The 97,718-nt window shown below is 44.1% G+C and carries 74 protein-coding genes and 4 pseudogenes; 51 read left to right on the top strand and 27 right to left on the bottom strand.

Features of this window, described 5'->3' with window-relative positions; genetic code table 11:
• Window positions 1-462 precede the first annotated feature (462 nt).
• Together F6K64_RS24545 and F6K64_RS24550 are read right to left on the bottom strand one after the other, a co-directional pair.
• Window positions 463-1,188 (bottom strand): glycoside hydrolase family 24 protein, encoded by a 726-nt coding sequence (locus tag F6K64_RS24545; protein ID WP_081431898.1) that lies wholly within the window; start codon window positions 1,186-1,188, stop codon window positions 463-465.
• A 100-nt stretch (window positions 1,189-1,288) separates the two neighbouring features.
• Window positions 1,289-1,948 (bottom strand): NAD(P)H-binding protein, encoded by a 660-nt coding sequence (locus F6K64_RS24550; RefSeq protein ID WP_008180003.1) that lies wholly within the window; start codon window positions 1,946-1,948, stop codon window positions 1,289-1,291.
• Between the two features lie 512 nt (window positions 1,949-2,460).
• On the opposite strand from F6K64_RS24550, the gene F6K64_RS24555 reads away from it, so the two are divergent.
• On the top strand, window positions 2,461-3,183 hold the full coding sequence (locus F6K64_RS24555; RefSeq protein ID WP_008180000.1) for a DUF1997 domain-containing protein: 723 nt from the start codon (window positions 2,461-2,463) through the stop codon (window positions 3,181-3,183).
• Window positions 3,184-3,355: 172 nt separating this feature from the next.
• On the opposite strand, the gene F6K64_RS24560 is transcribed toward F6K64_RS24555, so the two are convergent.
• Entirely contained in the window at window positions 3,356-3,820 is a 465-nt protein-coding gene (locus tag F6K64_RS24560; RefSeq protein WP_008179999.1) for a DUF4079 domain-containing protein, read from the bottom strand.
• A gap of 216 nt (window positions 3,821-4,036) precedes the next feature.
• Window positions 4,037-4,537, bottom strand: coding sequence for a peptidoglycan-binding domain-containing protein (locus F6K64_RS24565; RefSeq protein WP_287263133.1), 501 nt, complete (start codon window positions 4,535-4,537; stop codon window positions 4,037-4,039).
• Between the two features lie 527 nt (window positions 4,538-5,064).
• On the opposite strand from F6K64_RS24565, the gene F6K64_RS24570 reads away from it, so the two are divergent.
• Window positions 5,065-6,117, top strand: coding sequence for a mevalonate kinase family protein (locus F6K64_RS24570; protein WP_008182695.1), 1,053 nt, complete (start codon window positions 5,065-5,067; stop codon window positions 6,115-6,117).
• Window positions 6,104-6,994, top strand: a complete 891-nt coding sequence (locus F6K64_RS24575) for a UTP--glucose-1-phosphate uridylyltransferase (protein WP_008182692.1) — start codon at window positions 6,104-6,106, stop codon at window positions 6,992-6,994. Before F6K64_RS24570 ends, F6K64_RS24575 begins: the two co-directional genes overlap by 14 nt.
• 28 nt (window positions 6,995-7,022) lie before the next feature.
• Here F6K64_RS24575 and msrB read toward each other — a convergent pair whose 3' ends face one another.
• Complete coding sequence (gene msrB, locus F6K64_RS24580) at window positions 7,023-7,421, bottom strand: peptide-methionine (R)-S-oxide reductase MsrB (protein ID WP_008182689.1); 399 nt, start codon at window positions 7,419-7,421, stop codon at window positions 7,023-7,025.
• A 700-nt stretch (window positions 7,422-8,121) separates the two neighbouring features.
• Window positions 8,122-8,853, bottom strand: a complete 732-nt coding sequence (radC, locus tag F6K64_RS24585; RefSeq protein ID WP_008182685.1) for a RadC family protein — start codon at window positions 8,851-8,853, stop codon at window positions 8,122-8,124.
• Window positions 8,854-9,484: 631 nt separating this feature from the next.
• Here radC and F6K64_RS24590 point away from each other — a divergent pair.
• Window positions 9,485-12,646 (top strand): hypothetical protein, encoded by a 3,162-nt coding sequence (locus F6K64_RS24590; RefSeq protein ID WP_287263131.1) that lies wholly within the window; start codon window positions 9,485-9,487, stop codon window positions 12,644-12,646.
• A 1-nt stretch (window position 12,647) separates the two neighbouring features.
• On the opposite strand, the gene F6K64_RS24595 is transcribed toward F6K64_RS24590, so the two are convergent.
• From F6K64_RS24595 to F6K64_RS24610, 4 genes are all read right to left on the bottom strand, one after another.
• Window positions 12,648-13,052, bottom strand: a complete 405-nt coding sequence (locus tag F6K64_RS24595) for a hypothetical protein (RefSeq protein ID WP_008184015.1) — start codon at window positions 13,050-13,052, stop codon at window positions 12,648-12,650.
• A 26-nt stretch (window positions 13,053-13,078) separates the two neighbouring features.
• Entirely contained in the window at window positions 13,079-14,080 is a 1,002-nt protein-coding gene (gene secF / locus F6K64_RS24600; protein ID WP_008184013.1) for a protein translocase subunit SecF, read from the bottom strand.
• A gap of 369 nt (window positions 14,081-14,449) precedes the next feature.
• Window positions 14,450-15,844 carry a protein translocase subunit SecD gene (gene secD / locus F6K64_RS24605; protein ID WP_008184012.1) on the bottom strand — a complete coding sequence of 465 codons (1,395 nt, stop codon included), beginning with the start codon at window positions 15,842-15,844 and terminating at the stop codon, window positions 14,450-14,452.
• Between the two features lie 231 nt (window positions 15,845-16,075).
• Window positions 16,076-17,059 carry an alpha-ketoacid dehydrogenase subunit beta gene (locus F6K64_RS24610; protein WP_008184010.1) on the bottom strand — a complete coding sequence of 328 codons (984 nt, stop codon included), beginning with the start codon at window positions 17,057-17,059 and terminating at the stop codon, window positions 16,076-16,078.
• 468 nt (window positions 17,060-17,527) lie between these two features.
• Between F6K64_RS24610 and dnaK the strand changes: the two genes are divergently transcribed.
• The gene (gene dnaK / locus F6K64_RS24615) at window positions 17,528-19,543 is read left to right on the top strand and encodes a molecular chaperone DnaK (protein WP_044493122.1); all 2,016 of its coding nucleotides are present in this window, start codon (window positions 17,528-17,530) and stop codon (window positions 19,541-19,543) included.
• 210 nt (window positions 19,544-19,753) lie between these two features.
• The gene (locus F6K64_RS24620; RefSeq protein ID WP_008184006.1) at window positions 19,754-20,800 is read left to right on the top strand and encodes a DnaJ C-terminal domain-containing protein; all 1,047 of its coding nucleotides are present in this window, start codon (window positions 19,754-19,756) and stop codon (window positions 20,798-20,800) included.
• A 766-nt stretch (window positions 20,801-21,566) separates the two neighbouring features.
• On the opposite strand, the gene F6K64_RS24625 is transcribed toward F6K64_RS24620, so the two are convergent.
• Window positions 21,567-21,767, bottom strand: a complete 201-nt coding sequence (locus tag F6K64_RS24625) for a hypothetical protein (RefSeq protein ID WP_044493118.1) — start codon at window positions 21,765-21,767, stop codon at window positions 21,567-21,569.
• 1,181 nt (window positions 21,768-22,948) lie between these two features.
• Window positions 22,949-23,161, bottom strand: a complete 213-nt coding sequence (locus tag F6K64_RS24630; protein ID WP_131827078.1) for a hypothetical protein — start codon at window positions 23,159-23,161, stop codon at window positions 22,949-22,951.
• Window positions 23,162-23,445: 284 nt separating this feature from the next.
• Between F6K64_RS24630 and F6K64_RS24635 the strand changes: the two genes are divergently transcribed.
• The 8 genes from F6K64_RS24635 to F6K64_RS24670 all read left to right on the top strand — a co-directional run bounded on the left by F6K64_RS24635 (window position 23,446) and on the right by F6K64_RS24670 (window position 31,666).
• A complete protein-coding gene (locus tag F6K64_RS24635) occupies window positions 23,446-23,646 on the top strand; it encodes a hypothetical protein (RefSeq protein ID WP_131827077.1) in 201 nt (66 codons plus the stop codon).
• A gap of 17 nt (window positions 23,647-23,663) precedes the next feature.
• Window positions 23,664-23,834 (top strand): hypothetical protein, encoded by a 171-nt coding sequence (locus F6K64_RS24640; protein ID WP_008188880.1) that lies wholly within the window; start codon window positions 23,664-23,666, stop codon window positions 23,832-23,834.
• A gap of 122 nt (window positions 23,835-23,956) precedes the next feature.
• A complete protein-coding gene (locus F6K64_RS24645) occupies window positions 23,957-25,003 on the top strand; it encodes a glycosyltransferase family 2 protein (RefSeq protein WP_008188878.1) in 1,047 nt (348 codons plus the stop codon).
• 126 nt (window positions 25,004-25,129) lie between these two features.
• Window positions 25,130-26,722: a hypothetical protein gene (locus F6K64_RS24650; RefSeq protein ID WP_008188872.1), complete on the top strand. Its 1,593-nt coding sequence runs from the start codon at window positions 25,130-25,132 to the stop codon at window positions 26,720-26,722.
• Between the two features lie 192 nt (window positions 26,723-26,914).
• Window positions 26,915-27,343, top strand: coding sequence for a helix-turn-helix domain-containing protein (locus F6K64_RS24655; RefSeq protein WP_229414728.1), 429 nt, complete (start codon window positions 26,915-26,917; stop codon window positions 27,341-27,343).
• A 104-nt stretch (window positions 27,344-27,447) separates the two neighbouring features.
• On the top strand, window positions 27,448-28,707 hold the full coding sequence (locus tag F6K64_RS24660; RefSeq protein ID WP_008188869.1) for an RNA-guided endonuclease InsQ/TnpB family protein: 1,260 nt from the start codon (window positions 27,448-27,450) through the stop codon (window positions 28,705-28,707).
• A gap of 215 nt (window positions 28,708-28,922) precedes the next feature.
• Entirely contained in the window at window positions 28,923-29,876 is a 954-nt protein-coding gene (locus F6K64_RS24665) for a lysylphosphatidylglycerol synthase transmembrane domain-containing protein (protein WP_008188867.1), read from the top strand.
• Between the two features lie 203 nt (window positions 29,877-30,079).
• Window positions 30,080-31,666, top strand: coding sequence for a sensor histidine kinase (locus tag F6K64_RS24670; protein ID WP_008188865.1), 1,587 nt, complete (start codon window positions 30,080-30,082; stop codon window positions 31,664-31,666).
• 51 nt (window positions 31,667-31,717) lie between these two features.
• On the opposite strand, the gene ilvN is transcribed toward F6K64_RS24670, so the two are convergent.
• Window positions 31,718-32,236: an acetolactate synthase small subunit gene (ilvN, locus tag F6K64_RS24675; protein WP_008188861.1), complete on the bottom strand. Its 519-nt coding sequence runs from the start codon at window positions 32,234-32,236 to the stop codon at window positions 31,718-31,720.
• Between the two features lie 571 nt (window positions 32,237-32,807).
• Here ilvN and F6K64_RS24680 point away from each other — a divergent pair.
• Window positions 32,808-33,149, top strand: coding sequence for a BON domain-containing protein (locus F6K64_RS24680; RefSeq protein ID WP_008188859.1), 342 nt, complete (start codon window positions 32,808-32,810; stop codon window positions 33,147-33,149).
• A gap of 18 nt (window positions 33,150-33,167) precedes the next feature.
• Here F6K64_RS24680 and F6K64_RS24685 read toward each other — a convergent pair whose 3' ends face one another.
• A complete protein-coding gene (locus F6K64_RS24685) occupies window positions 33,168-34,079 on the bottom strand; it encodes an alpha/beta fold hydrolase (RefSeq protein WP_008188855.1) in 912 nt (303 codons plus the stop codon).
• A gap of 216 nt (window positions 34,080-34,295) precedes the next feature.
• Between F6K64_RS24685 and infC the strand changes: the two genes are divergently transcribed.
• The 7 genes and pseudogenes from infC (at window position 34,296) to F6K64_RS24710 (ending at window position 44,094) form a co-directional block, all read left to right on the top strand.
• On the top strand, window positions 34,296-34,826 hold the full coding sequence (gene infC, locus F6K64_RS24690; protein WP_008188853.1) for a translation initiation factor IF-3: 531 nt from the start codon (window positions 34,296-34,298) through the stop codon (window positions 34,824-34,826).
• 193 nt (window positions 34,827-35,019) lie between these two features.
• Window positions 35,020-38,013, top strand: coding sequence for a hypothetical protein (locus F6K64_RS24695; RefSeq protein ID WP_008188851.1), 2,994 nt, complete (start codon window positions 35,020-35,022; stop codon window positions 38,011-38,013).
• 438 nt (window positions 38,014-38,451) lie between these two features.
• A complete protein-coding gene (locus tag F6K64_RS24700; protein ID WP_008188849.1) occupies window positions 38,452-38,943 on the top strand; it encodes a Crp/Fnr family transcriptional regulator in 492 nt (163 codons plus the stop codon).
• Between the two features lie 108 nt (window positions 38,944-39,051).
• A pseudogene (gene dnaE, locus F6K64_RS39070) lies at window positions 39,052-41,163 on the top strand (DNA polymerase III subunit alpha); the annotation flags it as partial.
• Window positions 41,164-41,874: 711 nt separating this feature from the next.
• Window positions 41,875-41,955, top strand: a pseudogene (locus F6K64_RS39075) (hypothetical protein); the annotation flags it as partial.
• Window positions 41,953-43,005 carry a hypothetical protein gene (locus F6K64_RS39080; RefSeq protein ID WP_502708067.1) on the top strand — a complete coding sequence of 351 codons (1,053 nt, stop codon included), beginning with the start codon at window positions 41,953-41,955 and terminating at the stop codon, window positions 43,003-43,005. The pseudogene F6K64_RS39075 and the gene F6K64_RS39080, both read left to right, overlap by 3 nt.
• A 435-nt stretch (window positions 43,006-43,440) precedes the next feature.
• On the top strand, window positions 43,441-44,094 hold the full coding sequence (locus F6K64_RS24710) for a hypothetical protein (RefSeq protein ID WP_008188846.1): 654 nt from the start codon (window positions 43,441-43,443) through the stop codon (window positions 44,092-44,094).
• 153 nt (window positions 44,095-44,247) lie between these two features.
• Here F6K64_RS24710 and F6K64_RS24715 read toward each other — a convergent pair whose 3' ends face one another.
• Complete coding sequence (locus F6K64_RS24715) at window positions 44,248-44,415, bottom strand: hypothetical protein (RefSeq protein ID WP_008188845.1); 168 nt, start codon at window positions 44,413-44,415, stop codon at window positions 44,248-44,250.
• A gap of 29 nt (window positions 44,416-44,444) precedes the next feature.
• Between F6K64_RS24715 and F6K64_RS24720 the strand changes: the two genes are divergently transcribed.
• Entirely contained in the window at window positions 44,445-44,612 is a 168-nt protein-coding gene (locus F6K64_RS24720) for a hypothetical protein (RefSeq protein WP_154659932.1), read from the top strand.
• Here the strand turns inward: F6K64_RS24720 and F6K64_RS24725 are convergent, their stop codons facing one another.
• Window positions 44,613-44,783 (bottom strand): hemolysin-type calcium-binding repeat protein, encoded by a 171-nt coding sequence (locus tag F6K64_RS24725; RefSeq protein WP_008188843.1) that lies wholly within the window; start codon window positions 44,781-44,783, stop codon window positions 44,613-44,615.
• Between the two features lie 36 nt (window positions 44,784-44,819).
• Window positions 44,820-44,885, bottom strand: a pseudogene (locus F6K64_RS24730) (hypothetical protein); the annotation flags it as partial.
• A gap of 170 nt (window positions 44,886-45,055) precedes the next feature.
• Here F6K64_RS24730 and F6K64_RS24735 point away from each other — a divergent pair.
• From F6K64_RS24735 to F6K64_RS24755, 5 genes are all read left to right on the top strand, one after another.
• Window positions 45,056-45,637: a DUF1997 domain-containing protein gene (locus tag F6K64_RS24735; RefSeq protein ID WP_287266599.1), complete on the top strand. Its 582-nt coding sequence runs from the start codon at window positions 45,056-45,058 to the stop codon at window positions 45,635-45,637.
• 36 nt (window positions 45,638-45,673) lie between these two features.
• Entirely contained in the window at window positions 45,674-45,829 is a 156-nt protein-coding gene (locus F6K64_RS24740; RefSeq protein WP_287266600.1) for a hypothetical protein, read from the top strand.
• 49 nt (window positions 45,830-45,878) lie between these two features.
• Window positions 45,879-46,868 (top strand): Gfo/Idh/MocA family protein, encoded by a 990-nt coding sequence (locus tag F6K64_RS24745; protein ID WP_287266602.1) that lies wholly within the window; start codon window positions 45,879-45,881, stop codon window positions 46,866-46,868.
• 31 nt (window positions 46,869-46,899) lie between these two features.
• Entirely contained in the window at window positions 46,900-47,127 is a 228-nt protein-coding gene (locus F6K64_RS24750) for a hypothetical protein (RefSeq protein ID WP_131827076.1), read from the top strand.
• A 291-nt stretch (window positions 47,128-47,418) separates the two neighbouring features.
• A complete protein-coding gene (locus tag F6K64_RS24755) occupies window positions 47,419-47,622 on the top strand; it encodes a hypothetical protein (protein ID WP_044495006.1) in 204 nt (67 codons plus the stop codon).
• Here F6K64_RS24755 and F6K64_RS24760 read toward each other — a convergent pair.
• Window positions 47,617-48,882, bottom strand: a complete 1,266-nt coding sequence (locus tag F6K64_RS24760) for a GDSL-type esterase/lipase family protein (protein ID WP_287266603.1) — start codon at window positions 48,880-48,882, stop codon at window positions 47,617-47,619. The two genes, F6K64_RS24755 and F6K64_RS24760, sit on opposite strands and share 6 nt — an antisense overlap.
• Before the next feature lie 85 nt (window positions 48,883-48,967).
• Here F6K64_RS24760 and F6K64_RS24765 point away from each other — a divergent pair, with 85 nt between their 5' ends.
• A complete protein-coding gene (locus F6K64_RS24765) occupies window positions 48,968-49,126 on the top strand; it encodes a hypothetical protein (protein ID WP_287266605.1) in 159 nt (52 codons plus the stop codon).
• A gap of 116 nt (window positions 49,127-49,242) precedes the next feature.
• On the opposite strand, the gene F6K64_RS24770 is transcribed toward F6K64_RS24765, so the two are convergent.
• Together F6K64_RS24770 and F6K64_RS24775 are read right to left on the bottom strand one after the other, a co-directional pair.
• Complete coding sequence (locus F6K64_RS24770) at window positions 49,243-51,159, bottom strand: phosphatase PAP2 family protein (RefSeq protein WP_287266607.1); 1,917 nt, start codon at window positions 51,157-51,159, stop codon at window positions 49,243-49,245.
• Window positions 51,160-51,459: 300 nt separating this feature from the next.
• On the bottom strand, window positions 51,460-52,962 hold the full coding sequence (locus F6K64_RS24775) for a glycosyltransferase (RefSeq protein ID WP_287255330.1): 1,503 nt from the start codon (window positions 52,960-52,962) through the stop codon (window positions 51,460-51,462).
• 387 nt (window positions 52,963-53,349) lie between these two features.
• Between F6K64_RS24775 and F6K64_RS24780 the strand changes: the two genes are divergently transcribed.
• The 3 genes from F6K64_RS24780 (at window position 53,350) to F6K64_RS24790 (ending at window position 58,059) form a co-directional block, all read left to right on the top strand.
• A complete protein-coding gene (locus F6K64_RS24780; RefSeq protein ID WP_502708068.1) occupies window positions 53,350-54,693 on the top strand; it encodes an NAD(P)/FAD-dependent oxidoreductase in 1,344 nt (447 codons plus the stop codon).
• A 284-nt stretch (window positions 54,694-54,977) separates the two neighbouring features.
• Window positions 54,978-55,949, top strand: coding sequence for a homogentisate phytyltransferase (locus F6K64_RS24785; RefSeq protein ID WP_008188806.1), 972 nt, complete (start codon window positions 54,978-54,980; stop codon window positions 55,947-55,949).
• 1,534 nt (window positions 55,950-57,483) lie between these two features.
• Window positions 57,484-58,059, top strand: a complete 576-nt coding sequence (locus F6K64_RS24790; RefSeq protein ID WP_287266610.1) for a Uma2 family endonuclease — start codon at window positions 57,484-57,486, stop codon at window positions 58,057-58,059.
• A 254-nt stretch (window positions 58,060-58,313) separates the two neighbouring features.
• Here the strand turns inward: F6K64_RS24790 and F6K64_RS24795 are convergent, their stop codons facing one another.
• A complete protein-coding gene (locus F6K64_RS24795; protein ID WP_008188803.1) occupies window positions 58,314-59,024 on the bottom strand; it encodes a calcium-binding protein in 711 nt (236 codons plus the stop codon).
• A gap of 67 nt (window positions 59,025-59,091) precedes the next feature.
• Here F6K64_RS24795 and F6K64_RS24800 point away from each other — a divergent pair, with 67 nt between their 5' ends.
• Window positions 59,092-59,241: a hypothetical protein gene (locus tag F6K64_RS24800; RefSeq protein WP_008188802.1), complete on the top strand. Its 150-nt coding sequence runs from the start codon at window positions 59,092-59,094 to the stop codon at window positions 59,239-59,241.
• Between the two features lie 153 nt (window positions 59,242-59,394).
• On the opposite strand, the pseudogene F6K64_RS24805 reads toward F6K64_RS24800, so the two are convergent.
• Window positions 59,395-59,532, bottom strand: a pseudogene (locus F6K64_RS24805) (IS1 family transposase); the annotation flags it as partial.
• Window positions 59,533-61,014: 1,482 nt separating this feature from the next.
• Here F6K64_RS24805 and F6K64_RS24810 point away from each other — a divergent pair.
• Window positions 61,015-63,411: a peroxidase family protein gene (locus tag F6K64_RS24810; RefSeq protein WP_287266612.1), complete on the top strand. Its 2,397-nt coding sequence runs from the start codon at window positions 61,015-61,017 to the stop codon at window positions 63,409-63,411.
• Between the two features lie 231 nt (window positions 63,412-63,642).
• On the opposite strand, the gene F6K64_RS24815 is transcribed toward F6K64_RS24810, so the two are convergent.
• Window positions 63,643-64,551 (bottom strand): helix-turn-helix domain-containing protein, encoded by a 909-nt coding sequence (locus F6K64_RS24815; protein ID WP_008188798.1) that lies wholly within the window; start codon window positions 64,549-64,551, stop codon window positions 63,643-63,645.
• 719 nt (window positions 64,552-65,270) lie between these two features.
• Entirely contained in the window at window positions 65,271-65,411 is a 141-nt protein-coding gene (locus tag F6K64_RS24820) for a hypothetical protein (RefSeq protein WP_287250603.1), read from the bottom strand.
• Window positions 65,412-65,778: 367 nt separating this feature from the next.
• Here F6K64_RS24820 and F6K64_RS24825 point away from each other — a divergent pair, with 367 nt between their 5' ends.
• The 9 genes from F6K64_RS24825 to F6K64_RS24865 all read left to right on the top strand — a co-directional run bounded on the left by F6K64_RS24825 (window position 65,779) and on the right by F6K64_RS24865 (window position 90,950).
• A complete protein-coding gene (locus F6K64_RS24825; RefSeq protein WP_287250605.1) occupies window positions 65,779-65,964 on the top strand; it encodes a hypothetical protein in 186 nt (61 codons plus the stop codon).
• A 435-nt stretch (window positions 65,965-66,399) separates the two neighbouring features.
• Window positions 66,400-70,008: a LamG-like jellyroll fold domain-containing protein gene (locus F6K64_RS24830; protein ID WP_287266615.1), complete on the top strand. Its 3,609-nt coding sequence runs from the start codon at window positions 66,400-66,402 to the stop codon at window positions 70,006-70,008.
• A gap of 11 nt (window positions 70,009-70,019) precedes the next feature.
• Complete coding sequence (locus tag F6K64_RS24835) at window positions 70,020-73,838, top strand: hypothetical protein (protein ID WP_287266616.1); 3,819 nt, start codon at window positions 70,020-70,022, stop codon at window positions 73,836-73,838.
• 47 nt (window positions 73,839-73,885) lie between these two features.
• Window positions 73,886-74,428, top strand: a complete 543-nt coding sequence (locus F6K64_RS24840) for a hypothetical protein (RefSeq protein WP_287266617.1) — start codon at window positions 73,886-73,888, stop codon at window positions 74,426-74,428.
• Window positions 74,429-74,667: 239 nt separating this feature from the next.
• Window positions 74,668-75,183: a hypothetical protein gene (locus F6K64_RS24845; protein WP_287250939.1), complete on the top strand. Its 516-nt coding sequence runs from the start codon at window positions 74,668-74,670 to the stop codon at window positions 75,181-75,183.
• Between the two features lie 243 nt (window positions 75,184-75,426).
• Complete coding sequence (locus F6K64_RS24850) at window positions 75,427-86,451, top strand: Calx-beta domain-containing protein (protein ID WP_287266619.1); 11,025 nt, start codon at window positions 75,427-75,429, stop codon at window positions 86,449-86,451.
• Between the two features lie 294 nt (window positions 86,452-86,745).
• Window positions 86,746-87,837 carry an ISAs1 family transposase gene (locus tag F6K64_RS24855; RefSeq protein ID WP_287266621.1) on the top strand — a complete coding sequence of 364 codons (1,092 nt, stop codon included), beginning with the start codon at window positions 86,746-86,748 and terminating at the stop codon, window positions 87,835-87,837.
• 681 nt (window positions 87,838-88,518) lie between these two features.
• Window positions 88,519-88,698 carry a hypothetical protein gene (locus F6K64_RS24860; protein ID WP_287266623.1) on the top strand — a complete coding sequence of 60 codons (180 nt, stop codon included), beginning with the start codon at window positions 88,519-88,521 and terminating at the stop codon, window positions 88,696-88,698.
• Between the two features lie 155 nt (window positions 88,699-88,853).
• Window positions 88,854-90,950 carry a pentapeptide repeat-containing protein gene (locus tag F6K64_RS24865; protein ID WP_287266625.1) on the top strand — a complete coding sequence of 699 codons (2,097 nt, stop codon included), beginning with the start codon at window positions 88,854-88,856 and terminating at the stop codon, window positions 90,948-90,950.
• A 58-nt stretch (window positions 90,951-91,008) separates the two neighbouring features.
• Here the strand turns inward: F6K64_RS24865 and F6K64_RS24870 are convergent, their stop codons facing one another.
• Window positions 91,009-91,170, bottom strand: a complete 162-nt coding sequence (locus F6K64_RS24870) for a hypothetical protein (RefSeq protein WP_287266628.1) — start codon at window positions 91,168-91,170, stop codon at window positions 91,009-91,011.
• A gap of 327 nt (window positions 91,171-91,497) precedes the next feature.
• Between F6K64_RS24870 and F6K64_RS24875 the strand changes: the two genes are divergently transcribed.
• Together F6K64_RS24875 and F6K64_RS24880 are read left to right on the top strand one after the other, a co-directional pair.
• Window positions 91,498-91,929, top strand: coding sequence for a hypothetical protein (locus F6K64_RS24875; RefSeq protein ID WP_287266629.1), 432 nt, complete (start codon window positions 91,498-91,500; stop codon window positions 91,927-91,929).
• Between the two features lie 10 nt (window positions 91,930-91,939).
• The gene (locus tag F6K64_RS24880; protein WP_287266630.1) at window positions 91,940-92,374 is read left to right on the top strand and encodes a hypothetical protein; all 435 of its coding nucleotides are present in this window, start codon (window positions 91,940-91,942) and stop codon (window positions 92,372-92,374) included.
• A gap of 232 nt (window positions 92,375-92,606) precedes the next feature.
• On the opposite strand, the gene F6K64_RS24885 is transcribed toward F6K64_RS24880, so the two are convergent.
• On the bottom strand, window positions 92,607-92,831 hold the full coding sequence (locus F6K64_RS24885) for a hypothetical protein (protein WP_287266633.1): 225 nt from the start codon (window positions 92,829-92,831) through the stop codon (window positions 92,607-92,609).
• Between the two features lie 643 nt (window positions 92,832-93,474).
• On the opposite strand from F6K64_RS24885, the gene F6K64_RS24890 reads away from it, so the two are divergent.
• The 4 genes from F6K64_RS24890 to F6K64_RS24905 all read left to right on the top strand — a co-directional run bounded on the left by F6K64_RS24890 (window position 93,475) and on the right by F6K64_RS24905 (window position 95,191).
• The gene (locus F6K64_RS24890; RefSeq protein ID WP_287266635.1) at window positions 93,475-93,666 is read left to right on the top strand and encodes a hypothetical protein; all 192 of its coding nucleotides are present in this window, start codon (window positions 93,475-93,477) and stop codon (window positions 93,664-93,666) included.
• A 23-nt stretch (window positions 93,667-93,689) separates the two neighbouring features.
• Complete coding sequence (locus F6K64_RS24895) at window positions 93,690-93,869, top strand: hypothetical protein (protein ID WP_287266637.1); 180 nt, start codon at window positions 93,690-93,692, stop codon at window positions 93,867-93,869.
• 212 nt (window positions 93,870-94,081) lie between these two features.
• Window positions 94,082-95,038 (top strand): alpha/beta fold hydrolase, encoded by a 957-nt coding sequence (locus F6K64_RS24900; RefSeq protein ID WP_287266639.1) that lies wholly within the window; start codon window positions 94,082-94,084, stop codon window positions 95,036-95,038.
• Window positions 95,039-95,062: 24 nt separating this feature from the next.
• A complete protein-coding gene (locus F6K64_RS24905; RefSeq protein ID WP_287266640.1) occupies window positions 95,063-95,191 on the top strand; it encodes a hypothetical protein in 129 nt (42 codons plus the stop codon).
• Here the strand turns inward: F6K64_RS24905 and F6K64_RS24910 are convergent.
• Window positions 95,175-95,318 carry a hypothetical protein gene (locus F6K64_RS24910; protein WP_287266643.1) on the bottom strand — a complete coding sequence of 48 codons (144 nt, stop codon included), beginning with the start codon at window positions 95,316-95,318 and terminating at the stop codon, window positions 95,175-95,177. The two genes, F6K64_RS24905 and F6K64_RS24910, sit on opposite strands and share 17 nt — an antisense overlap.
• Window positions 95,319-95,484: 166 nt before the next feature.
• Here F6K64_RS24910 and F6K64_RS24915 point away from each other — a divergent pair, with 166 nt between their 5' ends.
• The gene (locus F6K64_RS24915; RefSeq protein ID WP_008188770.1) at window positions 95,485-95,931 is read left to right on the top strand and encodes a hypothetical protein; all 447 of its coding nucleotides are present in this window, start codon (window positions 95,485-95,487) and stop codon (window positions 95,929-95,931) included.
• 719 nt (window positions 95,932-96,650) lie between these two features.
• The coding region (locus F6K64_RS24920; RefSeq protein WP_287266644.1) for an FG-GAP repeat domain-containing protein at window positions 96,651-97,718 on the top strand (1,068 nt) is incomplete at its 3' end.

The following is a 97,718-nucleotide window of genomic DNA, read 5'->3' on the forward strand; positions in this document are numbered from 1 at the left end:
ATGGGGGAAACCCCCAAGACCGTAATGGTGCGCTTTCCGTTGGCGAATTAAATTCGCCACGGGTCGCACCTCTGCATCGCTTACAAAGGGTGTGAGACTAATGTCGATGTCCTAACTGCCCTGGCGACTGCTATACTTGAGGTGATGCGCGAATAAGCGATGCAGCAAGGGAACAGGGGATTTCCCCCACTCGCGCTTGGGATCTTGACAACAGGTAACCATTTGTTTAATCTGAGTTACGGAAAGCACCTCAAGCAGCTTGAGCCTTGGCCGTTGGCCACGCTACTTGAGGTGCTCACGGCTGACGGCTGATAGCTGAATGCTTACGAATAGGGAATAGCGATGCATCGCTACCTCCTACTCCCTAAAATCCAGGACGAAAGTACCTCACCAAATTAATAAATGCTATAAAATGCTATAAAATTGCATTTGTCCTGCAAGCCTGCAAGTATGCATCAATGATTAGCGGTTTAGTTCTTCCTCAATCATCCGTTCATAAACCTTTGGCAAGTGCTTACTCATGCTATTCGTTTCTATGCCATAACCTAGACTTGTCCAAGTACCGGACAACCGCCGCAAAACTTTATCTAAATTTCCTTGCCGCAATTCTTTGGGAATATCCATCCCCCAGGCTCTACTATCCTTGAGCCAATCGTGAACCACAGCATCCTGGAAGTGTGCCTCAAAGCTATACTGCTTCCAAAACAAAAAGCCTGAGGGTCTGGGGTGATAGCTTTGTGCCTTTGCTTTCCAGGTGATATCAAGGAACTGATACCGTCCCGCCGCTGTGCTACATTTTCCAACATTAGGACCAGCGACTATGGGAACACATATTTCAGGATGACGCCTTAAATCAGAAACGTGTTGACCCCCATAGATAATCGTGTAGGGTTGGGGGTCATTAGCTTCACTAGCGGTGATAGTACGCATTAGGGCGCGAATGTAAGGATCTCCCCCCCTCATCACTAAGGGAGGGGTGCCGTGAATACTGGTAGGATAATCAGATAGCGTACGCTCAACCGGGTAGTAAGCCCATCTATTAAAAACATGTCTGAGATAAATCCCCAATAATAAGCTCACTATCGCTAAGGCTGAAATATTGTAAAATAAGCCTTTGAGTGTAAATTTATAGGAAGTATTTGGAAATCCTCTTAACTTTCCGTACTTCTGCCGGGGTGATGAAGACACTCAGTTGACTAATCCTTACTAGTGTTAATAGTGTGAACTTAATAGTGTTCACAAAATGCGATTGACGGAACGTCACGCTACGCGAACGCTCAACACTCCCTCAACCTACGTCAGCAAATAGCTGTTCCCAGCTGTGATCGGGAGCTTCTGCTGAGCTAACCACTTCTACTATTTTATTCCGAGCTTCCGGTTCCGACAGCGCCTCAACACAAACTTCTGCTACTTTGGTGCGAGGTATGCTACCTTCAAATAGAGTATCTGCGCCAGACATGACCATCGGCTCTGAGTTGTCTTCGTTTCTGAGACCACCTGGTCGCACAATAGTGTAAGTCAAGCCACTTTTTTGGATATATTCCTCTGCTTGCTTCTTCCAGACCAGAATCAGCCAGAATAGGTTGAGGGGATGGAAAAACTGGGGCACACAGAGGGAGGAAACCAATACAAAGTGTTCTACCCCTTTTTCCTTAGCACCATCTACTAAATTTTTAGTCCCTTCGTAATCCACCTTGTAGGGTGCGGTTGGGTCAAAGCTAGGGCGAGCCTCACTGGCGCACAGCACTACAGTACTATCTGCGATCGCGGCACGGATACTCTCGGGTTTGAGCACATCCCCCACCACTAATTCTGCTGCTGGTGGTAATGTTTCTTGAGCGTACTCTAGATTTCGCACTAAAGCCCGTACAGGAATATCACGCAAAACGAGTTCCTGTACAATCCGCTTTCCTGTTTCTCCTGTTGCTCCAGCTACACATGCTTTCATAGCAATTTCCGTACAATTCACCTAGTAGCTTAGCTAGTTTACCAGTTATTCTGAGTGAAAATTAAACTAGGCCATTCAATCGAGAATTATTGGATTTTGTCTTGATGCAATAGCGAGTGGGGGAAACCACGGCAGTCGCTCATGGGGGAGACCCCCAAGACCGCGCTGCCTCCCCAAGACCGCGCTGCATCGCTTCCGTAAACCCCAACCTCTCGGTTGTATAAGTTTCATGGTCATGTGTTCTTCGCTTTCTCGGTCGATCTAATTAAAACCTGCTATAGTCAGTGATCTAATAACTGATCTAATAACTGATCTCGCATCACCAGAAACCCAGCTAGATCAGTCCCCCAAACTTTACACTTGTTTACATAGCTCAACTTGTTTGTGTCCGACTCCTGATTAACTCAGCCAGAGGAGTAGGATAAGCAAGAGCGACCCATGGACATTTCTCAACTAGGCTCTCAACTAGTTTCTGAACTAGTCACAAGGCAATCAAATGAAGAGGATGATGTATGCGATCGCATTTTATTAACCATCAGTCAATTGAGGCAAAACAGGTGGATTTGAATACTCCTGCTATAAAGGCCGACACTGACCCTATTGTTCCATCAGCGTCTTACTCAGGTAGTGAGCCGACTCGGTTTCAGTGTCATTTTCAAGACTGTATGGAGATGTATGCTTCAGCTGAGCAAGTAAGTGCCTATCTAAATACTCACCAGGATTGGTTTTGTCGCTGCGCTCATCCGATGAAAGTAGAACTGCTCACAGACAATGGCTATATTTTGACCATTGGTAGCTTTGGCGCATTTGGCTATAAGGTTGAACCAAAAATCGGTTTGGAATTGCTACCTCAAGACGAAAATTCCTATCAGATTCGGACAATCCCCATCCCGAATCACGTCAGTCCAGGCTATGAGCTTGATTTCCAGGCATCTCAGACCTTAGTAGAAGTACCAGCAAGGGAATATTTTCAAGAGCATCAGCTGGAATCGCAGTCCATACCATCAGCGATAACCCGCGTGGAGTGGCATCTTGACCTCAGTGTTGACATGTGGTTTCCCAAGGCAATTCGGAAACTACCTCAGTCCTTGATTCAACGCACAGGCAACGGAATTTTGCAGCAAGTTGTCCGTCAAGTTTCCCGGCGTTTAACCCACAAGGTGCAGGAAGACTTTCATAACAGTAATGGTCTACCTATACCGAAGCAATCACAGCAGCGGCAAAATCTACGGTAATATTTACTCTAAGGGTTGATAGATCAGCTATCAGCTATCAGCCCAATGCTTAGAGCTTAGCTTGGACACCTAAACTAAAAGCAACGAAAAGCTAAGTTTAAGTTTGCATATTTAAACTCTACAACCATCCTAGGGCGGGTACAATACCACGCCCCTAGGTAAATCAAATCATCTACGGATTGCTAAGAATCTTCTGAACAATTTGCATACCGGTGATGGCTTGCCAGCTGAATAGTCCCAAGAGTGCAACATTCAGGACGATGTGACTATAGCGAGCCCAAGCTTGACCTTTCTGCATTAATGGTGTTAGAGAGGCAGAGGTAGCAATAATTCCGGTCATGCCTAAACCAGCCAGCAAATGGGGTCCAAAAAACAACTTGCCATTGTTAATGTAGGTTACTGCCATACCTCCGATTGTACCCAGTACCATCATTGCTAGCAACGCTGAACCCACAAGATGGTGCTTAACATTATATTGACCCTTAACTAGCGCTTTCTTTTCGTCACCTTCCGCCGTTCTAGTCTTTTGGATTTTCAAACCCAGATAAAGAGCATAGAAGGCTGCCGCTAGCAGCACCCACATCAGTAAGGGGTGGAAGAATTGAGACCAAAATTTAACAGACTCTGGCAGGTTCATAATGTTATGTCAATTTTCAGGAGCTTCATGAAAATTAACATAACATAGTTGCCGTTATTAATTCTAATGTGCTATGTACTAAGTTGAACAAGATGGTAGTATAGCTGCTCACTCCCTCACCAGTTCAAAGGATAATATCTTTGATTGATTGCAACTTGGTATCAATCCTTGAGGACAGGACTAACGCACTAAGAGAAATCGCCTAATAGACATCGCCTAATAGACATAGCGAGGCATATCGCTCAAGGCGTTCCAGGTGTGTTCACTAACTACACCATTGCCTAGCAAACCCCTGTCGAGTTGGAAGCGTTGCACTGCTTCGAGTGTCAGGGAAGCGAAGATGCCATCAATCTTACCGGTATAGTAGTCACTAATCCAAAGTACTTCTTGGACTGTTTTGACAGCCTCACCAAAACTACCAGGACGTATAATCGGCATATTGACCGGAGCACCACCCAGAAGAGCTTGCCAGGTCTTTTGGTCTACAATACCAGTTGCTCTGAGAAATACCTTTTGCTGGTAGCCTTGCACAGCATATTCAATCTCTGTGTCAAAGATACCATCTAATGGACCAAAGTAATATCCCCGGTGAGCCAAGATACTTTGTAATTCTACCACATAAAGACCAATGAACCCTAGATAAAGGGTGTGCTTTCTGAGCCAAGCAGTGACACAAGCACTGGTCTGGGAGGTTTCCAAATTAATCAAAGCTGTCATGCTAGATTTCCCTGATGAAATTTTTCCTGGCATTCTTCATAATCAAATATCTGAGGTTGATCTGGGGTGATTTAAGTTTTAATAAGTTGTTAACCTTCTGCCAGTAAAGCGTGATTTGAATCACGTTAACTATGTTGACTGTTGACTGTTGACTGTTGACTATTGACTGTTGACTGTTGATCTTAGGGATGCACAGCCAAGGCTTGCATGCAGTAGTTAACATAAAACGTTCCATGTAGTTACCCCACGTTACGTTTATTTCTATCGACCCTAGAGGTTTCAAAATTTCTAGTTAATACCAAGTAGCATTGAGCGTTAGCACCCTCTATCGAGAGTTTCCCAGTCTGGTGGTGTCTTGCCGTCTTTGAATGCAATCCCTCTGATGGCAATGTCATACTATAGTGCTTTATATAGTGCATATAGTGATTTGCAGCTCAGTAAAATACACTTTAGCCTCTCGGGAGCTCCCACTGCAATCACCGGCTGTATTCTATTCCAATCAAGACTGCTATAGATTTAACTGAGTAATGAAACTGTTTGTGCCAGGTCGCCTTTGTCTATTTGGGGAACATAGTGATTGGGCAGGAGGCTATCGCTGCCTAAATCCCGAGCTCGAAAGAGGCTACACCCTAATCACCGGAACCAATCAGGGACTTTATGCTCTGGTCTTATCTCATCCGACCGAGCTGATTATGCGTACTTCCCTGAGGGAGGGTACACCGACCGTTTCTATTAGTTTACCAATGGAAAGGAGTGCTCTGCTCGCTGTTGCTAAAAAAGGCGGTTTTTTTAGTTATGCTGCTGGGGTTGCCTACCAGTGTCTATCTCGCTATCCTGTCGGTGGAATTGAAATCGATAATTACCGCACTGACTTACCAATCAAGAAAGGGCTATCCTCAAGTGCAGCAATTTCCGTCCTAGTTGCCCGCAGCTTCAATCGCCTGTATGACTTAAACATGACCCTCCAAGAGGAAATGGAGTTAGCCTATCTAGGGGAAACCACCACCCCTTCCCAATGTGGTCGGATGGATTTCGCCTGTGCTTATGGCAATCGACCGATCATGATGATGTTTGATGGTGATCACACCGAGATTAGTGAACTCAAGGTACCTCGGAATCTGTTTTTTGTAATTGTAGACCTCGGGGCAAGCAAAAATACTCAGGAAATCCTGAGTAAACTGAATCAGTGCTATCCATTCGCCACTAACGAAATACAACAGAATGTTCAGCACTATCTTGGTCCAATCAGTTCTAAAATTACTCAGGAGGCAGTTGAGGCTCTGGAAAGGGGTGATGCTGAACGGATTGGTAGCTTGATGAACCAGGCACAAGCTGAATTCGACCGCTATCTTATCCCTGCTTGCCCTGAGCAATTAACTGCTGGAGTGCTGCACCAAATCCTGAATTATGAACCAATTCAACCTTATATCCTAGGGGGAAAGGGAGTTGGCTCTCAAGGGGATGGCACCGCACAATTTATTGTTAAAGACAAGGAAAGTCAACAAAAGTTAATTAAAATTATTGAGCGTGATTTTCCTCAAATGGAATCTTTGACGTTAACGATTTATGCAGACCAATAACGTTCGCAAAGCTTTAATTCCCGCAGCGGGTTTTGGTACCCGTTTGTTTCCAGCCACCAAAGTGGTAAAAAAAGAGTTATTTCCGATTATTGACCGGGATGGTAGGGCGAAACCAGTGATCATGGCGATTGTAGAAGAAGCGGTCAGTGCTGGGATAGAAGAAGTGGGGATTGTGGTTCAAAAAAGCGATCGCAAACATTTTGAAGAATTTTTTAAGTCCCCCCCCAAACCCGAACTCTTCGAGAAACTCTCTCCAGAAAACCAAGCATACAGCCAATATTTACAGGATTTAGGCCATAGAATTACCTTTCTGATTCAAGAGGAGCAAGAAGGCTATGGTCATGCTGTATTCTGTGCCAAAGAATGGGTAAATAATCAGCCTTTTCTATTGTTGCTGGGGGATCATGTTTACACTTCTGACCATGAAACTTCCTGTGCTAGTCAAGTTCTAAACGTTTATAACCAGGTTGATCAGAGCGTTGTTGCCTTGACCGTAATGCCAGGAGAGATTATTCACAAAGCTGGTTGCGTGACTGGGATTTGGCAAGAGTCAGAATCACGGTTGCGTGTGACAGAGCTTTATGAAAAGCCTACTCTTGAGTATGCGCGAGCCCATCTCCATATGGAAGGAATGGCAAAGGATCAGTTCTTAGCGGTATTTGGTATGTATGTACTTAAGCCGAAAATTTTTGACTATCTTGAAGAGCACATCAACCAAAATATCCGTGAAAAAGGTGAATTTCAGCTCACATCATGTCTTGATAAATTGCGACAAGAAGAGGGCATAACCGGTTATCTAGTTAAAGGCAAGTATTTTGATACCGGAATGCCCCAGTTTTATCGACAGACCATAATTGATTTTCCGAATCAAACTTAGGTGACTTGATCTGATTAATCCTGTTTTTTTAATCCTGTTTCTCGAAACTAAGGGAAGCAGAATTCATACAGTAGCGTAAGCCTGTTGGTGGTGGTCCATCGCTAAACACGTGACCTAGGTGAGCGTCACAGACAGCACACAACACTTCTGTCCTGCGCATAAATAGGCTGTTATCCGGTTCCTCCTTTACATTCTCTTCTTTGATAGGTGCGAAAAAACTAGGCCAACCTGTCCCAGAATCATATTTGGTATCAGAGTTAAATAGCTCTGTTCCGCAACAGATACATTTGTAGATACCCTTGTCCTTATTGTTCCAGTATTCTCCAGTGAAGGCTCTTTCCGTTCCCTTCTGTCTGGTGACTTTAAACTGTTCCGGTGTTAGCTGCTCTTTCCACTGTGCTTCAGTCTTTTGTACTTTACTAACCATGGCTGAATCCTTGTAATAGTGTTTTGATGATACGTGGGAGGTGAGAGATCACCAATAGGGTAATCTGGTCTTTTTTAAAAAAAAGACACGTTTTGATACTTAACTTAACATTTTCTGGCACACAGGAGATGGGAAGTTTGGGAAGTTTGGGAAGTTTGGGGCGTGTGGGGAGATGGGCAGGGTTTGATCAAGGGTAATTATTCAAAGGTAGGCGTTGCTGAATTAAGGAATGAATGGGCGATCATCTGGTTTTATTAAAGCCCCCTAAATCCCCCAATTTTGGGGGACTTTGGGAGTTTTGTTCCCCCCAGCGAGGGATTGCTCGCTGGGGGGCTAGGCCGTGTTTTCAAAGTTTTCCGCAAGATTTAGATCCCCCCCAACCCCCCGCGCGGAAGGGGGGAGCCATTCTCAAAGTCCCCCTTTTTTAAGGGGGATTTAGGGGGATCTCCGAGTTTGAAAACACGCCCTAGGGGGGCGAAACCATACCCAGAATCAGCAACGCCCAAAGGTAAGTATTCGCCCATGAGATGAGTGGTCAGGCAACCCTTCCGTGTCTGCCACAGCTAATATCATGTCAGGATAATTACCCTTAATAAAAATCTCCCCCATCTCCCCATCTCCCCACACCTCCCACCCTCCCCACCCTCCCCGCGCCCGGGCCCCAAAATTGATGGATATTCAACCGGACTTGATATAAACCTCACTCTTCCTGGGGATACTCATCCCACAGTTTCGTTACTTGCCGTATGCTCTGGTAATTACCATTGCCAACAATCAAGTGATCCAATACCGGAATACATAAGAGTTGACCTACCTGTAATAACCGTTCCGTTAGAGTAATATCTTGAAAACTTGGGTCAACACTCCCAGTGGGATGATTGTGAGCCACAATTACCTGTGTTGCTCCTTGGCGCAGCACTTCTCGGAAAATATCCCGGGGATTAGCAATGGTTTCTGTTGCTGTACCAACAGTAATAATCTGAGTACCCAACAAATGATTCTTAACATCAAGTAGCAACACAGCAAATCGTTCATGATTTTGCCACATTAAGTCATGACTCAAAGACGCTGCTGCTGAGGCTGGACTATCAATAATTACACCTTCTGTAGGTCGAGACAGAAATGCCCGTTTGCCCAGCTCCACTGCGGCTAAAATCGTTGTGGCTTTCGCTAGTCCAACACCATGAATTTGGGTCAATTCTTGAGCTTTAATATTCCGCAACACAGCCATTGGGTCTCGCTGGTCTTTGGCAAGTTCCTGTAAAATCAACTGTCCTAAACCCATGGCAGAAAGCTTTCCTTTGCCTTGACCTGTACCTAAAAGAATTGCTAGCAGTTCCGCTGTCGCCAGATTTTTAGCTCCTAGAGCAACTAATCGCTCACGAGGACGTTCACTGATGGGAAGATCAGCAATTCTCAGGCAATATGTCATAGATGTACACTGATCAAGACTGAAGGGATTTATTTTTAGTTATCCCGTTTTGAGCTAAGAAAGCTAGATTCGATTGGGAATATGCTGATTATCCCAATAATCAAGATGGGGAGATGGGACGATGGGGAAATGGGGAAATGGGGAAATGGGGAAATGGGGAGATGGGGAGATGGGGAGATGGGGAGATGGGGAGATGGAGAAATTAGGTGTAAACAAACACAGATGACTAGCACAATTTCATAATACTGTCGTGCCAAATTGACGATTTTGCCAAATCTTTACATAACGGATTTTCTTTAGTGCATAAATATTTGAACAAAACCAAGAAGGTTTAGTGCTGGATTGTCTAGGAAGGTTATCCCTTGATTAGCGGACTTTTCGGCAACACCAATTACCTACCAAAAACGAAAATCCGAGAAATTCTAATCATATTGACTGACTTAATACCTCAAAGCGCGTAGTGGCTATGTTACAGTAATTAATAATTTACAATCAACATATAAAGATTTTCCCTAGACTGCCTCAGAATTAAGTAAAATTTTGATGAATTTATCACAATCCTAGTCCCAATCACTAGGATTAGCTGAGATGATGTCAAATCGAAAGCATATAGACATCTACCAAATTAACTATGTCAAATCAACTATTCAATATTTCAAACCTTAACGGCAGAATTGGGTTCTCTATTAATGGTGTTACGTTAGGTGACCGCTCCGGTTTCTCAGTCAGCAGCGCTGGAGATATCAACGGTGATGGCAATCATGATCTGATCATCGGAGCCCCAGGTGCTGATCCCAATGGCCTTTTTTCAGGTACAAGCTATGTAGTCTTCGGTGGTCCAGATGTAGGTACTACCGGTACCATTGAACTAGCTGACCTAGACGGTACTAACGGTTTTGTTATTGCCGGTCTTAATTCAACTGGATTCTTAGGCTTTTCGGTTAGCAGTGGTGGAGATATCAATGGTGATGGTACGAATGACCTACTGGTAAGTGCTCCTGGTGCTGGTGCCAACAACAATGGCGTTAGCTATGTAGTATTTGGCGGTTCCACTGTGGGCTCTACTGGTAGCGTAGATCTCTCATCTGGCTTTGCTATCAATGGCATTGATCCTGCAGAATTTTCTGGTCATTCCATCAGCAATTTAGGGGATGTTAACGGCGATGGGAAAAATGACCTATTGATTGGTGCTCCTCATGCCTTGTTGCCTATTTCTTCTCCCGGTCTTAATCCTGGCAATGCTTATGTGGTATTTGGGGGCACAGGTACTGGCGGTAGCCTAGACCTCTCCACTCTGGACGGCACTAATGGCTTCCTCCTCACCAGTAGTGTTGCCGGAAACTTAGCAGGTTTTTCAGTCAGTAGTGCTGGGGATATCAATGGTGATGGCATCAAGGACTTCGCTATCGGTGTTCCTGGTAGTGATTCTCCTCTGACTGACAACAGTTCTGCTGGCAAGACTTATGTAGTGTTCGGTGGTTCAGGTGTCGGTGCCACTGGAACCCTAGACCTCTCATCGATACCCTCCTCCGACCCCAAAACTGGCTTCGTCATTAATGGTATTGATGAAGGTTCTAGCCTTGATCTCGGTGACAGGGCAGGCTGGTCCGTGAGTGATGCTGGCGATGTCAACGGTGATGGTGTTAGTGATTTAATCATTGGGGCTCCCTTTGTTGACTCCGATACCCAGACTGATGTTGGCGAGGCTTACGTAGTGTTTGGCGGCACCGATGTTGCTGGTACAGGGAACTTAGACCTTGCAAGCCTCGACGGTACCAATGGCTTTGCCATCACAGGGATTGAAGCGAATGGTCTCCTGGGCTCGTCAGTTAGTTATGCTGGGGATCTCAACAAAGATGGGTTTGCTGATGTTGCGATTGGAGCTAAAGGTGCAGGCAAAGTTTATGTGCTATTCGGCAGTGAAGAGTTGGGAACTACTGGCAGTGTAGACCTTTCTACCCTAAACGGCGAAGATGGCTTAGTTATCGAAGGTACTGACTCCCTAGGCTTCTCAGTAAGTGGAGCAAAAGACGTTAATAGTGATAGCATTGATGACCTAGTTATTGGCGCACCTGGTCTTGAGCTTAGTACAGCCAATGGCGACACCCCAGGGAATAGCTATGTCCTATTCGGTAATGTTGCTCCAGTGATAGACCTCAATGGTGTATCGCCAGTTATCGATCCCGATCCAGATACCACTACTGATACTGATCCAGATACCACACCTGATCCCGATCCAGATACCACTACTGATACTGATCCAGATACCACTACTGATACTGATCCAGATACCACTACTGATACTGATCCAGATACCACACCTGATCCCGATCCAGATACCACACCTGATCCCGATCCAGATACCACTACTGATACTGATCCAGATACCACTACTGATACTGATCCAGATACCACACCTGATCCCGATCCAGATACCACACCTGATCCCGATCCAGATACCACTACTGATACTGATCCAGATACCACTACTGATACTGATCCAGATACCACTACTGATACTGATTCAGATACCACTACTGATACTGATTCAGATACCACTACTGATACTGATCCAGATACCACTACTGATACTGATCCAGATACCACTACTGATACTGATTCAGATACCACTACTGATACTGATCCAGATACCACTACTGATACTGATCCAGATACCACTACTGATACTGATCCAGATACCACACCTGATCCCGATCCAGATACCACACCTGATCCCGATCCAGATACCACTACTGATCCAGCTCCCGAGCCAATTATTGCTGCTGCCCCAGCTATTCCAGCTGCCCCAGATCCAGATACAGACGGCATTGATGCTACTGTCACATTTACCGGTAATCAGCTTGCACTGTTCCCAGATAACAAATTGACTCTGAGTGATGCTAATAACACCACTCTGGTTGGCGCAACAGTAAAAATTGCCAATCTGCTCAATCCCACAGAGGAACTGCTGACTGTTGACAACACTGATACCCTGATTGCGGTTAACTTCGATGCCAACAATGGTATCCTTTCCTTAAGTGGGGTAGATACCATCCAAAATTACCAGCAAGTCCTCAACACCCTAGAGTATGAAAACACATCTGGTGTGACTGATGCCTCTGGTCGCATTATCCAGTTTGTGGTTGATGATGGTTTAGCTTTCAACAACGTAAGTGAGGTAGCTACTCTGATTACCATCCAAGATAATGACTCGACGGTGATTGGTACTTTCCAGAATGATACCTTGCTTGGGGGTAATGGCAACGATACCCTAGAGGGTAACTCAGGTAATGACTTACTCGACGGTGGAGCTGGTAATGATAGCCTGGTTGGAGGAGATAACTCAGACACCTTGCTCGGTGGTGACGGTAATGACGTCCTTGATGGTGGGACTAATGGAGACTTCCTAGATGGTGGAGCTGGTAATGATAACTTGTCTGGGGGAGAAAACTCAGACACCTTGATCGGTGCTGAGGGTAATGACTCCCTGTTTGGTGGCAACGGTGATGATATCTTAGAAGGCGGATTAGGCAATGATATCTTATCTGGCGCAGGGGGCATTGACACCTATGTCTTGAACCCTGGTGAGGGAACAGATACTGTGTTTAGTTTTGAAGATGGAATCGATATGTTCAAGTTAGGTGGAGATCTGACCTTTGATCAGCTGGCAATTGCTGATATGGGCGCGACTACTATTACTGCCAATGGCGAAGTCTTAGCACAGGTGTTCGGGGTCTCCGCGAGTCAGCTCACAGCGGCAGATTTTATTGTTGAGGAGGATATAGTCGTTTAATTCAAGAGCCGCACACCCACTTCCAGAGTGGGTGTGTGGGGCCTTGCTGACAAATCCGCTGTACTTGTTGCTCCAGACGTTTCTGTTCTAAGGGTGGTAATCCAAATAAAATATTGCGACTTTGCCAAACTAAGACGGCTAAAGTTGTGCCAATACAGATAGCCAGACCTAGGGCAGGCAGATGGTTGTAGATAATACTATACCGGAGTGCTGCCCAGGTAAAATGCGATCGCATCAGGGAAATTTCATACTGCCAAGCCCACAGGCTTAATGGAGCAACAGTTATCCAGAGGATGCCTACGAAAACCCACCTACCATAAACAGTTATTTGATGTAATCGTTTTACCCTGGCCTCAAAGATGGGGTCAAGGGTAATTTTTCTTCTTGGGCTATCTGGCTGCTCCATAATTAGAAGACTATTGAAATTGATAACTAAACTTCATCAGAAAATTCTGCTTCAATCACTGAAGTCCCCTCCTTTTCTGGATTAACTGCAACCTCGACTACAGACTGAGCTTTACCAGTGCGCTCTCTCCACCAAGCTAAGAGGGTACTGGCAATAAAAATACTGGAGTAAGACCCTGCTGTAAAACCAATAATTAGTGCTAAGGCAAAGAATTTTAGGGTTTCTCCCCCGAACAGCAAGATTGCTAACAGGGGTAGCAAGGTAGTTAAGGTGGTATTGATGGAGCGGGTTAAGGTTTGATTAACAGCATCCTCTACAATTTGATTGATATGTTGACCTGGCTTGAGTTTAATTACTTCTCGCACCCGGTCGTAAATCACCACAGTATCATTAACAGAAAAACCAATAATTGTCAATAGGGCAACCACAAATAAGGTATCGACTTCTACCCCTAGCACTAAACCTAGGATAGAGAAAAGACCAATAGCGATTAAGACATCGTGGAACAGGGCAACGAAAGCGAATAGGCCATAGTCAAACTCGAATCGGAAGGTAAGGTAGACAAAGATGCCCACAAAGGCCATAAACAAAGCGATTAAGCCAGAAATAAACAGTTGCCTGCCCAAGGTGGGACCAACGGTGTCAATCTGAGTAGATTTGGGATCGAAAACACCAAGACGCTCGGTTAAAGCAGTTTGCAACTGGGTGCGTTGTTCAACATCTAATGTTTTAGTCCGAATTGTCAGGGCTTGTTTTTCTTCCCCTAGTATTTGGATACTGCTATTGCCAAGACCTTGTGCTGTCATGACGTCTCGCACCAAGGCCAAATCGATGGGTTGGTCACAGTTTCCGGGTTGAGTACAGTCTCTCTCTAGCTGTAGGCGGGTACCACCAACGAAATCCAGACCTAACCGTAAAGGGGCTCCTAGTTGGAGAAAAGAAATCACCATGGCAATGATACCGACCGTAATCAGGGCGGTTGAGATGCTCCACCAAAGCGATCGCGTTTTAATTACATTAAGTTTCATATTGACTTTTCTATTACTAAATCCTTATTTAGCAAAGGGAGTAGGGAACAGGGAGTAGGGAACAGGGAATAGGGAATAGGGAATAGGGAACAGGAATTAGGGAACAAAGTTATCACAATTACTACACGGATTGCTATAAAGTATGAATTATGAATTATGAATTATGAAATGTTTTTTTTGGTGGAACCGGATCCTGGTCAACTAAACACTATATCCACAACTATATTCACAACTTTATCCACAACTAGGATGAAGGATTAAATAGATTTTTTAGTTGAACTCGATCCTGGTCAACTAAACGCTTTATCCATAACTAGGAATTACACTTCCTACTTCCTAGTTCCTACTTCCTAGTTCCTAATTTATAAACTATTGGGTTGGTAAATTCGGGCAGAATAGTTCTGGTTTCTGACGTACCCCTGGAAGTCCTAAAACTGTTACGAGCATCAGGGTTCGACTACAGGTCACGGCGGTAAACATACTGATTCCTACCCCAATGCCTAGGGTTACGGCAAAGCCTTTCACTAGACCTGAACCTAGCCAAAACAGTACTGCACAGGCGATTAATGTGGTCACAGTTGCATCTAAAATACTAGAAAATGCTCGGTAAAACCCTGACTCTACTGAGCGATACAAGGTCTTACCAGCACGTAATTCTTCCCGTGTCCGCTCAAAAATCAGCACATTGGCATCAACTGCCATACCGATACTAAGGATAAAACCAGCAATTCCGGGTAGGGTTAAGGTAACACCTAAGAAGGCAAATGCTGCGATGGTGAGTAAAGCGTAGATACTCAGAGCAATATTAGCAATGATGCCAGGCAGTCGGTAATATAGCACCATAAAGATTAATACTAAAATAAGACCAACTACAGCAGCATAGATACTACGTTGAATACTATCTCGTCCTAAGGTTGCCCCTACGGTGCGATTCTCCACGATTTCCACTGGCAAAGGTAAGGAACCTCCCCGCAGCTGGGCAGCAAATTCATAGGCACTTTCGGCATCAAAGTTACCGGTAATCACTGCTGCACCACCACTGATGCCATTTTCAGCATATCGCGCTGCTACACTCGGAGCACTAATTAGTAAATTGTCGAGGAAAATACCAATGCTGCGTCCTGTACCGGCAATGTTCTTGGTCAGCTCAGCAAACTTTTGAGCTCCCTCACTATCGAATCGGATAGCCACTTCCCAAGCACCACCAGTTTGAAGAGGTTGGGGACGAGCATCTTGGAGGTTTTTGCCAGTCAGACCACTACTTTCAAATAGTTCAAGGATGGCTTGGTTACTACGATTGATAGCAGCTTGATTTTCTGCGATCGCATCTCCATCACCATTGTTGCGCAATACCTCTTGGTTCAATTGTAGTTGTTGTAGCACTTGCTGTTCAACCTGCAGCTGTGCTTCTGTACCAATCTTTTGATTGAGAAAATCCAGCTGTGCTGTTCCCCCTAGTACCCGTTCCGCTTGTTGCGGGTCATTGACGCCAGGTAGCTGTACCAAAAGCTGGTCTTTGCCAACGGTTTGCACTACCGACTCAGAAACCCCTAGGGCATTGACTCGGCCTTCTATAACGGTTTTAACTGCGGCTAATTGCTCAGCCGTAATTTCCGTAATCTCTTCGGTAGTGTTAATCTGAATTGTGAGTTGAGCCCCTCCCTGCAAGTCCAGTCCTAACCGGATTGGAATTTGCACCAGTACTATGATTGCTGTAATTACAAGTACTAGGATTAAGGCTAATAGTGAACGCTGTTTTTGCATGACTACGACCCGCCGCAACAAATGCTATCATAATCTGTTTTGGCGAGCCTAGTAACTGAGAAAATATAAAGTCTAAAGTCTAAAGTCTGAACTCTGAACTCTCAAGGCTGGAGGCTTAAGTATTCCATCGATTGGTTACTTAGCAATCGGCATCTTTTTCACCTCCAGCATCTAATAATCAGTAACGCCCCCTGCATGGCTTTTGCCAAGCTTTATTTGCCAAGCTTTAAGTTAAATCCGCAAAGCCACCATCTTTTTCACACCCTCGACAATCTGATGGGGTTGGACAATGGTTAGATTTTCGAGAGTCCCGTTGTAGGGAGTGGGAATATCTTGGGATGAAAGCCGAAGCACTGGTGCATCGAGTTCATCAAACCAGCGCTCGTTAATCGATGCTGTTAATTCTGCCCCAATACCACCGGTTTTCATGCACTCTTCTACAATAATGACTCGGTGGGTTTTGGCGATTGAAGCACCAATGGTCTTAAAGTCTAGAGGCTTTAGGGAAATCAGGTCAATCACTTCAGGATCATAGCCCTCTTTTTCCAGCTGCTTAGCCGCTTGGATGGCGTGGTGACGCATCCGGGAGTAGGTAAGAATGGTAACATCTTTACCAGGGCGTACAACTTCAGCTTTATCAAGGGGTACCAAGTACTCCTGTTCTGGCAGATTTTCTTTGAGATTGTAGAGCAGGACGTGTTCAAAGAACAATACTGGGTTATCATCTCGAATGGCAGATTTAAGCAACCCTTTTCCATTGTAGGGGGTGGAGCAAGCAACGATTTTGAGACCGGGAACTGCCTGAAAGTAGGCTTCTAGACGCTGGGAGTGTTCAGCCCCTAACTGACGTCCGACACCACCAGGGCCTCTAACCACCATCGGGATTTTAAAATTACCACCAGAGGTATAGCGTAACATCCCGGCATTGTTGGAAATTTGGTTGAATGCCAGGAGTAAAAACCCCATATTCATGCCTTCGACAATTGGTCGTAAACCTGTCATTGCTGCACCAACAGCTAGACCAGTAAAGCTATTTTCGGCAATGGGGGTATCCAGAAGCCGCAAGTCACCGTATTTTTTACACAAATCTTTGGTAACTTTGTAGGAACCACCGTAGTGACCGACATCTTCACCGATTACAAATACTGTCTCATCCCGTGCCATTTCTTCGTCTATGGCTTCACGCAGAGCATTAAAGAATAGTGTTTCTGCCATTAATAATTCAATATAGGGGGCTACTGTGATCCTAGCATTGCCAGAGCCCTCGAATGATGATGTACAGGGAAGTTTCCCACAGGTAAGTCGGGCAGATTGATAGGTGCGCTCTTACCATTAAGAATTAAATTCACGCTTTGGCGCGCCCATGCTGTGGAAGCGCTAATCAATAGTCTTGAATGTACTACTTCACCCGATCCTCGAGTTTGCTAATATATTCTCTATTATGATAGGATGCTTACTTTGAAATTCCGCTAAATTGGGGAAGAAGTCAAGGGATAGAATAGATTCAGCACTTCGGGGCATCCCTTACCATAACTGCAACCGTCAGAGGTCTAGGGTGACTACGCTTCGGAAAACCGAACCACTGGCTATATACAATTTTAATCAAAATATCATCTATATATATAGTAGTTGAAATTCATTGAACGAGTTGACAGCATTCATCTTGAGGAGAATAAAGGACGCATGGGCAAGGTAGTCGGCATTGACCTGGGTACAACAAACTCCGTGGTGGCTGTCATCGAAGGCGGTAAGCCGGTGGTAATTGCTAATGCGGAAGGTATGCGCACAACTCCCTCAATGGTTGGCTTTAGTAAGGATGGGGAAAGGGTTGTAGGACAATTAGCACGCCGCCAAGCTGTGCTTAATCCCCAAAATACCTTCTATGGGGTGAAGCGGTATATTGGACGTAAGTATGCTGAACTGAATCCAGAGTCAAAGCGGGTTGCCTATACCATTCGCCGGGATGAAAGTGGTAATGTGAGAATTAAGTGCCCCCGGTTGAAAAAAGACTTCGCCCCAGAGGAAATTTCTGCAATGATTCTGCGGAAGTTGGCGGATGAGGCCAGCCGCTACCTGGGAGAGGAGGTAACAGGAACAGTAATAACAGTCCCGGCTTACTTTAATGATTCTCAACGGCAAGCCACACGAGATGCTGGACGAATTGCTGGGTTAGAGGTTCTGCGGATTCTTAATGAACCAACAGCAGCGTCTTTGGCTTATGGCTTGGATCTTGAGGCCAGCCAAACTATCCTGGTATTTGATTTGGGCGGGGGTACCTTTGATGTCTCGATCCTAGAGGTGGGGGATGGGGTGTGTGAAGTGCTATCAACCAGTGGTGATACTCAACTGGGGGGCAATGATTTTGATCGAAAAATTGTTGACTGGTTGGCAGAGCAATTTTTGAAATCAGAGGGAATTGATCTGCGACGCGATCGCCAAGCCCTACAACGGCTGACTGAAGCTGCAGAAAAAGCTAAGATCGAGCTGTCTGGGGTGGGTGTAACTGAGATTAATTTGCCCTTTATTACAGCTACAGAAGATGGTCCAAAACACCTAGAAACTAGGCTGAAGCGCTCTCAGTTTGAAGAGCTATGTGTGGATCTAGTTAGTCGTTTGCGCAGACCCCTAAAACGAGCTTTCAAAGATGCTGGCTTAACTCCTATGGACATTGATGAAGTGATCTTGGTAGGAGGGGGAACCCGCACCCCGATGGTACAACAATTGGTGCGCAGCTTAATCGATCGGGAACCAAATCAGAATGTTAATCCTGATGAGGTAGTGGCAGTAGGAGCTGCAATTCAAGGAGGAATTCTTAACAGTGAAGTCAAAGATATCCTATTGCTGGATGTAACTCCGTTGTCCTTGGGTTTGGAAACTATTGGTGGGGTGATGAAAAAGTTAATCCCCCGCAACACGACTATCCCAGTCCGGCGGTCTGATATTTTTTCCACCTCCCAAAATAATCAGACTTTGGTGGAAATTCATGTCCTGCAAGGGGAACGGGATATGGCAACAGATAATAAGTCTTTGGGTCGGTTTAAGTTGACTGGTATTCCCCCAGCACCACGGGGAGTGCCCCAAATTCAGGTGGCTTTCGATATTGATGCTAATGGAATTTTGCAGGTATTGGCACTGGATAAAACTACTGGTCGAGAACAAAGCATTACCATTCAAGGGGCTTCTACCCTGAGTGAAGCGGAAGTCAACAAAATGATTCGTGAGGCAGAAGAATACGCTGAGGTTGACCGGGAACGAAGGGAACGAGTAGAAAAGCGCAATCGGGCAGAAAGTTTGGCTAATGAAGCGGAACGGCAACTGAGGGAGGTAGCCCTAGATTTTGGGAGACAGTTTGCTAGTGGTTATCGGCGTCAGATTGAAGGCTTAATTCAGGAGATGCGTCAATCCGTTGCCCAAAATGATGACCGGGCTATTGATCGCACTCAAGGTGATCTACAAGATGCCCTCTATGAGCTCAAGCGAGAGGTACGGCTGCAATATGAGGAAGAAGAGGATGATGACTTGTTTGGCTCAATTCGTCGCACCTTCACCGGAGATAGTGACACAGACCGATATTCTCAACGGGATTACCGCCGGGACTCCTATGACTCCTATGGGGCTAGTTCATCGAGGTCCAGTCGCGATCGCGATCGCAGAAACCCCCTTGAAAATGATTGGGATGAGGATGATAATTGGTTCTAAATTAGTCAGTAGTTAGTTGTCAGTTGTCAGTAGCCACAACTAATTAGCGGTTAGTCTTTAGGTAAAAGTTTTCTCGCTCTTCCCTTTAAAAAATACTGACAATTAACGATTAATCACGAATAGATCAAAAAACGAATAGATCAAAAAAGCCTTAATACGGGGGTTTACCCGATGAGGGAGTGCATCGAGACACTTCATTATTGACTAATTATGCAAAACTATCGAGATTACTATGAAATGTTGGGTGTACCCACAGAGGCATCCAGCGAGGAAATTAAAAAGGCTTATCGGCGGTTAGCTCGACAGTATCACCCCGACCTGAATCCTGGAGATAAGACAGCAGAAGACAAGTTCAAGGATATTGGTGAGGCATATGAAGTTCTCTCTGACCCGAATAGGCGATCGCAGTACGACCAATTCAGCCGATATTGGCAGAAGAAGAAGTTTGGTAGAAAAGCGGCTAAAGCTGCTACTTTGATTAAAAATGTAGGCTGGAACGGCAATGGTCGTGGTTCATACCAACCAGAGGATTATGGCAATTACCGGGACTTCAACACCTTCATTGATCAACTACTCGGGCGTCGCTCTACTAGAAAGGCAACATCAACCCCACCTCCAGGGACTCGGGTAAGTTCTGAGAGTGCGTTTCGACCAGGGAAAACTAAAACAGCCTACACTGTTAGTTCTCGTCTGAGACCTCAACCCAAATCCCCCCCTCAGCCTCAACCTTATCCCAAACCTCAACCTCAAGATATTGACGCTCGATTAACCCTACCTTTGGAAAAAGCCTATAAAGGGGGTCGAGAGCGAATTCGCCTAGAAGATGGACGGGCTTTAGAAATTGAGCTACCTGCTGGGATGGTAACCGGTGCCCTGGTGCGGCTCCAAGGTCAAGGTATTGATGGTGGATGTTTAAATTTAAAAATTACTGTGTCACCTCATCCTTTCTTTAAATTAGAGGAATTGGATGTGATTTGTGTAGTACCAGTAAGCCCTGCTGAAGCAGTATTAGGTGACTTAATAGAAGTTCCCACCTTGGATGGTATAGTGCAAATTAATGTTCCTAGTGGCGTCAGGTCAGGACAAAAATTGCGCTTGGCAAATAAGGGTTATCCCAATCAGGATGGGTTACGAGGGGATCAGGTAGTAGAAATTCAGATTGTTGTGCCAACCGAAGCCACTCAGGAGGTCAGAGAACTATACGAAAAACTAAGGGAGATTGATAATTTTAATCCTCGCCAAGATTTACTGGTCTAGGAAAAAGGCTTACATCCAAGCATCCACAAACGCGCAAGTCCCAAGTCACAAGTCAGAAGTCAAAAGTAAGCATTGACTAGGTTTCGGAGTTTAGAAATGTCAAACATCTTAATGGGTAGTGCTATATAAGGGAAGCAGCCCTGTAACCTCGGAGAGGATAAGGCAGTTTGTGGCGATAAAAACGAAGTAATTATTGAATGAGTTCTGAGACAAAAGACATTGAATCCAACCAATTTTTACCATGCAAGCCAATATAAAAACTGCTATGTCGTCGGTAAAATATTGAATGATAACTGGGACGATTAACATAGGATGCTAACCATTTTTGCTGAATATATTGTCCATTAAAATTAGCTAAAGTGTAGGACAAACAAATTAATAAAATCAGAGAAATTAATCGCTGTTTGCTGACTCTAGTAGCCTCCAAATTATAGCAGTTCTCAGGACGAGTGAGCGACATTGCTTATCCCTTTAAGGCAAAAGGCATGCATGCATGCTAGCAATAGTAAAGAGGGTTTTAAGCGATGCAGAGGTGCGACCCGTGGCGAATTTAATTACGGGTCAAACGCACCATTACGGTCTTGGGGAGGCAGAGGTGCGACCCGTGGCGAATTTAATTCGACGACTGTAAACGCACCATTACGGTCTTGGGGGTTTCCCCCACTCGCTATTGCCGTGGTTCCCCCCACTCGCTATTGCATCAAGACAGGGAATCAGTGTCAAAGGATAGTGTACCTCATAACTGCGAGAAACGGGAGCATGTCACTTATGCAGCAACATTAGTACGCTGATCTGGGGAATGGGGAATCGGGAATGGGGAATCGGGAATCGGGAATCGGGAATCGGGAATGGGTAATAGGTAATGGGTAATAGGTAATAGGGGAAGCATGTCACTTAAGCCTAATATTTTTACCATTACTATAGCCCCCTGATGGGTAATTGCTTGCTGATCTGGTAAATAGTTCATCTGTTCTGCAACTAAGACCGGATTTTTGTTGTTTTGTCAAGTAGTTCATTTGTTAGGCTTATTTGACCTGCTCCCCGAGAAACGCTATATAACCGCCACTCTTGAAATCACGGAACATTGTCTTGATCCCAAGGGCGAGTGCTTTCCCCCACTCGCCCTTGGGATCAAGACAACGAAAGTATTATCAACGAGGTCTAAGAGCTAGGTCGCTTATATATAGCAATTATCATAGCTATGAGGTACACAATTTCGGAATTTTAGGGAACAGGAACCCACCCCTAACCCCTCCCAGGAGGGGAATAGGGAATAGTTAATAGGGATGCGCTGCATCAAGACAGGAAATCAAATTCAAAGAAGACTGTACCTCATTACTGCGAGAAACGCTATAGTCTGCGTTTTAGCTTATTTCGTCACCCCCTCAGTAAAAATAATATAAGCAATGCGATCGCTTAATTTTATTAAAATCTAGCGCTAGAGTAAACATTTATAACTGGTAAGTTAATTCTAATAAATGCGATCGCTTAATTTTGACAAAATATAGCGCTATGGTAAAGATGGATAACTCAGAAGCTAATGATTAGCAATGCGATCGCTTAATTTTGATAAAGTATAGCGCGAGATTAAAATCAGATTAGTGCTCAAATCATCCTTAAGAGCAAGGAGACTCTCGTTATACCCGCAGGGTTAGCGAGAGAGGAATTGCGTCTTTAACGATAAACGTGCTAGAATGAAAGTGGTCAATGACCCACCCGAGACGATGGAAACAGATGCGCCTATACGAGCGAAGTCCAGTAACCTGGCGGCGCAGCAAAATTGGTAGACTTTGAAGTTACCGTAAGGATAGTGGAGTCTTTATGGTTGGCAGGTTATGCAGAGAAGGGTAAAAATTTATTAATTAAGACTCCACTATCCTAAGGTTTCGTCTCTAGGGAAAAGATGACAGGGCAATGGAAGGCCAACCCTTGAATCAAAAGTGTATCAAGACTTTTCTTGAAACTCGACACATGAGAACCGCAGGGCTTGCGGGGATAGTCTGGGTCGCGAGCGTAAGACCAGAAAACCCCTTGAGGGTGGAGGCGGTTGCTATGAAGCACCAAACCAAATCGTGAGGTTTAGGAATCCCAGCTCCTTTGGAGCCGCTACGCGAACGTTATAATCTTTGATTTAACGATGGGAGGATGTCAAGAGCACAGTTGCGATCGCTTAATAGTGATTAACTTGATCGCGCTTAATAAAATCCAATTAGTGGTCAAGTGATTACAAACACTGTGATCCCATAAGGCACGATTAAACCGTTCGCGTAGCGTGGCCGTAGGCCAATCGATAGCGCAAAATTCGTGCTTTGATAAAATCTTCAGCAGTTTTGCGATCGCATAAATTCGTGCTTCGCTCAAGTCATGATTAGCAATGCGATCGCGTCATTTTGCTCAAGCCTATCGATAGCGTAATTGACAGCGGTAACACTATCATCAGCATTGCGATTACCTAATTGAAAATTAACTATAGCGCTATACTAAATTAGTATAGTATGCTTTATGATAACAAATCTGTTATAGCAGTCGCCAGGGCAGTTAGGACATGACAAAAGTCTCAAACCTAAGTAAGCGCAAGAGTTTGGGCGTTGCTGATTCTGGGTATGGTTTTGCCCCCCTAGCCCCCCAATTTTGCGGTGCGACCCGTGGCGAATTTAATTCGCCGACGGAAAGCGCACCGGTGGGGGAATAAGACTTTCTTGCGTCCCTTCCGGTGCGCGCCTCCTAGGGCGAGTAAATCGCCCTTGGGTCGCACCGCAAAGTTGGGGGACCCACGGGGGCTTGACCAAAACCAGATGATCGCGTATTCATTCCTTGATTCAGCAACGCCAGAGTTTGACTTCTGACAAATGACTTCTGACAAATGACTTCTGCTATACAAACACAACTGTTGCTTCCCCTACTCCCTACTCCCTACTCCCTACTCCCTACTCCCTACTCCCTACTCCCTACTCCCTACTCCCTACTCCCTACTCCCTACTCCCTACTCCCTACTCCCTACTCCCTACTCCCTACTCCCTTGACTCCCTATTGAAAACTGCTATAATCCCCGAATAACCTACCATAATCAAGAAACCAAAACTCTTTTGCCTGCGTCTGCGATAATCAAAGGCACCGGAGTTTTTCCTATTCTTGATCCAAAACCCGTCACCATCGATGACGAAACTAATTATTCAAATCCCCTGCTACAACGAAGAAAACAGCCTAGGGATTACCCTTTCGGTGCTTCCCCGTCAACTGAGGGGTGTAGATACCGTTGAGTGGCTAATTATCAATGATGGCAGTACAGACCGCACCGTAGACGTAGCCCGCTCTTATGGCGTAGACCACATTGTCAATTTTAAACACAATCAGGGACTAGCCAAAGCTTTCATCGCAGGAATCGAAGCTTGCTTAAAAGCCAATGCGGACATTATTGTCAATACCGATGCGGATAATCAGTACTGCGCTGATGACATTCCCAAACTCATACAACCTATTATATCAGGTCGAGCCGAAATAGTCATCGGGGCGCGACCGATTCAGAAGATTAAGCACTTCTCCCCCATCAAAAAGTGTCTACAAAAATTCGGTAGTTGGGTAGTCCGAATTGCTAGCAATACTAATATCATCGATGCTCCCAGTGGATTCCGAGCTTTTAGCCGAGAAGCCGCCTTAAAGCTAAATGTCTTTAATGAATACACTTACACCCTAGAAACTATTATTCAAGCTGGACAAAAAGGCATTGCTATCACTTCTGTCCCAATCCGCACCAATCGCTATTTGCGCCCCTCCCGTCTAGTCAAGAGTATCAGTGCCTATGTTAAGCGATCGCTAATCACTATCCTGCGAATCTCCATGACCTACAACCCCCTGAGATTCTTTATCACCTTGGGGACAATTCCATTTACTCTAGGAACCTTACTGGGGATTCGTTGGTTAATCCTATACTTCGCTGGTACTCCCAAAGCTCACGTACCCAGCCTAGTTTTAGCTGCTATTCTGATTCTAATGGGCTTTCAACTGTGGATATTTGGCTTAGTGGCAGATCTAATGGCAGTCAATCGTCAACTTCTAGAAGACATCCAACTACGACTACGACGATTGGAAGTTGACTCCAATCACACTCCCCACTTGCCATCAACCGGAAATCAACAACAGCGGCAAAACCGGGAAGAGGGAGGAGAAGGGGAAGAATTTGCTAATAATTTCTTGAATAGATAATAGTCCGATTGTGATAGTGGGACGCTCTTAAGACTACTTGTTATAGTAGGAAACTCTTAAGACTACTTTTGGCTGAAAACAACAATCACTCTCGGACTGACGCACTGACACAAACAGCCGCAAATAATGACCAGAGACCTATTCGCCCGTCAAGCCCTAAACCAAATCCCTAAAATCCTTACCCTCCTAGACCGCAATCCCCACAGTCCCACCTACGGATGCTTTGACCGTAACTTCTGGCACTATAAAATCATCGATTTCCCTAGTGGGATGGCACAGGAATTTGTCTGGCCCCTAGCACTAGCCTATCATACCGACTTGCCAGATAACCCGTTCTACCAGCAACCAGTAATTCTCGATTGGGTCGAAGCAGGGATACTTTTTGCTGCATCCAGTTCCCATCCCGATGGCTCCTGTGATGATTATTTCCCCTATGAGCGTGCTGCTGGAGCCGCCGCCTTTTCTTTATTGGCTAGCATCGAAAGTTACAAAGCCATGGGACTCCATAACCCCATTGCCTTGCAATTCTTTGAAAAACGAGCAAATTGGCTAGCCCATCACATGGAAAGTGGACAGCTGAGCAACCACCAAGCCTTGATTGTCTTATGTTTAGACCTGCTATCGGAACTCTTGCATACCAATCAATGGGATAGAGCGCGATCGCAAAGGCTAGAGCAAGTCTTATCCTGGCAAAGTCCCGAAGGCTGGTTTATAGAATATGAAGGCTGCGACCCAGGCTACCACACCTTAACTATTTCCTGTCTAGCTAGGATTTATCTGTTGAGATTAGACCCACGCCTAAAAGAAGCTCTGATCAAAGCTGTCGAATTAGCCGCAGAATTCATCCATCCCGATGGTTCCTATGGGGGAGAATACACTAGCCGTAACACTTATAACTTTTTTCCCCATGGCTTTGAATTAGTAGGACGCTGGTTTCCAGAAGCCCTAGAGATTAATGACCGCTTCTTGGTGGGATTAGCTAATGGTCTTGCTCCCTGTTACGCCGATGATCACATTATTGGTCACCATACCTGGAATTATCTCCTATCTTGGCGGGATTTTGTCAGCAACCGACCCAAACCAACTCCCCGTCCCAGTGGTCGCGTATGGTTGAAAGACGCCAACATCCTAATTGACCGCCGTCGAGGTACAGAACTTTATTTAGCTTTGAATAAAGGAGGCGTTTTTAAGATATTTCGAGACAATCAATTAATTGCTTCAGATACCCATTTTTCCCTACTCGTAAAAGAAAGAGGTAAATTCAAAAATGCTGTTGGTCATCTGATCGATGACTATCAAGTTAAAGTCAGTGAGGATGAAATTCTGATTGAGGGAAACTTAGGATGGGCAAAACAGAAGCAAATGACTCCAATGAATTTACTAATTCTACGGGGAGTGATGTTAACGGTAGGACGCTTCTTTCCCAATTTAATTCGAAAATTATTACAGAAATTATTAATTACTGGTAAAAAAGACGCTCCCTTCTGCTTTCGCCGATATTTTTATTGGCAAGGTGAGCGATGGTTAGTAATTGATGAATTACAAGCTAAGTCTTGGAAATCGGTACAAAGTGTCGGAATTGGTGGAGATCAGACATCGATTTATGTGGTGATGAGTCGTACCTTTCAACCAGGACAATTACAACCGTGGGTTGACCTAAGTGATGAGGTGCAAACCTTGGATGATTATGAATGGTTGAAGTTCGAGCAGCGTTTTTGAGATCATATAACTGGGAACATAGTTCTGAGTGTGTCAGTGCTCAAATACTGTGTATTGAAGTTTTACCAAACTATAGCGCTATTTAATTTTCGCTAATTGCTGCATTACTTGTTCACAAAGCTATAGCGCTTTAATAAACCCAATTATTAAATTATGTAACATTTGTTTTAAAACACTAGCGCTATTAAAAAAATGTGTTATATTAAAGCCATAACAAACAATAGCGCTAGATTAAAAGGCAAAGACATGGCAGCACAAGAGATAACCACCATTGGCACCACTCAAGCAGCTTATCTTTTAGGTATTTGTGTCCAACGAGTTCGCCAACTCCTGAAAAGCGGCAGAATTAAAGGCGCTCAAAAAGTTGGCAGATTTTGGCAAATTCCCCTATTTAACGGGATGCCTAAAGTAATTCCCGGTAAGCGTGGACCAAAAGGAACCTGGAAAAAAGTTGCACAAAAGGTGGCGACTTACATCCACGTCAACCAGCAAATCATCAAGGAAAATAGAAAATACGATACTTACAAGCCTGTTTTGACCGTCAAACAAGGCAACCGCAACACCTACGGTCATTATGTAGAAATCAAAGGCCCATCTCGGTTAGTCTATCAACCCAACTAAACGGGCAAGTGGTCTCCCGTTATAATCGCGTGATAAGCGCGGGAGGGGAATTGCCCGACGGGGTTTAACGGTTCTCAACAGTACGCGAGTAGTACAATAACATTATGCTGTTAACTTACTGCTATCGAATCAAGCCTAGTGACGAACAGATAGCCATCATGGAGAGATGGCTGGAATTGTTGCGTCGTCACTGGAACTATGCTCTCGGTCAAAGACTTGATTGGCTCAACAGGACTCGTTGTCCTATTGATAGATGCAGTATTGTGAGGGAAGCGATTGGCGAAGTCCCAGAACCCGTTAACTATTACACCCAGCAATCAGCACTAAAGGAAACTAAAAAGCTATTCCCTGAGTACAAGCTGATTTACGCCGAAACTCAACAAGTCAACTTACAACGGCTGAACATGGCATGGGAACGATGGAGAAAACCAGATGCGACCGGAAAACGCGGAGGACGACCTCGGTTTAAGAAACAAGGTCAATTGCGGTCGTTTATATTCCCACGGGTTAACAATTCCAGAGCAGGGGCGCAGATCAAACATGGAGTGCTTAAGCTGAGTCGGATTGGTGAAATATCTGTGGTGATGCACCGACCTCTACCGTCCGGTTTCACTCTCAAGCAATGCACTATCGTTAAAAAAGCGGACGGCTGGTACTGTTGCATCTCAATGAAGGATGATACTGTCCCTGAGTTTCTTCCTGTAGAATCGGTTAAATCTGCTGTTGGGATTGATGTCGGCTTAGAGAAGTTTCTGACCACATCAGATGGTGAAGCCGTTGGGATTCCGCAGTTCTACAGAAAGGCTACTAACAGGTTAGCAAGTGCCCAACGGGTAATGTCACGCCGTGTAAAGGGTTCTAAAAACTGGCAGAAAGCTAAACAGAAAGTAGCTCTATTGCACCTTCATGTAACCCGTTGCCGCAAGGAATTTCACTATCAAGTCGCCCATTGGCTATGTAGTAAGTATGACCTGATTGGGTTTGAAAATTTAAATATCAAGGGACTTGCGCGGACTAGATTAGCGAAATCAATACATGACGCAGGGTGGGGGTCGTTTCTGGAGATTTTACAAGCAGTGGCGGTCAAACGCGGTTTGTTAGTCCAGTTCGTTAACCCACGGGGAACAAGTATTGAGTGCTTCAACTGTGGGGCTTCAGTTGAGAAAAATCTAGCTGATAGAGTTCATCATTGTTCTGATTGTGGAGTAAAAATTGACCGCGATTGGAATAGTGGCATCAACATTTTGCATCGTGCATTAATGGCGGTTGGATTGCCGCTGAATGGCTGTGGTAAATCAATACATGATATTGAGGAACAGCAAGTCTCATTCGTGAGTTTGAGAAGCCTACATCATAATCGTTGATTTGATGTAGGAGTAGTCACTTGTCCTAAGCATTGTGGGGCTAAGGTGTGGCTATAAGTTGACCCCGCTGTTGAAATTCTCACTAAAGTTTTTGGTTAGCATCAGATGTTGAAGGTTGTTCGCCTTTGGCCTTCCCCTAGGGTAGATTGAAGGTTGACCGTTGCCGGTTGCCGGTTGCCGGTTGCCTTTTGCCTTTTGCCTTTTGCTGCTAATCCATGAAACGACTCATCTCCATTGCCATCAGCCTACTCATCTTAGGGGTAATTTATGCCAAAATTGACTTTCCCCAACTGATCGCTGTATTCAAAGAATGCGATCGCATGTGGATGGCGATTAGTCTGGGCATGGTGATTCCGATCACCCTGTTCACGGCTTGGCGACTGCAACAACTAATGCCGACGGGTTCCCAACTCCGATTTTGGGAAGCCAATCGCCTGATTTTAGCTGCCAGTACCCTGAATATGGTCTTGCCCTCCAAAATGGGAGATATTGCTAAAGCCTACTTTATGAAGCAGCGGGGTAATTTAGCTGGGAGCTTGTCGTTAGCCATCGTTATTTTTGAAAAAGCTTGTGACATGCTGTCTCTACTGCTATGGTGTGTCTTTGGTTTATTACTCTATCCGGGGAAAAGTGGTTTCTTTTGGTTGATGACCGCTGGGATAATTTTCGGCTTAATTTTAGGGCTATTCCTCCTCAGTTCCCGCAAATTTGCCCATTTATTTTTCTTAGTGACAAAAAAAATTGCCCCAAAAAAATTCCGTCCAAAGCTAGAAAAAATGCAAATGTCTTGGGGGGAAATGCACGGCTACTTCTGGCATGACCCCAAGCAATTATTCAAAATTACCCTAACTTCAATTTTTATCTGGTTCTTACACTTATTGCAAATTTGGTTATTTATCCTCGCCCTCAACGCCTGGACACCCTTTTTAGCCAATCTCGCTCTGTCCCCCCTAGCCATTTTAGCGGGATTGTTACCACTAACCTTTGCGGGGGTTGGCACCCGTGATGCTGCGCTAATTTTCTTCTACCAACGCTATTTCCCTAAGGAGGAAGCTGCCGCCTTAGGATTACTGTGTACTTCCCGCTACCTACTTCCAGCCATTGGTGGCTTACCCTTTCTAGGACAATATTTGACTACAGTGCGCGACTTGGGAAAAAAACCTTCTTAATTTGACTGTTGTCAAGAGGAGATGTATGTTAAATTTATTTAAATTCGGAGCAGTTTAGTTAATAGTTTTGTAAAAAACTGTTTAGGGATGGCACAATTCCCCAACAGCAAATACTATAGTCTGTACCGGAAAGCCATCCTTGAAGAGGCAGCTGCAATGCTCAATAGTCATGGTCGTGAGGGAAAAAGGTGAGGCAAAAATCTATGTTAATAAGTCGCAGAACTTTACCCCCTAGCTCTGGTAAGGGGGTCAAACCTAATCCAACGGTTCACAAAAACTTCACCAATTGGAAAACTAGTTGGCAACCTACGAATCAGACACTAGCTGAGCCAATAATTGACCGTAAAAGAGTGGAAGAATCTCTCTTAGCAGTCCAACAGAGATATCGATCTCTATTTGAAAACTCGACTGATGGTATATTTCAAATCACCCCTGATGGTTACTATATAGCCTGTAACCCATCGCTAGCTAGACTATATGGCTATGAATCACCTAAGCAATTTCTTAGTAATTTAACTGGTGTTGGGGATTACCTTCACAAAGATCCCGAGCGACGCTATCAATTCCTTGACCTACTGCACTCAAAGGGTTTTGTAGAGGATTTTGAATCCCAGGTCTATCGCCAAGACGGCACCCTAATGTGGATTTGTGAAAGTGCTTGGGCAGTGCGTGATGCTACTGGTTACATTCTATACTACGAAGGTTTTGTAAAAGATATTACTAAACAAAAATTAACTGAAGCAGCTTTACAAGCAGCACAAGCCAAATTAGAAGCCCAAAGCCAGGAACTGGAGAATGCCTTAAAGAAGCTGGAACTGGCTCAAGAGGGATTAAAGCAAAGTGAAAAAATGTCCACCTTAGGACAGTTATGCGCTGGTGTTGTTCACGAAATCAACAATCCACTTAACTTTATCTGTGGAAATGTGACTCCAGCAAGGGACTATGGCGAAGATTTATTAAGACTGTTGGGATTATATGCCAAACACTATCCCCAGCCTGTAGCCGAAATTCAACAGTACGCTGATCTAATTGATCTAGATTTCCTGATCGAAGATTTTCCTAAAACCCTATCATCTATGGGATTAGGTGCAGAACGCTTGCAACAGATTGTGCAATCAGTGCGCCACTTTTCCCGACAGGATGACCAGGAAAAGCAGCGAGTGAATATTCATCAGGGCATTGATAGTAATCTGACTATCCTCCATAACCGCTTAAAGCCCAAAGGAAAGAATCCCGGGATTACCGTGACCAAGGACTATGGAAAACTCCCTTTAGTGAAGTGCTACTCTGGTCCAATCAACCAAGTGTTGATGAACCTGCTGTGCAATGCCATTGATGCTCTGGAAGAGTCACAGGTTAACAGGTTCTTTGTTACAGGTTCTGCAGCTGTTCAAGCAGACAGGTTCTTTGTTCCAGTTTCCCCTCAGTCTTCTGATTATGGCCCGCAAGGTGTAAAGCAAAAAGCACCAGCCCCCCCTAAGATCACCATTCGGACAGAATTTCTAGGCAGCGATGGTGATCAAGGGGACAGTTCTGGTGGACAGGTCGTGATCAGAATTATCGATAATGGTCCGGGAATGACAGAAGAGGTCAAACAGAAGATATTTGAACCATTCTTCACCACCAAATCAATCGACAAGGGAACTGGCTTAGGGCTAGATATCTCCAAGAAAATCGTTGTTGAACAGCATGGCGGTCAAATCCTATGTACCTCTAATCCGGGTAAGGGAACAGAATTTGCGATCGCAATTCCTGTAGGTTCATATCATCAAGGCTTGCAGGTAAAATAGACGAACCAATCACCAATGACTAACGACCAATAACTAATGACTAATGGCTACTTAAACTTTTGCGTGCAAAGACTTGAGATATTCAGTATTGACTCCCGATTCTCGGGTTAGGGCGATTTTGCCAGTCCGGGCAATTTCACGGATACCAAACTTATTCAGCATTTGGGTCAGTGCTACCATTTTACCAGGGTCTCCCACAACTTCTAGAGTTAGTGACTCCTCAGATGTATCTACGACATGGGCACGAAACACCTGGGCTAATTCAATAATCTCGGAGCGGGTGGAACTAGTAGTGTTAACCTTTAGCAGCATCAACTCCCTTTCGACACAGGGAATTGAGGTAATATCTTGTACTTTAAGGACATTTATTAGCTTATAGAGTTGCTTAGTCAGCTGCTCAATGCTGCTGTCATCTCCAGGTACTACCATCGTAATTCGAGATATACCAACCTGCTCAGTTGGTCCAACGGCAAGACTTTCGATATTGAAGCCTCTACGGGCAAATAAACCAGCAATGCGAGTTAGAACACCGGCTTCATCTTCAACTAAAACGGAAAGGGTATGTTTCATAGTTTGACTTGGGAGTTGACTTGGGAGTTGACTTGGGAGTGGTGGGGGCGTGTGCTGCCTAAATTGCTATCAACGTGATTTATTGGTGAGACTGTTGACTGTTAAGTGTTGACTAGCCCCTTTTTTTAGGGGGTATAAGGGAGTAGCAACGGTTAACTGTTAAGTTTCTTGAAGCTAAGCGTCAACGGTCAACGGTAAACCAATGTAAGCATTCAGCGATCAGCGATCAGCGATCAGCGATCAGCGATCAGCCAGAGGTTAGGTCACAGGCTAGAAGCCTGTGCCACAAATCACCTCAAGTAGTTTGGCCAACGGCCAAGATATTTTCCCCAGACTTTCGATTTTATTTTAAGCACCTCAAGTAGCGTGAGCTTTTAGCTGACGGCTGACAGCTGACGGCTGAATGCTTACAAACCAATTACCATTTTATCCAGGTTTTGAGTAACCAAGAACTCTAGTAACAGTGTGCTGTATCTAAAGATATATTTTTTATGAAACTAGGCAGCTAATTGCCAAATTCCTCGGTAACATAAAAATCGGTAAAAACTGATTGGAGTGAAACAAAATAATTATGGGTTGGTTAAAGCGAATGTTTGGATTTGGGAGCCCAGAGGAAGCTGCCGCAGCTAGTACCCCTTCAGAAGATGCACCAGCAGGAGATGACATTCCCCCAGAACGAATGGGGTTAAACGGGGAATACGACCAAAGCGGCCTTGCCAAGCGAGTTGTTTGGGCCTTTGACCAAGACGACGAGCTGGATGACGAGGAAAGGCTCTGGGTTGCTCAAACTGGCGGTAAAGTTGTGCTAAAAGGAGAAGTAGCTAGCCAGGAGGTTCTAGATAAGATGGTTAATGTTGCCTCAGGTGTGGATGGTTGCACGGAGGTTGAAACTGATCAAGTGAGCGTCGGCTAATACCAATTGTGGGGATAATCAAACCTTAGCTCCCAGCCACTCTAACAGGATCAGATTCACCTGTTCCGGACATTCATCGTGGGGACAGTGACCAGCATGATCTAACTCCAATAGCTCTAAATTAGGATTGAGTTTAACAAACTTGCGAGCTAACATAGGGGGAATCATCCGGTCTTCTAGTCCCCACATCAATAGCATAGGAATATCTAATGTAGGTAATAGGGATTTGACCGGTAGACTAAAGTTAGGAGCGGTCATCCCTCTCAAAAGTCTACTAAAGGTGGCCGCAGCTCCAGGATCGGTGGCAGGGACACTCAGAATTTCTACTAAATCATCTGTAACTGCCTCTGGATTAGCATAAGCTAACCCTGCCCACTTACGCACAATCCCTGGACGTCTTACCACGTAAAATAGGGTTTTGAGTAGCACTGGTGATGCCACTAGACTCTCAACAGTTGAGACTATCGGTCCGAGCCAACTAGGAATCGCTTCTTCTCGGGCTTGGAAATCTGGTAAATTAATCATCACCAGACCTTTAACCATCTCTGGATGGGTTGCTGCTGCTCCTAGACCAACTAGCGAACCAATGGAGTTACCTACTAACACTACCGGTTTTTGGATAAAAGTTTGCCAAAATTCATAAACCTGAGCTACCCAAAGGTCAATGGTATAGTCAACCGAAGCTTTCCGGGATGCCCCAAAACCCAGCAGATCTAAAGCATAAACGGTATGATGTTGACCGATTACGTCTAGGTTATTACGCCAATGCCCTACCGAAGCACCAAACCCATGAAGCAGAATAACTGGTGTTGTCGGCTGGACAGTTAGGGGTTGGGGTGGGCGAAAATAGGTATAACGGATCGGCCAACCCCGCCAGACCCAATCCCTTTGACTACCAACTCGTTGCTGCCAATGCAAAGATTTGGTCACAACCTGCCTCAACTTCAAAAATATTTACAAAGCAACTTGAGTCCATTATGCCTTGCCTATCAGGCAAAGGAGTAAGTTATAACTATTCCATCGGCCTTGGTTTCCTAAGTGATGTTAATAATTTGAACAGAAACAAGAAAGGAATTAGTAAAATGGCAAGTGTATGTAGTAAGTCGATTTTTTGATTAATCCACTTAAGAAAATAAACAAACGCCTGTGAGTGATAATAGAAGACGCCAACGCGATCTACCCCAAATTAACGAAAGAATAAGGTTTCCGAAGATTAGAGCCATTGATACCGATGGGGCACAGCTGGGTATAATCACACCTCAAGACGCCCTGCGGATCGCTGAGGAAAAGGAGTTAGATCTTGTCCTGGTTAGTGACAAGGCAGATCCGCCAGTGTGTCGCATCATGGACTATGGCAAGTACAAATTTGAACAAGAGAAGAAAGCCCGTGAAGCAAAGAAGAAGCAGCACACGGCTGATGTAAAAGAAGTGAAGATGCGCTACAAAATAGAAGACCATGACTACAATGTGCGGGTCAATCAAGCGGAGCGCTTCCTGAAATCTGGCGATAAGGTCAAAGCTACCATTACCTTCCGAGGTCGAGAAATTCAACACAGTAATTTAGCCCAGGCACTACTCGAGCGCATGGCTAAGGATTTACAAGAATTGGCAGAAGTCCAGCAAGCACCGAAGCGGGAAGGTCGTAACATGATGATGTTACTCTCCCCCAAAAAATAGTGGTTATAGTGATTGGTCATCAGTCATTGGTCATTGGTCATTAGTCATTGGTCATTAGTCATTGGTTATTAGTCATTGGTACCCACATGGGCAGGTGCCTGGAATTCATGTCTGAATACCCATGCACGGAGCAAGCAGCTTAAAATACCAAGGACTACTGACTGAGGACTAGTGACGAAGGACGAATGACTCTATGAAATTGCCATCTCCGACTCGCCTGAAGGGTTACTGGGTTAGAAAAATCCTAGAGTGGGTGAATCTTCGCCCAGAAGAAGGCGAGCGGACATTGTTGATGTTCGCCTTCCATACCACCACTTCCATGGGACTGCTTTGGTTAGAGTACAGTGCCATTGCCTTGTTTCTAGAGAAATATGGCGCGAAGTGGTTACCGGTGATTTATATTGCTAGTTCCGTGATCTGCTCTGGGCTGGGAGTATTATACTCCTGGTTGCAGAGCATTTTACCCTTGAGGTCAGTCTTGGTAGCGATCGCTATCCTAGCTGCCTTACCCCTGTTAGTGTTCCGCCTAGGCTTGGAGATCGAGTATGGCTATATTACTGTAGTCACCATCTTTCTATTGCGATTGTGGATGGATGCGGTGTACATCCTCAATGACCTTAATTCCCAGGTGACGGCTAATCAGTTATTCAACATTCGGGAAATTAAGCGTACCTACCCCCTAATCTCCAGTGGGCTTTTGGTAGCTGATGTCCTCTCTGGGTTCTCATTACCTCTATTATTGCTGTTAGTGGGACTCAACAATGTGGTGGCTTTTGGGTCTGGCATGATGCTCATCGGAGCACTGACCTTGGTTTATATATGTCAGCACTACCAGCAAGCCTTTCCTAACTCCCCAGCACGACAGTGGGAAGAAATGGAGCCAGACTTTGCTGTGCGTCAGCCGAGTGAATCCCTCAGACGCTATGTCATCCCTTTATTTGCCTTTTTTATCTTAGGGGAAGCCCTGTACCTCCTAATTGAATTTCAGTATATGGGTCAATTGGAGCAAACCCTGGATAGTTCAGCAATTGCTGGTTTTCTGGGTCTATTCAGTGGTACGTTGGGACTTTTTGAACTGGTGACCCAATGGTTTATCTCTAGTCGGGTGATTGATCGCTTTGGTCTTTTCCTAAGCGCTATGGTATTACCTGGTGCTTTATCTGTGATTGGCTTAGTGACCCTAGCTAACATGGCAAGTTGGCTAAAGTTTGATATTGGGTTCTTGCCTAGCTGGATTACAGGGCTATTTATTGGTGTAGTCTTACTCCGATTCGTTGATGAACTATTGCGCTTTACTTTAATTGCTAGTGTTGAACCTGTACTCTTCCAAGCCTTACCGTCAGGGTTACGCTCTGTGGTGCAGACTACTGTGCAAGGGATTGCCAAACCCATGACTACTGGCATTACTGGCATTGGAATTTTAGCCACCATTGGGCTGCTGGATTGGGCTTTCCCCAATTTTGAGCCATTGCGCCATTGGGTGTTTATTCTAATGGTAGTGATTTTTGCCCTATTATGGCTGCTGAGTACCCGGTTGATGCGGGCTAATTATGGTTCATTGCTGCTGATCAATGCTGAGCAAGGACGTTTGGGTTCTGCCAATACCAATTTCCTGGATACTAAGACCCTCTTTGAGGAAGCGGTAAAGCGACTGAAAACTGAGCCGAAGAACCGCTCTGCTTACATTCAACTGTTGTCTCAAATCGCTCCAGAAACAGCGAGTCAGGTTCTTTCTCCCTTGCTGGGAGAAATGTCTACAGATTTGCAGCGCCAGAGTTTAGAGGTGATGTTGCCCTATCCCAACCCAGATTGTCTAGAAGATGTGTCTCGGTTGATTGATCAAAGACCACCAGTAGAAGTCCTGGCCTTAGCATTGCGCTATTTTTGGCTGGCTCAGAAAGACCTGAATATTCGGACAATTAAGCCTTATCTACAACCTGCTGTTGACCCAACCGTAAGAGCTACAGCAGCTGCTTTAATTATGGGTCGGGGTACACCAAAAGAGAAATTTGAAGCCGTCAAAACCCTGCGGCGGATGCTCACCTCAAAAAAAGAGCAAGAACGGTTGATGGGTACCCGAGCTTTGGCAGAGATGGATTACTTGGAATCCTTGGTAGTTTATATTGATGACCTGTTAAGGGATAAGTCATTAAAGGTACGGTGTGCTTGTTTAGAGGTGATTGCTGCTAAACGATTTGAAAAGTACTATCCGTCTTTAGTCAAGGCACTTTACTACACATCTACCCGCAATGCTGCTCGTAGAGCGTTGGTCAAGCAAGGGGATGAAGCCATTGCTTTATTGAGGGTTTTGTCTGAAGATATTCATAAGCCAGACCCAGTAAGGCGGCAAGCTTGGATGGCTCTCGGTGAGATTGGCAGACTCCAGGCTATAACTCAGAAGGGTACTCCTGAAGCTATGAAGCATTTGGTGCAACAGTTGATGAGTAGTTGGGGGACAACCCGTCGTAATATTCTCACGATCCTGCTGAAGATTCCAGGGGAGGTTGGAATTGAAGCGGTGATGAACGAGTTAGGGCGTAGGGTCGTAGAAGCCTTAATTGAGCAAGAATTGATGTTTTTGGGTCAAATTTATGGCGCACTGCTGGATTTGACCTCAAAGAAAATAGCTGGACTGGAGGCAGATTTGCTGCGGCAGGGGCTTAATGATCTTCAACAAGATCTGGTGGAGGTGTGTTTCTTACTGATGAAGTTTCTTTATCCATCGAGTGCCATCAAAGCAGCTGAGTTTAATCTAGCATCCCATTCTCGGTCAAACATTGCCCTAGGGTTAGAAATTTTGGATAATACCCTAGATATTCCTAATAAGAAAGCATTTTTGTCAATTTTAGACCGGCGTTCTCTGAAAGAAAAATTAGCTGCCCTCGTGGATTTAGTGCCTTATCAACCCATGAGTGTAAGCGATCGCTTACGTCGGTTAATCGAGTTACGACATTTTATGTCAGATTGGCCCCTAGCGTGTTGTTTTCATGTGGCCAGAGCAGCACACTGCTCTCTAGCACCAGCAGCGGCTATGAGTTGCTTACGTCATCCTACCGGTTTTGTGCGGGAAGCGGTTGTGGCTTATCTCAAAGAGATGTCACCTCGTGCTTGTGCAGAGTTGTTGCCAGTGCTTAGGAATGACCCAGATCCCTTGGTAGCTGCTCAAGCACAAGAGATTATCGGATAGTTTGATCAGTATAGTTGCCTATTGTTTGTAAACTTTGCTGGCATCATCTCTAATTTATCATGGCAGTGGACAGTAGAGCTAGGGGTGAAATAATGTCTGAAAGTAAGCATTCAGCCATCAGCGTGTCGCGTATCAGCGTGTCGCGTATCAGCTATCAGCCATTGACCTGTGGCCACGCTACTTGAGGTGGGAAGAGCTTTTGAATAAAATAAGCTGACCGCACCTCAATTAGCGTGAGTTTTTAGCTCACCGCTGACCCCTGAATACTTACGTCTGAAATTACCACAGTACAGTGGTTGAATCTTAATTAGAGCTCTAGGTCTAGTGAGCCATTAACTATAAACAATTAGCGAAACAACTATCGGTATGGGTTAAACTTGTAGTTTACTACAGGACGGCTATTCGCTAGCAGCCAACCGCTAACCCAACCGCTAACCAATGTTATCTAGCATTGATCGTTTAATTTTTATCAGGGGTGTCCCAATTTTTCACGAATTGCGGGACGATTTTCTGATGCGACTAGCCTCTGTGATGGACGAGCTAGACTTTCCTTCTAACCATACCATCTTTGCTCAAGGGGAAGAGGGTAGGGAACTTTATATTGTAGTCTCAGGTTTGGTAAGAGTTCACATTGGTGAGCGGAATTTGGCACAGTTCAAGCAAGGAGCCTGCTTTGGGGAGATGTCCTTGTTTGATGCAGAACCTCGTTCCGCTTCTGTGACCACCATCGAACCTTGCCATTGTTTGATGTTGACACAGCTACAACTCTATGATGCCATTGATGAGACACCAGAATTTGCAATTAAGATTATTCGTATGCTGTCCCGCCGTATTCGGGAACTTAACAGCAATTTGAATACTAATCAGGTTAAAAATCCACCATTGGATGTGAGAAGGGTTGGAAGTCGTTTAACGGATTTCCGTGCTTAAGATAAGTCCTAGTTTTTTGGTACTAGTTTCTTTTGGTACTAGACGTGGATCGTAGGTTCGTTAATCATTAAAATAATCAGCAACATCGGTTTATAATTAACAGTAACTATGTCTTTTGTTGGTCTACACATTCACAGTGATTATAGCCTACTGGATGGAGCATCTCAGCTACCAGCACTGATCGATCGAGCTGTTGATTTGGGAATGCCTGCGATCGCACTGACAGATCATGGTGTGATGTATGGTGCTATTGAACTGATTAAAGTTTGCCTAAAAAAGGGCATTAAGCCGATAATCGGTAACGAAATGTATGTGATAAACGGGGATATTGAGGTCAATAAGCGTTACCGAAAATATCATCAAGTTGTCTTAGCAAAAGATACCCAAGGCTACAAAAACTTAGTAAAACTAACAACTATTTCTCACCTCAAAGGGATGCCAGGTAAAGGTATTTTTGCTCGTCCCTGTATCAATAAAGAATTACTGGAGCAATATCACGAAGGGTTAATTGTAACCAGTGCTTGTTTGGGGGGCGAAGTTCCCCAAGCTATCCTAAAAGGTGACTTAGATCAAGCCCGTAAAGTAGCTAAGTGGTACCAAGATGTTTTTGGGGATGATTACTATTTAGAGATTCAAGACCACGGCTCTGTAGAAGACAGAGTGGTTAATGTTGCGATTGTCAAGATTGCCAGTGAATTAGGAATTAAAATTGTTGCGACTAATGACTCCCACTTTATCTCCTGCTATGACGTAGAAGCCCATGACGCTTTGCTGTGTATTCAAACCGCTAAACTGGTTACAGAAGAGAAACGGATGCGCTATAGTGGCACGGAGTATCTCAAGTCAGCAGAGGAAATGAAACGGCTGTTTCGAGATCATTTACCGTCGCAGGTGATAGAGGATGCGATCGCAAATACCTTAGAAGTGGCCGATAAAGTCAAGCACTACAATATTATGGGGGAACCTCGCATCCCACACTACAAGGTATCCAAGGATTATACCCCTGACACCTATTTAGAAGAAATTACCTGGAACGGACTGATGAAGCGGCTAAAGTGTCGCTCTCGTAGTGAAATTGATCCAGTGTATAAAGCCCGGCTGGAGTATGAGTTAAAAATGCTCCAGCAGATGGGGTTTTCTACCTACTTTTTAGTGGTTTGGGACTACATCAAATATGCCAGAGACAATGATATTCCCGTTGGTCCGGGTCGTGGTTCAGCAGCAGGCTCTCTAGTGGCTTATGCCCTAGAAATTACCAACATTGATCCTGTACATCATGGGCTACTGTTCGAGCGCTTTCTAAATCCAGAGCGGAAATCCATGCCAGATATTGACACAGATTTCTGCATTGAAAGACGGGATGAGGTGATTAAATATGTCACCAATCTCTATGGTGAAGACCGAGTAGCCCAGATTATTACATTTAACCGCATGACCTCTAAAGCGGTATTAAAAGATGTAGCGAGAGTGTTAGGAATTGCCTACCAAGAATCGAATCGTATGGCTAAGATGATTCCAGTGGCGCGAGGTAAGCCAGCCAAACTCTCAGTCATGATTTCTGATCAGACACCAACACCAGAGTTTAAAGAAGCTTACGATCAAGATCCGGAAGTGCGTCGTTGGGTGGATATGGCGATTCGGATTGAAGGGACAAATAAAACCTTTGGTGTCCATGCTGCTGGTGTGGTTATTTCAGCAGACCCCTTAGATGAAATTGTGCCATTACAACTGAATAATGATGGTGCAGTGATCACCCAGTATTTTATGGAAGACCTGGAATCTCTGGGACTCCTGAAAATGGATTTTTTAGGACTAAAGAACTTAACCACTATTCAGAAAACCAAAGAGTTAGTTAAAAAGACTCAAAATATTGAACTCGATTTAGATGATATTCCCCTAGAGGAAATTAAATCTAGGAAAATTTTAGCCAAGGGTGAACAGAAGAAAAAACCCCCAGGTGTTCAAGAAACTTACGAGCTCCTAGAGAAAGGCCAGTTAGAAGGAGTATTCCAATTAGAATCTTCCGGAATGCGTCAGGTGGTGCGAGACCTGAAACCTGACAGTATTGAAGATATATCTTCAATTTTAGCTCTTTATCGCCCTGGTCCTCTGGATGCTGGTCTGATTCCTCAGTTTATTAATCGTAAACATGGTCGAGAAAAAGTAGAGTATCAACATCCTCTATTAGAGCCTATTTTACAGGAGACTTATGGAATTCTATGTTTACCGAAAGGTACCTTAATTGATAAGCCCGATGGTTCTTATGTGCCCATTGAAGAAATTAAATCTGGCGACCTAGTATTAACCTCTGATGGTAAACGAGTTTGGCCAGCAAGGGTAGCCAAGCAATGGCGCAGTGGTGTTAAAGACATTCTGAAAATTACCCTATCTAGTGGTACAGTCATCTATTCCAGTAAAAACCATCGCTTTCTAACACCAGATGGAGACAAATTTGCCTATGAGCTGAAACCAGTAAACCCGGTTGTTAATAATGCTCATAGTTTGGGTTCTGAAGTTTATGAAAAATATCCCGGAGCGAGCAACAGTTTAGACCCGGTGGTGCGTTACGGGACGGGCTGTTCCAAAGCTGGCTACGAGGCGGAAAATCAGGGCGAGCCCGTCCCTAACGCACCCTACGCCACATTTACTAGACCGAATTTACAGCTAGACCCGGTGGTGGGTTACGGGACGGGCTGTCCCAAAGCTGGCTACGAGGCGGAAAATGACGGCGAGCCCGTCCCTAACGCACCCTACGGAACTCTACAGGCAACCCTATCTAGACCGAAAGAGTCACAGTACAAGACTTGGGATGTTCGGATAGTTTATGTTACCGCTGTAGAAGAGAGTGGGCAACAAGAGTGTTTTGATCTACAAATGGAGGAACAATCTTCCCCATACTTTCTGGCTCATGGCGTAGTAGTTCATAACTGCTTTCAGGAAAGCATCATGCGGATGGCCCAGGATTTGGCCGGTTATTCTCTAGGTCAAGCGGATTTACTGAGGCGATGTTTGAGTGGATCAACTGAGATAGTGGATCCAGCAACCGGTCGTTTAGTTTCCCTGAGGGAGATTGCTTATAAATCTAGTTACTGGTTGGGACGAAAGGTTTTTTCTCTGGATTTAAAGACCCAAAAAATTACCCAACGACCAATTATCGAAATTCATCCTAATGGGATTCGTGATGTTTGGGAGATTACTACCAAAACTAACCGCAACATTCGCGCTACGGATGATCATCTTTTCTACACGAGTCTGGGATGGAAGCCTCTCAAAGAGTTTACCATAGGAAGCCCGATCGGTTTAGCGAAAACATTACCAATTCCCTACAGTCGTGAACTGTCGAATAGTAAAGTTAAGGTAACTGCTGAGATCATTGGTGATGGAGATTTTTCTATAAAACCTCTAGCTTCTAGCTATCCAACTCTGAAAGGGGAAAATTTACCTAGGGCTTTTCAGAATCAAGCCTTGATGGGGATTACTGACTCAGATATTTTCTGGGATGAGATTGTTGAGCTGAAGTATCTTGGCCAAGAGGATGTTTTTGATTTAAGTATTGCTGAAACTCATAACTTTCTTGCCAATGACTTTATTGCTCACAATTGCATGGGTAAGAAGAAAGTGGCTGAGATGCAGAAGCATCGGGAGATTTTTATCGATGGTTCAACCAAAAATGGCGTGACTCAAGACATAGCTGAGGAGTTATTTGACCAAATGATTAAATTTGCCGAATATTGTCTCAGCTATGATACGGAGATTATCACAGTAGAGTATGGTCCAATAGCGATTGGTGAGATTGTCGAAAAAGGTATCCCATGTACTGTTTATAGCGTTGATAGTAATGGCTATGTCTATACCCAACCTATTGCTCAGTGGCATAACCGGGGAGAGCAAGAGGTGTTTGAATATACTCTAGACGATGGCTCAGTGATTCGAGCTACAAAAGATCATAAGTTTATGACGATTGATGGTCAAATGCTGCCGATTGATGAGATATTTGAGGGAGGGTTGGAGTTGAAACAGTTAGCAGAATTGCCTTTAGGGTTAATTGAGCAAGCTAGTTAATTTTTATGTATTTTTGTTAAGTTAATAACCGCATAATAACGCTTTCAGATATTAAGAAATAATTCGCCAACAGCATCTTGACCTCAACCCAACCCGGATTTTGTATAATTTATGCATAAGAGGTTGTCTGAGAAGTCTCATTTGCTACATCCAAGCCCCCTAAATCCCCCAATTTTGGGGGACTTTTAGCAGCAAATATTCTTGTTCCCGCCATAATTGGGGGGCTAGGGCGTGTTTTCAAAGTTTTCGGCAAGATTATGATCCCCCCCAGCCCCCCTTAAAAAAGGGGGGAGCCATACTCAAAGTCCCCCTTTTTTAAGGGGGATTTAGGGGGATCTCCGAGTTTGAAGACACGCCCTAGGGGGGCAAAATTCAGTATAAAAAAACTTTTCAGATATCCTCTAAATGTCACAAACTAAACATTAAGAGATAAAAATGCTTAAATTAGTTAATAATGGATGGAATATCAATTTTTTTTTGATGGCTACATCCTTACTCACACTTTTATCTTCTCAACCTGCCTTTGCTAATCAGGCATGTTCTACTGTTGATTTTAATGGTTCGGCTGCCAAGCTTCGTTATAGGAATGTACAAGGTGATGCAAGTAGCAGGACAATTTCCCAATCTAATTCAGTTAGAGGTTGGAGTTATAAAGGTCGTCTAGCTAGTTACGTTATATTCAACGGTAGTAAATCAGTTGTCATTGTAGAGGAATTTAATCCAGACACAGGACAATTCGGTCGTAAACTAGCGACTATTAATATTTCAAATAGTGATAGCATTCGCGGATGGGATTGGGATGAGGAAAAAGGAATAGCCTCATTTTTATTAGTAAATAGCTCAGGTACTTTCGTAGCTGTAGAAAAGTTTGGTCTATCAGGATTCGGTTCTCGAATAGCAACAGTAAAACTTTCTAATAGCGCTTTAAGTAAATTGGGTTCTTCTTGGACATGGGATGGTACCTTGGCTGAATACACTTTAAATGGTAGAACTAAAGTCGAATATTTTGATGGTGATTCTTGGGGTTCTCAACTTCCTAACAAGAGCTCATTTGTTGGGAATAATATAGTTGGAAGAAGTTGTTACTAAGAATGTAAACATTCAGCTTATGCGCAATGCGCATTGGCGCACGCTACGCGAACGGCGCACCCTAGGCGAAAGGGAACAGCCTGCATAGGTAAGCATTCGTTTAATCTCTATTACAGAAAGCTGATGGCTGATAGCTGAATGCTTAGATAACTACTAACTATTAATACTTAAAATCACATCGTTACCGCCACCACCGAGAATATCATCACCATCTCTCTCATCTAAGTAGTCGGACAAAAGTAAAATTAACTGTTGAAATAGGGAGCTGGGAGCAGGGAGCTGGGAGCAGGGAGCAGACGGACTTTTGGCAACTTTACACAAGTTAATACAGCGATGCAGAGGTGCGACCCGTGGCGAATTTAATTACGGGTCAAACGCACCATTACGGTCTTGGGGAGGCAGCGCGGTCTTGGGGAGGCAGCGCGGTCTTGGGGGTTTCCCCCATGAGCGACTGCCGTGGTCTCCCCCATGAGCGCTTTGCATCAAGAAGTGAGGTTGATTTTTGTCCAGGTACTTAGCTAATTCTGATCTTCTGTTGTAGAGGAAGAAGAAATTCCAGTGGCGATAATATTAGCGTTGATAGTAATAGCTAATTGTCCGTAAAGACTATCATTGCCACTACCACCAATTAGTCTATCATCTCCACGTCCACCTGCGATCGCATCATTACCTGCATTGCCGTTAAGCAAATCGTTGCCATTTTTGCCATCAATTAGATCATTACCATCCCCACTGTTGAGGGTATCGTTACCATCCCCACCGGTCAGAGTATCAGTAACGGTTGAGGGAATGGAGAAAGGGGAAAAAGACGATTAGAAATCTATAGAAAAATCTCTAGAAAATAAAAAAAGTACTCTCTGGAGTAACATGCTCCGGTAAAATGAAAACTATAATACCAAAACTGAAGAATTGTAAAGTAATATTAAGTAAAGGCATACATCGATTGAGTGTTTTTTCCTCTATGACCACCCAGTTTTTTGCTTCCCAGCGTGTCGAAATGACTGTGCCACAGGAATCTGTGCCGATTCAGCACTACTTGCGTCAGCCGGAACGGATAGTTTATGCGATCGCAGACCTGAATCGCATCCAACAACTGACTCAGAAGCGTTTTCGCCTGAAAATGAATCCATTACACTTTATGTCCTTGACATTTCAGCCCACGGTAGATCTGGAAGTGTGGGCAGAATCTGACGCTACCGTTCATCTGAGGTCTGTCGGTTGTAAAATTCTGGGATTGGACTATATAAATCAACGGTTTGCCCTAGAATTAACCGGAAAACTGCATCCTTGGGACGATCAAGGAGTGACTAAGCTCACCGGCAGAGCGGATTTAACTGTCAAGGTTGATGTGCCCTTACCTTTTTCCCTTACTCCCAAGCCAATCTTAGAAACCACTGGCAATGGTTTGCTCAAAAGCGTTTTGGTCAGGATTAAGCAAACATTGATGCACCAGCTGTTGTTGGATTATCGTCAATGGGCTCGCAATGGCACCCAGACAAATATTTATAGTCAGCACCAAGCACCAGGAGCTCCCGCCACCTAATCTAGCCATCATTGTCGGAGTGGTCAGGGTGGAAAGATGGGGAGATGGGGAGATGGGAAGTATGGTAAGTGTCGTGGGAATTTTTGCCTAATTCCAATCTCTTGCCTCTTGCCTCTTGCCTCTTGCCTCTTGCCTCTTGCCTCTTGCCTCTTGCCTCTTGCCTCTTGCCTCTTGCCTCTTGCCTTTGCTTAAGGGAGTATGTTCAAAATAACCCTTAACCCTTAACCCTTGATATTTCCTTGTGACAAAAACTATTACTGATCTCCCCATTAAAGCTGGTATTGTTGGTACTGGGTTTGCGGCTAAGCTCCGAGCTCAGACATTGCAAGCGGATTCGCGATCGCATTTAGTGGCGGTCTGTGGTCATACCCCTGCCAAAACACAAGATTTTGCTGAAACCCACGGCACTACAGTGGTGGATTCCTGGCAGCAATTGGTAGAACACCCGGAGCTTGATCTAGTATTTATTAGCACGATTAATCGGGATCATGGCACAATTGCCCGTGCTGCCCTTAATGCCGGGAAACATGTTGTCACTGAATATCCCCTTTCCCTTGACCCCAAAGATGCCGAATCCCTGATTACCCTAGCCAACGCTAAGGGCAAGCTCCTCCATGTAGAACATATTGAGCTTTTAGGGGGCTTGCATCAAGCCTTGCGCCAATCTTTGCCCAAAATTGGTGAACCGGTTTATGCCCGTTACGTAACTATTGCGCCGAAACACCCTGCACCCCGGGGCTGGACATTCAATCTGGAACTATTTGGCTTTCCCTTCATTGCTGCTCTTTCTCGCATTCACCGCTTTACAGACTTGTTTGGTGAAGTCGCTTCTGTGTATTGTCAATCCCAATTTTGGGATGCTGCTGATCAGTACTTTACTGCTTGTCTATGTAATGCCCAACTGCGCTTTACTTGTGGTCTAATCGCAGATATTACCTATGGTAAAGGGGAAATGTTCTGGCAGAGGTTACGGAATTTTGAGGTGCATGGAAACCAAGGCACACTGCTGTTTGAGGGAGACCAAGGTAATCTGATTAAGGCAGAGGAAACCAAACCAATTGAAGTAGCAGGGCGACGGGGTTTGTTTCTTAAAGATACCGCTATGGTAATTGACCATCTAGTTAAAGGAACACCCCTGTATGTCTCGACCGTAGATAGTTGTTATACTCTCAAGGTTGCAGATGCATTACGTGAGTCCGCAGCTACAGGTCATGCGATCGCTTTAATTTAGTTTTAAGCTATCAGCTATCAGCTATCAGCTAATGCGCACACTAGTTGAGGTACTATCAGCTATCAGCTATCAGCTATCAGCTATCAGCTATCAGCTTTGGGCCTGTGGCGACGCTACTTTAGGTGCTTATGGGCTACGGGAAAGTCCCAGCGTCGTTCGCACAGCGTGGCCAAACGCGCACGCGTGGCCGAAAGGCCAAGGCCAAAGCCTGTGCCACGCTAAGCGAATGGCTCACGGCTGTTCGCGTAGCTTGAGCTAAAAGCTCACGGCTGACCGCTGAATGCTGACTGCTGAATGCTTACATTTATCATTTGGTAAAATTTATCGTCAACATTTTATACCATAAAATTGACAACGACGTTGTATAAATTACCTAAAGTATATAAATCTTAACAAATATTTTAAACTTCATTACAAAATCAGATATGCCCTTGGCATACCATGATATCTTCTGTAAGATACATCGAGTCGGGTTTCCTATGGGCTGATTGGACACGCAGCTTTCCCGCTCTCGAACTACCTAATGGTAAAGTTAGACAAGGAGGACACTTTGGATTTGCATTCTACTCAACCCCACAATGATCATGGTTGTGAAGGCATTAGCGATTATGTCGCCGAGCTTCAGTTTCACATGGCACTCCACGCCCGAAAATTAGTTCCTAACCTCACTACAGCAGCAGATAGTAGAGAGCAACTATTGCAGCAAACCCAAGCTAATTGTGAGAAACTGGCCTCCCGACAATCCCGTTCATAGAGATGAAGCCCTAGCGCGATTTGCAGCAATCAACGATTCTGTATACTGTAGCGCCTCTTGCCAAACCTGATAGCCAAGAGGCGTTAAATGTATGCCATCAGTTGTCAAGTTGTGCTGCATCTGACCTTTACTATCAGTAAACAACTTGTGAAGATTGAGATAGGCTGCTCCTTCTTGTTGAGCAATCTGAGCAATTTGTTGATTAAGATTACGAATGCGCTGATTAGAAATAGCAGTAGCTCGTGTCGGTAAAATCGACTGGATAATCAGTTGAGCTTGTGGGTGATTTTGCCGCAATTGACGGGTAATCTGGCGCAGATTATTGACAATAACTTGGTCGGTTTTCCCCTGACGCAAATCATTGATACCTGCCATCACATAAATTGTATCAGGACGAGTCTGGGAAAATGCCGATAATCGACTCAAAATTTGACTGGTATTCTCACCAGAAATGCCTTGATTGAGCCAAAGTTGATATTTAGGTAATCCCTGTGCCGGTAACCACAAACTTAGGGAATCTCCCACTACCATAGACAGACGATTGTTACCCTGTCCGTAGGCAACAGCTCTGGCTTCCTGTGCCAAGAGTTGTTTCCATTGCTGATAGGTAGGTTTGCTCAGAGGGACTCCTTTGTGATTTAATCCCTTTGCCCAAAACGATGAGAAACTATGAGCAGGTAAGCGAGTATAAAGTTTGCCAGCTCTGAGGGCAGCTAATCGTTGATAATACAGTTCCGTTCCCGACTTTGGTGAAGGAGTAGCAGGTCGATAGTTGGGTAAACTTTGCCGATACTTTACACCAAGTTTCGCCCCCCTAGCCCCCCAACTTTGCGGTGCGACCCGTGGCGAATTTAATTCGCCAACGGAAAGCGCACCGGAGGGGGAAATTGAGTTAAAGTCCCCCAGAATTGGGGGATTTAGGGGGCTTGCAGCTAAAGGTAGTGAGGTCAATTCATCTGAAAACGGCTGTAACAATTTAGCAGGGCTACGTTTCTGCCATTGACTACTAAATTGACTACTAAATTGAGGAGAGGAGGTTTCGACAGTGGTTTCTACAGTAGGGACAATCTTTTGACTAACCCGAGCCTGCAATGCTTTCTTAGCTGTTGACACTAACAGGGTTGAGAGGCGATCTGAGGGATTGGCAGGTAGGGGTGGTGGTGGTGGAGCAGACATTGCTCCTCCAGTGAGTAAAGTTGTTGTTAACAGATATAAATTGCTCATAATTTGCCCACTTTCCTCTCTATACTCTTTTGACATCAAACAATCGAGGAAATCCGGACAACTTTAAAGCACTTCTAATATAATGTCAGCATAATGGCGTTGCGTCAGTCTTTGAATGAATATGAGTAGAGTGGGCATCCTGCCCGCCCGGAAATATATTGAAACTGGCAAGATGCCAGTTCCACGCAAGATGCCCATTCCACAGGTGCGACCCGTGGCGAATTTAATTCGCCAAGTAAGAGCGCACCTAAGCAAGATGCCCATTCCACCTCACTCTTAAAATCATTCCATTATTCAGCAACGCCAACATAATTACCCTTAATCAAATCTCCCCATCTCCCCATCTCCTTAATGATGGGTATTCAACTTAATACCCATCATTAAGGAAGGGATAGCTCAACGCGCACCGATCCGAATCACATCTCCATCGAAGGTTGGGAGTGACAGCACAAAGGGATCAGTGGAATAGGTCAATGCCTGTTCTTCCAGAATACCGATGGCAATTTCTTCACCCATGCGCAAACTATCATAGTAGTCAGTAAAATAGTGAACCCCAGCCATATTGCGACCAATAGAAATATTGGCAGCGAGTTTGTTCAACTCACCCTCCAGAGTCAAAAAATCCCTCGTACGCTCTGAAACAAGTCTCGCCTCACCTTTCCTGTAAGCAGATGGATCAGGGGCACGGAACACAATAGCCTGATCTTTGGGGCTATAGCGTTTAAATCTGATCTGTGTCCTTGCTTGTCCCGGTTTTGGGTTTTTGACTGGTGTTTCTACTAAAACTGCACTAGTATCAAAGAATGCCTTAAGCATGGTCACACATGCCCCAGCAACAGCGGCATGTCCTGCACCATAGGCAGGGTGCATGGGAGACCCTTCAGGAAATGCCATTGGTAGTAGATAATTCTGTGAGCTAGAGCCATTTTGATTGGCTAGTTCCAAAATCGACTTGAGAGTACCGTTGCTTTCTAGTTCACGTTCAAACCTTCTAATGTACTTGATTAATGCTCTGGGTACACTAGCTTTAGCTTGATTAGGTAGCTCTTGAAATCGCCGTAATAGTTCAATCCGGGCTGCCAATGCCTCTGGTCGCAGGCGAATATGGTTATTGAACTTCTGGAAGCGGACAGCTTTGAGTGCTCGTGTGGCGACTTCAGTAACCAAAGTTAAGATGTGTGGACCGCCATAGAGGGCAAAACCACCAGCATTGCGACGGGTTGCTGGATTAGCTGCTGCCACACCACCCCCAGAAAGATGATCAAAAACGGGATCGAAGGGTGTTTGCATCCCCAGGAGAATGATGCAAGCGTTGAGATAGGGTTCATAAAGAGCGTCGTAATGAACATAGGTGGCTAAATCCCGGGGAGTGGAGATAAATCGACGAGCTGGACGATCTGGTAGCTTAGGGTTTTGATCATTCTCTAAAACATAGGTTTCTCTGTCTTGCTTAATTCCACGCTGAACCAAGACATAGTCTTCCATGTTGGTCATGTAATCTTGGCAGGGTGTTGCAATGGGAACCTTTTGATCAATTTGCAAAGCACCATAGGTAATTTTCCCCTCTGCAACGTTGCCACCACCATTGAGATCAACATTACCTATCAGTAGAAACTGAGAGAGATAGGGGCCGACTTCCACTCCTGGAGAAGAGCCTCGGAATACATTTTGCTCATCAAGCTTGCCTCTGGAATTTACCTTCCGAGGTCGTCCAGTTTGGTTGCGAATATAGTCGAGGGCATTGAGACGATTGATTGAACTCTCGATTTTGCTATTCGCTCCTCTTTTCTCAAAGTCATTGAGGGGCTGATCCCGCAGTATGGCTAATTCGTAGACCTCTGCTATCTCAAAAATTAGCTCTGGGTTAGCCTTACCGCTAGCATCCATTAACGGTGGTGCTGGAGGCATGGTAACCGCTTGTGGATCGGGTCCGTTTAGCTCAAAGACAACCCCTGCAGTTGGTGCTTGCCATTGTCTAAATTGCTCAAGCAGATCAGGGTTAGTCTCAGGTTTAATAGTGTAGTCTTGACCTGTAAATACTACCTCAAATTTGGCACCATGACGTACCCGATCAGAGAAGGGATCAATAAAGCCATCGTCCACTGCACGGCGAAACTCCACAAAATCCTGTGGGTCTTGTAGTAGCCCTGTATCAGGATTGTGAGGTAGCCCTTTGGTAAAGGACATAAAATACTGATCATCAGCATGTCGCTGTTCATCCCCATTGGCTTTATGGGTAGGATAGTCACGACTTCTGGCTAGTTTTGCAGCGTCAAGGCGAATGTCAAAAGACTTCTCTGAACGATTTGCCATGAGAATCTCCTTAGGGAAAAGAATTTTGATATGTTTTTAAGATGTCTATTCAAATCTAAAAAGTAATTTATGACTCTGACAGTACCCACAAGGGTACTTTTTTCAGGAAAAAAAATCGGTTGGTTTGTAAGGATTTAGCCGTTGGCCGTAGGCCACGCTACTTGAGGTGCTGTCAGCCGTCAGCCGTCAGCCGTCAGCCACAGGCTCACGCTAGGCGAACAGCTTAAAATAAACCTCTGCCCTTGAGAATTTTATAGTTCGAGATTAATGAGAATGAAAGTCTTGGAAAAAGCCCTACAACTAATCCTTAACAAAATACCAGTAGCTCAATTCTTCCAAAGCAATATCATTCTCTGGCTGTGGAGCACGGAAATAGGAATGGATCGGAATTAACTCAGCAACAGGATGTGCTGATGGTTCAGAAATAATCTGTTTGATTCGGCTCAAGTAGTTTAAAGCGGTGCTATCCCAGGTGTAATATTTCAAAACATACTGCTGACAACGTTTCTGTAACCTTTGCCACAGTTTTTGATCACAAAGTATTTCCCTGATTCCTCTAGCAATATCTGCTGGATCATTGGGATCGACTAACATACCATAGTCTTCATCCCCTACTTTTAGACTTTCACCGACACCACTATTTTTTGTCACTACTATCGGTAATCCAGCCGCTGCTGCTTCTAAAGGAGCAAGACCAAAGGGTTCAAACAGGGAGGTAAGAGTAAACACCGAACCACGCTGAGCAAAATACCGATAGGAGGCGGCTAATGCTGGTTGATCGGGTACTGAGAAAGCACTAATTTTACCCCACAAATTTTTTTCTCGTACTACTTCCCGGATGGGACCGATTACTAGTTTTTCGGTCTGTTGATCCTGGACTTTTTCTTGCAAGGGGTTATCCAATCCACCAGTAATCAGCACCACATTGGCTTTCTCTTGGACTATCACATCGTCAGCAAATGCTTGCACTAAACCTAGGAGGTTTTTCTTGGGATCTAAACGGCTGGATGCCAAGATAGCTGGTAGATTGCGCCGTGACTCACTGATATCCCGGCGCAATCGCTGTTCAATCAGTTGATAAGTCGCTTGTTCATTATGAGCGATCGCATCGGAACCAAAAACAGAAGCATTCACTCCCGGTGCAATCACGGCAAATCGATGATCATCTTCTACATCCACTGCTCCACGATAAGCATGATGACTGTACTGTTGGAACCGCTCTTGTGCGGTATTAGTAATATTGAGGGCTGAGTGGTTCATGCTCAACCGTTCGGCTAGGATCCGGTATCGGAAATTGTAATAGTGATCAATTTCCGCCAGATTCTCTGGAGTGACGTGGAGTTTATCCATTTTTTGAGCCCCTAGGGAATGACCTGTGAAAGTAAAAGGGATCCCGGTCTGTTGCTCAATCAGCACTCCACACAGTCCCCCATCACTATAGTGGGTAGTCATGATATCAGGGAATCGACCTTCCTCTCGATAAAACTCCAGGATGTTTGGTACCCAGTCTTGGACGAGATAGGGCCATAACAACTCCTTGCGCAGGAACTCTTGTAGTCCGGCTGGCAATCGGATAATCCGAAGGTTGTCTACACTCCCATAGCAATCAAATGTCTCGGCAAATTCTGGCCAATCCGGATCAATGATGTGGCGGGTGAGAATATCTACTTGGTGACCTTGTTTTGCGATCGCATCTGCCACTTGCCTGACATAAACCAACTGACCACCGAAATCGGGATGTTCGCTAATGTAGCTATTTTTATGGTCAAAATTACCGTGAGGGTTGAGAAATCCAATGTGCATCACACTGACTCGAATAAAAACAAACTGTTACCAAACCCTGACAATTCCTAGGATTGACAATCCGGGTTGAGCTTGTTTTGGGGCTCTTATGTTAATTAAAAATTAAACTTATAATTATATTATGAAATTGGGTGGTTTTCACGACACATTTAATAGTTTTTAATGTTAACTTATATTAAGAAGCCTCGGGAAAGACGAGATCTGTTGCATAAATAGCCAACAACAGGGTGATAACTACGATAGTTTAGTTACCTCCTAAAAACTGACTTTTACAAAAGGTCTACGGTTAAGACAGGGACGTTATTCGTAATCAATCGTAAACAAAATCAATCGTAAATAAATTCAGGAGAGGTAAGACATTCTATGGTTAGTTCTATGGTTGGTTCTATGGTTAGTGAAGCAAAGACCACTACTCCTCACCATGTGGTCATTATTGGTGGCGGATTTGGTGGACTCTATGCTGCTCAGGCTCTGAGAAAGGCACCAGTGAAAGTAACTCTAATCGATAAACGGAACTTTCATTTGTTCCAGCCCCTACTCTACCAAGTGGCTACCGGGGGCTTATCCGCTGGTGATATTTCCTCACCCCTGCGGGCAATCCTGAGTCACCAGAAAAATACTCAAGTGCTGATGGGGAAAGTAATTGGTCTTGACCCGAACCAGAAAACCGTTCAACTAGCAGACAAAGAAATATCTTACGACTCCTTGATCGTGGCGACTGGCGTTAGCCACCACTACTTCGGTAATGATCAATGGGCAAAAGACGCTCCTGGTTTGAAAACCATTGAAGATGCCCTAGACATTAGACGTCGGATTTATTCTGCCTTTGAAGCAGCAGAAAAAGAAACTGACCCCGAGAAACGTCGCGCTTGGTTGACCTTTGTGTTGGTAGGAGGCGGACCAACTGGAGTGGAATTAGCCGGGGCTATGGCAGAGTTGGCTTACGACACCTTAAAAAATGACTTCCGCGATATTGATACCTCCGAAGCGAGGATTTTGCTCTTGGAAGGGATGGATCGGATTTTGCCTCCTTACCCACCGGAGTTATCAGTAAAAGCTCAAAATTCTTTGGAACGGTTAGGGGTGACAGTACAGACAAAGACTCTAGTTACTAATATTGATAATGATATAGTTACCATGCGTCAAGGAGAGCAGGTAGAGGAAATTAACGCCAAAACTGTTCTGTGGGCAGCAGGGATGAAAGCATCTGCCATGGGCAAGGCGCTAGCAAACGCTACTGGTATCGAGCTAGACCGGGCTGGACGGGTGATAGTACAACCGGATATGAGCTTGGCCGGACATCCGGATATTTTTGTGATTGGTGATTTGGCGAATTTCTCTCATCAAACCGGTAAGCCCCTACCAGGAGTTGCGCCAGTGGCGATGCAACAAGGCAAGTATGTATCTACTCTGATTCAGAAGCGCCTTAAGGAGGAGACAGTACCGGATTTCCATTACCAGGATTATGGCAATTTAGCGGTGATTGGACGGAATGCCGCAGTAGTGGATTTGGGGTTTGTTAAGTTCTCTGGTTTCCCCGCTTGGCTGGCCTGGATTTTTATCCACATCTTCTTCCTGATTGAGTTTGATAACAAGTTGCTGGTAATGATTCAGTGGGCATGGCATTACCTTACCTTTAAGCGCGGGGTTCGTTTAATTACCAACCTTGAGGAAGAACCAGCAGGGAATTTCGAGGAGAGAAGAGATTATCGGACGCCGGTACAGGTGTAGAGCTTTAGGGATTAGGGATTTAGGTAAGCTATCAGCTATCAGCATTCAGCTATCAGCATTCAGCCATTAGCTATCAGCTTATGCGCTACGCGCACGCTACGCGAACAGCCATTGGCCTACGGCCAAGCTACATCGAACAGCTTTTGAATAAAATAAGCTGACGGCTGACGGCTGACCGCTGACCGCTGACCGCTGAATGCTTACGTATTAAGAACCCTTACACTAAGTTTAAGTAGTAAAACCATTAACCTAAACTTTAATCCCTAATACCATTAACCTGATCCATGAGTCAGATTTCCTCTAAAACATCTACTCCTCCCTCGATTAATCTATTGGAGCAACCAGCCGCTTGGCTGTACAGTTTCTGGAAATTTTCTCGTCCCCATACGATTATTGGGACGAGTTTAAGTATTTTTGCCCTCTATCCCATTGCCGTGTCCATGACTAACAGTGGTTGGACTTGGCAAGGGTTCGGTCAACTGTTGGGAGCTTGGATTGCTTGTTTGTGCGGTAATGTCTATATCGTAGGACTAAATCAAGTCCACGATGTGGAGATTGACCAGATTAATAAACCCCATCTTCCCATTGCTGCAGGGGAGTTTTCTCTGCAACAAGGTCAGGGGATTGTGGCGATAACTGGTATCCTAGCGCTACTGTTTGCTTGGTTATTGGGACCGTGGTTGTTGTTGATGGTCAGTATTAGTTTGGCAATTGGTACAAGCTATTCCTTGCCACCGATCCGGCTGAAGCGGTTTCCCTTTTGGGCAGCGCTATGTATTTTTTCAGTACGGGGAGCAATCGTTAATGTAGGTCTGTTTTTACACTTTAGTTGGGCATTGCAACAGGGACAAGTGATGATGCCCACCGCAGCAGTGTGGGCATTGACCTGGTTTATCTTAGTCTTTACCGTTGCGATCGCAATATTCAAAGATGTCCCAGATATCGATGGGGATAAGCTTTTCAATATCACTACCTTTACCATCCGCCTCGGTAAATTGGCGGTATTTAATATCGCACGGGGAGTAATTACTGCTTGCTATCTCGCCATGGTGCTAGCTAGTGTGCTGCTCCTCGGTTCAGTAAATATCCTCTTCTTGGTAGGGACCCATCTGGTAGCATTAGCAGTAATGTGGTGGCGCTCTTACCAGGTAGACTTGGAGGATAAAAATGCGATCGCTAGTTTTTATCAGTTTATCTGGAAACTCTTTTTCCTGGAATATTTGATTTTTCCAGCGGCTTGTCTCTTAAGACTATAGGGTTTCTCAATCAATCGAATCAACAGCCCGTCAGCCGTCAGCCGTCAGCCGTCAGCTTATTTTATTCAAAAGCACCTCTGCATCAAGACAGCGTGCCCGTAGTGCATAAGCTGATAGCTGATAGCACCTCAAGTAGCGTGCGCGTAGCGCTTAAGCTGACCGCTGATAGCTGACCGCTGATAGCTGATAGCTGATAGCTGATAGCTGATAGCTGAATACTTACAAAAAAATAGCCGTAGAAATACTATCCACGGCTATTTAAACTCCACAATAAGTCCGTTGAAATTGTTATATAGCAGTCGCCAGCGATGCAGAGGTGCGACCCGTGGCGAATTTAATTCGCCAACGGAAAGCGCACCATTACGGTCTTGGGGGTTTCCCCCATGAGCGACTGCATCAAGACAGGGCAGTTAGGACATTACAAAAGTCTCAAAGCTAAGTAAGCGCAAGAGTTTTACTTTTGACTTCTGACTTCTGACTTCTGACTTCTGCTATGTCACTCAGTTACTAAACCTAACCTGATGTGATCCTATTTAAGCAGACCGGAACCTTTGACTGGGGGGAAAACCCCCCAGAAATTCAAGGTGTTATGGCAACAACCAATACTTGTTTAGTGTAGTTATCACTTCGCCTGGAACCTCAGTCGGCTCCAGAGGAGTCCATTCGCAAATCTCCGCATACCCTAGGGCATACATGGTTTGCATACTATAAATTACTGCTTCCCGAGACCCTTTCAAAGTGTGCTTAGCAGGTTGTTTTTTGAAGTTTTTAGTAAATCCTTATCGCATAAGTTAATAATTGAACTCATTGTGGTCATTTAATGATTATTGTAATGATTATAATTATGATTGTCAAGGGTTTAAAAAACTTTTTTTTGGAATTTTTAGGATTAATAAAAAACAGCAATATTCTGAAAATGATGCTACGCAAACGCTAATTTTTAACTAGTTTTTTTTACGATATTGTTGGAATTATTTGGTGCATCTCATATTTGTAAAAAAGTTGCGTAGGGTGTGTTAGGGGGGCCTCATTTTCGTCCTCGTAGCCAGGCTTTGGATAGCCAGCCCCGTAACGCACCACCGTGTCAAACAGCTTTTAGGAGATGCACCCGAATAATTTGCTCCTAAAAGAGAGATATTGCACCAGTAAAAAAAACTTAATAACGGCAGTAATAACAATCAATTTTAGTACTAAAATAGTCAAATATTATCACTGTTCCCTGTTTACTAGCTTGACAGGTAAATTTTAAACTTGGTGCAAGATCTAAGTAAAATGAGGGTGAGCCCCTGAGTGGTGCGTTACGGGACCGGCTGTCCCAACCAGGGACGAACAGGCGTAAAATGAGAGTGAGCCCCTGAGTGGTGCGTTACGGGACGGGCTGTACCAACCAGGGACGAACAGGCGTAAAATGAGAGTGAGCCCGTCCCTAACGCACCCTACGCCACTATTGCTAGCATGCCTATTGCCTCTTGCCTCCCTCTTACCTGTTCCCTTTTCCCTATTCCCTGTTCCCTATTTCCTGTGCCCTTTGCTCATGACACAATCAATCTTGAGGATGCCAGAAAATGCCAGACTAACATCCCAACAGTTTTACGACCTTTGTTGTGCTAATCCCGACTGGAAACTAGAGCGAACCGTAGAAGGAGATTTGGTAATTATCGCTCCAACTGGTGGAGAGACAGGAGCAAGAAATGCTAATCTTCTGATTCGTTTGGGAATCTGGAATGAACAATCTCAACTAGGAATAGTGTTTGATTCATCTACAGGATTTCATTTACCTAACGGCGCTGAGCGTTCACCGGATGTAGCGTGGGTTAAGCGGGAAAGATGGGAGGCTCTAACACTGGCACAACGGGAAAAATTTCCACCCATAGCACCAGATTTTGTAATCGAATTAATGTCTCCCACCGACAACCTGAAACCAGGCCAACTAAAAATGCAGGAATACTTAGATAATGGGGTAAAATTGGGTTGGTTATTCAACCGATTAGCCAAGCAAGTGGAGATTTATCAGTGTGGGAAACCTAAAGTAGTATTAGAGCAGCCTAATAAATTATTAGGAGAACCAATTTTGCCTAGTTTTGTTCTAACACTTGATGGTTTTTGGTAAGAAATTGCTATATAAGCTGTCGCTCATTTAAACGACCTTGTCTTGACGCAGTTGCTCATGGGGGTTTCCCCCATGAGCAACTGCATCGCTTGATTAAATCAGGAAAAAAAACCTGAAACTCTTTTACCTTCTGCCTTCTGCCTTCTGCCTTCTGCCTTGCTGTTGTGCAATTTAAATGCAAAACAGCTTATGGCGAGGGGGCATTGTAATTTCCTGGGAATTAACAGGACTGACGCCATTGACAAGTGCTTCTGTTAAGCTATGAAATCAGCTGCTGTAATATCTCCTTGGCTCACATTTAACAGTGAGCCAATACCAAAACCTGTAATGTTATCTACAATTATTAAACTGTTTGGCAGACCACTTAGTATGAACCCCAGATCATTGAACGTCCGATTTGATACTTGTATGCGATCAATTCCGTCTTCAAAGTCTGTAATCGTGGTAAATCCCTCTGTTGATAAGACAAATTGATCAGCACCGCTACCGCCAATCAAGTCGTTAAAACCGCCATCACCAATAAGCTGGTCATTACCATCTTGTCCCTGCAAAGTGTCGTTACCAGATCCTCCCCATAAAGTGTCGTTACCATCTTCCCCCCACAAAGTGTCGTTACCAGAACCACCAATTAATTGGTCTGAACCATTACCACCAATGAGCTGGTCATTACCATTTTCCCCCCACAACGTGTCGTTACCATCTTCCCCCCACAAAGTGTCGTTACCAGAACCACCCATTAATTGGTCATTACCATTTTCCCCCCACAAAGTGTCGTTACCATCTTCCCCCCACAAAGTGTCGTTACCAAAACCACCAATTAATTGGTCTGAACCATTACCACCAATGAGCTGGTCATTACCATCTTGCCCCCACAAAGTGTCGTTACCATCATAACCCCACATCATATCGTTATTTGCAGTACCAATTAATGAGTTATCTCCGTTGTTTCCTTGAATAGTCGCCATATCAGTTGCTCCTTTTTTCTCAAAGCTTGTTACTTCTATCTACTTCTATGTCCAAGCAATCAGACTTATGCAACTGATTTACAAACTTATGCAACTGATTTACAAAACTTGGCTCTTCCGTACTTGTTATGCTAAATTAACACTTTGCCAAAGGGAGCAGGGAGCAGGGAGCAGGGAGCAGGAGGAAGAGGCATTATTCAGAAAAATTGATGGTTAAATAGCCTCATAACCCTTACACAGTAATATTTTCGGAGATTTTTAACTGTAAATTTAGCATAGTAGGTACTGAAGAACCCAAAACTTTACAAGAGTTCATGGAAATATAGGGCGCGTTTGACACTCGCCACCGCGTTGCTTAATAATGGAATGATTAACCAAAAATGGGGATTTTATGAAACTTTAAATAATAAATAAGAAGCCTAATTGATAACTTCAACATCTCTTCAGATTTAGAGTAGCATAGAGAAATTCGATGTAGTCTGGCTAAATAATGTCTCAATTGTGATGACCATATTTATGAGTTTTGTGGCTATGACAATTAGGGCATTGCATGGTTTGATTTTTATTAAACCATTCCTTAGGTGAGCAACGCCCTACAAGTGACGTTATCTCCTCTCCCGTTGTGTCTAATCTGATCTCCGGATAGTTACTCTGATTAAAAATCCGCGTTGCTGAATCTTCGAATGAATAGAAGTAGAGTGGGCATCCTGCCCGCCCGAAAATAAGCATGAAACTGGCAAGATGCCAGTTTCATGCAAGATGCCCATTCCACGGCAAGATGCCCGTTCCACGGGTCGCACCTGTAGAAACACCAAAGTTCATTTGGCTAGCTCCCATATTTTGTAAATCGATCACTCAACTAACGAGATAATAGGGGTTTCAGTATTGGAGTTTAGTGTTTTTGCACCACTGAGATGCACCGAAAACCAGTCTGACCTATTCGGCCAAGTTAAACAAGTGACCTTAGTCAACTTAAGCCGTCAAGTTCAGTCATCCCTTGAGTTAGGATTTTTGTAAATTTTATTGAAGCCTTCTCTTTATCTTTTTTTAAGTTTATCTAAGTAAAAAGGTAATCATACCACATCCGCTGGTAATAAGTAAAATGTATTGGATCCAAGGCAGAAGGCAGAAGGCAGAAGGTAAGCATTCAGCTATCAGCCCTCAGCTGTCAGCTAATCAACGGGAGGTAGTAAACAAGCTGACGGGCTGGTAAGGCTAGTTGAAAATCCCTGGTCGTTGTACTGATCCGAGTCCGTCCAGTTAAAGCGCCTGCTAGCACTTCAAGTAGCGTGCGCGTAGCGCATAAGCTGATAGCTGATAGCTGACGGCTGAATGCTTACGGCAGAAGGCAGAAGAGTTTCAATTTTTTTTAGTTAATCAAAGGTCGTTGAAATGGGCGAAAAATTATCATAAACATTACACCTAAAAAGCTGATTATTTTGAGACTTATATAGCGGTTATCATATTCATGAAGTACACAGGATTTTTCCCCTGTTACCTGCTCCCTGCTCCCTACTCCCTGTTCCCTGCTCCCTAATCCCGGCTCCTATAAGGTAAAGGTATAAAATTTAAAAGTATCAAATACATCTCATCAGAGAATTAAAGATTTGATATAGAGCAGACAAAAGTATTTACAATCCTCTGATTGCAAATTAAATTGGGTTCGAATAAAACCTGTTAAAAAGCTCCAGTTTATGGCTAAAACTATCTTAAATAAAAAAAAAATCCAATAATTTAGCAATTATAAAATCTATCGTCTAAACTTTCAGGAGCTCTAAAAGTAACAGGCTCTTTATTCGTGACGTTTGTAAGCTAAGCACAGTCAACCCTAGAGGTCAACCATAAAACTACCTAAAAACAGCAATATTTTCAGGTCAATATTATGGTGTCAGCTGTAAAAAAAAAACCTAATTTAACTTAACCTCTAGGATTTTTTCCTGATGGTTGGGAACTCTTATAGATAAGCCTTAGGTTTATTTAACCATTTGTTATGACAAATCTCAACAGTGTTCTTCAACGAGACCCATTTGCCGACAGCACATTAGTTGTAAACGATGAAGGGATTACCATTCGCCTGATCGACGGCAGTAGGAATAATTTAGACCAAGTCTCTTTGGGTATCCCTAATACCCCGTTGCTGCGTTTGTCTCCAATTGAGTATGAAGACGGAATCCAGTCACCGGCGGGTATCGCATTTGATGCAGAAGGCAATGCTCTGATCGGTATAGATGGCAATACCGTTACGCGCCAACCCATTCCGATATTTACCCAAGCCGAAGCAGACCGATTAAATGGATTGGGATTGAATGTCATATCCAATACAGAGGGCTTAAGCAATGTATCTGATGCGCCCTTTGTGTTGCTTAACCCACCAGATCGCCCTAGTACCCGAGTGATCAGTAATGCCACCTCTAACCTAGAGGAAGGAGAGTCTGATCCCAATGGTAATGGCTTAAGCGCTTTCATTTGGGCTTTTGGTCAGTTCGTCAACCACGACACTGATTTAGCAGCAAATGGGTCAAAAGAAGAGAACCAGAACCGGTTAGAATTGCTCAATTTCCCCATTGACATTCCAGCCGATGACCCGAATTTTCCACCAAACACTCCTCCCACTCAAGAAATTTCTACACAGGCAGATGGTGGCTTGGAGTTTGACTTTGAACGGGATGCGTTTTTCAGCGGTACTGGGGAGTCTGGGAGCCCAGGAAAAGCCATTAATACTGTTACCTCTTGGCTTGATCTTTCTGTAGTTTATGGGTCTACTGAAGAAGAATATCAAGCAATTCGTGCTTTTTCAGAAGGTCAGCTCAACGTCTTCTCGGATGAAACAGTTGCCACTAATGACGACTTGTTACCCCTTAACATCACAGGTGCTGATGGAGAACTAATCAGTGGTAAAGGCGCTTTTATGGATGTGGGTTTTCTAGCGGGGGATACACGGGTTAACGAGAACGATAGTTTGGCATCCCAGCATACCCTCTGGATGCGTAATCATAACCGCCTTGCCCAAGAACTTTCTAGGTTTCATCCTGACTGGACAGATGAGCAGATATATCAACGCTCTCGCCAGATTAATATTGCCCAATATCAAACTATTGTCCTGTACGAGTGGCTCCCCCTGATGGTGGGTGATGTGATCACTGACTACAGCAGCTATAACTCTGATCAAACCCCAGAAATCACTAGTGAATTCGCCGCTGCTGGTCTTCGTGTTGGTCATACCCAAACTAATAACCGTATAGACACTATTGATGCTGATGGTAATCTCACCAGTTTGCAATTATTAAGAACATTTGGTTCACCCAATATTAATGATAGTAGCGATATAGATAATATCTTGCGCGGTGCGAGTCAAACAATTACTGAAGATGTTGATACTGATATAGTTTTTGACCTGCGCAACGCTTTAGTACCAGGAGCGATCGGATTTGACCTTTACTCTGCTAATCAGCAACGGGGACGGGATCATGGCTTGGCTGACTATAACCAAGTGCGAGCAAGTCTCGGTCTACCACGGGTAACGACTTTTGCGGAAATTACTTCAAATGCAGAGTTGGCAAATACTCTCGAAAACCTCTACCAGACTGTGGAAGATATCGACTTATTGATTGGGCTGTTTGCAGAAGATCCTGTTGCTCCATCGAGTGCGGGAGAAACTATTCAAGCAATGCTATGGGAGCAATACGAGCGGATACGGGATTCTGACCGCTTCTGGTTCGAGAGACCGATTGAGGATGGCGGTTTCTTTACCCAAGAGGAAATTGCAGCCATAAAGGAAGTGACGTTTGCTGACATTATCAAGCTCAACACCGAAATTACTACAATTCCAGACAATGCCTTCGTAATCAGCTCCGATAACAATCCCTCATCTGATGGACTGCTAGATTTAACCGGCTTGTCGGGACAAGCTACAGCAACTGTGACTAGAGAGGCGGACTATGACAATTTAATTGGCTTTTATGTAATTGCTGATCAACAAGGAACGATAATTGATTCGATCACGGGTCAATCTCTTACTCCTGGCCAAGAGGGTTATGCAGAAGCTGCCATTGATGCCAGCGTGGTTGATTTCAAGGTAGACGAAAACTTGACCACGGTGAATTTTGATGTTACACTTCCTGGAGGCTCTATCTTAGCTCCCTACTTAGTTACAGATGGGGAATTGGATGATGTTCAAAATGGTGATGCTGACATATTCTTTGCTTTCACAGCTGCTAACAGTGATGGCATGAGCCACATCCTTGAACTTGGAAATGGGAGTGACAACACATTCACATTCGCTTTTGAAGATTTAAGTGGTAATGATAGTGAAGAAAGCGATGCTCTAACAGAGCCGCTAAGCGATCGCGACTTTAACGATCTAGTGATTGATATTACCATTTTATAATGGTTCATCAATCGGTAATGATATGAAAAAAAAATCCCAATTCCAGTAGGGTGGGCAAAGTAATCTAATCGTGAATACTCAAAATAACCAAAGGGTTTTTGCCCACCCGACAAGCTACTGAATGATTAGAAAAAAAATCCCAATTCCAGTAGGGTGGGCAAAGTAATCTAATCATGAATACTCATTTAAACCAAACTGTTTTTGCCCACCCTACAAGCTACTGCCACTGATCTACTGAGCAGCTAAGCTAAAACTCCTCTGTACCACAGCACCACGTTTCCCGAGGGATTTTGCTTGCTGTTGATCCACAGTGTACAAGACACCTCCGGCATTCCCTGACCTCACAGTCAGTTTTTGTTTAGCAATCCAGGTTTTCTGATATCCCTTGGGTAAGGTTTCTTCCAACTCGATTTTGCCATCAACTACCACTCGTACCCAAGATTGCTCTGTAATACTCAAGCTTACTTTAATTAATGGATTAGATGGGGAAGGTTTAGGTTTGGGGGGTGGTTTAGGTTCGGGTTTAGGGGCTGGTGCTGGTTGTTCTGGTTTATCTGGGGTTGTCTGCTCCTGAGCAACGGATGAGTTTTCGATCTGTCGATTAGTGAGATAGGTGAACACGGTGTTGAGTAGATAAATTAGTCCACCAGCAACACTGATCAAGCTTACTATTATGATGTAAGGATAATAGGGTTGTAAGCTTTTGGCTACAGTCTTGACAGTCTTGCTTTTGGCTACAATCCTAGGAATCTTTTGAGCAGAGGTTAGAGTCTGAGATTTCTGTTGTGAGGGGGTACCTGTATACAAGACTAACTGACCAGGCTCGCTTTCCTCGGTTTTCTCGGTTTCCTCGGTTTCCTCGGTTTTCAAGGATAATCCAGAATTAACTGGAAACGTTTTGGCTATCCCTGGACCATCTAGACCGAGAAACTCTGCATAGCGACGAATGAAGCCTTGAATGTAAACTGGCTCGGGCAAGGGCTCGGATTGCCCTGCTTCAAGGGCTTGCAATATATGCAATCGAATAAAGGTTGTGTCAGCGACTTCCTCAATAGGTATAGATTTCTCCTGCCTGAGTTGGCTGAGATAAGTCCCTATTTTCTGGAGTTGCTCCTCTTGCTCTAGACTTAAGTGGCTCACCAAATCTCTCCACCCATTAATCCACGTTAACAATTTTTATACATAAACACCGGATAGTAACATCCCTTGGGGATCTCACCATAAAAATTATTAAAAATTAACAAAGATTAACAATATCGCCAATTTACTGATGAAATAGGAAAACTCTCTCATTTTAGGGTATGGTTTCGATTGGCATCCTCCCCCGGGGGGAACAATCCTCGTGCCGGGGGATTCCCACGTCACTGTGAGTCTTTCCCTTTCGTCGAGTTGGCTGATCTAATTGTAAGCATTCAGCCGTTGGCCATTCCCATAGCATGGCCATTCCCGTACCGTGGCCAAAGCCCAAGGCCAACGGCTGACAGCTGACGACTGAATGCACCTCAAGTAGCGTGCGCCTAGGGCATATGCTTACGAATTATCAGCTAATCTTTGGCAATAATTTCGGCGTTGCTGATTCTGGGTATGGTTTCGCCCCCCTAGGGCATGTTTTCAAAGTTTTCCGCAAGATTATGATCCCCCCCAGCCCCCCGCGCGGAAGGGGGGAGCGATACTCAAAGTCCCCCTTTTTTAAGGGGGATTTAGGGGGATCTCCGAGTTTGAAGACACGCCCTAGCCCCCCAAGCGAGGGATTGCTCGCTTGGGGGGAACAAAACTTTCTTGCGTCCCCCAAGCGAGGGATTGCTCGCTTGGGGGATTTAGGGGGCTTTAACAAAACCATATGATCGCGCATTCATTCCTTAATTCAGCAACGCCATAATTTCAGGCATCATTTCGTTTTTTTTCTTTACCGTATATCCATGCTTTAATAATGCTTTTATATAGCAAAGGGAACAGCGGATCTGGGAGTAGGGAGTAGGGAGTAGGGAATATCGCATCAAAATTATCTCAATTCCTACACGGATTGCTATAGGCCAATATTATTATAGGTAAACTTCATTAAATTTTCTGCAATTATCTGCAGTATCCTGAATTTTTATTTCCTAGATCAACATCAAAGTTTTATCGCTTTACTCTACTGATAAAAGTGTAGCAAATAAAAGACATGTTGGAAAATGGAACTTTTCACGGTGTTTTTAACCGCCGAGTCGTTTTTGATTCCCCGACTAAAGTAAGGATTAAGGGTGTGGGGTATTGACAAAAGCGAAACAAAGGTATAGGATTGCAATCGTGACCAAATAAAAGCCGATCGAACTAGATCCAGAAAGATTCAACCAGTTGCCGAAGGAGGAAGTGGTAGAAATGCTCATGACTGCAGCCAAGGCTATAGCTCAGCAGCAAGGAACAAGAGAAGAACTGAAACAAGAAATAGAGAAACTGCCTGTAAGTAGCAGAGTTAGATCGCAAAATCTCATCAAAACCGCCATCAAAAGACCTACTCAAAAAACCGGAAACTCAGAAATAAGAAAAACAAGATACAGGATAAAAACCTAAACGTCAACTAGGCAGACAGTAAAGACATCAAGGAAAAACCTGGAGTGGCTCTCGGTATCGGGAATATATTCAGGATACTGCTAATTTATCTACTAGTAATTTATTAAGTAAGTTTAGTAAATATTAAGTTTAGTAAAAAAAAAGCTCTGCTTAGGGGTAGTCTGTGATAGATTTTGTTGAGCAAGCTCAACCGGCTCAACTTGATAAAACTGCACTTGCTCCTGGTTTTATTCCATAACCAACGTTGCTGAATCCTTAGAGGTTGTCTGAGAAGTCTCATTTGCTACATCCAAGCCCCCTAAATCCCCCAATTTTGGGGGACTTTTAGAAGCAAATTGACTCTTGTTCCCCCCAAAGTTGGGGGGCTAGGGGGGCAAAATTCAGTATCAAAAAACTTGGGAGATATCCTCTTAGATAGAATTCAAAGGAGTTTTTATGCTCGCAGACGGATTTATAACATTATTGAGTCTAGGTTCTGAGTACTACTTTAAATACGAGATTGATGCTCAGACTGGTTTCCAGATTTATTGGATTACAATTCCTGAAGGACTCGATAAGGAACGCTATAGCAAACAAACAATATCCGAGTTTCTAGCAGAATCATCAGTTGCACAAATTCTCAAACCTGGAGAAACCATTGATAAGAGCCTTTATCAAGGTAGCCTAATTTTACCGGGATTACCCGCCTCACCTTTCGATGCATTTTATAATATTGAACTCACCTACGACAGCGATTCATTTACCTTAGGAGTTCAATCTACTGACTCTTTTGGATTTAGTCCCGAAGGCTCAACCCATTTCAAAGATTTAAATCTGAGTTTTACCCAGCAACTTAATTCGGAAACCGCCACTGTCAGTGGAACAGTGACGGCGGTTTTCTCTGGTCAAGATATCGTTCTTGAGGCAGGGGTGAGCGATGGCTCTGAACTAATTTTTAATTACAATCCCAATAATCCTCAGGAAATCCCAATTCAACCCTGGGGCAATTTAGAGTTGACGACTTTTACCGTGCAACCTGGGCCAAATCCTCTTCAACCCCAGGTGCTCTATTGGTTTGGAGAAAAGTCGGGAGAATGGGTTTATGATTGCTCCTTGAGGAATAGCGAAGATGCACCCGCCATCGACTTACGGATTCAAACGGAGCCAGAAACAGTGGAGTGGGGATTAGGGTCTATCGCTGTTAAAGATGGCTTGATCGAGAGTGAAAATGCCACCCTAGAAGCGGCAAACCTAAGTTCTGCTAGCAAACTGATCAAGGCATTCCAAGAGACCAACGAAATCACTATTGCAACCTGGATTAAGCCTAGCCAAACGGGTCAAAAATACCCAGCTATAGTCCTTACTCTATCCGAAGATCCTGAAAATCCCTATGTGACTCTGGCTCAAGGGGATTCAGAATGGCTAAAGGGTTATGGAAATCGGTGGTCGGGGGATTGGTACCATCAAGACGAGTATAGTGTGCTATTGCGCACCAACACTAATGATAGAAACCGATATTGGCAAATCCTGACCACAAGTCCCGACACAGTAACAACCGAGGAGCTAACCTATGTTGTCTATACCTTTTCACAGAATAACTTGGGGGATGAGAGTGATAATGCCAAGGTGTATCTCAATGGAACGCTAGACAATTCAAAATGGATTAATAGCGATGATCAGGAGCGTCATTTTTGGAGAAATAGGCATCAGCAGAGTAATCGTTCGAGAAATAGGAATCAGAGGGGTAATCGTTGGGAAAATCGAGATGATGAGGATTCTCCTTGGAAAAATCGGGATGATCAGGAGGATTCTCCTTGGAAAGATAGGGGTGATAAGGAACTTAAGCCTTGGACAAATCACCCTGCTGTTAAGTTAGCGTTAGCAAATGACGTTTTATTTCTCGATCGCAGGGGCAACTCCCCAAGGAATCAAGATTTCCCTTGGGAAGGGGAACTCTACGAGGTGGCAATTTATGACTCCGCCCTGACACCAGAGGCGATTTACCAGCGCTACTACCCCACCATTGAAATTTTGGGCAACCTGACGCTGACTAATATGCCCAGTCCCTTGGACCAACCCCTAACGGCTGAACTGACTTTGGAGGGTATGCCGGATGTAGAGCACTATTCAGAGTCTAAGCTCAATCTTAAGGTTGACACCTCTGAAATCCGGGAAGTTACTCCTGAGTTTGACTTCACCAAGATTGCCCTGGAATGGCAATCAGAACCTGGAACCTCCCCAAGCTGGTACTTTAAGTGGGGACAAGTGGATAGCACATTATGGAAAACGTCAATTCCCTTTACGGCAGTTCAAGGGGATGCGCCGGGTAAACTTGCCCTCAATTCACCGGAATTAGACCTTCAAATCGGATTAGGACAAATTAATACCCTAGAGGGGTTGTCTCTATTCCTGAAACCAGATAGCACGGGTGAGATATGGCAGATGTCTTCCATCACCTCTGTGTCTGAACTGGTACTCCCCCAATTAAGGGATTATCGCCCATTTGATTGGACGGTAGATTTCAAGCTACTCTTTGCTCGTCACGATCAACAACGGAGTCAATTTGACCCCCTCGGGATTGAAGATGGGAAAGTCGTTCTCAAGGGCAATTGGTTGGGAGAAAACCTTGTACTCCATGGCTGGTGGCGCAATGAGCAGTTTGTCCTGGAAGGGCAAAGAAATTTAAGTCTACCGTTTGAAGTTACCTTAGGTCCAATCTTTGAACCTGGTACCTCCCAAAAGATTATCGACCAGGTAGCGATCGCTTCCGTGATGAACGCCACTGTAATCCTGGAACTGACTGAGTTAGGCTTTTTGGCCAAAGTCTCTGGAACCTTTGATTGGACCGATCAAGCAGGAACGGTAAACACCTTTACAGTGCCGGAGTTTACCCTAGTCCGCCCACCGCTGACTCCCAATCACATCCTGGAAGCGATTTTGGAACGGTTAAACTCCCAAGTAGATGTGATCTTTGCGGAACAGTTTCGCCATCAAGCGGACTACTACTTTACGGTGGTGGAGGAAAAACCTGTTATTTATTTGGGGAATGGCAACGACCCTGCTACTATCACCCAAACCACAACATTGCCCCAGTTATTCAACACTGCTGGGGATTCCAATAACATTTCCAGCACGACAGGCATCTTTACCCTGACAGAAAATGCCGATCAAAGCTGCACCCTGACCATAACTCCTCCGGAAAGCAGTGACAATTGGCTAGATCAACTCAAGACCGATTACGACAACTTTATTGCTCAACTAGATACCAACAGTAATCTGATTTCTGGTACCCTCACTCTGGTCAAAACCCGGATTGCTGAACGGATGCCGTTGTTGGTTGAGGAAATTCTCTACTACTACTACGGCTTGGATACTGTTAATGGCTCAGTGGATTTGCAAGCTGGAATGCGGTTACGGGTCGATTACCAAAACTATCAATTCGTTCATCCAGCCCAATCTACGGCTAATTCAGGGTTTGTGGGCAGTGGCACGTCTTACTACAGCCTCAACAGTTATCGGGATAGCACTAACCTAATGATTAATTTTGATGGGTTTTTGTCCCAAATTCAGCCCTATGTCACCACAGATATTGCTACGGTAGGGGCTGGAAGTAGTCTGGATACCTTTAAAGTTGGCTATCAAAAACCCTACTTGCGGCTGGTTTATCCTAGTTTGGCAGCTCCCTCTGCAGGTTCCCTCGATCCCGGACAGGCTGCAACCATTATGGGAGCCGCAACAGTAACAGACCTGGATAAAAAGACAAACGTTGCTAGCTTTTATTTCCGAGGACGAGCAACAGTGATTCCAGAAATTACGGTGGTGCTACAGGAACAACCGGTATTTGTTCCGGTGGGAACGACTTTACGACAACTGATGGAGCAACGTGTCAGTATTCCGTCCGTATCCCTAGGAGAATCCCTACTGAACTCTACCGGAAAACCGAGGTTGAGCCGCCTTTTACACGAAGGGGTGTCTAACGAACCTAGCTATCGGTTTATCTACCTGGACGAAGATAGTCCAGTGCTTGATTTGCCTCTGGTCAAAGGCGATCGCATTGTCCTGTAGGGGGTGAACAGATGACTACCTTTACCCAATCAACAGCACAGGCGCTCTACTTTTTACCTGAATCCGTTAACCCTACCCTGCCCTATAGCATTGGGTTTTGGGTGAAGGGCGGATCGATAGAAGGTTCTCAAACCCTTTCCCTGGAAGAAACTTGGACAATAAAGCAGGGAGTATATCTATTTCTCAAAGCTGTGCCAGAGGGGAATGATGCCATAGACCTTTCGGTGTTGAGCGACCGCATTGGTGAATTTATGATTACACCTTCGGTACGCAATACCCGGTTTTTGTGGATTGATAACCCAGAGGAGTTAGTCTCTCGCTGGCGATTTCATGCCCTGACTCTTTCCCCAACAGATACTGTAGAGCGACTGACCTTTTTCAATTTCCGGAACTATGAATTAGCGATCGCTAGTGGTGTAATTTGTCAGTTGAACGCAACCAAAGACGGATTTGTGTTTGCCCTGGATCCGTCTCTACACAACCTCCCTAGCACTGAGACTGAATCACCGGAAACTGAATCACCGAAAAGTGACCCCTTTTATTTGTCCACAGGTTATGGTGCTTATCAACTCAAAGGCATTGAGGTCAATCAGGCAGGGGAAGCTATCGCATTACCCTTTAGCGGAGAGTTGGCCGGTTGCCTGGCCTTTGCCCTGACCTTGCAAAACCGGTCTCCTGGCACAGCCTCCTTTGAGGAACTGGCCTATCTGGATGTGACCCTGCGGATGTTTTTCAAATCCGCAAACTCCTTACTAGACGCCACTGACCCCTTGTCTGGTTTTGCAGGATTGAATAGCGACCAGGAATTCTTGATTTCTAGCCATCGATATCCGTTTCTGGGGGAAGATAGCGATGCTGCCTCCCATTATTCTGAGCAGGGGGATGGTAGCCAAAATCTGACCTTATATAGCGCCCTAGATCCACTGCAACCCTTGAATAGCGAACGCAGTTACTTTGCTTTTGTAGAGCCAGGAAACTCTACTATTTCGGATTTATCCTTGCCTTCTTGTTATCGCACTAATTTGGGATATTCCATTCATGTCACTCCCCATGGTCATGGGGACAGTCGGCTAATCTTTGCAGAGCGTCCAGGGCAGAATTCTAGCATTTTTGGTTCACCCTTGTATCTAGTCCCCCAAGGGAAATATACCCTCTCGGTTCCCAATTACGAGAGTACCCCCATCCCCAGTGGTCAGGAATTCTCGATACGAGATGAAGATAACTTCTTGTGTGGATTAGCGGGGATTGAATACATTCAACTGTCGAGTCAACAGGTTAATATTCTGCATCTGGAAGCTGGAAAACCGACCTTTGCGCCGGATTTCGTTCCGGAGCAAATTGTAGAAACCAATGAAGCTGGGCAGCGTCTAGAATCGGTAACAACCACAGCTTGGGGATATATTGACTATGACCAAGTAACGAATTTACCGGTCTATTTTTCCCAACCCAAGCAGTCCTTGCTGTATCAAGCATCAACGTTCCAGGATGAAAACCAAGACCCCACTGATGATCCCCTCACGTTTTTGGAGGTTCCCGTTACAGGACTGCCAAGGGGAGAATATTTACCCTTGTTTCCCTATGGTGGAGTAAGTGGAACCCTGGCTCACTATCAGCAAATGGAGGAACAAATCCTCAATCCCCAGCGGCGCAAACAAATTAAAATTGTTGCTGAAACGGACACCACTCAACTTACCGGTGACACTCAAGGAATACTAGGAGCCGGGACATCTAGTCCCCAAGCATTCAGTGCCTTGAGTAGATCAGCTACCCCTGACGCTCAGGCCATGACAGCTGCTGCTGCTAGCTCAACAACGGAAACCATCACCGGTACAACGTCCCTGGGATTGTTGGCAACTTATTCCTCTGATTATCAAACCCTCAATAGCCTATTACTGGCAAAGGATACCGACAATGAGGATGTGAGTTTGCAGGACTTAGAACGGGGTTCATCCCTCCGTTCAGCTTTCCAGTCCAGTCAGATGTTCCTGGTGATCACTGACCCGAGTTCCCTAAAAACCTTTGATACCAATGAACCTCCTCAAGTTATCAAAGAGCATTTTCAGAACAACCAACTAACTATTAAAGGGTGGACCTTTGATCTTAATCCAGACAATTGGCGACAGGGCACAGGGGATAGTGATACGGTCTTACTGTTTAAGTTCCTAGATAAGCCCCTGATTGATATTCTCAAGGATACCGCCCTGTGGGAACAACCGGAGGTATTTGTCGGGACGGCAACTGATGCCGAGGAACGGGTCAAAGAGATTAAAGCAGTGCGCGATCGCTTAGTGACATTCTTTGAAAATGCGATCGCAACCGCAGAGGACCCCAATGCTGCTGAAAAAGACCGGGATAATGCTGCCCCTCTAGCCCGGGTTGGCAGCAGCACCTTTTGGTCAGGGATGATCGCATTAAATGTCAAGCTGCCAGAGGGGACAGGACTGCCTCCAGACTTGAAAGCCCTAGAATGTGGCATACAAGACCAGGATAACTTCTACGCTCAGTATGTCGGGAGTAATGGCACCCCGATTTTGCCCCAAAATGGGCAATTGGTAGCGGAACAGTCTTCCCTGTTTGGATTGCTGGACTATCAAGACAACTCCGTGCCAGAAACCGGTCCCTTGGGCTATGCCTTCCAGGTGGCCAACTTACGGGTGCAGTTCCAAAATTCACAAATCACGGCATTTTCCAGTCAGGTCAATCTTACCCTAGATAAACTCTTTGACGAAGCTACCCAATTACTCAATAGTCGCTCAGGACGGAATATTGTCATTCTCCAGGGCTTTACGGAAGAACACGATGGGGTGATTACCTATAGCTTTAGCTTTAGCGGCGAGAACTATTTTGCCCTACCCGATAGTCATATTCTCAATAATGTTGACATCGTTAAGGCCACTTTTTCCACAGATCCCCCAGGTAATGATACTACACTCACCATTGGACGATTTACCCTCTGGGGCCGTCTCAATTTCCGTGACCTAGAGACCTTTGATGGATTATCCTTTGGGTCAGATACTTCCCTGTCCGATGAAGTTTTAACTGCCAGCAACCTGGTCAACCGCAGTGCCCGTGCCTTGGAAGACGATTATCAAGTAGGGATTGATACTCTCAATCAAGCATCAGCCGAGTTGCAGCAAAAACTGGATGAGCTAGCCAAGAACGAACAATTCCTGCAGTTTTCAAAGCTGAGTATTGTGATGAACTGCAAGCATACCAATGGTACCCAGGATATCACCTTTAGTGTGGATCCCAGCCAAATTGCCTTTGATTTGGCTCGCAGTAAAGCCCGCCCCCATAGTCTCTACAGCAAATTTCCCCTCAAGCTGACTAACTTCGTCTATCTCGACCCTGCTCAACCCGATAGCAAGCCTCAAGGGTATCTTACTGTGAAAACTCCCTTGGGCAGTGGTTCTATGCCCGACAGTGGCTTTGGTTTTAACTTCGAGTTTAATTTGGGTAGTCTGGGGGCATTGTCGGGATCAGCTCAGTTTGTGGTTAATCTGTTGATTATCTGGGAACCGAATCAGGATGGTTCCCAGGAGGGAGCAACAACCTTTGTGGGATTGAGGCTACCGGGAATTGGTGGGGATGTGCTCGGTTTTCCTCTCCAGAGTGTACTGAAGCTGTCCTTCAAGACGGTGGAATTACTGGTTGATTCCACTAACGCTTCTGGTACAGCTTACTTGTTGAAAATTAAGAAGGTTGCTCTTAAGTTTTTTGTCCTCTCATTTCCCCCCAATGGACAAACCGAAATTGTTATCTTTGGCAATCCTGATGCCACTGATAGTAATGATGCTGTTGGCTGGTATGCTGCCTATGCCAAAGGTTAAGGCTTTAAGCAATAGGTTTAATTTAAGTTAGATCAAAAGGAGATACGATGGCAGAGGAGAAAATCCCCAATTATGAACAGATTAACGATATTCCAACGTTTATGGAGGAAGTACAGACTACCTATAGCATTACTGAAGAATTGCCCATCACCTTATCTGAAAATCATCCATTATCTGATATGTGGGCAAAAACGATTACTGTTACGGAAGGGACATCACCGGATCCTTGTTATACGGCTACTGGATCAATTAATGATGAGTTCCCCTTCAATTTTGCCCAGGATTTTCCCTTTGATATTAAAGATTTCAGTTTTCTAAGCAACCAAGATGTTGCTCCTGAACTGGCAATGAAGTTGAAGATTGATGTCTTCCAACCTATCCCGGAACCTGAAGATAGAAGGGGGATTAAAGTTACCGTATTTTCGGTACCCCAATCGGATGATTATCCCAATGGTGTTATTGTTAAAAAAGGCTTAACCTTTGTGGACGAAAATGGCAATCCTGTGGCTGATGATAATCTATCGACCACAAAGATTCCAGAAGAATCAGTGGTGCCACCGGAAGCTGAAGTTAAGCTCGATCAACTATAGCCTTTGTATCTCGGTTGTAAACACACAAATTGCTGAAAAAGGCAAGAGGCAAGAGGCAAGAGGCAAGAGGCAAGATGGGAAAGATATCCGGAGTTTTATTGCCCAATAAAAAAAATACCTCTTAGGTTTACATATCATTTATATATGATATATAATTCAAGGGTAAATGTCTAATTTATAATTGTTGTTGTAAATTGATAGTTGTTGAAACTAAATATTTTTGAATAAGGAGCAAAAAAATGTCAGAAACTAAAGTATTTTTTGGTGTTTCTCTAGAACTGGCAGGTAAGACAATTTCCCTAGAACCTAAAAATGCCATTACTGAGCTGAAAGAAAAGGGAATTGAAGTTGAACTTCCGGCAGGGGAGAGAGTCTACCTTGGTACGGTTGGTACCTCTCTTGGTAGTATTATGGGGAATCTAGGTATCGCAAGCGAAGAGGCTGATTTTATAGTGGACGAAGATAAGGCTCGCGAATCAAATGGCACACTGAAAGAAGGAGCGATCGATCCGAATTTCTTGCCCGATATAGCTGTCTTACAGGATGCTGCTAATCTCCTTCTAGAAGCAGGTTTATATGTGGATGAATTTCATGTCAGAATACCCGGTGCCGCCACAAATGGAACAGTAGCCAAAGACAAGACAGCTTACACTGTTGGACTATCAGCAGAATGGCAAGATGATGCCGGTCAATTAATAGATGGATTAGACCTCAAATTAAGGGGGATCTATTTCAAAGTTAGTAATGAAGAATAGCGATAATTTATAGCAATTCTCAGAGTGATGAGGACAAAGGTTATCCCTTTAAGGCAATAGGCAATAGGCAATAGGCAATAGGCAATAGTCAAGAGGTTTTGAAGGGAATTGGTGTCAAATAATACTGTACTCATAAATTCGAGAAAAGCTATATCAGTTATCAGCTAATGGCTGATAACTGACCACTGAACGCTAACTTTCGACAATTCCATTTTTGCCTCCTAATCTTTTCTGAATCGAGCTATGACTGCAATAGTGCAAAGAACAACCAGTGTTAGCTTTGGTATGGTCTCCGAGCTAACCGTTGCTGGTGAAACCGTCAATTTGATCCTGGAGAAAATTGAAGACCGCAACGTAACGGTTTATCAGGGCGGTATGATTGCTGGACAGCGACTTTATGTCGTGGCGCTTTTGGAAGAACTGATTCCAGAATTAGATGCACCAGACTCGATTCAGAACTTAGCCATTACCAAAATGGCGGTGGAATTGCGACCAGATAAAGGGGCATTTTCTTTTGAGGCTGCTATTGAAAATGCCTGGTCGATTACCCTCGATTCGGGGCCAACCTTATCCATCCAACAGCTTGCTCTGTCAGTGTCGTCGGTCAAATCTTCTGGCTCAACCAATGGGAGTCAACAGAATACGGCAGAATCCCTCTCCCAGCAGCGAAAGCTGTCATTTGAGGGGCTTTTTGAGTTATTTGGGGGCGAATTTGCGGTTAAGGTCGCCCATCAATTTTCCTCACAGAATGGAAACATTGCCAGTCAGTGGGCATTTTCTGCCACTGCTGAAAATATTAGTATTACCGAAGTCATCAAAGCCTTTGGATTTTCCCAAGATAAACTTGATGAGTATGGGTTGCGGGATTTAGTAGTTTCCTTGGCATTTGCGCTACAACAAACCCGCTATCAAGACAGTAGTACCCAAATCGTCGAATCCCGCTATACCTTCACCGGATCCATGGATTGGGATACTGGCATTGCCTTAGTGCCAGGGGAAGAAACCCTGCAAATCCAAGCAGCGATTGAAATTGCCAAAACCTCCAGTCAGGGATCAGGGGGAACCTCTACGACCCTAAAAGGCGCGATCGCAGGAACGGTCAAAGCCTCGATTCCCTTTTTCGATACCTTACAACTCTCGGTTATCTATACCTTTAGCCAAACCAGTAGCACCTCTAGCTCTGGTCGTTCATCCCAAGCCCTGGCAAATCGTACCGGTGAGTTAATTTTCCAACTCCAAATCAGTACCCTGTTGTTGAGCGCAGTGTACACCAATATCAATAATCGTAAACTGTTGCGGTTTAGCGTTAGTTTGGTCAGTGGTAAGAATCCCACTATTGGTGACCTGATTGCCTATATTGTCAGCGTCTATGACTCCAGCATTATTGAGTTTGAACTGGATCCACCCTGGGATGAATTTGCTAAACAAGAGATAGCGCTAGATAAGTTTAGTCTGGAGATAGACCTAACTGAGAAATCCATCACCATTTCCTACAAGGCTACCTTGAATGTCTTGATTGCTAAGGTATCCAATGTGGGGCTGTCTTACCAGTTTGGCACCAAGACATCTCAGGTCAGTACCCAACAAAATAATGCTAGAACAGCATCCAATAAAAAAATAGCGATCGCAGTTGACTTAAGTATTCCCGGAGAACCCAAAAAGCGAGTTCAGTGGGACCCAGTCAATGAGAATCCCCCAGAAGTGCCCAGCACTAAAGCCCCGATCTTCGAGCTGAAGTTCCTGGCTTTGGGACAACGGGTTGCCTTCGCACCAGAAATTGTGCAGCAAGCTCGTACTATTGAGCAATTCACCACGGTGATGCGCCAAACCTTGGTACCCCTTCCCCCTATTAAACGGCGGCAAAATCCCCTCACAGCTCTGCAACAGTCCTTACCCTCAGCCGTCAGTTCTGACCCCACTCAACCAATTCAATTTTCAGGTCAGCCAATACAGTTTAGTGCAGAGAGTGGCTGGTTAATTGGTGCCCAATTTGTGATTTTGGGTTCCATTGAGATCAGTATAATTTTCAACGACCCCTTTATCTATGGCCTGCGCATTAGTTTGTCGGGACCCCCGGTACAAAGTTTTGCTGGATTTGAATTTGAAATCCTCTATCGCCGCATTAGTGATACTGTCGGGGTCTATCGCAGTGAGCTGGTTTTACCAGACACCATGCGCTATATCGACTTTGGTGCTGTTCATATTACCCTGCCAGTGGTTGCCATTGAAATCTATACCAATGGGGACTTTGGTATCGATGTGGGCTTCCCTTGGGGTGGTGACTTTTCCAGATCCATTGCCGTTAATGTCGGCATCTTTTTAGGGTTAGGGGGCTTCTATTTCAATAAACTTAGTGCAGAAACAGCCACCAGTGTTCCCGACATTGTTAGTGGCACCTTTGACCCGGTATTGGAATTTGGCATTGGCTTACAGGTCGGGTTGGGGAAAATTATCAACAAAGGTCCTCTGCGCGCAGAATTCAGCATTACCATGCAGGGCCTTTTGCAAGGGGTGTTTGCTACCTATAATCCCACCGATACTAATGAGAAAAAGGCCACCTATTACCGAATTCAGGGTGGTGTAGCCATTGTTGGTCGCATCTATGGTGTCGTGGACTTTAAAGTGATTCAGGTTGATGTAGAAGTCCTGGTTAAAGTTGCGGTGCTGTTTGTGGTGGAGGTATACAAAGCTATTCAGGTGGCTCTGGTGGCTAAGGTTTCTGTCAAAGCATCGATCAAGGTTGGCTTTGTCCGGATCAGATTTAAGTTTAAATTGACCGTCCGGGAGCAATTTGTCCTCGGTTCAGATACCACACCACCCTGGCAACTCGCTGCTGTATCTGGGGGAGCCATGGCTCCCCCAGATCCAGTATTTACTGCCCGTGCTCAAACCCTGCGTCCCTCTATGCAGAAAAATGCTAGGGCTAATCGCTCCTTTGCTTTTGCTAAAGCCCAGGCCACTAGTAGCACAGGGACAGTTACAAATGCCACTACTACAAATGTCACTACTACAAATGTCACTACTGAAACATCTGGTGGACGGTCATTGCGATGGGATGATGGCACAACGGGAATTAAGCTAGAAATCCTTACCGACCAGGTGCGCCCGGAAACTGTAAAAGACGGCAAGCTTCGCCTCGATATTTATTTTCAACCGTCCTTTACCAAGACCGAAACAGGGGTAAGTGGTATCGGGTTATTGTTTATGGAAAACTCGATTCCTCTAGACGATAGCAATAGCACTACTGAGGATAGCAATAGCACTACTGGGGATAGCAATAGCACTACTGGGGATAGCAATAGCACTACTGGGGATAGCAATAGCACTACTGGGGATATTAATACAGATAATGATACGGACTTTGATGAGTTAGTTAAAGCCCTATTCAAATGGGTGATTTATGCCTATTTATCAGATAGTGAGCGTAATGCTTTAAATATCGACACAAGTGCTGTTAATGTTGATGATCAAGTCTTAACGTTGGAATTGTTAGAAGATGTTTATACCCTATTCGTTAACTACTTAGAGGAAGAACCGGCGGATGAGTTTTGGGCACCCCTGATTCGATTCTTGTCTACCAATTTTATCTTTGATATCACCGACCGCCCCATCAATGAGACAGATACAAATAATACAGATACAAATAATACAGATACAAATAATACAGATACAAATAATACAGATACAAATGAGACAGATCCAACAATTAGTGGTACCATTTTCCCGATGTTTCCTCAACTTGAGATGGAACTCAAGGATGGTGCTGATACTGTTCTCAATACCGTTGATTTTGATAGTACGAAATATTCTCCCGCTCAAATCAAGGCGATTCAAACTTATTTTCAATCCTCCAACTATAACCATAACCAGAGCACAGAAGAAGTCCTGGGACAAATACCGACCAACGATTCATCCGCCGAGTTAGCGATCGCTGAACTTTTATTTATTGACTACTTCACCTTAATTATTCGCTCTGCGGTGCAGCTTGGCATCGATCATGTTAGGGATAAACAAGAGGGGGTTGATGAAAATGGCACGATTACCCTAGGCACTTTATTAACTAATTTCAATGGTGGTGAGTCGTTCCAATCCTTAGCGGGAATGACCTCACGATTCTTGTTGCATGGATTGCGATTACCCACCTTTACAGGTAGCACTACAACCATTGATGGACAACAAGCTGCTTATCTTGGTACAGGACAACAATTTACTGTCACAGTCACGCGGACTGTTTCCGGAACAGAGGGGGATAGTGAGACAGTAACCATTACCCCCAATGAAATCCGGTTATTTAAACCCGATACTTTGACCTGGATTCGACTAATTGATGATCCAAGTGAGAACAGCGATAGTGCAACCTTAACTCCTGAACTTAATTACCCTTTCCCTGATACTGGTACCTACAACACCATTACACTGATTCAGCAGCTTGATGAGGCAGAAACCAGTGGAATTTTGCCCACAACTCCTCCAACACTGCTGGAGTTTTACAATCCCACGAACCAGCAATACACTATTCGCCAAAAAATCAATGCAACTAGCAATAATCTGCTGTGGGAACTTCCTTCTGGGTTATGTGATTATCTCAAGTCTACGTCTGCTCAGAGAAGCTTAACCCTTTTCTACAATCAGCAGTCAGTTCAAGATGGGGAAACCTTAAATACTGCGGAGGGGGAAACTTTAGATACTGCGGAGGGGGAAACTTTAGATACTGCGGAGATTGAAGCAGGATATACCTGGGCAACTAAATTAACCTTGGAAATCCGCCAAGTCTCGACCTCAGATGGGAGCGGATTTTTGCCGACCGTATACGCTATTGAACGGATTGAAACGGCTAGTCGGCAATTACTGCAAGATATTCTGACCGCAAACGTAACTCCTACAACCTTGACCTTGTTGTATTTGGATGACAGTGGTGACTCTAAAGTTCTGACCCGTGATGGCAGTGCTGACGTCTTGATGCTGAAGACGAATTTATCCCTAGATTCTGGGGATAACCGTACTGTGACACTAGACTTGTCTACGAATTTCCTACCATTCCTAACACTGGTTCAAGAAAGCACTGTTGTAAATAGTGAAGGCTATTACCTCAACTATAGCTATGAGCAAAAGGGCTTACCAGATTCTCTGTTTGCTGATGGGGACACGGCTCAGGTCACTCTGTTAATGACCTTTAGCAGCACTCCCGCTAGCTATCACAACTGCCTTGAGATTCCATCTGATCATTCCCAGTTTAGTACACTCAATGATGAGGTCAGCGAAATTTTTGCCACCAGTAGTGAAACCATTGATGTGTTAAGGATTCCGGCAGGAAATCTTGGTTTTAGACTGACCCGTACTGCCATTGAACCTCAAGACAATGATACTGCGACCGATGAGATTCAAAACCTCTATCAGCTTTTGAGTTATCAGCTGCCCAGTACAATTGAAGCTGAGGAGGAAACCGGGCAAGACCGTCTACCGATCGGACCGATTGAAGAGGATGAGGATGATACAACATGGGTCTATGAAAAAGTCTTGCCGGTTTATGCTTTAACTACCGCAGCAAAAAATACACCATCCCAAGCATTACCGGAAATTCTCAAGGATACCCTCAATCCCTATTACGGTATTGGAGATACCTTTAAGTTAGATTTTCGCTGGCAAGATATCTATGGCAATCGTTTGGGAAGCGATGGGAACTTTGCTGAAGGTATTAGCCAAAAATTAGGTTATTTCGACCCGATTTTCGGAATCAATCAATGGCCATCGGTGGGTGAAAGCTATCAGATCACCAGCAAGGATGATAAGACTGCTAATTTGATTCTGGAGTTGGTGTTAGACCAATCTAAATATATTCCCACTCCTGGAAATCTTTTCACTGAGGCACTGGATCAGATTAAAACTGACCGCGCCACCTATCAACAAATTTACTATCAGGTTCATGACTCGAACTTAACCTTTACGGTGATTACATCGGTGATTCCCAGCGGTGACCAGGAGTTGACTGATACCCAGCGTGCTGCCTTCACGGGCTTTGTGGATAATGTCTATAAGTATTTGGTCACGTTGGAATATCTCCAGGAATTTACCTATACAGTTGCTGGTAACAGTGAAGACCTGGAATCGGTTGCTAATCAATATAGGTGTGATATTGGAGATTTAGGGGATAGTAATAGTGCAGTTAGTGGTATTTTCAGCAGTGGTCAAAGTATTCAGATTCCTGTAGGTATTCGGGTTGAGTCAACCAACAGCTTAAATAAGATCGCAACCAAGCTCAACAAAGATTACGGCACTGAAAGTGACAAAGTTGAGGAAATTGTCACCGAATATGCAAAAACGGCGGATTTATTAGCGGTTGGTGGGATTATTACTTATACTGGTAATTTGGTAAACTATACCGTTCAAGATGGGGATACCTTCGAGTCGATTGCGATCGCACAACTCGCCCTAGAGGAAGACCAGCTGATCGAACCCAACCTACAAACCATTGCTCAAGGGTTAGATACCACTGAAAGCTTAACCAATGGTGTCCTGATCAAGGGTCTAGAATCATCCCACGTCAACAATTACGTCACCCTAAACGCCACCCTAGAAGAAATTGCCTATGGGGTATTGCAGCTGGAAAATGCTGACCTGGATCTGGAGTTTGACCAGATCTTGACTGACCGGATCAATGAGATTATTGCAGAGAATGAATCCACGGTATTGCTGCCAGGGGTTACGGTTTCAGCCTTGAATAGCACAACCCAGGATGGCGAAACTTTGGGCAGTCTTCGAGACCGTCTGTTAGCAGAATCCCAGGATGTGGTTGAGGCCATTCGTGGTCTGGAAATTTTCCCGACCGACACAACATTAACGGTTACGGTGACCAAGAAAGATGAAGCAACACCAACTCCGTTTAATGTAGAGATCAAGATTATTACTGACAAGAGTTGGAGTGCGATCGCTGCGGCATTCCCCAATACCTCTAGGATAGAAACTACTGAAACGGTGATTACTGCCAATGCCCAACGCCAGGATTTACTGGTGGCAGGTTCCACAATCACAATGGCCGAGATTAGCCTTGATTACACCATCCAGGCTCAGGATAGTCTATATCACATTGCCCTTAACCAGTTTGTCGCCACTACTGATGCTCGCTCTATCGATGTGTTGAAATCGGGCATTGTTGCTGAAATCGGTGCCCTGGAGTATACCATTACTGAGGCAATTCTGCCCGAACAGAACACCCTTGCTTACCTAACTCAGCAGCTTCATCTACAAACCAACCTTCATCGCACGGTTTTGGAAACGGTACAAGGGATAGGCAATATCAGTGATATTCTGACTGAGTCTGCGATCGCTAGTCAATTAGCTGTGGTTGCTGCTGCTGTCAGCGATATGACTGGGTTATTTGGTACGGAGGATGTTATCCTGGCTGACGTGCTGTTGAACTACACTGTCACCAGTGGGGATAGCTTTGACCAAATGATTGCTATTGCTGCTGCCCATGATGCTCAAATTATTACCGATCAAACCACAGCAGGGGATATTGCTCTTCAAACTCCCACTTTAGCCTTAGAGTCCGGGGCAACCCTCTACATTCCAGATCGCTTTACCCTGGATACTTCTTCTGCACAGAACCCTGACTCTCTAGCAGTGGTAGAATCCACAGCTCAAACCACATCCCTGAGTACGTTAACCAGTACCATGGGAACGGGAGTTACTTCAGCAGCAGTAGCGGTCGCTAACCAAACCCTGGCAGGACTCTTGAGTGGCAATGCTGCTATCGATGTCCGTCCGGTTTTGGCATCCCTGACTAAGATTAGTTACAACAGTGACGATACGGTAAATAGTGACTTAGAACGGTTAGCGCTCTTCATGGATAGTCAAACTATCCAGACCGGAACCGATGAAACCTTATACACTCTCACCTCTCGATGGGCGCAAACCCTGGTTAATTTCAAAAATAGTATTGATGCCGAAGCCAGTCAAACCCAGCAAAGCATTGGGGCGGTGAATGCTATTTATGAGCAACTGGACAACTTGGAAGGGGCAAATCGCATTGCGTTACGGGCCTTACTTGATCCCAATGATAGTGAATCTTCTTTGAGTATCTTGAAAGCAACACTGCTGGATGCTCAAGGTAACCTTAAACCCCAATTCGAGCCATCAACAGTTCATACCCAACCTGAAAGCTTGGATGTGCCGGATGCGATTGCTAATATCGAAACTGCCCATGGTCAACCCGATGATCAGGTATTGATCACAACTTTACAGACATCATTGGACATTATTCATCGCATGTATGACCTCAGTTGTCTGAAAACAGCGGTGGATCTGTTAGAAAAGCGTACGCAACGCCCCCTGACTGTGGCAGAAGTAGGAGAGGCGCTCCAAAATGAATCGGGTCTAATTGAGCCCAATCAGGATTGGATTGTTCCCCCGGCGGTAGCTAGCACAACGGTTGATCTCACCATCCGAGATAACAATAATAGTCTTCTGTATCCAACGGATTTACTATTCTCGGTCAGCACAAAGGTAGAAATGCGACGCAACAAGGATTTGATGCATTCCGGCTATGTGCCTGAAGCTGAGGTAGTATCAGCCTATTTTGCCCCCAAAACCGTTGTGCTGACCAGCTCTTCCGATGAAGAAAATGCTGAGTTTAGCGATCGCCTGGCCTCCCTTGACCCCTTTGCCAAGGCATTTGAGCAAGCACTGCCTAACTTAAAGCTAGCAGTGGGGCGGAATGCTGGGAATATTGATAATGCTAATCCTCAAAACAGTGATACCCTGTGGGCAGTTCATCTGGGGGATACCGGGATTAGTTACGATATCAAAGAGGATTTCCCCTACTTCTTTTCCGCTGCGCCTTTGAGCAATACGTTAATGTCAGGGGAAGTAAGCCTTTACAGCTACACCCAAGATGCTGGACTTGACCAAACCTCAACAGAAACCGTGCGAGTGGATGCGGTAGACCTGAATGGTTTAGCCCGTAAGTATTTACGTGCTATTGAAGATATCCTGAAACCGGAAACAGCTATCCCTGCAGTGAATGATCCCAGCTTAAAGGGTGAGCTTGGGCGGATTTTAGATGTCAAAGCAAGTTTGGCAGATTCGATTAGTAACAATGTGACCCATGTATTGGATACTTCTGTGGATACAAGTTCCCCAGAGTATACTACTCGCCAAACCTTAGCAGTGGCAGCACTCCAAAAGGAATTGCTGACAAATTTAGCGGATGCTTACGACATTGAAACCATTGTTCAATATAACGTGGATGTAGCGATCGCTGATGGCTATCAATGGTCTAGTCAAGGGTCTGGTCAAGATATTCCTCGTTTATCTGGGCAACCAGTGATGAGCGGGGCTTATTACACCAATCCTGAAAGTACACCCAACTCCACTAGTTCTGACACAGAAAAGAATGCTCTGCTTCAATCAATAGATTTCACTTTATCTCCAGCTAAAATTTCCCTGAGCGATGCCAACAATGGTAAGTCTACGCTGACCTTTTTCTTCAATACCCAAACGCCTCAGCGTTACGAAGATATTGCGGTTAATCTGAACTATCAGGTTAATGAGTTGGAATACAATATTAATACTACCAATTCCACCTCCTCTTGGCTCAATTTTATTCAACCTCTCAATGATGAGCCTAATCAAATTGGAGATGTTCAAATTCCCATTCCTTTGCGAGATTTTCCCCTTCCTCCTTCTCTGATTTCCCATACAGCAATTCCTGACCCCGACAGTTTTGCTGGTGATATTCTCAGTGCTGAGGATATTCGAGACTGGAATTATGTTTTCCTCTATGAACATCCCGATGTGGCTCAAGATACCATTGAATGCCGGATTGAATACAATGGTTCGTCTAAATTGACCATTGATGATGTCTCTTTGAAGGAACCCGAAGAAAATCAAGACGAAACATTTGCAGTTTTCACGGTTACCTTATCTCCTCCTTCTGACAAGACTGTTACTGTTAATTATCAAACCCAGGATGGTACCGCGAAAGCACCAGGAGATTACACCGCAACTAGCGGAAGTCTGGAATTTGCGACCGGTGAAACCAGCAAAACAATTGAGGTGGAAGTCAAGAACGATAATGTTGTTGAAAATAATGAAACCTTTACCCTTGTCCTGAGTAATGCAGTTAATGCAGACATTGGGGATCCAGTGGGTGTTGGCACAATTATCGATACGACTAATACTATTGATCCACTGTTGGATACTCTGGTGCGGTTTAACAATCTATATCCAACCCTAGTCAGTGATCTCAAAGCTTTGGAAACAGGATTAACCGATGACAACCAAACTACGGTTACCTCTGCCCTCAATGCCTTTGCAACTCTAGCAGAAGACGTGGCTAGGTCATGGCAAATTTGGCAACCGATTGCGATCGCACAGGCATCTCGCCAGACAGTTCACTACAATATTGATGAAAACCTATCTGCTGACCAAGAAACCAAAACGGTTATCATCACTCCCACTAACAATCTTCCCGTTGCTGATCAACAAATCTTAGACATTGAGTTACCAGGGTATGAGTTAAATGATACCAGGCAGAACGATGTAACCACTAACTCCCCCACAGTACCTTACACCACCATTGAGTATGATTTCACCAAATTGCTTGATGCAACTGGGGTAGAAACCTTTGGGGAGTCGGCATTACCGGACCGTAAGGTGACTGTCACTAATTTGGATGTGTTGGACTATCAAAATGCCTGGGGTGCTATCCGTCTCGCCCGCAATAAGAATTTGATTGATGGCAGGGAAACTAATGCTGCTTTCATCTTCCAGACTCCTGAAGTAAGGTTTAAGAACCGGATTACTCCTCTAATTGTTAATGATAAGCGTTGGGATATTGCAGACCTGGGCGATTCCAGAAGTAAAACCTTGACACAGCATCTGGAAGAGTTATTCAAGGTCTTGCTGCCAGCTATCATTAACCGTCCTTATGATATTCGGATTAGCTGTCAGTATGCCTTTGCTTTAGCTAGCAACACTAACGAAGAGGAACTGTTAGCTTCCTTACCTGTTTTACTAACTCCTCGATTTACGGTTCAAAAGTCTGGGGATTCCACGGATATGTTAGTAGTTACTCAAGACCTGCGAACAAATATTGTCCGGGAAATTAACAATTGGCAGACTCAGAAAAACCCCAATCAAAGCAGGGGACGATATCTGTTTAGTTTTAGTTTCTTTTCCAATCCAGAAAATGTGAGTAGTACGGAGAATCCTAATTTGCCTCTGTTAACGGTGGAAAATTTGAATCTTTTGCTTACAGATATTATCTAGATATATAGCAATTCTCGGCGTTGCTGAATTGAAGTTGGTAAAGCCCCCTAAATCCCCCAGGGCTGTTTCATTGTCGATGTAAAAATTTTTTATGAGGTTCTGAAACCGCCTTGGAGTAACGGTTTCACCCTTTTTTTAATATTCAAGTATTTTAACCTAAAAAAGTCTTAAATTCTCTAAGCGCAAAAAGCTTGGGCAACGGAATAAAAAAGCGAATGATATCAACAAAACAAAAAGCGTTCGCCGATACTGTAAAATAAAAGCGAACGCTTTTTAATTATAAAAATTTTATCTATGAATAGCCTAATTCAAGCTCTCAAAAAAGTCAAGGACTTTCGTAAACTCCAAGGACAACGGCATCCTTTATGGAGGGTTTTATTAATTATCATTCTCGGACTCATGCAAGGATATACTGGGTATAGAGCTTTAGGAGATTTTGCTAGATTTCATCAAGACTTATTATTGACTACCTTAAATATTGTCCCGGAGAGAGTTCCTTCTTATTCAACCATTCGACGAGTGATGTTAGGAGTAGATTGTTTGAATTTATTGGATATTTTTAATCAGTGGGCAAGTCAGTTTACTTTTGATAAATCCTTAAGAGATTGGATAGCTATTGATGGTAAAACTTTAAGAAGCACTGTTAATAATTATCACAATAATTATCAAAATTTTGTGGTAATCGTTTCTTTGTTTAGTCAGAATTCAGGGGTAGTTTTAAATTTAAACTATTTTGAAAATAAGAAAAGTTCAGAAATTCACCAAGTCCAAGGATCTATAAGAACTTGCCCCCTTCAGAATCAAGTATTTACTCTCGATGCTCTTCATTGCCAAAAAGCAACTACTCAAGCTATTATTGACTCAAATAATCATTATACTATTGCCGTTAAAAAAAATCAAAAAACACTCTATAACTCTCTAGAATATGTTAGTACTCATCAAACACCAATTACAGTTAATTGCACTATTGACAAGAGTCATGGCCGAGAAATTGAGCGCACTACTTACGTGTTTGAGCCTCCGGCTTATTTTTGCTTAGATTGGTGGCATGTCAAGAGTTTTATAAAAGTAGTTAGACAAGTAAAAAGAGGAAATGCTAATTATAATAATATTGCTTATTATATCAGTAGCTTGTCAGAAACGGCTAAAGTATTTGCTGATAAAATTAAAGGACACTGGGCAATCGAAAATAAATTGCATTGGATTAAAGATGTGATTTTACAGGAAGATCATTGTTCTTTTAATGACACTCAAGCTACTACTAACTTTTCTATTCTCAACACAGTAGCTCTGAATCTTTTCCGAATTTTGGGCTTCGACTCAATTACCGAAGCCCAAAGATGGCTTCGCAACAAGTGGTCTAGGCTTTGGGTTTTGTTAGAATGAAACAGCCCTGCCCAGAATTGGGGGGCTAGGGGGGCGGAATCATACCCAGAATCAGCAACGCCCAATTCTCATCAGGAGTGAGCGACATTGCTTATCCTTTTAAGGCAAGAGGAATCCTCCCTAACACCCCCAGGGCTGTTTCATTGTCGGGTAGAGCCGTTGACAATAATGGTGATCGCTGTGATGTCAAATGCCAGCGGTCACTCGATTACATGGATAAATCGGGTTTGCCGGATGTAAGCAATAATTCTGGGGATTCAGATGTACAATCAAGACAGGTATAAACAATTTCGGTAACACAGACAGAAAAGTACTTCTCAGTTGATATAGACTTCGGCCTGATTTGTGCGAGTTTCACGATCAGGAGAATGATGGATGAAATCTTTACTTTACTCAAGTAAGCACCAATTGATTTTTGAGAATTACGTTCTTAATATTTACTCGGCTTTCCCCGAAGGCTCCCCCAGTTGCTTCTATGTTACTTTGGCTTTAGTTGAGATCTTCCTTCTCCTGTTACTGGTGATATCGATCACAGTTGTATGGTGATCCCTTGACTTTACAAACACGCCCTAGAAGCTAATATAATAAATATGGGATCTGAAAAACTTTTCCCAAAATTGGGTTATCGGACTGAATAACCACTATTCAAAACCTATTAATAACTTTAGGTAGAGGTAAGCAATGTTCAAGATTTTAACCAAAATTGCATTAATGACTGTTGTTGTTACTACTCTGGGTTTTGGGGTCATTGGAACAAGTTCTGCTGATGAGGATATTCCTGAACCTACTAAGCCTAGTTGTAGTGAAGGTTGTCATCCTGCTCCTAAGCGTCCTTGTAACGGAGTTTGTCCTCACAGATAACAGTTTATAGAACTGGAATTGGGGAATGTGAATTAGACTGTCCAAATTCTCAATCCCTAAATTCATTTGATTTGGAATAAATTAATTTAGGGAAATCAAGTGTTACAATTGCTGATATATAACAAGTATTTAGGTCACTGGCATTACTTCGCTACATGAGAACAAAGAAAGCCAGTGAGGTTATAAGGCGGTATAGAAAAGGGGAAAGAAAATTTTGTCTAACTCTTAGAGGCGAATCTTTTCAAGATCAAGACCTCTCAGATGCAGATTTTAGTGAAGCTGATATCCGAGGAGCGAACTTTAAGGGAGCAACACTACAAAGGGTTAAGTTCAGGAGGGTTAATGCTGGACTAGAAAAACATCAGTTAGCTGCTTTGTTGATTGTTTCTTTTCTGTTATTGGTATTATCAGGAGTAATTGTAGGTTTTGCTGGCGGGTGGATAGGAATTTTTTTAAGTGGCAATGAAAATCCCAGAATGCCGATTGTTGCTGGGGTAACTTTGTTATTATTGTCAGTATTTTTTATTTCCACTATTCGTCAAGGTTTAAGTGCATCTTTTAAAAGTCTTGTTGTTACAATTACTTTCACTGCTATTGTCGTTATTGTTGTTGCTGTTGCTACTGCTAATAATCTCAAGTTTGTTAATAGTATATTTATAGGTTCATCTTTTATTGGGGGTTTTCTTATTTTTAGCTCTATCGCTGTCGCTATTAGTATCTCTATCGTTACTAATATGGCTGGAGGGAGAGCTTTCACGGTTACTGGAGTTAGCACTTTTACTTTTATTGTTGCTGTTATTGCCGCTGTTGAGACAACAACTAGTGTCATCAAGCGTGGCTCTATTACTGTTGCTATTACTGTTGCTATTGCTGTTGTTTTCGTTACAATATTTATCTGTACTTATGTTGTTTGGCTTGCTCTAGCTGGAGACAAGAAGTACGTTTTGATTAGGACGGTAACAATTGCTTTTGCCACCATAGGTGGTACTAGCTTTCGAGGTGCTGACTTAACTGATGCTGATTTCACAGAAGCTACACTCGAAAGTACAGACTTAAGAGAGGCTACTGTTAATCGTACTTGTTGGAGAAATACTATTAAGCTTGACCGATCTAGGCTAGGAATAAGCTACCTTCAACATGAAAACATTAGACAATTACTGATAACTGGAGAGGGACAAGATAAAAACTTTGACCGACTTGACTTAAGAGGTATTAATTTAAAGGGAGCTAATCTACAAGATGCTAGCTTCATTGGAACAGAATTAAATCAAGCTAATTTACAAAATGCTAATCTATCCAGATCTAAGTTAGTTCAAACCTTACTAGAAAGAACAGATTTAACCAGAGCCACCTTAACAGGAGCATATATCGAAAATTGGGTAATAAGCAATACTACTAAACTCATTGAAATTAATTGCGATTATATTTTTCTGAAACTACCTACTAAAAATGCTCAAGACCCTCAACGCCGTCCTGCTGACCAAGAGAGAAATTTTGAACCAGAGGAATTTGCTAAGTTAGTTCAAAAAATCACCAATACTGTCGATTTAGTCTTTAAAGATGGTATCGACTGGCAGACTTTTCTGAAAACTTTTCAAGACCTTCGAGTAGAAAGCGATACAGGAGAACTACCAGTCATACAGACAATAGAAAATAAGGGCGACGGTGCTTTTGTTATTCGTGTTAAAGTCCCTGAAGTGGCTGATGAAGCCGAATACGAGCGAAAATTTTGGGCAAAATACAAGCCAATGTTAGAGGCTAAAGATAGAGAAATAAAGCTTTTATCTAAACAAACCGAGTTTTATTCTGAACAAATAGAATATATACGTAAAGACAATACTAGATTAATAGGAGTTGTTGAAACAATGGCAGAAAAAGAAACTACTAAATATGACCAGCGTGGTGCCAAAATAAACATTGGAAGTTATGTTGACACAGCTGAGTCTGGTAGTCATCAGCAAGGCTATGCTAAGCAAACTAACTACGAGGCAGCTGACAAAAACCTAGCGGAAGCAGCAGCTGAAATCCAGCAACTTATGGCGCAACTATCCCAGAATAATCCCACTAGAACAAGCAAAGAAAAGATGATAGTTGTCAGTGAAGTTTTTGACAAAATTGAGAATAACCCAATCCTAAAAACTAAGGTTATCAATGCTCTGAAAGCTGGAGGAGTCGAGGCATTCAAGGAAGCCATAGACCATCCTTTAGTTAACGTTTTGATGGCTACGATTGAGGGATGGATAGAAGCTTAGGGGGAAGCTATAATTAATCATTAAGTGTTCCCTATTTAGCCACACGCCATGCAGTTTTTTACCCAATTTTTACGGTTTTAAAAAACAACAAATATTCCATTTTGTAGTCAGCATTACCATTATTGGTGTGAGGTTTGGTAGAGTCGATTCCTAGGTTTTGCCGCCATAGATTAGTTGGTGACAACTCTGATGTAGCGCCAATAAATTTGTGGGCTTCCAATTGTCGTGATCACCATCGACGTGGTGGAGTTGTGCAGTTTAGTCACCTATGAACCGAAGTCCACAATGTCCACAAGAATCGTTTTGTTTGGTTAAAGCCTTTGAGGTAGCATTGTCGTATAGTTTAGTGTTACGCTTGCTCCAGTGGACTAAGTCGGGTGTATCTCACTTTTGCTATTTGATCTGGTAGTGCATTGCGGTGCGGGCTATACCAACCAAACCAGAAGAACTGGAAGATGAGGTTGAGCCCTTTCCTAAGGTACTCTACCTAACAAAAAACAACTTTACAAAGATGAGATGTACCCACTAAGTACTATTAACGTTTGAGATGACCACAGAGAATAAACCATTAATCATAGAAACACTCAGCAAGTTAGATCAAGGCTTAAGACAATTACAAGCTAGACCAAAAACAAGGTATGGGAAAATTATTAATGAACTCCTTATAAATATCTGGGAGCCCTTGGATGAGGTAGGGAAAGCCTTGATAGGTGATCTCTGGCGAGATGTCTATTTGACGATTCAGGATGCAATTGGCCTTGGCTTTCTATACGTTGTTTTTGGCTTGATTTTTAAGTGGATAACTCAAGAAAATTTTACGGGATTTGATCAATGTGTAGAGACCTGGAATGTTTGGGAAGTAAATCGCTACTTCTGCCTTGTTGTTGTCCTGTTAGCTTTTAGTTCTTGTATTACCTTGTTTGGTCGAGTTCTCAAACGCCTTTTAACAGACCTGATTGATTTAGCAAGAAAAAAATAGGTTAGTAAGTATGTCTCCAGTTAAACGTGAAGAAATTAGTTTGTACGAAGAAGCTAAAGCTGGCTTGAGTTCTCTGTTCTGGCAAATAGCCCAAGTTTTTACTAGTTTACTAATCATCTTTTTGTTCGTTGGTGGTAGCCCTCCCGGTTGGTTAGTCATCACCTGTTTTATCGTCGGCTCTGTATTTGTTTTTTGGAGAGAGAACAAGCGAACTAAAGATGAATTAGATGAACATGAACAAGATGAATTAGGTGAATATGAACCAATTCAACGAATTGAACAAACAATAAATAATGATCTAGAACTAAAGCAATTGTGGAAACTAAGGCGTCGGGTGATACTAAAGAAACAGAGTTGGTGGAATGATTATAAGAGTTTCATATCTAGTTACAAACAAAGAAAATCTAGTGATGTTAAATCTGGCTGTAATCCCCCCTCTAAGTAACAGATCTGTTTCATTATCGACCATAAAATTCATGGTTGAGGGGCTCAAAGCCCCTTAATTTCAAGCAAATCGCCGTTTTTTCTACTATTGGGTTTAATAATATAAAAACAGGAGCAAAACCGCTAGTACATAGTACATCGCATCCACTTACCCAAATACTATTACCCCGCAATGATGGCCAGGTTTTCTTGTATCAAGCTATTGGTAGTTAACACAAAACCCGGAGTTTTTACTAGTCATCATTGACCTCCTTAACTAATTTAGTAATCGCTTCGATTACTGTTTTTGTAAAAAAGGTTAAAGCAATAACTAAAGCAACCGCAGTTCCACCTCGTACAAGAGGAAGCACTGGAAGACCAGTACCTGAAGATGTATCTGGATTTAACACAGCAGTTGAAGTACCTAAAAGCTGATTAACTTCAAGGTTGTTGGAATCGAAGTTCTGGGATGGTAACATGAGAAATCAAAAGTAGTTAGATTCAGGGAGAAAGTCATTTGTGCAGAATATTCTGTAACCTTGACTTGCTCCCTTTAGTTTTTATAAACCACTAACTCGTGCATGGCAAGTGTGAAACCATACAAAACCAGAATAATTGACTAAAGTTTTCTGTTTTTTTACGAAAAATGGAAACAATATGTTTTGTTATATCAAGAATCCCTGACTTTTAAGCACCTAAACAAAATTAATTTCCTACTATTAATCCCTGTAACCATTACAGTGTAAGGCTTTGAGTTTTTGAAAATGGGTAATTAATTTTGTGGACCTGCTTAGTAACCTGTTTCCTTTCCCCTTCAACACTTTTAGCTTTTTCGCTGTTTCTGACTCTTCCTAATTGTCAAAAACCTACCCTTTTTAGGATGAGGAGATGGGGGAGATTTTTATTAAGGGTAATTATCCTGACATGATATAAAACTGTACCTCTGCCGACTCTCTCAATAATTTTTTACAAAACTTTTCTAAATATGCTATAATATGCAGATTTTTATGTTACAATGAAACCGTGGACAATAAAATCCACGGGAAGAGCCAGCCTGACGATCTTGGTAGGGCGAAGGCTGGCTCTGGCTACCCCTTAAAGTAAAGGAGATAACTTCATATTATGTCCTATCGTCCAAGCCTATACCCATGGGTCATGGTTCGGCTATTACCACCGATGCCACCAGTCGTTTTCGCTCGGTTCCGCAACTGTTGTGATGCCAAAGGTTATTTGCAGACCCTGAAACAGCTGGTGCCTGATGCTAAGTTTCTAATTATTTTCGATATAACTCTACCGATGGAGCCAGAGGAATAGGGAGTGTTGCAAGGCTGGGAAGGGTGGGGAGATGGGAAGTCAGATCCCTAGAAATGCGATTGGCCGTAGGCCACGCTACGCGATCGCATTCTGAGGTATTGGGAGTGCGATCTTTTTTTTGCCTTACTTTCTCTGCCAAATTGGGTGTCGGTGATTGCGACTCCCATGCCACCCATGCTGTCCTTTTCAAAAGTCTTCCCTAGTCCCATTAGACTCAGATCTTGAGCAGATGACAACGTACTATAGCGTTTCTATGACTCATGAGGTACACATTATTTTTTACCTCTTTCCTCTTCCCTTTTCCCTCTTACCTGCTCCCTGCTCCCTGCTCCCTGCTCCCTAAAAACCATAAATTTGTACCTCACAAGTCGTAGAATTGCTATATAATACCCACAATACTTTTGATGGATTTGAGATGGCATTGAACTCTTCTACTTCCAGTTCGCCCAATACAGATAATTGGCAAACATCCTTACATAAAGAAGAATTCTACACTTGGCATAATTACCGTTGTGCCTATGAAGTCTATACCCCAACAGATGAAAGTGCTAAGACGAAAACTCCTCTACTATTAGTCCATCCTATCGGTGTTGGACTATCACGCTTTTTTTGGCATCGCTTTTGCCAGGAGTGGTTGAACACTGGCCATGGTCATCTAATTTATAATCCCGACTTGCTAGGATGTGGCGAAAGCGAAATGCCCCCTCTTGCTTACTACCCGATCGATTGGGCTGACCAGTTACAATATTTTTTAACAACTGTAGTCAAAAAACCGGTGATTCTGCTAGTGCAAGGGGCTTTATTACCTGTGGCACTTACCTTGATCCAAAAGCAAACTGAACCAAATTATATTCAAGGGTTAGTACTCTCAGGTCCTCCGTCTTGGTCTCTGATGACAGCAGAAACTCAATACTGGCAGCAGCGAGTTGCTTGGAATCTCCTCGAATCTCCTTTAGGTAGTGCCTTCTTTCGTTATGCTCGTCGCCGTCAATTCCTACAAAAGTTTTCGAAAGATAAACTGTTTGCTGAGAGTTCTACAGTAGATAACCAATGGTTAGATAATCTCCAAAAGGGAGCAATTAATCCAGCTAGCCGCTACGCAGTTTTTTCTTTTTTGGCTGGCTTTTGGCGACAAAACTATCAACAAGCGATCGCTAATACTTCTCAACCTACCCTAGTAGTAGTAGGAGAGCAAGCTTCAAGTATTAGTAAGCTGGGAAAATCTGAAACACCAGAAGACCGACTAGCTCAGTATATCAAGCATCTTCCTCAAAGTGAAGGTCGTAAAATTCCTGGTCGTAATGTTTTGCCTTATGAGTCAACCTATGAGTTTGTAAAAGTTGTCGGAGATGCTATTTCTAGGTTTGAGTAGTATTATATAGCAAGTCTTATACCCATGAGGTACAAAGTTCTGGTTTTTAGGGAGCAGGGAGCAGGGAGCAGGGAGCAGGGAAGAGGGAAGAGGGAAGAGGTAAAAAATAATGTGTACCTCATAGCTAAGATAAACGCTATAAATGCAAAGTAACTGCACCGATTAACCCAGGACGTGCAGTTACTGGATGTCCAACTAGCATTAGACGTTTACCAATGTTAATCAACAAAGACCAGTGCATCGCACCCATTTGGATGCGATTACTTGGGGTGCATCTCATATTTGTAAAAAAGTTGCGTAGGGTGCGTTAGGGGGGCCTCATTTTCTGCCTCGTAGCCAGGGTTTGGATAGCCCGCCCCGTAACGCACCACGGTGTCAAACAGCAAAAATGAGATGCACCCATCACTTGTTTCATAGTCTCAATAGTATCAAACGTAGAAGAGCAAATGCTTACCGCTGATTGTATCATTCAGATGTCTGGATATCGCCTAGGTCAGGACGAGAAAGAGTTTTTCTTTTGTGATTTACCATTCATTTACCAAGAAGTGAAAGGAGAGTTTCCCGTTCACTCTGGGATGGGGGATGATAAATACCATCGCTCTCAAAAGCAGCGAAAGAAGATCAAGAAAGCAAGGAAGAAAGGGAAAAAGCGGCGGGCTGCTGTTCTAGCTAACCTGTATGATGTAGATTTTTTTGACGCTTATCGCGATCAATTGTTCGGAATGATTGGAGTACTAGAAGAGCGAACGCTACTAGCGGCCATACCCTTAGAAGAGTTGAGCGAAGACGAAGAGGAAGCAATAGATATCCTTACTGAAAAGGAGGAAGAATTATCAGATAGGTATGATGAGTTTCGCAATGCTATTGTACCTGACGGGGCGCTGGGGGGGTGACATGCCAGCTGAAATTATTACCCAGTAAGGAGTTCAGGCCATAATTGACTTCAGGTGCGCTTACAGTCGTCGAATTAAATTCGCCACGGGTCGCACCTGAAATATACATTCTGTTTTGGGCTGACTTTGGACTATGTTATAAGGGTTTTAGCTTCCATAAAATTAATTAAGGGTTAATTTGGGACTGTATCTTCCATGAGCCCATTGGCATCAAAGCCTTATAGAGTAAGTTTTTTGGGGCTCATGTCATATCATGTCCGGATAATTAGTTATAAAACACCATTACTCTTAAAACCTTACTCCTTTACTTCTGCCTTCTGCCATTCCCCTCCTGGGAGGGGTTAGGGGTGGGTACCCTCTGCCTTGCTTTGGCCAAAGTGTAAGTATTCAACCGGAAATTATATCACCCCCTCAGCTGCCTGGCACCAATAAAAATGGGTCAGACCACGAATAAAGTCGCAGTGCTTGAGTAAAACACAACAGCGAAAATTACCTGCTCCAACTATTCAATATTCTCAAAGGTGCGGTTGACAATTGGTTAATCATGGAATTGCCATAGTCTTCCGGCTGGCTGCAACTGTTGGGGAGTAGGAAAGAGCCACTGGACGCTCTAGCACCCGACTGATCGAATCAGCTACCTTGCCTCTATTCCATTTAATTGTTAGTTTGGCTTAGTAAGTATTTAAGAACCAACATTTCAAAACTAAAAGGTGAATAACATGAAAACCTGGGTAAGGCGTCTAAGTACAATTATTTGTACTATAACCCTAGCCTTTACTTTAATGGCTAAACCAGCTCAAGCTTATTCCGATATAGCCCTGGTAAGACAAGCTCCAGGTTGGGGTAGTATACCTGTGGCTTTTGCCGAAGGTGATGGTAGCTTTAATGTTACCAATGCCGGAATTAGCAACTTTATTGATAAGTGGGCACCCACAGGTGGAGTTAAGGTTTTAACTGGCGACTTTAACGGGGATAGTCGCACCGATATCGCCCTGGTAAGACAAGCTCCAGGTTGGGGTAGTATACCTGTGGCTTTTGCCGAAGGTGATGGTAGCTTTAATGTTACCAATGCCGGAATTAGCAACTTTATTGATAAGTGGGCACCCACAGGTGGAGTTAAGGTTTTAACTGGCGACTTTAACGGGGATAGTCGCACCGATATCGCCCTGGTACGACAAGCTCCAGGTTGGGGTAGTATACCTGTGGCTTTTTCCAATGGTGATGGCAGCTTTAATGTTACCAATGCCGGAATTAGCAACTTTATTGATAAGTGGGCACCCACAGGTGGAGTTAAGGTGATAACTGGTGACTTTAACGGCAATGGTCGCACTGATATCGCCCTGGTACGACAAGCTCCAGGTTGGGGTAGTATACCTGTGGCTTTTTCCAATGGTGATGGCAGCTTTAATGTTACCAATGCCGGAATTAGCAACTTTATTAATCAGTGGGCACCCACAGGTGGAGTTAAGGTTTTAACTGGTGACTTTAACGGCAATGGTCGCACTGATATCGCCCTGGTACGACAAGCTCCAGGTTGGGGTAGTATACCTGTGGCTTTTTCCAATGGTGATGGCAGCTTTAATGTTACCAATGTCGGAATTGGCAACTTTATTAATCAGTGGGCACCAGCAGGTGGAGTTAAGGTGATAACTGGTGACTTTAACGGCAATGGTCGCACTGATATCGCCCTGGTACGACAAGCTCCAGGTTGGGGTAGTATACCTGTGGCTTTTTCCAATGGTGATGGCAGCTTTAATGTTACCAATGCCGGAATTAGCAACTTTATT

The sequence above is a fragment of the Moorena sp. SIO3A2 genome (assembly GCF_010672265.1).
GTDB lineage: Bacteria > Cyanobacteriota > Cyanobacteriia > Cyanobacteriales > Coleofasciculaceae > Moorena > Moorena producens.

Excerpts from the sequence above, each read along its gene's own strand:
- F6K64_RS24735 (WP_287266599.1), top strand. The coding sequence starts at position 45,056 with ATGACCACCCAGTTTTTTGCTTCCCAGCGTGTCGAAATGACTGTGCCA.
- F6K64_RS24915 (WP_008188770.1), top strand. The coding sequence starts at position 95,485 with ATGCTTACCGCTGATTGTATCATTCAGATGTCTGGATATCGCCTAGGT.
- F6K64_RS24555 (WP_008180000.1), top strand. The coding sequence starts at position 2,461 with ATGCGATCGCATTTTATTAACCATCAGTCAATTGAGGCAAAACAGGTG.
- dnaK (WP_044493122.1), top strand. The coding sequence starts at position 17,528 with ATGGGCAAGGTAGTCGGCATTGACCTGGGTACAACAAACTCCGTGGTG.
- F6K64_RS24620 (WP_008184006.1), top strand. The coding sequence starts at position 19,754 with ATGCAAAACTATCGAGATTACTATGAAATGTTGGGTGTACCCACAGAG.
- F6K64_RS24700 (WP_008188849.1), top strand. The coding sequence starts at position 38,452 with ATGTTATCTAGCATTGATCGTTTAATTTTTATCAGGGGTGTCCCAATT.
- F6K64_RS24905 (WP_287266640.1), top strand. The coding sequence starts at position 95,063 with ATGAGGTACAAAGTTCTGGTTTTTAGGGAGCAGGGAGCAGGGAGCAGG.
- F6K64_RS24550 (WP_008180003.1), bottom strand. The coding sequence starts at position 1,948 with ATGAAAGCATGTGTAGCTGGAGCAACAGGAGAAACAGGAAAGCGGATT.
- F6K64_RS24810 (WP_287266612.1), top strand. The coding sequence starts at position 61,015 with ATGACAAATCTCAACAGTGTTCTTCAACGAGACCCATTTGCCGACAGC.
- F6K64_RS24875 (WP_287266629.1), top strand. The coding sequence starts at position 91,498 with ATGACCACAGAGAATAAACCATTAATCATAGAAACACTCAGCAAGTTA.
- F6K64_RS24790 (WP_287266610.1), top strand. The coding sequence starts at position 57,484 with ATGACACAATCAATCTTGAGGATGCCAGAAAATGCCAGACTAACATCC.
- radC (WP_008182685.1), bottom strand. The coding sequence starts at position 8,853 with ATGACATATTGCCTGAGAATTGCTGATCTTCCCATCAGTGAACGTCCT.
- F6K64_RS24775 (WP_287255330.1), bottom strand. The coding sequence starts at position 52,962 with ATGCACATTGGATTTCTCAACCCTCACGGTAATTTTGACCATAAAAAT.
- F6K64_RS24760 (WP_287266603.1), bottom strand. The coding sequence starts at position 48,882 with ATGTCAAAAGAGTATAGAGAGGAAAGTGGGCAAATTATGAGCAATTTA.
- secD (WP_008184012.1), bottom strand. The coding sequence starts at position 15,844 with ATGCAAAAACAGCGTTCACTATTAGCCTTAATCCTAGTACTTGTAATT.
- F6K64_RS24740 (WP_287266600.1), top strand. The coding sequence starts at position 45,674 with ATGGGGAGATGGGGAGATGGGAAGTATGGTAAGTGTCGTGGGAATTTT.
- F6K64_RS24835 (WP_287266616.1), top strand. The coding sequence starts at position 70,020 with ATGACTACCTTTACCCAATCAACAGCACAGGCGCTCTACTTTTTACCT.
- F6K64_RS24830 (WP_287266615.1), top strand. The coding sequence starts at position 66,400 with ATGCTCGCAGACGGATTTATAACATTATTGAGTCTAGGTTCTGAGTAC.
- F6K64_RS24590 (WP_287263131.1), top strand. The coding sequence starts at position 9,485 with ATGTCAAATCAACTATTCAATATTTCAAACCTTAACGGCAGAATTGGG.
- F6K64_RS24680 (WP_008188859.1), top strand. The coding sequence starts at position 32,808 with ATGGGTTGGTTAAAGCGAATGTTTGGATTTGGGAGCCCAGAGGAAGCT.
- F6K64_RS24610 (WP_008184010.1), bottom strand. The coding sequence starts at position 17,059 with ATGGCAGAAACACTATTCTTTAATGCTCTGCGTGAAGCCATAGACGAA.
- F6K64_RS24880 (WP_287266630.1), top strand. The coding sequence starts at position 91,940 with ATGTCTCCAGTTAAACGTGAAGAAATTAGTTTGTACGAAGAAGCTAAA.
- F6K64_RS24595 (WP_008184015.1), bottom strand. The coding sequence starts at position 13,052 with ATGGAGCAGCCAGATAGCCCAAGAAGAAAAATTACCCTTGACCCCATC.
- F6K64_RS24645 (WP_008188878.1), top strand. The coding sequence starts at position 23,957 with ATGACGAAACTAATTATTCAAATCCCCTGCTACAACGAAGAAAACAGC.
- msrB (WP_008182689.1), bottom strand. The coding sequence starts at position 7,421 with ATGGTTAGTAAAGTACAAAAGACTGAAGCACAGTGGAAAGAGCAGCTA.
- F6K64_RS24655 (WP_229414728.1), top strand. The coding sequence starts at position 26,915 with ATGTGTTATATTAAAGCCATAACAAACAATAGCGCTAGATTAAAAGGC.
- secF (WP_008184013.1), bottom strand. The coding sequence starts at position 14,080 with ATGAAACTTAATGTAATTAAAACGCGATCGCTTTGGTGGAGCATCTCA.
- F6K64_RS24885 (WP_287266633.1), bottom strand. The coding sequence starts at position 92,831 with ATGTTACCATCCCAGAACTTCGATTCCAACAACCTTGAAGTTAATCAG.
- F6K64_RS24650 (WP_008188872.1), top strand. The coding sequence starts at position 25,130 with ATGACCAGAGACCTATTCGCCCGTCAAGCCCTAAACCAAATCCCTAAA.
- F6K64_RS24750 (WP_131827076.1), top strand. The coding sequence starts at position 46,900 with ATGCGCACACTAGTTGAGGTACTATCAGCTATCAGCTATCAGCTATCA.
- F6K64_RS24640 (WP_008188880.1), top strand. The coding sequence starts at position 23,664 with ATGACTTCTGCTATACAAACACAACTGTTGCTTCCCCTACTCCCTACT.
- F6K64_RS24660 (WP_008188869.1), top strand. The coding sequence starts at position 27,448 with ATGCTGTTAACTTACTGCTATCGAATCAAGCCTAGTGACGAACAGATA.
- F6K64_RS24570 (WP_008182695.1), top strand. The coding sequence starts at position 5,065 with ATGAAACTGTTTGTGCCAGGTCGCCTTTGTCTATTTGGGGAACATAGT.
- F6K64_RS24625 (WP_044493118.1), bottom strand. The coding sequence starts at position 21,767 with ATGAACTATTTACCAGATCAGCAAGCAATTACCCATCAGGGGGCTATA.
- F6K64_RS24710 (WP_008188846.1), top strand. The coding sequence starts at position 43,441 with ATGCTTAAATTAGTTAATAATGGATGGAATATCAATTTTTTTTTGATG.
- F6K64_RS24860 (WP_287266623.1), top strand. The coding sequence starts at position 88,519 with ATGTTCAAGATTTTAACCAAAATTGCATTAATGACTGTTGTTGTTACT.
- F6K64_RS24865 (WP_287266625.1), top strand. The coding sequence starts at position 88,854 with ATGAGAACAAAGAAAGCCAGTGAGGTTATAAGGCGGTATAGAAAAGGG.
- F6K64_RS24890 (WP_287266635.1), top strand. The coding sequence starts at position 93,475 with ATGTCCTATCGTCCAAGCCTATACCCATGGGTCATGGTTCGGCTATTA.
- F6K64_RS24560 (WP_008179999.1), bottom strand. The coding sequence starts at position 3,820 with ATGAACCTGCCAGAGTCTGTTAAATTTTGGTCTCAATTCTTCCACCCC.
- F6K64_RS24855 (WP_287266621.1), top strand. The coding sequence starts at position 86,746 with ATGAATAGCCTAATTCAAGCTCTCAAAAAAGTCAAGGACTTTCGTAAA.
- F6K64_RS24800 (WP_008188802.1), top strand. The coding sequence starts at position 59,092 with ATGCAACTGATTTACAAACTTATGCAACTGATTTACAAAACTTGGCTC.
- F6K64_RS24785 (WP_008188806.1), top strand. The coding sequence starts at position 54,978 with ATGAGTCAGATTTCCTCTAAAACATCTACTCCTCCCTCGATTAATCTA.
- F6K64_RS24780 (WP_502708068.1), top strand. The coding sequence starts at position 53,350 with ATGGTTAGTGAAGCAAAGACCACTACTCCTCACCATGTGGTCATTATT.
- ilvN (WP_008188861.1), bottom strand. The coding sequence starts at position 32,236 with ATGAAACATACCCTTTCCGTTTTAGTTGAAGATGAAGCCGGTGTTCTA.
- F6K64_RS24795 (WP_008188803.1), bottom strand. The coding sequence starts at position 59,024 with ATGGCGACTATTCAAGGAAACAACGGAGATAACTCATTAATTGGTACT.
- F6K64_RS24575 (WP_008182692.1), top strand. The coding sequence starts at position 6,104 with ATGCAGACCAATAACGTTCGCAAAGCTTTAATTCCCGCAGCGGGTTTT.
- F6K64_RS24695 (WP_008188851.1), top strand. The coding sequence starts at position 35,020 with ATGAAATTGCCATCTCCGACTCGCCTGAAGGGTTACTGGGTTAGAAAA.
- F6K64_RS24765 (WP_287266605.1), top strand. The coding sequence starts at position 48,968 with ATGAGTAGAGTGGGCATCCTGCCCGCCCGGAAATATATTGAAACTGGC.
- F6K64_RS24665 (WP_008188867.1), top strand. The coding sequence starts at position 28,923 with ATGAAACGACTCATCTCCATTGCCATCAGCCTACTCATCTTAGGGGTA.
- F6K64_RS24565 (WP_287263133.1), bottom strand. The coding sequence starts at position 4,537 with ATGACAGCTTTGATTAATTTGGAAACCTCCCAGACCAGTGCTTGTGTC.
- F6K64_RS24910 (WP_287266643.1), bottom strand. The coding sequence starts at position 95,318 with ATGAGATGCACCCCAAGTAATCGCATCCAAATGGGTGCGATGCACTGG.
- F6K64_RS24845 (WP_287250939.1), top strand. The coding sequence starts at position 74,668 with ATGTCAGAAACTAAAGTATTTTTTGGTGTTTCTCTAGAACTGGCAGGT.
- F6K64_RS24840 (WP_287266617.1), top strand. The coding sequence starts at position 73,886 with ATGGCAGAGGAGAAAATCCCCAATTATGAACAGATTAACGATATTCCA.
- F6K64_RS24825 (WP_287250605.1), top strand. The coding sequence starts at position 65,779 with ATGACTGCAGCCAAGGCTATAGCTCAGCAGCAAGGAACAAGAGAAGAA.
- F6K64_RS24770 (WP_287266607.1), bottom strand. The coding sequence starts at position 51,159 with ATGGCAAATCGTTCAGAGAAGTCTTTTGACATTCGCCTTGACGCTGCA.
- F6K64_RS24670 (WP_008188865.1), top strand. The coding sequence starts at position 30,080 with ATGTTAATAAGTCGCAGAACTTTACCCCCTAGCTCTGGTAAGGGGGTC.
- F6K64_RS24850 (WP_287266619.1), top strand. The coding sequence starts at position 75,427 with ATGACTGCAATAGTGCAAAGAACAACCAGTGTTAGCTTTGGTATGGTC.
- F6K64_RS24900 (WP_287266639.1), top strand. The coding sequence starts at position 94,082 with ATGGCATTGAACTCTTCTACTTCCAGTTCGCCCAATACAGATAATTGG.